General features: G+C 72.8%; 105 protein-coding genes, 1 pseudogene and 2 riboswitches (2 of these 108 cut by a window edge). Of the genes and pseudogenes, 36 read left to right on the top strand and 70 right to left on the bottom strand.

What is annotated here, in order from left to right; genetic code table 11:
* The 3 genes in view from HHL19_RS04775 to hisI are tightly spaced (at most 11 nt apart) and all read right to left on the bottom strand, a layout consistent with a single transcriptional unit that may run on beyond the window.
* Positions 1-470: the 5' portion of a TIGR02234 family membrane protein gene (locus tag HHL19_RS04775; protein ID WP_169085775.1), read on the bottom strand. 181 nt of this gene lie to the left of the window's left edge; only the first 470 of its 651 coding nucleotides appear in the window; its start codon is at positions 468-470; the stop codon falls past the left edge of the window.
* A gap of 6 nt (positions 471-476) precedes the next feature.
* Positions 477-1976, bottom strand: a complete 1500-nt coding sequence (locus HHL19_RS04770) for an anthranilate synthase component I (protein WP_169085774.1) — start codon at positions 1974-1976, stop codon at positions 477-479.
* An 11-nt stretch (positions 1977-1987) separates the two neighbouring features.
* Complete coding sequence (hisI, locus tag HHL19_RS04765) at positions 1988-2356, bottom strand: phosphoribosyl-AMP cyclohydrolase (RefSeq protein ID WP_169085772.1); 369 nt, start codon at positions 2354-2356, stop codon at positions 1988-1990.
* 84 nt (positions 2357-2440) lie between these two features.
* Between hisI and HHL19_RS04760 the strand changes: the two genes are divergently transcribed.
* Complete coding sequence (locus HHL19_RS04760; protein ID WP_169085770.1) at positions 2441-3076, top strand: TIGR03085 family metal-binding protein; 636 nt, start codon at positions 2441-2443, stop codon at positions 3074-3076.
* Here the strand turns inward: HHL19_RS04760 and HHL19_RS04755 are convergent.
* From HHL19_RS04755 to hisD, 9 genes and pseudogenes are all read right to left on the bottom strand, one after another.
* Positions 3073-3618: pseudogene (locus tag HHL19_RS04755) on the bottom strand (MFS transporter); the annotation flags it as partial. The gene HHL19_RS04760 and the pseudogene HHL19_RS04755 sit on opposite strands and share 4 nt — an antisense overlap.
* A gap of 147 nt (positions 3619-3765) precedes the next feature.
* Positions 3766-4521, bottom strand: a complete 756-nt coding sequence (hisF, locus tag HHL19_RS04750; protein ID WP_169085768.1) for an imidazole glycerol phosphate synthase subunit HisF — start codon at positions 4519-4521, stop codon at positions 3766-3768.
* Entirely contained in the window at positions 4518-4916 is a 399-nt protein-coding gene (locus HHL19_RS04745) for a RidA family protein (RefSeq protein ID WP_169085765.1), read from the bottom strand. Before HHL19_RS04745 ends, hisF begins: the two co-directional genes overlap by 4 nt.
* Positions 4913-5641: a bifunctional 1-(5-phosphoribosyl)-5-((5-phosphoribosylamino)methylideneamino)imidazole-4-carboxamide isomerase/phosphoribosylanthranilate isomerase PriA gene (gene priA / locus HHL19_RS04740; RefSeq protein WP_169085763.1), complete on the bottom strand. Its 729-nt coding sequence runs from the start codon at positions 5639-5641 to the stop codon at positions 4913-4915. Before priA ends, HHL19_RS04745 begins: the two co-directional genes overlap by 4 nt.
* Positions 5638-6285 carry an imidazole glycerol phosphate synthase subunit HisH gene (hisH, locus tag HHL19_RS04735; protein ID WP_169085761.1) on the bottom strand — a complete coding sequence of 216 codons (648 nt, stop codon included), beginning with the start codon at positions 6283-6285 and terminating at the stop codon, positions 5638-5640. Before hisH ends, priA begins: the two co-directional genes overlap by 4 nt.
* Positions 6282-6446 (bottom strand): hypothetical protein, encoded by a 165-nt coding sequence (locus HHL19_RS04730; protein WP_030748301.1) that lies wholly within the window; start codon positions 6444-6446, stop codon positions 6282-6284. The genes hisH and HHL19_RS04730 overlap by 4 nt, the downstream gene beginning before the upstream one ends.
* A gap of 2 nt (positions 6447-6448) precedes the next feature.
* Positions 6449-7042 (bottom strand): imidazoleglycerol-phosphate dehydratase HisB, encoded by a 594-nt coding sequence (gene hisB, locus HHL19_RS04725; protein ID WP_030492957.1) that lies wholly within the window; start codon positions 7040-7042, stop codon positions 6449-6451.
* Positions 7039-8142, bottom strand: coding sequence for a histidinol-phosphate transaminase (locus tag HHL19_RS04720; RefSeq protein WP_169086317.1), 1104 nt, complete (start codon positions 8140-8142; stop codon positions 7039-7041). The genes hisB and HHL19_RS04720 overlap by 4 nt, the downstream gene beginning before the upstream one ends.
* A 14-nt stretch (positions 8143-8156) precedes the next feature.
* A complete protein-coding gene (gene hisD / locus HHL19_RS04715; RefSeq protein ID WP_169085759.1) occupies positions 8157-9500 on the bottom strand; it encodes a histidinol dehydrogenase in 1344 nt (447 codons plus the stop codon).
* Positions 9501-9716: 216 nt separating this feature from the next.
* On the opposite strand from hisD, the gene HHL19_RS04710 reads away from it, so the two are divergent.
* The 4 genes from HHL19_RS04710 (at position 9717) to ybaK (ending at position 13846) form a co-directional block, all read left to right on the top strand.
* Positions 9717-11312, top strand: coding sequence for an oxidoreductase (locus HHL19_RS04710; protein WP_169085757.1), 1596 nt, complete (start codon positions 9717-9719; stop codon positions 11310-11312).
* A gap of 162 nt (positions 11313-11474) precedes the next feature.
* Positions 11475-12557: a hypothetical protein gene (locus HHL19_RS04705; RefSeq protein WP_240981390.1), complete on the top strand. Its 1083-nt coding sequence runs from the start codon at positions 11475-11477 to the stop codon at positions 12555-12557.
* 11 nt (positions 12558-12568) lie between these two features.
* Positions 12569-13306 (top strand): LON peptidase substrate-binding domain-containing protein, encoded by a 738-nt coding sequence (locus HHL19_RS04700; protein WP_169085753.1) that lies wholly within the window; start codon positions 12569-12571, stop codon positions 13304-13306.
* A 42-nt stretch (positions 13307-13348) separates the two neighbouring features.
* Entirely contained in the window at positions 13349-13846 is a 498-nt protein-coding gene (gene ybaK, locus HHL19_RS04695; RefSeq protein ID WP_169085751.1) for a Cys-tRNA(Pro) deacylase, read from the top strand.
* Positions 13847-13860: 14 nt separating this feature from the next.
* Here the strand turns inward: ybaK and HHL19_RS04690 are convergent, their stop codons facing one another.
* From HHL19_RS04690 to HHL19_RS04675, 4 genes are all read right to left on the bottom strand, one after another.
* Positions 13861-14472 carry a DUF2567 domain-containing protein gene (locus tag HHL19_RS04690; protein WP_169085749.1) on the bottom strand — a complete coding sequence of 204 codons (612 nt, stop codon included), beginning with the start codon at positions 14470-14472 and terminating at the stop codon, positions 13861-13863.
* A 34-nt stretch (positions 14473-14506) separates the two neighbouring features.
* On the bottom strand, positions 14507-15295 hold the full coding sequence (locus tag HHL19_RS04685; protein WP_346768266.1) for an ABC transporter permease: 789 nt from the start codon (positions 15293-15295) through the stop codon (positions 14507-14509).
* Positions 15296-15434: 139 nt separating this feature from the next.
* On the bottom strand, positions 15435-16409 hold the full coding sequence (locus HHL19_RS04680; RefSeq protein WP_169086315.1) for an ABC transporter ATP-binding protein: 975 nt from the start codon (positions 16407-16409) through the stop codon (positions 15435-15437).
* A gap of 20 nt (positions 16410-16429) precedes the next feature.
* Positions 16430-17749 (bottom strand): NYN domain-containing protein, encoded by a 1320-nt coding sequence (locus HHL19_RS04675; protein ID WP_169085745.1) that lies wholly within the window; start codon positions 17747-17749, stop codon positions 16430-16432.
* A gap of 232 nt (positions 17750-17981) precedes the next feature.
* Here HHL19_RS04675 and HHL19_RS04670 point away from each other — a divergent pair, with 232 nt between their 5' ends.
* Positions 17982-18155 carry a hypothetical protein gene (locus tag HHL19_RS04670; RefSeq protein WP_169085743.1) on the top strand — a complete coding sequence of 58 codons (174 nt, stop codon included), beginning with the start codon at positions 17982-17984 and terminating at the stop codon, positions 18153-18155.
* A 77-nt stretch (positions 18156-18232) separates the two neighbouring features.
* Here HHL19_RS04670 and dnaE read toward each other — a convergent pair whose 3' ends face one another.
* Complete coding sequence (gene dnaE / locus HHL19_RS04665; RefSeq protein WP_169085741.1) at positions 18233-21772, bottom strand: DNA polymerase III subunit alpha; 3540 nt, start codon at positions 21770-21772, stop codon at positions 18233-18235.
* A 377-nt stretch (positions 21773-22149) separates the two neighbouring features.
* Between dnaE and HHL19_RS04660 the strand changes: the two genes are divergently transcribed.
* From HHL19_RS04660 to HHL19_RS04645, 4 genes are all read left to right on the top strand, one after another.
* Positions 22150-22830, top strand: coding sequence for a hypothetical protein (locus tag HHL19_RS04660; RefSeq protein WP_169085739.1), 681 nt, complete (start codon positions 22150-22152; stop codon positions 22828-22830).
* Between the two features lie 50 nt (positions 22831-22880).
* Positions 22881-23696: a DsbA family protein gene (locus HHL19_RS04655; protein ID WP_169085737.1), complete on the top strand. Its 816-nt coding sequence runs from the start codon at positions 22881-22883 to the stop codon at positions 23694-23696.
* 141 nt (positions 23697-23837) lie between these two features.
* The gene (locus tag HHL19_RS04650) at positions 23838-25487 is read left to right on the top strand and encodes an alkaline phosphatase D family protein (RefSeq protein WP_169085735.1); all 1650 of its coding nucleotides are present in this window, start codon (positions 23838-23840) and stop codon (positions 25485-25487) included.
* Positions 25488-25773: 286 nt separating this feature from the next.
* A complete protein-coding gene (locus tag HHL19_RS04645; protein ID WP_346768250.1) occupies positions 25774-26772 on the top strand; it encodes a zinc metalloprotease in 999 nt (332 codons plus the stop codon).
* A gap of 57 nt (positions 26773-26829) precedes the next feature.
* On the opposite strand, the gene HHL19_RS04640 is transcribed toward HHL19_RS04645, so the two are convergent.
* Both HHL19_RS04640 and HHL19_RS04635 read right to left on the bottom strand, forming a co-directional pair.
* Complete coding sequence (locus HHL19_RS04640; protein ID WP_169085732.1) at positions 26830-27411, bottom strand: dienelactone hydrolase family protein; 582 nt, start codon at positions 27409-27411, stop codon at positions 26830-26832.
* A gap of 47 nt (positions 27412-27458) precedes the next feature.
* Entirely contained in the window at positions 27459-29045 is a 1587-nt protein-coding gene (locus HHL19_RS04635; RefSeq protein WP_169085730.1) for a Na+/H+ antiporter, read from the bottom strand.
* 76 nt (positions 29046-29121) lie between these two features.
* On the opposite strand from HHL19_RS04635, the gene HHL19_RS04630 reads away from it, so the two are divergent.
* Positions 29122-29310: a hypothetical protein gene (locus tag HHL19_RS04630; protein WP_169085728.1), complete on the top strand. Its 189-nt coding sequence runs from the start codon at positions 29122-29124 to the stop codon at positions 29308-29310.
* Positions 29311-29413: 103 nt separating this feature from the next.
* On the opposite strand, the gene HHL19_RS04625 is transcribed toward HHL19_RS04630, so the two are convergent.
* The 4 genes from HHL19_RS04625 to HHL19_RS04610 all read right to left on the bottom strand — a co-directional run bounded on the left by HHL19_RS04625 (position 29414) and on the right by HHL19_RS04610 (position 32468).
* The gene (locus HHL19_RS04625) at positions 29414-29881 is read right to left on the bottom strand and encodes a GNAT family N-acetyltransferase (protein WP_169085726.1); all 468 of its coding nucleotides are present in this window, start codon (positions 29879-29881) and stop codon (positions 29414-29416) included.
* On the bottom strand, positions 29878-30819 hold the full coding sequence (locus tag HHL19_RS04620) for an RluA family pseudouridine synthase (protein ID WP_169085724.1): 942 nt from the start codon (positions 30817-30819) through the stop codon (positions 29878-29880). The genes HHL19_RS04625 and HHL19_RS04620 overlap by 4 nt, the downstream gene beginning before the upstream one ends.
* 43 nt (positions 30820-30862) lie before the next feature.
* A complete protein-coding gene (lspA, locus tag HHL19_RS04615; RefSeq protein ID WP_169085722.1) occupies positions 30863-31423 on the bottom strand; it encodes a signal peptidase II in 561 nt (186 codons plus the stop codon).
* 103 nt (positions 31424-31526) lie between these two features.
* Complete coding sequence (locus HHL19_RS04610) at positions 31527-32468, bottom strand: TraR/DksA C4-type zinc finger protein (RefSeq protein WP_169085720.1); 942 nt, start codon at positions 32466-32468, stop codon at positions 31527-31529.
* Between the two features lie 560 nt (positions 32469-33028).
* Between HHL19_RS04610 and ileS the strand changes: the two genes are divergently transcribed.
* A complete protein-coding gene (gene ileS, locus HHL19_RS04605) occupies positions 33029-36166 on the top strand; it encodes an isoleucine--tRNA ligase (protein WP_169085718.1) in 3138 nt (1045 codons plus the stop codon).
* Positions 36167-36720: 554 nt separating this feature from the next.
* Here ileS and HHL19_RS04600 read toward each other — a convergent pair.
* The 16 genes from HHL19_RS04600 to rsmH all read right to left on the bottom strand — a co-directional run bounded on the left by HHL19_RS04600 (position 36721) and on the right by rsmH (position 54381).
* Positions 36721-37794, bottom strand: coding sequence for a DivIVA domain-containing protein (locus HHL19_RS04600; RefSeq protein ID WP_169085716.1), 1074 nt, complete (start codon positions 37792-37794; stop codon positions 36721-36723).
* A 55-nt stretch (positions 37795-37849) separates the two neighbouring features.
* Positions 37850-38140, bottom strand: a complete 291-nt coding sequence (locus HHL19_RS04595) for a YggT family protein (protein WP_031007132.1) — start codon at positions 38138-38140, stop codon at positions 37850-37852.
* Positions 38141-38222: 82 nt separating this feature from the next.
* On the bottom strand, positions 38223-38843 hold the full coding sequence (gene sepF / locus HHL19_RS04590) for a cell division protein SepF (protein ID WP_030748389.1): 621 nt from the start codon (positions 38841-38843) through the stop codon (positions 38223-38225).
* 122 nt (positions 38844-38965) lie between these two features.
* Entirely contained in the window at positions 38966-39685 is a 720-nt protein-coding gene (locus HHL19_RS04585; RefSeq protein ID WP_169085714.1) for a YggS family pyridoxal phosphate-dependent enzyme, read from the bottom strand.
* 5 nt (positions 39686-39690) lie between these two features.
* Positions 39691-40425: a peptidoglycan editing factor PgeF gene (pgeF, locus tag HHL19_RS04580; protein ID WP_169085712.1), complete on the bottom strand. Its 735-nt coding sequence runs from the start codon at positions 40423-40425 to the stop codon at positions 39691-39693.
* Entirely contained in the window at positions 40422-41636 is a 1215-nt protein-coding gene (gene ftsZ / locus HHL19_RS04575; protein ID WP_169085710.1) for a cell division protein FtsZ, read from the bottom strand. The genes pgeF and ftsZ overlap by 4 nt, the downstream gene beginning before the upstream one ends.
* A gap of 279 nt (positions 41637-41915) precedes the next feature.
* The gene (locus HHL19_RS04570) at positions 41916-42719 is read right to left on the bottom strand and encodes an FtsQ-type POTRA domain-containing protein (RefSeq protein WP_169085708.1); all 804 of its coding nucleotides are present in this window, start codon (positions 42717-42719) and stop codon (positions 41916-41918) included.
* A 25-nt stretch (positions 42720-42744) separates the two neighbouring features.
* Positions 42745-43839: an undecaprenyldiphospho-muramoylpentapeptide beta-N-acetylglucosaminyltransferase gene (murG, locus tag HHL19_RS04565; protein WP_169085706.1), complete on the bottom strand. Its 1095-nt coding sequence runs from the start codon at positions 43837-43839 to the stop codon at positions 42745-42747.
* A gap of 6 nt (positions 43840-43845) precedes the next feature.
* Positions 43846-45186, bottom strand: a complete 1341-nt coding sequence (gene ftsW, locus HHL19_RS04560; RefSeq protein ID WP_169085704.1) for a putative lipid II flippase FtsW — start codon at positions 45184-45186, stop codon at positions 43846-43848.
* Between the two features lie 55 nt (positions 45187-45241).
* Positions 45242-46681: a UDP-N-acetylmuramoyl-L-alanine--D-glutamate ligase gene (gene murD, locus HHL19_RS04555; RefSeq protein WP_169085702.1), complete on the bottom strand. Its 1440-nt coding sequence runs from the start codon at positions 46679-46681 to the stop codon at positions 45242-45244.
* Entirely contained in the window at positions 46663-47733 is a 1071-nt protein-coding gene (mraY, locus tag HHL19_RS04550; RefSeq protein WP_169085700.1) for a phospho-N-acetylmuramoyl-pentapeptide-transferase, read from the bottom strand. Before mraY ends, murD begins: the two co-directional genes overlap by 19 nt.
* The gene (gene murF / locus HHL19_RS04545; protein ID WP_169085698.1) at positions 47730-49154 is read right to left on the bottom strand and encodes a UDP-N-acetylmuramoyl-tripeptide--D-alanyl-D-alanine ligase; all 1425 of its coding nucleotides are present in this window, start codon (positions 49152-49154) and stop codon (positions 47730-47732) included. Before murF ends, mraY begins: the two co-directional genes overlap by 4 nt.
* A 4-nt stretch (positions 49155-49158) precedes the next feature.
* Entirely contained in the window at positions 49159-50829 is a 1671-nt protein-coding gene (locus HHL19_RS04540) for a UDP-N-acetylmuramoyl-L-alanyl-D-glutamate--2,6-diaminopimelate ligase (protein ID WP_169085696.1), read from the bottom strand.
* Positions 50830-50847: 18 nt separating this feature from the next.
* Positions 50848-52845 (bottom strand): penicillin-binding protein 2, encoded by a 1998-nt coding sequence (locus HHL19_RS04535; RefSeq protein ID WP_169085694.1) that lies wholly within the window; start codon positions 52843-52845, stop codon positions 50848-50850.
* Between the two features lie 7 nt (positions 52846-52852).
* Positions 52853-53428 (bottom strand): hypothetical protein, encoded by a 576-nt coding sequence (locus tag HHL19_RS04530; protein WP_346768249.1) that lies wholly within the window; start codon positions 53426-53428, stop codon positions 52853-52855.
* Positions 53425-54381 carry a 16S rRNA (cytosine(1402)-N(4))-methyltransferase RsmH gene (rsmH, locus tag HHL19_RS04525; RefSeq protein ID WP_169085692.1) on the bottom strand — a complete coding sequence of 319 codons (957 nt, stop codon included), beginning with the start codon at positions 54379-54381 and terminating at the stop codon, positions 53425-53427. Before rsmH ends, HHL19_RS04530 begins: the two co-directional genes overlap by 4 nt.
* Positions 54382-54699: 318 nt before the next feature.
* On the opposite strand from rsmH, the gene HHL19_RS04520 reads away from it, so the two are divergent.
* The 4 genes from HHL19_RS04520 (at position 54700) to HHL19_RS04505 (ending at position 60168) form a co-directional block, all read left to right on the top strand.
* Complete coding sequence (locus tag HHL19_RS04520) at positions 54700-55275, top strand: carbonic anhydrase (protein ID WP_169085690.1); 576 nt, start codon at positions 54700-54702, stop codon at positions 55273-55275.
* A gap of 146 nt (positions 55276-55421) precedes the next feature.
* Positions 55422-56438: an AAA family ATPase gene (locus HHL19_RS04515; RefSeq protein ID WP_169085688.1), complete on the top strand. Its 1017-nt coding sequence runs from the start codon at positions 55422-55424 to the stop codon at positions 56436-56438.
* Entirely contained in the window at positions 56438-57820 is a 1383-nt protein-coding gene (locus tag HHL19_RS04510) for a DUF58 domain-containing protein (protein ID WP_169085686.1), read from the top strand. Before HHL19_RS04515 ends, HHL19_RS04510 begins: the two co-directional genes overlap by 1 nt.
* Positions 57817-60168 (top strand): DUF3488 and transglutaminase-like domain-containing protein, encoded by a 2352-nt coding sequence (locus tag HHL19_RS04505; RefSeq protein WP_169085685.1) that lies wholly within the window; start codon positions 57817-57819, stop codon positions 60166-60168. The genes HHL19_RS04510 and HHL19_RS04505 overlap by 4 nt, the downstream gene beginning before the upstream one ends.
* A 353-nt stretch (positions 60169-60521) precedes the next feature.
* Here HHL19_RS04505 and HHL19_RS04500 read toward each other — a convergent pair whose 3' ends face one another.
* The 3 genes from HHL19_RS04500 to HHL19_RS04490 all read right to left on the bottom strand — a co-directional run bounded on the left by HHL19_RS04500 (position 60522) and on the right by HHL19_RS04490 (position 62519).
* Positions 60522-60917 (bottom strand): DUF3040 domain-containing protein, encoded by a 396-nt coding sequence (locus tag HHL19_RS04500; RefSeq protein WP_169085683.1) that lies wholly within the window; start codon positions 60915-60917, stop codon positions 60522-60524.
* Positions 60918-61190: 273 nt separating this feature from the next.
* Complete coding sequence (locus tag HHL19_RS04495) at positions 61191-61979, bottom strand: methyltransferase (protein ID WP_169085681.1); 789 nt, start codon at positions 61977-61979, stop codon at positions 61191-61193.
* Positions 61980-62045: 66 nt separating this feature from the next.
* The gene (locus HHL19_RS04490; RefSeq protein ID WP_169085679.1) at positions 62046-62519 is read right to left on the bottom strand and encodes an SAV_6107 family HEPN domain-containing protein; all 474 of its coding nucleotides are present in this window, start codon (positions 62517-62519) and stop codon (positions 62046-62048) included.
* Positions 62520-62684: 165 nt separating this feature from the next.
* Here HHL19_RS04490 and HHL19_RS04485 point away from each other — a divergent pair, with 165 nt between their 5' ends.
* From HHL19_RS04485 to HHL19_RS04465, 5 genes are all read left to right on the top strand, one after another.
* Positions 62685-63563 (top strand): ATP-binding cassette domain-containing protein, encoded by an 879-nt coding sequence (locus tag HHL19_RS04485; protein WP_169085677.1) that lies wholly within the window; start codon positions 62685-62687, stop codon positions 63561-63563.
* Positions 63535-65679, top strand: a complete 2145-nt coding sequence (locus HHL19_RS04480; protein ID WP_169085675.1) for a YhgE/Pip domain-containing protein — start codon at positions 63535-63537, stop codon at positions 65677-65679. The genes HHL19_RS04485 and HHL19_RS04480 overlap by 29 nt, the downstream gene beginning before the upstream one ends.
* A gap of 29 nt (positions 65680-65708) precedes the next feature.
* Positions 65709-66320, top strand: a complete 612-nt coding sequence (locus HHL19_RS04475) for a TetR/AcrR family transcriptional regulator (RefSeq protein ID WP_169085673.1) — start codon at positions 65709-65711, stop codon at positions 66318-66320.
* Positions 66321-66705: 385 nt separating this feature from the next.
* The gene (locus HHL19_RS04470) at positions 66706-67344 is read left to right on the top strand and encodes a DUF4126 domain-containing protein (protein ID WP_169085671.1); all 639 of its coding nucleotides are present in this window, start codon (positions 66706-66708) and stop codon (positions 67342-67344) included.
* Between the two features lie 10 nt (positions 67345-67354).
* Positions 67355-68791, top strand: a complete 1437-nt coding sequence (locus HHL19_RS04465) for an NAD(P)/FAD-dependent oxidoreductase (RefSeq protein ID WP_206324506.1) — start codon at positions 67355-67357, stop codon at positions 68789-68791.
* A gap of 34 nt (positions 68792-68825) precedes the next feature.
* On the opposite strand, the gene HHL19_RS04460 is transcribed toward HHL19_RS04465, so the two are convergent.
* From HHL19_RS04460 to HHL19_RS04440, 5 genes are all read right to left on the bottom strand, one after another.
* Positions 68826-69641, bottom strand: coding sequence for a hypothetical protein (locus HHL19_RS04460; RefSeq protein WP_169085669.1), 816 nt, complete (start codon positions 69639-69641; stop codon positions 68826-68828).
* 54 nt (positions 69642-69695) lie between these two features.
* Positions 69696-70610, bottom strand: coding sequence for a methylenetetrahydrofolate reductase [NAD(P)H] (gene metF, locus HHL19_RS04455; protein ID WP_043223069.1), 915 nt, complete (start codon positions 70608-70610; stop codon positions 69696-69698).
* A 111-nt stretch (positions 70611-70721) separates the two neighbouring features.
* A complete protein-coding gene (gene thiE / locus HHL19_RS04450) occupies positions 70722-71375 on the bottom strand; it encodes a thiamine phosphate synthase (protein ID WP_169085667.1) in 654 nt (217 codons plus the stop codon).
* Between the two features lie 208 nt (positions 71376-71583).
* A complete protein-coding gene (locus HHL19_RS04445; RefSeq protein ID WP_169085665.1) occupies positions 71584-71949 on the bottom strand; it encodes an Rv2175c family DNA-binding protein in 366 nt (121 codons plus the stop codon).
* A gap of 69 nt (positions 71950-72018) precedes the next feature.
* Positions 72019-73242: an FAD-dependent oxidoreductase gene (locus HHL19_RS04440; protein WP_169085663.1), complete on the bottom strand. Its 1224-nt coding sequence runs from the start codon at positions 73240-73242 to the stop codon at positions 72019-72021.
* 82 nt (positions 73243-73324) lie between these two features.
* Positions 73325-73438, top strand: a riboswitch (TPP riboswitch).
* Between HHL19_RS04440 and thiO the strand changes: the two genes are divergently transcribed.
* The 6 genes from thiO to HHL19_RS04410 all read left to right on the top strand — a co-directional run bounded on the left by thiO (position 73436) and on the right by HHL19_RS04410 (position 79049).
* Positions 73436-74626 carry a glycine oxidase ThiO gene (thiO, locus tag HHL19_RS04435; protein WP_169085661.1) on the top strand — a complete coding sequence of 397 codons (1191 nt, stop codon included), beginning with the start codon at positions 73436-73438 and terminating at the stop codon, positions 74624-74626. (Overlaps the previous riboswitch by 3 nt.)
* Positions 74623-74823 (top strand): sulfur carrier protein ThiS, encoded by a 201-nt coding sequence (gene thiS / locus HHL19_RS04430; protein ID WP_169085659.1) that lies wholly within the window; start codon positions 74623-74625, stop codon positions 74821-74823. The genes thiO and thiS overlap by 4 nt, the downstream gene beginning before the upstream one ends.
* Positions 74824-74828: 5 nt before the next feature.
* The gene (locus HHL19_RS04425) at positions 74829-75623 is read left to right on the top strand and encodes a thiazole synthase (RefSeq protein ID WP_169085657.1); all 795 of its coding nucleotides are present in this window, start codon (positions 74829-74831) and stop codon (positions 75621-75623) included.
* Positions 75624-75711: 88 nt separating this feature from the next.
* Entirely contained in the window at positions 75712-77646 is a 1935-nt protein-coding gene (pknB, locus tag HHL19_RS04420) for a Stk1 family PASTA domain-containing Ser/Thr kinase (RefSeq protein WP_346768248.1), read from the top strand.
* Positions 77647-77652: 6 nt separating this feature from the next.
* Complete coding sequence (locus HHL19_RS04415) at positions 77653-78504, top strand: deoxyribonuclease IV (protein WP_169085655.1); 852 nt, start codon at positions 77653-77655, stop codon at positions 78502-78504.
* Between the two features lie 95 nt (positions 78505-78599).
* Positions 78600-79049, top strand: coding sequence for a DUF4396 domain-containing protein (locus HHL19_RS04410; protein WP_169085652.1), 450 nt, complete (start codon positions 78600-78602; stop codon positions 79047-79049).
* A gap of 28 nt (positions 79050-79077) precedes the next feature.
* Here the strand turns inward: HHL19_RS04410 and HHL19_RS04405 are convergent, their stop codons facing one another.
* Positions 79078-79722: a sulfite oxidase-like oxidoreductase gene (locus HHL19_RS04405; protein ID WP_169085651.1), complete on the bottom strand. Its 645-nt coding sequence runs from the start codon at positions 79720-79722 to the stop codon at positions 79078-79080.
* 181 nt (positions 79723-79903) lie between these two features.
* Between HHL19_RS04405 and bfr the strand changes: the two genes are divergently transcribed.
* Complete coding sequence (gene bfr / locus HHL19_RS04400) at positions 79904-80380, top strand: bacterioferritin (RefSeq protein ID WP_169085649.1); 477 nt, start codon at positions 79904-79906, stop codon at positions 80378-80380.
* Here bfr and HHL19_RS04395 read toward each other — a convergent pair.
* Both HHL19_RS04395 and HHL19_RS04390 read right to left on the bottom strand, forming a co-directional pair.
* Positions 80377-80625, bottom strand: a complete 249-nt coding sequence (locus HHL19_RS04395) for a (2Fe-2S)-binding protein (RefSeq protein WP_169085647.1) — start codon at positions 80623-80625, stop codon at positions 80377-80379. The two genes, bfr and HHL19_RS04395, sit on opposite strands and share 4 nt — an antisense overlap.
* Before the next feature lie 122 nt (positions 80626-80747).
* Entirely contained in the window at positions 80748-82094 is a 1347-nt protein-coding gene (locus HHL19_RS04390; protein WP_169086307.1) for a 3-deoxy-7-phosphoheptulonate synthase class II, read from the bottom strand.
* Between the two features lie 180 nt (positions 82095-82274).
* Between HHL19_RS04390 and HHL19_RS04385 the strand changes: the two genes are divergently transcribed.
* Positions 82275-85055 (top strand): N-acetylmuramoyl-L-alanine amidase, encoded by a 2781-nt coding sequence (locus HHL19_RS04385; RefSeq protein WP_346768247.1) that lies wholly within the window; start codon positions 82275-82277, stop codon positions 85053-85055.
* A 259-nt stretch (positions 85056-85314) separates the two neighbouring features.
* Positions 85315-87189 carry an anthranilate synthase family protein gene (locus HHL19_RS04375; protein ID WP_169085641.1) on the top strand — a complete coding sequence of 625 codons (1875 nt, stop codon included), beginning with the start codon at positions 85315-85317 and terminating at the stop codon, positions 87187-87189.
* Between the two features lie 203 nt (positions 87190-87392).
* Here HHL19_RS04375 and HHL19_RS04370 read toward each other — a convergent pair whose 3' ends face one another.
* The 4 genes from HHL19_RS04370 to HHL19_RS04355 all read right to left on the bottom strand — a co-directional run bounded on the left by HHL19_RS04370 (position 87393) and on the right by HHL19_RS04355 (position 91186).
* Positions 87393-88391 carry a 2-hydroxyacid dehydrogenase gene (locus HHL19_RS04370; RefSeq protein WP_169085639.1) on the bottom strand — a complete coding sequence of 333 codons (999 nt, stop codon included), beginning with the start codon at positions 88389-88391 and terminating at the stop codon, positions 87393-87395.
* Positions 88392-88470: 79 nt separating this feature from the next.
* The gene (locus HHL19_RS04365) at positions 88471-89118 is read right to left on the bottom strand and encodes a response regulator transcription factor (protein WP_169086305.1); all 648 of its coding nucleotides are present in this window, start codon (positions 89116-89118) and stop codon (positions 88471-88473) included.
* A gap of 53 nt (positions 89119-89171) precedes the next feature.
* Positions 89172-90401, bottom strand: coding sequence for a DUF5931 domain-containing protein (locus HHL19_RS04360; RefSeq protein ID WP_169085637.1), 1230 nt, complete (start codon positions 90399-90401; stop codon positions 89172-89174).
* A gap of 38 nt (positions 90402-90439) precedes the next feature.
* Entirely contained in the window at positions 90440-91186 is a 747-nt protein-coding gene (locus HHL19_RS04355; protein ID WP_240981389.1) for a lysophospholipid acyltransferase family protein, read from the bottom strand.
* Between the two features lie 176 nt (positions 91187-91362).
* Here HHL19_RS04355 and HHL19_RS04350 point away from each other — a divergent pair, with 176 nt between their 5' ends.
* Both HHL19_RS04350 and HHL19_RS04345 read left to right on the top strand, forming a co-directional pair.
* Complete coding sequence (locus tag HHL19_RS04350; RefSeq protein WP_169085635.1) at positions 91363-92145, top strand: alpha/beta fold hydrolase; 783 nt, start codon at positions 91363-91365, stop codon at positions 92143-92145.
* The gene (locus HHL19_RS04345) at positions 92138-92833 is read left to right on the top strand and encodes a hypothetical protein (RefSeq protein ID WP_169085633.1); all 696 of its coding nucleotides are present in this window, start codon (positions 92138-92140) and stop codon (positions 92831-92833) included. Before HHL19_RS04350 ends, HHL19_RS04345 begins: the two co-directional genes overlap by 8 nt.
* 34 nt (positions 92834-92867) lie before the next feature.
* Here the strand turns inward: HHL19_RS04345 and HHL19_RS04340 are convergent, their stop codons facing one another.
* From HHL19_RS04340 to HHL19_RS04315, 6 genes are all read right to left on the bottom strand, one after another.
* Positions 92868-93623, bottom strand: a complete 756-nt coding sequence (locus tag HHL19_RS04340; protein WP_169085632.1) for an endonuclease/exonuclease/phosphatase family protein — start codon at positions 93621-93623, stop codon at positions 92868-92870.
* 75 nt (positions 93624-93698) lie between these two features.
* Entirely contained in the window at positions 93699-94640 is a 942-nt protein-coding gene (locus tag HHL19_RS04335; protein WP_169085630.1) for an ROK family glucokinase, read from the bottom strand.
* A gap of 66 nt (positions 94641-94706) precedes the next feature.
* Positions 94707-95222 carry a DUF5304 domain-containing protein gene (locus HHL19_RS04330; protein WP_169085628.1) on the bottom strand — a complete coding sequence of 172 codons (516 nt, stop codon included), beginning with the start codon at positions 95220-95222 and terminating at the stop codon, positions 94707-94709.
* Between the two features lie 55 nt (positions 95223-95277).
* Positions 95278-96426 (bottom strand): ArsA family ATPase, encoded by a 1149-nt coding sequence (locus tag HHL19_RS04325; protein WP_169085627.1) that lies wholly within the window; start codon positions 96424-96426, stop codon positions 95278-95280.
* Between the two features lie 187 nt (positions 96427-96613).
* The gene (locus tag HHL19_RS04320; RefSeq protein WP_169085625.1) at positions 96614-97054 is read right to left on the bottom strand and encodes an SRPBCC family protein; all 441 of its coding nucleotides are present in this window, start codon (positions 97052-97054) and stop codon (positions 96614-96616) included.
* 91 nt (positions 97055-97145) lie between these two features.
* Positions 97146-97913, bottom strand: coding sequence for a metallophosphoesterase (locus tag HHL19_RS04315; RefSeq protein ID WP_169085622.1), 768 nt, complete (start codon positions 97911-97913; stop codon positions 97146-97148).
* Positions 97914-98172: 259 nt separating this feature from the next.
* On the opposite strand from HHL19_RS04315, the gene HHL19_RS04310 reads away from it, so the two are divergent.
* The gene (locus HHL19_RS04310; protein ID WP_169085620.1) at positions 98173-99972 is read left to right on the top strand and encodes an AMP-dependent synthetase/ligase; all 1800 of its coding nucleotides are present in this window, start codon (positions 98173-98175) and stop codon (positions 99970-99972) included.
* Between the two features lie 55 nt (positions 99973-100027).
* On the opposite strand, the gene HHL19_RS04305 is transcribed toward HHL19_RS04310, so the two are convergent.
* Entirely contained in the window at positions 100028-101170 is a 1143-nt protein-coding gene (locus tag HHL19_RS04305; RefSeq protein ID WP_169085618.1) for a glycosyltransferase family 4 protein, read from the bottom strand.
* Positions 101171-101266: 96 nt separating this feature from the next.
* On the opposite strand from HHL19_RS04305, the gene HHL19_RS04300 reads away from it, so the two are divergent.
* Entirely contained in the window at positions 101267-102544 is a 1278-nt protein-coding gene (locus HHL19_RS04300) for a glycosyltransferase family 87 protein (RefSeq protein ID WP_169085616.1), read from the top strand.
* 22 nt (positions 102545-102566) lie between these two features.
* Here the strand turns inward: HHL19_RS04300 and HHL19_RS04295 are convergent, their stop codons facing one another.
* The 5 genes from HHL19_RS04295 to HHL19_RS04275 all read right to left on the bottom strand — a co-directional run bounded on the left by HHL19_RS04295 (position 102567) and on the right by HHL19_RS04275 (position 108019).
* On the bottom strand, positions 102567-103790 hold the full coding sequence (locus HHL19_RS04295) for a hypothetical protein (RefSeq protein WP_169085615.1): 1224 nt from the start codon (positions 103788-103790) through the stop codon (positions 102567-102569).
* Positions 103791-103851: 61 nt separating this feature from the next.
* Positions 103852-104877 carry a C40 family peptidase gene (locus HHL19_RS04290; protein WP_169085613.1) on the bottom strand — a complete coding sequence of 342 codons (1026 nt, stop codon included), beginning with the start codon at positions 104875-104877 and terminating at the stop codon, positions 103852-103854.
* Positions 104878-105064: 187 nt separating this feature from the next.
* Positions 105065-106111, bottom strand: coding sequence for a C40 family peptidase (locus HHL19_RS04285; protein WP_169085611.1), 1047 nt, complete (start codon positions 106109-106111; stop codon positions 105065-105067).
* A 266-nt stretch (positions 106112-106377) separates the two neighbouring features.
* Positions 106378-107742, bottom strand: coding sequence for an NYN domain-containing protein (locus HHL19_RS04280; protein ID WP_169085609.1), 1365 nt, complete (start codon positions 107740-107742; stop codon positions 106378-106380).
* A 34-nt stretch (positions 107743-107776) separates the two neighbouring features.
* Positions 107777-108019, bottom strand: coding sequence for a hypothetical protein (locus HHL19_RS04275; protein ID WP_031006997.1), 243 nt, complete (start codon positions 108017-108019; stop codon positions 107777-107779).
* A gap of 160 nt (positions 108020-108179) precedes the next feature.
* On the opposite strand from HHL19_RS04275, the gene HHL19_RS04270 reads away from it, so the two are divergent.
* Together HHL19_RS04270 and HHL19_RS04265 are read left to right on the top strand one after the other, a co-directional pair.
* Positions 108180-108914, top strand: a complete 735-nt coding sequence (locus tag HHL19_RS04270) for a rhomboid family intramembrane serine protease (protein WP_169085607.1) — start codon at positions 108180-108182, stop codon at positions 108912-108914.
* Complete coding sequence (locus tag HHL19_RS04265) at positions 108911-109192, top strand: Lrp/AsnC ligand binding domain-containing protein (protein ID WP_030758121.1); 282 nt, start codon at positions 108911-108913, stop codon at positions 109190-109192. The genes HHL19_RS04270 and HHL19_RS04265 overlap by 4 nt, the downstream gene beginning before the upstream one ends.
* 101 nt (positions 109193-109293) lie before the next feature.
* On the opposite strand, the gene HHL19_RS04260 is transcribed toward HHL19_RS04265, so the two are convergent.
* The 4 genes from HHL19_RS04260 to HHL19_RS04245 form a co-directional block, all read right to left on the bottom strand.
* On the bottom strand, positions 109294-110700 hold the full coding sequence (locus HHL19_RS04260; RefSeq protein ID WP_206324504.1) for an aminotransferase class V-fold PLP-dependent enzyme: 1407 nt from the start codon (positions 110698-110700) through the stop codon (positions 109294-109296).
* A 218-nt stretch (positions 110701-110918) separates the two neighbouring features.
* Positions 110919-111035: riboswitch (SAM riboswitch) on the bottom strand.
* 86 nt (positions 111036-111121) lie between these two features.
* The gene (gene trpD / locus HHL19_RS04255; protein ID WP_169085605.1) at positions 111122-112186 is read right to left on the bottom strand and encodes an anthranilate phosphoribosyltransferase; all 1065 of its coding nucleotides are present in this window, start codon (positions 112184-112186) and stop codon (positions 111122-111124) included.
* 130 nt (positions 112187-112316) lie between these two features.
* Positions 112317-113942: a cytochrome bc complex cytochrome b subunit gene (locus HHL19_RS04250; protein WP_169085603.1), complete on the bottom strand. Its 1626-nt coding sequence runs from the start codon at positions 113940-113942 to the stop codon at positions 112317-112319.
* On the bottom strand, positions 113939-114487 hold the 3' portion of the coding sequence (locus HHL19_RS04245) for a Rieske 2Fe-2S domain-containing protein (RefSeq protein WP_169085601.1). 504 nt of this gene lie beyond the right edge of the window; the window shows 549 of its 1053 coding nt (coding positions 505-1053); its start codon lies beyond the right edge, outside the window; its stop codon occupies positions 113939-113941. The genes HHL19_RS04250 and HHL19_RS04245 overlap by 4 nt, the downstream gene beginning before the upstream one ends.

Genomic DNA, 114487 nt, shown 5'->3' with positions numbered 1-114487 from the left:
AGGAGGGCGCCGGCGGCGGCCACGTACGGCCAGGCCGTATGGGTGAGGCCGGCGACGGCGGCGGCGGTGTCGCCGCTGATCCGGGCGGCCTCGGCGTCGAGGGCGGCACTGTCGGAGGCGCCGAGGAAGGCGGCGAGGGCGGCCCCGGCGCCGCTCAGGGCGAGGAGCCCGGCGACGAGGGTGCGGCCGGCGCGGCGGACGGCGAAGAGGGCTACGAGGGCGGCGAGCCCGACGATCGCGAGGGCGGTCGGGACGCCGGTGACGGTGCCGCCGTCGGCCTCGACGGGGACGGTGCCCCCGGCGACCGACGCGGTGCCCTCGGCCCAGATCTGGCCGGCGGAGAGCAGCACGACGGTGGCCCCGAGGGCACCGAGGAGCAGGGCGAGGGCGAGGCTCCGCCGGCCGCCGGAGGTGACGGCCGCGCGGGCGGCTCGGGGCTGGGGTACGGATGCGGCACTCACGTACCCCACTATCCCCTACGGCCGCGATGAACCTTTCATCCGGTTGGCGGTGTGGACGGCGCGGAGCACGGCGGCGGCCTTGTTGCGGCACTCGGCGTCCTCGGCGGCCGGGTCGGAGTCGGCGACGACACCGGCTCCGGCCTGGACGTACGCCGTTCCGTCGCGGAGCAGCGCGGTGCGGATGGCGATGGCGGTGTCGGAGTCGCCGGCGAAGTCGAGATAGCCGACGCATCCGCCGTACAGACCGCGCCGGGAGGGCTCCAGCTCCTCGATGATCTGCATCGCGCGGGGCTTGGGCGCGCCGGAGAGGGTGCCGGCGGGGAAGCAGGCGGTGAGGACGTCGAAGGCGGTCCTCCCCTCGGCGACGCGGCCGGTGACGGTGGAGACGATGTGCATGACGTGGGAGTACCGCTCGATCGACATGAAGTCGACGACCTCGACGGTGCCGGGGGCGCAGACCCGGCCGAGGTCGTTGCGGCCGAGGTCGACGAGCATGAGGTGCTCGGCGCGCTCCTTGGGGTCGGCGAGCAGCTCCTCGGCGAGGTCGTGGTCCTCCTGCGGGGTGGCGCCGCGGTGCCGGGTGCCGGCGATGGGGTGCAGCATCGCCTGCCCGTCCTCGACCTTGACGAGGGCCTCGGGGCTGGAGCCGACGACGTCGAAGCCGTTCTCGAAGCGGAAGAGGTACATGTACGGGGACGGGTTGGTGGCCCGCAGGACCCGGTAGACGTCGAGCGCGGAGGCGGTGCAGGGGGTCTCGAAGCGCTGCGAGGGGACGACCTGGAAGGCCTCGCCGGCCCGGATGCGCTCCTTGATGTCGTCGACGGCGTCCTGGTAGGCCTGGCCGCCCCAGAGCGCGGAGTACTCGGGGAGCTCGGAGGCCGGCAGGGCGGCGGGGGTGGTGGCGACGGGGCGGGCCAGGTCGGCCTCCATCGCGTCGAGGCGGGCGACGGCGTGGGCGTACGCCTCGTCGACGCCGGTCTCCAGGTCGTTGTGGTTGATCGCGTTGGCGATCAGGAGGACCGAGCCGTCCCAGTGGTCGAGGACGGCGAGGTCGCTGGTGAGCAGCATGGTGAGCTCGGGGAGCTCCAGGTCGTCGCGGGTGGAGTCGCCGATGCGCTCCAGGCGGCGGACGATGTCGTAGCCGAGGTAGCCGACCATGCCGCCGGTGAACGGCGGGAGGTCGCCGGCCAGGTCGCGGGGGGTGTGGAGGGTCTCGACGGTGGCGCGCAGGGCGGCGAGCGGGTCGCCGTCGACGGGGACGCCGACGGGCGGGGTGCCGAGCCAGTGGGCCTCGCCGTCCTTCACCGTCAGGGTGGCGTCGCTGCGGACGCCGATGAAGGAGTAGCGGGACCAGCTGCGGCCGTTCTCCGCGGATTCGAGGAGGAAGGTGCCGGGGCGTTCGGCGGCGAGCTTGCGGTAGAGCCCGACCGGGGTGTCGCCGTCCGCGAGGAGCCTGCGGCTGACGGGGATGACGCGGCGGTCGGCCGCCAGCTTGCGGAAGGTCTCGAGATCCATGGCGCCAGACCCTACTGCGTGACGGGGAGCACGTCGGCGTCGAAGCAGGTGCGGGCGCCGGTGTGGCAGGCGGCGCCGACCTGGTCGACCCGGACGAGGAGCGTGTCGGCGTCGCAGTCGAGCGCGACCGACTTGACGTGCTGGACGTGCCCGGAGGTGTCGCCCTTGACCCAGTACTCGTTCCTGCTGCGCGACCAGTAGGTGCAGCGGCCGGTGGTGAGGGTGCGGTGCAGGGCCTCGTCGTCCATCCAGCCGAGCATGAGCACCTCGCCGGTGTCGTACTGCTGGGCGATGGCGGGCACCAGGCCGTCGGCGCTGCGCTTGAGGCGGGCGGCGATGGCCGGGTCGAGGTCGCTGGGGGTCCGGGGCGTGCTGCTCATGCCGCCATTGTGCCGTGGCGCGGGGGCGTGTCCGGCCGGGCGTCCACTGGGCGGACGGCGTGGCGGGATCGTACGCTGGCGGGCATGTCGACCCATGCCAAACGTGAACGGCTTCTGCTCGCTGATCTGTTGGAGGCGGCCGGTCCCGACGCCCCGACGCTGTGCGAGGGCTGGCGGACCCGGGACCTCGCGGCGCACGTGGTGGTGCGGGAGCGGCGCCCCGACGCGGCGGCGGGGACGGTGGTGCCGGTGCTGAAGGAGCGCCTGGAGCGGGTGCAGGAGGAGTTCGCCGGAAAGCCGTACGAGGAGCTGATCGGGCTCATCCGTACGGGTCCGCCGCGGTTCTCCCCGTTCACGATCAAGCAGGTGGACGAGGGGGCGAACGTCGTCGAGTTCTACGTCCACGCGGAGGACGTCCGACGGGCCCAGCCCGGCTGGTCGGCCCGCGAGCTGGACCCGGTCTTCTCGGACGCCCTCTGGTCCCGCCTGGAGAAGGGCGCCCGTCTGCTGGGCCGCAAGGCCCCGGTGGGCCTGGTCCTGCGCCGCCCGAACGGCCAGACGGTCGTCGCGCACAAGGGGACCCCGGTGGTGACGGTCTCCGGGGAGCCCGGCGAGCTGACGATGTACCTGTACGGGCGTACGGACGTCGCGAAGGTGGGCCTGGAGGGCGAGCCGGACGCGATCGAGCTGCTGAACACGACGAAGCAGCTGGGGATCTAGGTCTTCGGCAGTTCGGCGCGGCGGACGGCGCGGGCCGCGAGGGCGTACACGCCGGAGAGGGCGCAGACCGCGGCGCTGACGGCGAAGGCCGGGCCGGGGCCCCAGGCGCCGATGGCGGCTCCGGTGACCGGGAAGCTGAGCGGGGCGATGCCGAGGCTGCCGAGACTCGCGACGGCGCTCACCCGGCCGAGGTACGCGGGGTCGCACTCGGTCTGGATCAGGGCGTTGCACAGGGCTCCGGAGAGTCCGGCGAGCCGGGGCAGGTGGGCGAGCGCGCCGATCGACACGGCGCCGACCACCATGGTCCAGCCCATGACGAGGCCGGTCCGGGGGACGTGGCCCCTGACGGTCAGCAGCAGGGAGGCGGCGCCCGCGCCGACGCCGAAGCCGGCGAGGACCCAGCCGATGCCGGAGGCGCCCCAGCCGCGCTGCTCGGAGAGGACGGCGAGGCCGACGTTGAGGGGGCCGGTGAAGCCGAGGTCGCCGAGGAGGACGACGATCATCAGCGGGCCGAGCACCGGGTGGCCGCGGAGGTAGCGCAGGCTGGGCCGCCACCAGCGTTCGCGGCCGTCGGCAGACTGTGCCTCGGCCTCCTCGATGAGTCCGCCTTCGGCGAGCTGGGAGGCGGTCGCGGTGCGGGCGACGAAAAGGGCCCCCGCAGGGGCCCTTCCCGTAGACGGAACGACGCCTCAGCGGACCTCGTGCCCCGCCTCCCGCAGTGCTTCCTTGACCTCGCCGATCCGCAGGTCGCCGAAGTGGAAGACGGAGGCGGCGAGCACCGCGTCCGCGCCGGCTGCGACGGCCGGGGCGAAGTCGCCGAGTTTGCCGGCGCCGCCGGAGGCGATCACCGGCACGGTCACGTGCTTGCGCACGGCCGTGATCATCTCGGTGTCGTAGCCGTCCTTGGTGCCGTCCGCGTCCATCGAGTTGAGCAGGATCTCCCCCGCGCCGAGCTCGGCGGCGCGGTGGGCCCACTCGACGGCGTCGATGCCGGTGCCCTTGCGGCCGCCGTGCGTCGTCACCTCGAAGGAGCCGGAGGACGTGCGCCGGGCGTCGACCGAGAGGACGAGGACCTGGCGGCCGAAGCGCTCGGCGATCTCCTGGATCAGCTCGGGGCGGGCGATGGCGGCGGTGTTGACGCCGACCTTGTCCGCGCCGGCCCGCAGCAGCTTGTCGACGTCCTCCGCCGAGCGGACGCCGCCGCCGACGGTGAGCGGGATGAAGACCTGCTCGGCGGTGCGGCGCACCACGTCGTAGGTGGTCTCGCGGTTGCCGGAGGAGGCGGTGATGTCGAGGAAGGTCAGCTCGTCGGCGCCCTCGGCGTCGTACAGCTTGGCCATCTCGACGGGGTCGCCGGCGTCCCGCAGGTTCTGGAAGTTGACGCCCTTGACGACCCGGCCGTTGTCCACGTCCAGGCAGGGGATCACGCGTACGGCGAGGCTCATGCCGCATCACTCCTGTACGCCTCGACCTCGACCTCGACCACCAGGCGGGGGTCGACGAAGCCGGAGACGATGATCATCGAGGCGGCCGGGCGGACCGCGTCGAACAGCTCCTTGTGGGCACGGCCGACCTCGTCCACGTCCCGGACGTGGGTGATGTACATCCGCGTCCGGACGACGTCCTCCGGGCCGAGGCCCAGCTGCTTCAGGGCCGCGAAGGCCACGTTGAAGGAGTTGACCGCCTGGTCGTACGGGCCGCCGTCGGCGATCTTTCCGTCGACCACGGACGTGCAGCCGGAGACCAGGACCAGGCCGTTCGGCAGCTGCACCGCGCGGGAGTAGCCGAACTCCTCCTCCCAGGGCGCGCCGGTGACGACCTTGCGCACGGAGTCGCTCATACGGCGGCCACCGCCTGAAGCGCCTCTTCCAGGGTGAACGCCTTGGCGTAGAGCGCCTTGCCGACGATCGCGCCCTCGACGCCCAGGTCCGTGAGGCCGGCGAGGGCCCGCAGGTCGTCCAGGGAGGAGACGCCGCCGGAGGCGACGACGGGCTTGTCGGTGGCGGCGCAGACGTTCTGCAGGAGCTCGACGTTGGGGCCGGTGAGGGTGCCGTCGCGGCCGATGTCGGTGACGACGTACCGGGCGCAGCCCTCGGAGTCGAGGCGGGCGAGGGTCTCGTAGAGGTCGCCGCCCTCGCTGGTCCAGCCGCGGCCCTTCAGGGTGGTGCCGCGCACGTCGAGGCCGACGGCGATCTTCTCGCCGTGCTCGGCGATGACCTTGGCGACCCACTCGGGGGTCTCCAGGGCGGCGGTGCCGAGGTTGACGCGGGTGCAGCCGGTGGCGAGGGCGGCGGCGAGCGAGGCGTCGTCGCGGATGCCGCCGGAGAGCTCGACCTTGATGTCCATGGCCTCGGTGATCTGCCGGACGAGGTCGCGGTTGTCGCCGGTGCCGAAGGCGGCGTCCAGGTCGACGAGGTGGAGCCACTCGGCGCCGGAGCGCTGCCAGGAGAGGGCGGCCTCCAGCGGGGAGCCGTAGGAGGTCTCGCTGCCGGACTCGCCGTGGACGAGCCGGACGGCCTGGCCGTCACGGACGTCGACGGCGGGGAGGAGTTCGAGAGTGCTCACAGGGTTCCGATCCAGTTGGTGAGGAGCTGGGCTCCGGCGTCGCCGGACTTCTCGGGGTGGAACTGGGTGGCCGAGAGGGCGCCGTTCTCCACGGCGGCGACGAAGGGCTCGCCGTGGGTGGCCCAGGTGACCTTCGGGGCGCGGATGTTGGGGTTGCCGATCTCCAGGCTCCATTCGCGCACCGCGTAGGAGTGCACGAAGTAGAAGCGGGCGTCGGCGTCGAGGCCGGCGAAGAGCTCGGTGTCCCCGGGCGCGTCGACCGTGTTCCAGCCCATGTGGGGGACGACGGGGGCGTTGAGCGGCTCGACGATGCCGGGCCACTCGTCGAGGCCCTCGGTCTCGACGCCGTGCTCGATGCCGCGCTCGAAGAGGATCTGCATGCCGACGCAGATGCCCATGACGGGGCGGCCGCCGGCGAGGCGGCGGCCGACGATCCAGTCGCCGCGGGCCTCCTTGAGCCCCTTCATGCAGGCGGAGAAGGCGCCGACGCCGGGGACGAGGAGCCCGTCGGCGTTCATCGCCGTGTCGTAGTCGCGGGTGATCTCGACGTCGGCGCCGACGCGGGCGAGCGCGCGCTCGGCGGAGCGCACGTTGCCGAAGCCGTAGTCGAAGACGACGACCTTCTTCGGAGTCGCAGTGCTCATGACCACACGTCCAGTCGCAGCACACCGGCGGTGAGGCACATGGCGGCGCCGATGGAGAGCAGCACGATGAGGCCCTTGGGCATCTGCTGCTTGACGAAGGAGTAGATGCCGCCGAGGAGGAAGAGCCCGACGACGATCAGGATGGTGGAGAGGCCGGTCACGGTTACAGCGCGCCCTTCGTGGAGGGGAGGATTCCGGCGGCGCGCGGGTCGCGCTCGGAGGCGTAGCGCAGGGCCCGGGCGAGCGCCTTGAACTGGCACTCCACGATGTGGTGGGCGTTGCGGCCGTAGGGCACGTGCACGTGCAGCGCGATCTGCGCCTGGGCCACGAAGGACTCCAGGATGTGGCGCGTCATGGTGGTGTCGTACGAGCCGATCATCGGCGCCATGTTCTCCGGCTCGGTGTGCACCAGGTAGGGGCGGCCGGAGAGGTCGACGGTGACCTGGGCGAGGGACTCGTCCAGCGGGACCGTGCAGTTGCCGAAGCGGTAGATGCCGACCTTGTCGCCGAGGGCCTGCTTGAAGGCGGCGCCCAGGGCGAGGGCGGTGTCCTCGATGGTGTGGTGGGAGTCGATGTGGAGGTCGCCGTCGGTCTTGACCGTGAGGTCGAAGAGGCCGTGGCGGCCGAGCTGGTCGAGCATGTGGTCGTAGAAGCCGACCCCGGTCGACACGTCGACCTTCCCGGTGCCGTCGAGGTCTATCTCGACGACGACGGACGTCTCCTTGGTGGTGCGCTCCACGCGGCCTACGCGGCTCATGCGTTCTGCTCCTTCTTCAGCTCACGAACCGCGTCGAGGAACGCGTCGTTCTCTTCGGGGGTGCCGGCGGTGACCCGCAGCCAGCCGGGTACGCCGTTGTCACGGACCAGGACGCCCCGGTCGAGGATCCTCCGCCACGCCTCCTGCGTGTCGGGGAACCGTCCGAACTGGACGAAGTTGGCGTCGGACTCGGTGACCTCGTAGCCGGCCGCGCGCAGCTCGGCGACGAGGCGGTCGCGCTCGGCCTTGAGCTGCTCGACGTACCCGAGGAGGGTGTCGGTGTGCTCCAGGGCGGCGAGCGCGGTGGCCTGGGTGACGGCGGAGAGGTGGTACGGCAGCCGGACCAGCTGCACGGCGTCGACGACGGCGGGGTGGGCGGCGAGGTAGCCGAGGCGGAGTCCGGCGGCGCCGAAGGCCTTGGACATGGTCCGGGAGACCACCAGGTGCGGCCGGCCCTCCAGGAGCGGCAGCAGCGAGGCGCGGTGGCTGAACTCCACGTACGCCTCGTCCACCACGACCAGGGAGGGCTTCGCGGCCTGGGCGGCCTCGTACAGCCGCTCCACGACGGCGGCCTCGACGGCAGTGCCGGTGGGGTTGTTGGGCGAGGTGACGAAGACGACGTCGGGCCGGTGCTCGGCGATCGCGGCCTCGGCGGCCTCGACGTCGATGGTGAAGTCCTCGCGCCGGGGCCCGGAGATCCAGCCGGTGCCGGTGCCGCGGGCGATCAGGGAGTGCATCGAGTACGAGGGCTCGAAGCCGATCGCGGTGCGGCCCGGGCCGCCGAAGGTCTGGAGGAGCTGCTGGAGGACCTCGTTGGAGCCGTTGGCGGCCCAGACGTTCCCGACGGCGACCGGGTGGCCCCCGGTGCGGGTGAGGTAGCGGGCGAGCTCGGTGCGGAGCTCCACCGCGTCCCGGTCGGGGTAGCGGTTGAGGTTCCGGGCGGCCTCGGCGACCCGCTCCGCGATCCGGGCCACCAGGGGCTCGGGCAGCGGGTAGGGGTTCTCGTTGGTGTTCAGCTGGACGGGCACGTCGAGCTGCGGGGCGCCGTAGGGCGACTTGCCCTTGAGCTCCTCGCGGATCGGCAGGTCGTCGATCCCGATCTTGTCGTACGCGTTCACTTGTTCTCGGGCACCTTCCAGCCGAACCTGGCCTTGATCGCCGCGCCGTGGGCCGGGAGGTCCTCGGCCTCGGCGAGGGTGACCACGTGGTGGGCCACGTCGGCGAGCGCGTCGCGCGTGTAGTCCACGATGTGCACCCCGCGCAGGAAGGACTGCACGGAGAGGCCCGAGGAGTGGCAGGCGCAGCCGCCGGTGGGCAGGACGTGGTTGGAGCCGGCGCAGTAGTCGCCGAGGGAGACCGGCGCCCAGGGGCCGACGAAGATCGCGCCCGCGTTGCGGACCCGGTCGGCGAGGGCGGCGGCGTCGGCGGTCTGGATCTCCAGGTGTTCGGCGCCGTAGGCGTCGACGACCTTGAGGCCGTCCTCCAGGTCGGTGACGAGGACGAGCGCGGACTGCTTGCCGGCCAGCGCCGGGGCGATCCGGTCGTCGACGTGCTTGGAGGCGGCGACCTGGGTCTTCAGCTCGGCCTCGACGGCCTCGGCGAGCGCCTCGGAGTCGGTGACGAGGACCGAGGCGGCCATCGGGTCGTGCTCGGCCTGGCTGATCAGGTCGGCGGCGACGTGCGCCGGGTCGGCGGTGGCGTCGGCGAGGACCGCGATCTCCGTCGGGCCGGCCTCGGCGTCGATGCCGATGCGGCCCTTGAGGAGGCGCTTGGCGGCGGCGACGTAGATGTTGCCGGGGCCGGTGACCAGGTCGACGGGGGCGCAGCCGGGCTCGTCGGCGGTGCCGTCGGTGCCGTAGGCGAACATGGCGATGGCCTGGGCGCCGCCGGCGGCGTACACCTCGTCGACGCCGAGGAGGGCGCAGGCGGCGAGGATCGTCGGGTGCGGCAGGCCGCCGAACTCCCTCTGCGGCGGGGAGGCCACGGCGAGGCCCGCGACGCCGGCCTCCTGGGCCGGGACGACGTTCATCACGACGGAGGACGGGTAGACGGCCCGGCCGCCCGGCACGTACAGGCCGACGCGGTCGACGGGGATCCACTTCTCGGTGACCGTGCCGCCGGGCACGACCTGGGTGGTGTGGGTGGTGCGGCGCTGGTCGCGGTGGACCAGGCGGGCGCGCCGGATCGACTCCTCCAGGGCCGCGCGGACGGCCGGGTCGAGCTCGTCGAGGGCGCGGGCGATCGCCTCGGCGGGGACGCGGAGGCCCGGGACCCGCACGCCGTCGAATTTCTCCCCGTACTCGATCACCGCCGCCGCGCCATGATGCCGTACGTCCTCGCAGATGGGCCGCACCGTCTCCAGGGCGGCTTCCACGTCGAACTCGGCACGGGGCAGCAGGTCGCGCAGGGCGGAACCCTCGGGGAGGGCCTCGCCGCGCAGATCGATTCGAGAGATCACGGGTCAATTCTCTCAGACGGCCCACGGCGCCGGACTCCCGTATCACTGGCTGATACACGGCTTGCCGCGCGTCGATACGCGCCACTGTGGCGTCTCCTCGCCACTCCTGACCGTTAGCGTTCAGCCCGTCACAGTGCGGGAAGAACGACTGTACGAATCCACCACACCCGGTGAGCGGAGTGGTGGGAGCGCATCGGGGAGAGCGAGGGGGCGGCAGTGACCGAGCCGCACGAGGACGGGATGCCGGAGGGTCTCACGGGTCCGGAGCGGGCCGTGTGGCAGGCGTTCCGGATCGGCAGGACCTGCGATCTGACGGAGGGGGTGCCGGAGCGGGACGACCCGTTCGGGGAGGCGGTGTGGGGGCCGGAGCGGAGCGTGCGCGCCGACGTGCTGGCGGCGCTGCTGCTCGGCGACCCGACGGCCCGGCCGGGCCGGGTGGCCGCGCTGAAGCTGCGCGGGGTGCGGATCACCGGCGTGCTCGACCTGGCGGGCGGCGCCATAGGGCCGTACGTGGAGCTGCACGGCTGCCGTTTCGACGACGAGGTGCTGCTGCCCGAGGCCCGGTTCGGCACGCTGCGGCTCGTCGGCTGCGCGCTCCCCCGCCTGGAGGCGGCCCGGCTGCACACGGAGGGCGACCTCCATCTGCCGCGCTGCCGGGTGCGGCGCGGCATCCGGCTGACGGACGCGCAGGTCGGCACGGACCTGCTGCTCAACCAGATCCAGGTGTGGCCGGACGGCCGCGGCCGGGCGATCACGGCGGACGGCCTGTCGGTGGCGCAGGACCTCCAGGCCGAGCTGATCGAGACGCACGGCGAGGTCAGCCTGCGCGGGGCGAAGATCGGGGTCTCGCTCAGCCTGCGGGGCAGCGTGCTGCGCGGCGACCGGGGCCGCCGCGCGCTGAACGCCCCGCAGCTGACGGTGGAGCGGACGCTGTATCTGAACGCCGCCTGGGTGTACGAGGGCGACGGCCCGTCCACGGCGACCCCGCCGTACGGCGTGACGCCGCTCCAGGACGCCCGCCGCAAGCCTGCCGAGTTCCACGGCGGGGTGCGGCTCGACGACGGGCGGTTCGGGGACGCGGTGGACCTCAACCACGCCCGCTTCCTGCTGAGCGGGGCCCGCCGGGAGGAGCTGTCGCTGCGCCGGATCATCACCCCGGAGCTGAGGTTCAACGGCGAGCGGCCGGAGGAGGGCCGGGTGGTGCTGAACGGCGCGAAGGTGGTGACGCTGATCGACCTGTCGACCAGCTGGCCGGGCCCCGGCGGCCTCGCGATGAGCGGCTTCGTCTACGAGAACCTCGTGCCGTACGGCCACTTCCCGCTGGCCCGGCGGATCGCCTGGGTGGCGGCGGCGACCCCGGAGTACGCCCCGGAGCCGTACGAACGGCTCGCGGCCGTGCTGCGGGCCAGCGGGGAGGACGCCGACGCCCGGGAGGTGCTCCTCGCCAAGCAGCGGCGCAGACGGGAGACGCTCCCGGTCGCCGGGAAGCTGTGGGGGTACGTCCAGGACTGGACGGTGGCGTACGGCTACCGGCCGGGCCGGGCCGCGCTGTGGATGGCGGTGCTGTGGGCGGCCGGCACGCTCGCCTTCTCCCGGTACGACCCGGTGCCGATCAAGGAGGGCGAGGGCCCGGCGTGGAACGGCACGCTGTACGCCCTGGACCTGCTGCTCCCGGTGATCGCCCTCGGCCAGGACGGCTACTGGAAGCTGGAGGGCGGCTGGCAGTGGACGGCGGCCGCGCTGATCCTGCTCGGCTGGATCCTCGCCACCACGGTGGCGGCGGGCGCGACCCGGCTGCTCAGCAGGGGGTGAGCCGCTCCCCCGGCCGGCGGCGTGGCGGGTGGTGCGGCGGGTGGTGCGGTGGACGGCCGCGCCACCGGCGTGACGGCCAGGGGGAGAGGGGGTGTGATCCGGGTGAAGGCGGGGGCGGACGGCGGGCCTCCGCCCTCGCCCGGTGGGAAGATGCGAGCCGACATGTCCTTCTTCCGCGCCCTGGTCGGCACCGCCCGCTCGGCCCGGCACGCCCCGCGTCTCGCCGCCGGGCTGACGCCGGACGACGACGTGCTGCTGGACGCCCCCGACGGGCGGCTCTCCCCCGCCCTGGTCGCCGCCGCGCTCGGTGACCCGGAGCCCGCGGCGAAGCTGCTCGCGACCACCCGGGACGCCGCCGAGTGGGAGGACCGGGACCGCTACGTGGGCCGGCTCGCCACCTTCGCGTACAGCCGGGGCGAGTGGCTGGACCGGTGGCGGGAGGCCGCGCCGCGGGACCCCGACGCGCTCCTCGTGGCCGCGCAGCTCGCGGTGCGCCGGGCCTGGGAGTCGCCGGCCCGGGCCGAGCGGCTGCGCGAGCTCGCCCCCCTGCTGCGGCCGCTCACCGAGGAGGCCGGGCGCGATCCGGTGCCGTGGCGGCTCGCCCTCGACCACGCGCGCGGCGCGCACGCCGGGCACGCGGTCTTCGAGGGGCTGTGGGCGCAGGCGCTGCTCCGCTCCCCGCACCACTACGGCTGCCATGTCGCCGCCCTGAAGTACCTGTCGGCGCAGTGGTACGGCTCGCAGCGGGCCGCCTTCGACTTCGCGGAGCAGGCCGCCGACGACGCGGCCCCCGGCTCGCTGGTAGGGGCGCTGCCGGTGCGCGCCGCCTACGAGGCGCTGCGCCCGCTGCCGGGCCCGTACCGGGACCGGTCGACGAGGCCGGGCACCGCACCGGCGGGACCGGCACCGGCGGGCACGGGTGCGGACCTCGCGCGGATCGACCGGGCCGCGGACCGGGGCCTGGCGCTGTCGGCCGCCTTCGACGCGGGCGACCCGTGGCCCGCGCAGGGGCGGAACCTGCTGGCGTACGTGCTGGTGGAGCGGGAGCGGTGGGAGGAGGCGCTGGCCGAGTTCGGCCGCACGGGGGCGTACGCCACCTCCTTCCCGTGGGCGGTCGGCGGGCACGATCCGCTGCGGCGGTTCCTCGCCACCCGGGACCGGACGCGGGCGGAGCTGGCGCGCCGGACGCCGCTGTGGGGACGGGCTCGCACAATCCCCGGACGGAGCGGTCCGCGCGGCCATTAGGCTTGGCCGCTGTGACCTCCGCTCGCCTGCCCCTCTTCCCGCTCAACGCGGTGCTGTTCCCGGGCCTCGTGCTGCCTCTCAACGTCTTCGAGGAGCGATATCGCGCCATGATGCGCACGCTCCTGGAGATCGACGACTCCGAGCCGCGCCGGTTCGCCGTGGTGGCGATCCGGGACGGGTCCGAGGTCGCGAGGACCGCGCCCGGGATGCCGGACCCGACGGCCCTGCCCGAGAAGGGCCCGGCGGCCGGCTTCGGACCGGACCCGATCAAGAGCTTCCACCCGGTGGGGTGCGTCGCGGACGCGGCGAGCATCCGGCAGCGCGGGGACGGCTCGTACGAGGTGATGGTCACCGGCACCACCCGGGTGCGGCTGCGCTCGGTGGACGCGAGCGGCCCCTTCCTGACGGCCGAGACCGAGGAACTGCCGGAGGACCCCGGCAAGGAGGCGGAGGCGCTGGCCGAGGGCGTGCTGCGGGCCTTCCGCTCCTACCAGAAGCGGCTGGCGGGGGCGCGGGAGCGGTCGCTGACGACCATGGAGCTGCCCGACGACCCCTCGGTGGTGTCCTATCTGGTCGCAGCGGCGGCCATGGTGGACGTGCCGACGAAGCAGCGGCTCCTGGAGGCGCCGGACACCACGGTCCGGCTGCGCGAGGAGCTGGCGCTGCTGCGGGCGGAGACAGCGGTGCTGCGCCACCTGCCGTCGCTGCCGGCGGTGGAGCTGACGCAGGCGCCGACCCACCCGAACTGACGGACCACCCGAACTGACGGACCGAGGAACCGAGGACGCCCCGTGGCGAAGAAGAAGCAGAAGAACGCCGGAGGCACCCCGGCGACGGTGGCACTGGCCGCAGCCGGGACGGCGTACACCCTGCACGCCTACGAGCACGACCCGGCGACCCCCTCGTACGGCGAGGAGGCGGCGGAGGCCCTCGGCGTCACGCCCGACCGGGTCTTCAAGACGCTGGTGGCGGACGTCGACGGGGAGCTGACGGTGGCGGTGGTGCCGGTCGCCGGCCAGCTGGACCTGAAGGCCCTCGCGACGGCGGTCGGCGGCAAGCGGGCGGCGATGGCCGACCCGGCGGCGGCCGAGCGGACCACCGGCTACGTCCGCGGCGGGATCTCCCCGCTCGGGCAGCGCAAGCGGCTGCGTACGGTGCTCGACTCCTCGGCGTCGGGCCACGCGACGATCTGCGTCTCGGCCGGCCGGCGGGGCCTGGAGGTCGAGCTCTCCCCCGCCGACCTGGCCGCGCTCACCTCTGCGGTGCTCGCCCCGATCGGCCGCGGCTGACGGCTGACCCCCGGTCAGTGCCGGTACGCGTCCCAGGGGCCCTGTTCCGGGTCGCGGGGGCCGAAGACCCCGGTCAGGAGCAGGTGGACGACCGTCGCGGCGAGCGGCCAGGCCAGCATCGCCGCGGCGCCCATCTGGAGCTTCAGCGGGGCGTCGAAGACCACGTTCGGACCGACGGCCTTGGCGTGCGCGATGACGTCGGCGGTCGGCCCCAGCTTCGTCCCCAGCCACCAGGCGAGCAGCGAACCGAGGACGCCGCCGACCGCCAGGCCGAGGACGAGCGGCACCCCGCCCTTGCGGCGGACCAGGAAGACGACGAGCCCGGCGAGCGCGCCGAAGGCGAGCGCGAGGAGGACGAAGGTGCCGTCGGCGCCGATCGCGGCCTCCCCCTCGGAGTTCCGCAGATAGACGCCCTCCCCGTCGGAGATCAGCCGCACGGTGGGGGCCAGCCAGACCCAGAGCGCGCCGAGCACCGCTCCGGCGACCGCGGAGGCGGCCGTCACCACCAGTCCCTGGACGACCTCGGCCGCCGTGATCGGGTCACCGGCCGGCCCCTCGTGCGGCGGGGGCGGAGGCCACCCGGAATCGTGCGGCGGCTGCTGGGAGGGCGTCAGGGGTGCGGTCACCCCGCCATGGTGCCAGGTGTCCCCGCGGGCCGCCTCAGCGGACCGCGGCCCTGCGGTACGCCCAGGTCGCGAGGGCCAGCGACAGCACGCCGACGACCCCGCAGACGGCGAGGTCGAGGGCGACGGCGGCCCAGTCCGGGCGCGGGTCGAAGGCACGGGCCAGGGCCTCGACGCCGTAGGTGGACGGCAGCAGGTCCCGCGCCCAGGCGATCGGCTCCGGCATCCGCTCGGCCGGCAGCACCCCGAGGAGGAGGGCGGCGGACATGCCGAGCTGGCCGAGGAGGGTGGCCAGTTCCTGGCGGGGGGCGAGCAGCCCGAGGGCGGCGCCGAGACCGGAGAGGGCGGCGCCGGAGAGCGGCACGACGGCGGCGAGCAGCCACAGGTGGCCGAGCGGCAGGCCGAAGAGGACGGCGCCGGTGACGGCGGTGACGAGCGTGCCGGGGACGGTGAAGGAGGCGTACGCGCCGGCGGCGCCGAGCACCACGGCGGCGGGCGGCACGGGCAGGGTGGCGTAGTGGTCGAGGCCGCCGTCGGCGCGGAGCCGCCCGAAGTACTGGGCGAGCAGGTTGAGGGCGACGAAGGCGACGACGAGGACGGTGGAGCCGGCCACGACGGCGCGGGCCTCCGAGCCGCCGTCGACGACCCCCCGCATCATGATCATGATGCCGATGGACTGGAAGGTGGCGACGAAGAGCAGCGGGATGCGGGCCACCCGGGCGCGGCTGAGCTGCGCCCGGTAGACGGCGGCGAGGGAGGGCAGCAGCCGGGCGGGCGGGGCGAGGGGCGCGGCCTCCTCGGCGCCCTGGACCCGGGCGGCCTTCACGCCGGCCGGCAGGGCCTCGGCGGGCAGGGTGCTCAACGCGGACAGCTCCTGGGGGTGACGTGCGGCAGGTGGGGGGTCGCGCCGGGGGTGGGAGGGGTGGCGACCGTGCGGGTGCTCACGCTGGTGCTCGCGCGGGTGCTCATGCCTTCACCAGTCCTTCGCGGGCGGCGCCGCCGAGGGCGAGGTAGACGTCCTCCAGGCTGGGCGTGGCGAGGGTGAAGTCGTCGAGGGCCGCGAAGGCGGCGCCGCCGGTGACGGTGGCGACGGCGGCGCGGGCGGCATCGGGGGCGAGGCGGAGGACCCAGCGGCGGCCGGACTCCTGGGCGAGCGCGCGCAGGGCGGCGACCTCGGGGAGGTGGAGCGGGGCGGACTCGCGCCACAGGAGCTCGACGCGGACCTCGTCGGCGACGCGTTCCTTCAGGCCGGCGGGGGTGTCGCAGGCGATCACCCGGCCGCGGTCGAGGACGGCGACCCGGTCGAGGACGGTCTCGGCCTCGATGACGTTGTGGGTGACGAGGAGGACGGTGGTGCCGTCCTCGGCGCGGCGGCGGTCGACGGCGGCCCAGACGGCGCGGCGGGCGACCGGGTCCATGCCGGTGGTGGGCTCGTCGAGGACGAGGACGGGCCGCGGCCCGACCAGGGCGGTGGCGAAGCAGGCGAGCCGGCGCTGGCCGCCGGAGAGCTTCCTCAGCGGCCGGTCGGCGAGTTCGCCGAGGCCCAGCTCGTCGAGGACGGCGTCCCGTCCGGCGCGGGCGTCGGCGGCGCTCAGGCCGCGGAGCCGGCCGGTGGTCTCGGCAGCGAGGGAGACGGTCAGCTCGTCGAGGGCGGTGGACTCCTGGCCGAGGTGGGCGAGGAGTCGGGCGGCGCGCTCGGGGTGGCGGACGAGGTCGTGGCCGAGGAGCGTGACGGAGCCGGAGTCGGGGCGCATCAGCCCGGTCAGCTGCCGGACGAGGGTGGACTTGCCCGCCCCGTTGGGCCCCAGCAGCCCGAAGATCTCGCCACCGCGCACGTCGAGGCTGATCCCGTCGGTGGCGCGCACCTCGGGACTCGCGGGCGCGCCGCGCCTGCCGCGCGTGGCGGGGTACGTCTTGACCAGATCCCGCACCACGCACACCGTACTCACGGGGGGAGAGCCTACGGGGTCGCCGGTCCCGGGGCGGGCGCGGGGGCGGTTTCGGCGGCGGCGCGGACGTCGATCTCGCGCCAGAAGCCGGCGCGGATGGCGTAGCGGTCGTGCTCGTCGATCTGGTCGTCCTTGTGGGCGAGGAGGCCGAACCGGGCGGCGTAGCGGAGCAGTTCGCCGTCGATGCGGTGCGGGATGCGGGGGTAGAGGCCGGAGAGCCGCTGGACGTGGGACTGCTCGGGGAGCCTTTCCAGCCACCGGCGGGCGAACACCTGTCCGACCTCGAAGGGGTCGCCGCCGACGGTGGTGATGTCCTCCTCGCGGTCGGCCCAGCGCTGCTCGGCGCTGGTGAGGTGGGCGAGGGTGGGCAGCGAGGCGGTCTCGGCGGGCTCGCCGAGGGCGGTCGGGGGCCGCTCGACCCAGCCCCGGTCGGAGGACCAGCGCAGCGCGCTCGCCGGCTGGGGCGCGGCGGGGTGCGGGGCGGCGGCGGGGCGCAGCCCGGCGAGGTCCTTGGGGGTGGGGACGGCCTTCCCGGCGGCGGGCGGCGGGACGGCGGCGGACCCGTGGCCGTGCTCGTGGGCGTGCCCGTGGGCCTGTTCGTGGCCGCCGGTGGAGGGGGCGGGTGCCTCGTCGGGGGCCGGGACGCCGTTCCGCGCGGCCGCGGCCTCGGCGGCGCGTTCGGCGGAGGCGAGGGCGGCCTCGGGCAGCGGCGCGGAGAGGATGGCGGCGATCTCGGGGCGGGGCACCGGCGGCGGGGCGCAGAGACCGGTGAGGTCCTTGGCGCGGACGGCCCGGGTGATCCAGCTCCGGTCGAGGACGCGGCGCTCGTCGGCCTCGGCGACCAGGTCCTCGGACTGGTTGTAGTCGCCGTCGGCGGCCTGGACGGCCCAGAGGTGGACGGCGACGCCGTGCTCCTTGGCGGACATGAGGCCGGGCAGCAGGTCGCCGTCGCCGGTGACGAGGACGATGTCGGTGCAGGCGCGGTTGCGGGCCAGCTCGGTGAGTTCGGTGTGCATGGCCGCGTCGACGCCCTTCTGCGCCCAGCGGCCGTCGCTGCGGGTCAGGGCGCCGAGCCGGACGGTGACCCGGGGCATCACGCGCAGCCTGCGGTGTTCGGGCTGGGGCACCCGGTCGGGGGCGCCGTCGAACCAGTAGATCCGCAGCAGCGGGAGGCCGGTCTCGTTCTCGGCCCGTTCCCTGAGCTGCCGGATGAGGCCCGCGTGGTCCACGGTGATGCGGGAGCGGGCCGGTTCTCCGGCGAGCAGGCTGGCGGCGGCCCCCAGCAGATAGCCGGCGTCCACCAGGACGACGCATCGGTCCACGTGCTCCACCTTCTTTCGATCTCGGCCCTGTCGGGATCTCAGGTGTTCCGGGTCCTTCGAGTCTGCCCGACGGGCCGGGGGTTGACGGCCGGAACTGGATCATCGGCGTGGCGGAGCCGCAATCCGCCTCCGCGGGGAGCGTCCTCACGCACCGTAATGATCCAACATGCGGCGGTTTCTCCCGTATGTGAGTCTGACAGCGGCCCTGGCCCCTAGATCCCTTCGAGGAGGCATCATCCCCATGGCCAAGAACCGCAATCAGAACCGTCAGAAGCAGCAGCAGTCGCCGGCCGAGCGTGGCACCCAGCAGGCGCAGCAGTCGTCGATGGAATCCCAGGCCGAGAGCCGCGCCTCCCAGGTCACCCCCGGTGACATGGCGCGGAAGGGCCGTCAGAAGCGCTTCGGCCACAACTGACGCCCGTACGACGGCAAAGGGGCGCGCCCGTGACGACGGGCGCGCCCCTTGCGCGTCTCACACGGGAGTGTCGGGATCTATCCGGCCAGACAGGACGGGCCGAGCAGCACCTTCAGGTCGCCGAAGAGGGCGGGGTCGGCCGTCACCCGGTGCCGGTCGAGGCGGAGCACGGTGGTGGAGCGGGGGCCCTGGAGCTTGATCCGCACCTCGGTGTTGCCCTTGTGGTGGCGGAGGATCTCGTCCAGTCGGCTCACCATCGGCGGAGTGACCTTGAGGGCCGGGATGGTGAGGATCACGGGGGCGTTGGTCCCGGCGTTGGAGAGGTCGGGGACCATCAGCTCCATGGCGACGAGACGGGGGACGTCCTCCCGCTTGTCGAGCCGGCCCTTGACGAAGACGACGGCGTCCTCGACGAGCTGGGTGGAGACCAGCTGGTAGGTGGCCGGGAAGAACATGCACTCGATGGAGCCGGCGAGGTCCTCGACGGTGGCGATCGCCCAGGCGTTGCCCTGCTTGGTCATCTTCCGCTGGAGGCCGGAGATGATGCCGCCGATGGTGACGACCGCGCCGTCGGAGTGCTCGCCGCCGGTGAGCTGGGAGATGCCGGCGTCGGTCTTGTCGGAGAGGACGTGCTCCAGGCCGAAGAGCGGGTGGTCGGAGACGTACAGACCGAGCATCTCGCGCTCCTGCGCGAGCAGGTAGGTCTTGTCCCACTCGTCCTCGGTGAAGGTGACGTCGAGACCGAAGCCGGGCTCGTCGCTCGTCTCGTCGCCCATGCCGCCGAAGAGGTCGAACTGTCCCTCGGCCTCCTTGCGCTTGACCGCCACCACGTTGTCGATCATGGGCTCGTGCTGGGCGACGAGGCCCTTGCGGGTGTGGCCCATGGTGTCGAAGGCGCCGGCCTTGATCAGCGACTCGATGGTCCGCTTGTTGCAGACCACGGCCTCGACCTTGTCGAGGAAGTCGGGGAAGGTGGCGTACTTCCCCTTGGCCTTGCGGCTCTTGATGATCGACTCGACGACGTTGGCGCCGACGTTCCGGACGGCGGTGAGGCCGAAGAGGATGACGTCGTCGCCCTGGGCGGCGAAGTTCGACTCCGACTCGTTCACGTTCGGCGGGAGGACCTTGATGCCCATGCGGCGGCACTCGTTGAGGTAGACCGCGGACTTGTCCTTGTCGTCCTTGACCGAGGTCAGCAGGCCCGCCATGTACTCGGCGGGGTAGTTCGCCTTCAGGTAGGCGGTCCAGTAGGAGACCAGGCCGTACGCGGCGGAGTGCGCCTTGTTGAAGGCGTAGCCGGCGAAGGGGACCAGGACGTCCCAGAGGGCCTGGATGGCCTCGTCGCTGTAGCCGTTCTTCTGGGCGCCGGCCTGGAAGATGGTGAAGTTCTTGGCCAGCTCGTCGGGCTTCTTCTTGCCCATGACGCGGCGGAGGATGTCGGCCTCGCCGAGCGAGTAGCCGGCGATGATCTGGGCGGCCTTCTGGACCTGCTCCTGGTAGACGATGAGGCCGTAGGTGACCGCGAGCACCTCTTCGAGCGGCTTCTCCAGCTCGGGGTGGATCGGGGTGATCTCCTGCTGCCCGTTCTTGCGCAGGGCGTAGTTCGTGTGCGAGTTCATGCCCATCGGGCCCGGGCGGTAGAGCGCGGACACGGCGGAGATGTCTTCGAAGTTGTCGGGCTTCATCAGGCGCAGCAGGGAGCGCATGGGGCCGCCGTCGAACTGGAAGACGCCGAGGGTGTCGCCGCGCTGGAGCAGTTCGAAGGTCTTGGGGTCGTCGAGCGGCAGGGCCAGGAGGTCGAGGTCGATCCCCTTGTTGGCCTTCACCATCTTGACGGCGTCGTCCATGATCGTGAGGTTGCGCAGGCCGAGGAAGTCCATCTTCAGCAGGCCGAGCGACTCGCACTGCGGGTAGTCCCACTGCGTGATGGTGACGCCGTCGGTGTGCCGCACCCAGATCGGGGCGTGGTCGACGATCGGCTCGCTGGACATGATCACGCCGGCGGCGTGCACGCCCATCTGGCGGACCAGGCCCTCGACGCCCTTGGCGGTGTCGATGACCTTCTTCACGTCCGGCTCGTTCTCGTACATCGCCCGGATCTCGCCCGCCTCGCCGTAGCGCGGGTGGGTCGGGTTGGTGATGCCGTCGAGGTCGATGCCCTTGCCGAGGACGTCGGCGGGCATGGCCTTGGTGAGCCGGTCACCCATGGCGTAGGGGTAGCCGAGGACGCGGGCGGAGTCCTTGATCGCGTTCTTGGCCTTGATCTTGCCGTAGGTGCCGATCATGGCGACCTTGTCGGCGCCGTACTTCTCGGTCACGTACCGGATCACCTCGACGCGCCTGCGCTCGTCGAAGTCGATGTCGACATCGGGCATGGAGATGCGCTCGGGGTTGAGGAAGCGCTCGAAGATCAGGCCGTGCGGGATGGGGTCGAGGTCGGTGATGCCCATGGCGTACGCGACGATCGAGCCGGCCGCGGAGCCTCGGCCGGGGCCCACGGCGATGCCCTGGCTCTTCGCCCACATGATGAAGTCGGCGACGACGAGGAAGTAGCCGGGGAAGCCCATCGAGATGATGGTGTCCATCTCGTACTCGACCTGCTTCATGCGGTCCTCGGGGATCCCGTTCGGGAACCGCCGGTGCATGCCCTTCATGGTCTCCGCGCGGAACCAGGTGACCTCGGTGTAGCCCTCGGGGATGTCGAACTTCGGCATGAGGTTCTTGGCCTCGAACATGCCGGTGGTGTCGATCTGCTCGGCGACCAGGAGGGTGTTGGCGCACCCCTCCTGCCAGGCGTCCGAGGAGTCGACGGCGTACATCTCGTCCGTGGACTTCAGGTAGTAGCCGGTGCCGTCGAACTTGAAGCGGTCCGGGTCGGAGAGGTTCTTGCCGGTCTGGATGCACAGCAGGGCGTCGTGGGCGGTCGCCTCGTGCGCGTAGGTGTAGTGCGAGTCGTTGGTGACCAGCGGCGGGATGCCGAGCTTCTTGCCGATCTCCAGGAGGCCGTCGCGGACCCGGCGCTCGATCTCGATGCCGTGGTCCATCAGCTCCAGGAAGTAGCGGTCCTTGCCGAAGATGTCCTGGTACTCGGAGGCCGACTTCAGGGCCTCGTCGAACTGGCCGAGGCGCAGCCGGGTCTGGAGCTCGCCGGAGGGGCAGCCGGTGGAGGCGATCAGGCCCTCGGACCACTGGGAGATGGTCTCCTTGTCCATCCGGGGCCACTTCTGGAGCCAGCCCTCGGCGTAGGCGTCGGAGGAGAGCTTGAAGAGGTTGTGCAGTCCGGTGGCGTTCGCCGCCCAGATCGTCTTGTGGGTGTAACCGCCGGAGCCGGAGACGTCGTCCCGCTTCTGGTGCGGCTGGCCCCACTGGATCTTCCGCTTGTTGCGCCGGGACTCGGGGGCCACGTACGCCTCGATGCCGATGATCGGCGTCACGCCGGCCTTCTTGGCGCTGTGGAAGAAGTCGTACGCGCCGTGCAGGTTGCCGTGGTCGGACATGGCGATGTGCGTCATGCCCATCTCGTTGCACGCGTTGAACATGTCCTTCAGCCGCGCGGCACCGTCCAGCAGGGAGTACTGGGTGTGGACGTGGAGGTGCGTGAAGGGCGGCTTGGTCACGGGGGGTGCCTCCGACGATGAACTTCTGGGGGGACAGCGTCGAAGTCTACGTCGCACGAGTGACAGGAGTCGGGCACCGGGCGGTGCCGTCACGCGTGGTGAGTCAGGGAACACCTGTCCTCATTTGTCATGACCAGTCCCGCACCGGGGGCACCTGCGATGCCTGCCCCCCGGCCCGCCCCCGCCGGGACCGGGCGACGGCGGCCGACGCGGAGGCTTCGTACGGCGCACGCGCGCGTGCCGACCACCAGATCCTCGTGGACCTCTTCCGCACCGGCCGGATTCCGGGGCGGTGAGCCGGATACCGGGGCTGTAAGAAGTCGCACAGGTCCTTCTTAGGGACCCCTTACGGGCCGCCATGGCACACTCGTCCAACAATGGACATGGCAGGGACGCGGCTGAGGGCGCTGCGGGCGGCGGTCTTCACGGCACTGGTCGTGACGCTGTCCGTGGCTTCCCATGTGCTGCTCTCCGGGGTGCCGCTGCCGCTCGGCACGGTCGCCCCGGTCGCCGCCGGCGTCTTCGCCGTGGCGTACGCGCTGGCCGGCCGGGAGCGCGGCTTCGGCCCGATCGCGGGGCTGCTCGTCCCGCTGGAGCTGGCCGCCGACACCCTCTTCACCTCCGGCCAGGCCGTCTGTTACGGCCCCGCCGGCGGGCCGGTCGCCGGCGCGCTGCGGTCGTTCGGGGTGGAGGTGCTGTGCGGCGGGGCCGTCGGCGCCCCGCTGCCCGGGGTCGCGGCGCCCTCGGCCGCCGCGACCGTCCTCTCCTCCCCCGACCCGGCGCTGCCGTGGCTGCTGCTCGCCGCCCATGTGCTGGTCGGCCTCGCGGCGGCCGGCTGGCTGCGCGGCGGGGAGCGGGCCCTCGTGCGGCTGCTCGGTGCGGCGGCGGCCTCGGCCTTCCGGCCCCTGGAGCTGCTCGCGGCCCTGGTGGGCGCGGACCGTCCGGCGGCGCCGGGCCCGGCGCGCCCCGAGCCCCGGCCGCGCCCGTCCCGTACGCGTCTCCTGGTGCACTCCGTGGGGCGGCGGGGACCGCCGCGGGCGGCGCTCGCTCTCGTCTGAGCGCCCGCTCCCCGACCTTCCCCGTCTTTTTCTCCCGGAGATTCACGATCATGAGTGCACGCAACAACCAGGCCAACAAGGCTGCCGCCCGCGAGCGTCTGCGCGCGGAGCGCGAGGCGCAGGCCAAGAAGGACCGGGCCCGCCGGCAGCTGGTCGTCGGCGTCTCGGCGGTGGCCGTGCTCGCCGTCGCCGGCGGCATCGGCTACGCCGTCGTCCAGGCCAACCAGCCCACCGCGTGGGAGGCCGCCGCCGACGCGAAGTCGGTCACGGCCCCGAAGAACACCGAGGGCGAGAACGGCACCACGGTCGTCGTCGGCAAGGCCTCCGCGAAGAAGACCCTGGAGCTGTACGAGGACTCGCGCTGCCCGGTCTGCGCGACCTTCGAGCAGTCGGTCGGCGCCACCGTCGAGAAGGACGTCGAGGCCGGCAAGTACAAGGTCAAGTACGTCGGCGCCACCTTCATCGACAACATGGACCAGGGCGAGGGCTCGAAGAACGCCCTGTCGGCGCTCGGCGCGGCGCTCGACGTGAGCCCGGAGGCCTTCCTCGACTACAAGGCGGCGCTCTACTCGGCGAAGTGGCACCCGGAGGAGAGCGAGGACAAGTTCGCGAAGGACTCCTACCTCCTGGAGGTCGCGGACACGGTCCCGGCCCTGAAGGCCAACGCCGCCTTCAAGAAGAACGTGGAGGAGGGCACCTTCGACGCCTGGGCGATGAAGATGTCGAAGACCTTCGACGAGAGCGGTGTGACCGGCACCCCGACGCTGAAGATGGACGGCAAGACCCTCACGGCGGCGGGCTCGCAGAACCCGCCGCTGACCGTCGAGCAGTTCAACGCCGCGCTCACCCCGGTCCTCGGCGGCTGACTCCTCTCCTCCGCTTCCCGGTCCGCGCGGGCCGGGGAGCGAGGGGCCGCCGGGAGATCGTCGTGAGCGGCGGGCGAAACTCCGGAGAACTTTCCGCTTCCGCCTGTCAACCTTTCATACCCGTCAGTAATCTGACTGGCCGTGACCAGTCACTCCATATCTCCTGCCCCCACGCGGCGCACGGTCGTCAAGGCCGCCGCCGTCACCGCCGCCACCGCGCCCGTGCTCCTCGGCACGGCCGCGCCGGCCCTCGCGGACGCCCCGGCGCCCGCCTTCCTCCACGGCGTCGCCTCGGGCGACCCGCTGCCCGACGGCGTCCTGCTGTGGACGCGCGTCACCCCCTCCCCCGAGGCCGTGCCCGGCTCCGGGCTCGGCGCGGACGTCCGCGTCGACTGGGAGGTGGCCGAGGACCGCTCCTTCGCCCGGGTCGTCGCCTCCGGTGCGGCCACCGCGTCCGCCGCCGCCGACCACACCGTCAAGGCGGACGTCCGCGGACTGCGCCCGGCCACCGCCTACTTCTTCCGCTTCACCGCCGGCGGCACCGTCTCGGCCACGGGCCGGACCCGCACCGCCCCGGCCGCCGACTCCGCGGCCCCGGGCGTCCGCTTCGGCGTGGTGTCCTGCGCCAACTACGAGGCCGGCCACTTCTCCGCGTACCGCCACCTCGCCGCCCGGGGCGACCTGGACGCGATCCTCCACCTCGGCGACTACATCTACGAGTACGCGAGCGGGGTCTACCCGGAGGCGAAGGACACCGTCCGGACCCACGAGCCGCGCCACGAGATCGTCTCGCTGGCCGATTACCGCACCCGGCACGGCCGGTACAAGACGGACCCGGACCTCCAGGCGCTGCACGCGGTCCACCCGGTGGTGGCGATCTGGGACGACCACGAGTTCGCCAACGACGCCTGGACCGGAGGGGCCGAGAACCACACCCCCGGCGCCGAGGGCGACTGGGCCGCCCGGGTCGCCGCCGCCAAGCGGGCCTACTTCGAGTGGATGCCGGTCCGCACCTCCACGGAGGGCACGGTCTTCCGCCGCCTCCGCTTCGGCAAGCTGGCCGATCTGCATCTGCTCGACCTGCGCTCCTTCCGCTCGGCCCAGGCGAAGACGGGCTCCGGCTCGGTCGACGACCCGGAGCGCACGGTCACCGGCCGCGCGCAGCTCGACTGGCTGAAGTCCGGCCTGGCCGGTTCGGACGCCGCCTGGCAGCTGGTCGGCACCTCGGTGATGATCTCGCCGGTCGCCTTCGGCGCGCTGCCCGCGTACCTCCTGGAGCCGCTGGCCGAGCTGATGGGGCTGCCGGTCGAGGGGATCGCGGTCAACGTCGACCAGTGGGACGGCTACACCGACGACCGCAAGGAGCTGCTCGGGCACCTGAGTTCGCGGGCGATCCGGAACACCGTCTTCCTGACCGGCGACATCCACATGGCGTGGGCCAACGACGTGCCGGCCAAGGCGGCCACGTACCCGCTCTCGGCCTCGGTGGCGACCGAGTTCGTGGTCACCTCGGTGACCTCGGACAACCTGGACGACCTGCTGAACGTGGCCCCGGGCACCCTCTCGGTGGTGGCGGCCGGCGCGGTGAGGGCGGCCAACCGGCACGTGAAGTGGGTGGACATGGACCACCACGGGTACGGCGTCCTGGACGTGACCGCGGCCCGCTCGCAGATGGACTACTACACGGTCTCCGACAAGCGCGATCCGGCCGCGACGGCCTCCTGGGCGCGCTCCTATCGGACGCTCAGCGGAACGCAGCGCGTCGAGCGGGTGTACCAGCCGGTCGTCTGAGCGACTATTTTCAGCCATGATCCCTTCTGTTAACGGGAGATCACATGGCTACGGCGGGTGGTGGATCCGGACACGCGAATCCGGACACACCACCCGCCTCCGGCGCGGGTTTCGTTACGTCGGTGTCTCAAACTCCGGGGGCCGCAAGAAATTTTCTTCCGGATGACCCCAATTGTCCTCCGATTGATTGGGCCTGATCACCGCTCAACGGGACATGACATGGACGCGTAATCTCCCCGCCGTGGCGAGGAAGTACCTCCCCACAACCCCCCGCGAGGAGTCACCTGTGCGTGCTCTTGTCCGTATATCGCCGCGTACCTCACGTCGTGTACTCGGCACTGCCGTCCTGGCCGGAACCCTGGCCCTGGCGCCCTTCTCCGCCCCCGTCGTCGCCCAGGCCTCCCCGACCCTGGCCGGCGCCTCCGCCGAGGAGTGCGCCGACGACACGGCCACCCTGTCCGGCGCCCGCAAGGAGAAGGGCGCCGACACCCACGCCAACGAGCCGAACGAGGTCTCCGCCTCCCAGGCCAAGGCCATGGACGCCGACCTGAGCAAGAAGCTCTCGGCCCTGAAGTCGAGCGGCCGGCTCTCCGCCGCGGCCGCCACCGCCGGCGGGACCATCCCGGTCTACTTCCACGTCGTCCACAGCGGCACGACCGGCAAGCTGAGCTCCACGGACATCAACAACCAGATGAACGTGCTCAACGCGGCCTTCGGCGGCCAGGGCACCGGCAACGTGAACACCGGCTTCCAGTTCTCGCTCGCCGGCACCACCTACACGGACAACGCCTCCTGGTACAACCTGGCCTCCGGCTCCACCGCCGAGAAGGACATGAAGCAGTCCCTCCGCCAGGGCGGCGCGAACGCGCTGAACATCTACACCGCCAACCTCAGCGGCGGCCTGCTCGGCTGGGCGACCTTCCCGTCCTCGTACAACTCCAACCCGTCCATGGACGGCGTGGTCCTGCTCGACGCCTCCCTCCCGGGCGGCTCGGCGGCCAACTACGACGAGGGCGACACCGCCACCCACGAGGTCGGCCACTGGATGGGCCTCTACCACACCTTCCAGGGCGGCTGCAACGGCAACGGCGACTACGTCGACGACACCCCGGCCGAGAAGTCCCCGGCCTACGAGTGCCCGACCGGCCGTGACTCCTGCGCCCGCAAGTCCGGCGCGGACCCGATCCACAACTTCATGGACTACACGTACGACGCCTGCATGTACCAGTTCACCACCGGCCAGGTGACCCGCATGAACGACCACTGGACCGCGTACCGCGCCTGACGGCCCGTCCGCGCACAGTGAACGGCCCCCGGGGGAATCCCCCGGGGGCCGTCCCCGTCACTCCTCCCCGCCGAGCCCGTCGAGGAAGTCGAGGGCGATCGCCCAGGTCCGCTCCGCCGCCTCGGAGTCCCAGTCCGGCAGCTCCGGGTCCGTGTACACGTGCCCGGCCCCCCGGTAGCGGTAGACCTCCACGTCGGCCCCCGCCCTGCCCATCTGGAGGTACCAGGACGACAGCCAGTCGTCCGTCTCGAACGGGTCGGGCTCGGCCACGTGCAGCTGGACGGGGAGCTCGTCCACCGAGGCGTTCGGCGCCAGGTCCGAGGTGCCGTGGAGCAGCAGCAGCCCGCGCGCCTTCTCGTCGCCGAGCGCCAGGGTCTGCGCGACCGAGGCGCCGAAGGAGAAGCCCGCGTAGACCAGACCGCGCTCCGAGTAGGGGGCGGCGGCCAGGACCGCGCGCTTCAGCAGCTCGTCCGAGCCGATCTCGTCCTTCTTCGCCATGCCCTCCTCCACCGAGTCGGTGGTCCAGCCGTCGAAGAGGTCCGGCACCCACACCTGGTGGCCGGCGGCCCGCAGCCGGTCGGCGGCGGCCTCCACGGCCGGGCGCTTCCCGTACACCGAGTGGAAAAGCATGATGTCCATCCCGCCATCCTGCCACCCGCCCCCGACAGGCCGCGGGAACCCCCAGGTCAGCGCAGCGAGCGGACGTCCAGGTGGCGCAGCACCCGGTCGACCACCTCCGGGTCGGCGCCCGGCTCGCTGCGCGCCGAGAGCACCGCGTGCCGCGCGGCGGACATCATCTCCCGCTGGATCGCCTGGAGCCGCTTCACCCGCTCGACCCGCTCGGTGAACGCGGCCCGCCGCTCCTCGTCCACCATGTCCGGGCTGATCCGCGCCCCGATGTCGAAGGCCCCGCGCTGGAGCCGCTCGGCGACCTCCTCGGGCAGCTCCTCGACCTCCTCGATCTCCTTCAGGCGCCGCTTGGCGGCCTTGGCGGCCCGCAGCGCCAGCTCCCGCTCGAAGGCCCGCTCGGCGTCGGCGTCGGCCTTCACCCCGAGTCTGCGGACCAGCCACGGCAGGGTGAGCCCCTGCACCACCAGGGTGGCGAGGATCACGCAGAAGGCGAGGAAGATCAGCTCGTCCCTGCCGGGGAAGGGCGAACCGTCGTCGGTGGTGAGGGGGATGGCGAGGGCCAGCGCGACCGAGGCCACCCCGCGCATCCCCGACCACCACATGACGACGGTCTCCCGCCAGCTCGTCGGGATCTCCTCGTCGACGTCCCGCCGGTCGTGCAGCTTCTGCGCCAGCCAGCCGGCCGGCAGCAGCCACAGCAGCCGGACCCCGACGACCACGCCGACGACCGCCGCGCCCCAGCCGAGCATCTCGCCCACGTGCCCCTCGGCGACGCCGAGGACGTGGATGAGCTCCAGGCCGATGAGACCGAAGGCGATGCCGGTGACCAGGGTGTCGACGATCTCCCAGAAGGTCTGCCCGGCGAGCCGCCCCATCACGTCGTCGGCGTCGACCGCGTACTCGGCGAGGAAGAGCGCGGTGACCAGGACCGCGAGGACACCGGAGCCGTACAGCTCCTCGGCGAGGACGTAGGAGACGAAGGGCACGAGGAGGGTGAGCCCGGTCTGCAGGGTGGCGTCGCCGAGGAAGCCCATGAGCTTGTTCGCGACCCAGCCGAGGGCGAGGCCGACCACGATCGCCACCACCGCCGAGAGGGCGAACTCCCCCAGCGCCTCGGGCCAGGAGAACTCGCCGCTCACCACGGCGGCGATCGCCACGTGGTACAGCACGATCGCGGTCACGTCGTTGAAGAGCCCCTCGCCCTCCAGGATCGACACCAGCCGCCGGGGCAGCTCGAGCGAGCCGGCCACGGCGGTCGCCGCGACCGGGTCGGGCGGGGCGACGAGGGCGCCGAGCGCCAGCGCGGCGGCGAGCGGAATGCCCGGCACCAGCGCGTTCGCGACCGCGCCGACGGCGGCCGTGGTCACGAAGACCAGGGCCACCGCCAGCAGGAAGATCGGCCGCCGGTTCGCCGCGAACTGCCGCCAGGAGGTCCGCTGCACCGAGGCGTACAGCAGCGGCGGCAGCACCAGCGGAAGGATGAGCTCGGGCGGGATGTCGACGTTGGGCACGAAGGGCAGGAAGGCCAGCACGATCCCGAGGAGCGTCATCAGGACGGGCGCGGGCAGCCCCAGCCGGTCACCCAGGGGGACGGTGAGCACCGCCCCGAGCAACAGCAAGAACAGCAGGGCGAGCTGGTCCACGGTGTCCCCTTGAGCCGGTCCAAGATCGAAGGAATATCATAAAGAGGACATTCCGACCAGTCGTGAGGAGGGTGTCATGCTGAAGCAGACCATCGGGCGTCGCGCGGCGGCCCTGGTGCTCGCCGTCGCCGGTGTGCTCGGCGCCGGCTCGGCCGCGCTGGCGTCACCCCACCCGCCCACCAACGGCGGAAACGGCGGAGGCCAGAGCGGTCAGTGCACCGGCCCCGTCGCCGAACGGCCGCACGGCTGCCACACCTGGAAGTAGCCGACGCCGAAACGCCGTGCCCGGACGCGCCGCGAACGCCGTCCCGGGCAGCCCCGAGGGCCCGCGTCCCACCGGACCGGGCCCCTGTCGCGTCCGGGAGCCGTCAGAGCACCCGGCGCATCGCCCGGTGCGGGATGCCCGCGTCCGGGAACTCGCCGCCGTACGCCACGTAGCCCAGCCGCTCGTAGAAGCCGAGGGCGTGGGTCTGCGCGTGCAGGTCGACGGCGGTGAGACCGCGCTCGCGGGCAGCGTCCTCGATGGCCCGGACCAGCGCCGCGCCGACGCCGAGACCGCGCGCCGCACCGGCGACCGCGAGCCGGCCGAGCGAGCCGACGGAGGCGTCCCCTCCGGTCTTGCCGGTCGCGTCGGCGCCGTGCAGCAGCCGCCCGGTGCCCAGCGGCACGCCGTCCGCGCGGACCGCGAGGACGTGCACGGCGGTGGCGTCGTACGTGTCGTACTCGATCTCCGCCGGGACGCCCTGCTCCTCGACGAAGACCTCACGGCGCACCGCGAAGCACGCCTCCCGGTCCTCGTCGGCGACGGCCTCGCGGACCGTGTACGCCCCGCTCACCGGCTCTCCGCCTCGATGCGGTCGAGCGCGGTTCGGAGGTCGGCCGGATAGGTGGAGGAGAACTCGACCCACTGTCCGTCGCCGGGGTGCTCGAAGCCCAGCCGGACCGCGTGCAGCCACTGGCGGGTCAGCCCGAGGCGCTTGGCCATGGTCGGGTCGGCGCCGTAGGTGAGGTCGCCGACGCAGGGGTGCCGGTGGGCCGACATGTGCACCCGGATCTGGTGGGTGCGGCCGGTCTCCAGCTTGATGTCGAGCAGCGAGGCCGCCCGGTACGCCTCGATGAGGTCGTAGTGGGTGACGGACGGCTTGCCGTCGGCGGTCACGGCCCACTTGTAGTCGTGGTTCGGGTGCCGGCCGATCGGCGCGTCGATGGTGCCGCTCAGCGGGTCCGGGTGGCCCTGCACCAGCGCGTGGTAGCGCTTGTCGACCACGCGCTCCTTGAACTGGCGCTTGAGCGAGGTGTACGCGTACTCCGACTTGGCGACCACCATCAGGCCGGAGGTGCCGACGTCGAGGCGGTGCACGATGCCCTGGCGTTCGGCGGCGCCGGAGGTGGAGATCCGGTAGCCGGCGGCGGCGAGGCCGCCGATGACGGTGGTGCCGGTCCAGCCGGGGCTCGGATGGGCCGCCACCCCGACCGGCTTCATGATGACGACGATGTCGTCGTCGTCGTGGACGATCTCCATGCCCTCGACGGGCTCGGCGACGATCTGCACGGGCGCCGGGGCGCCGGGCATCTCGACCTCCAGCCACGCACCGCCGCTGACCCGCTCGGACTTGCCGACGACGGAGCCGTCGACCTGGACCTTCCCCGCCGCGGCGAGCTCGGCCGCCTTCGTACGGGAGAACCCGAACATTCGGGCGATGGCGGCGTCGACGCGCTCGCCCTCCAGGCCATCGGGAACGGGCAGGGTGCGGATCTCGGGACTCGTGCTCACCCGTCGAGTATGCCTTGTGCCGGGAGTGCTCGGTCCTGCGTGCTCAGTCCTTGTGGACGGTGCCGTCCGGGTCCAGGCCCCGGAAGGACAGGATGACGATCAGAATGCCGCCGCAGACGATCGCCGAGTCGGCGAGGTTGAAGACGGCGAAGTGCGCCGGGGCGATGAAGTCCACGACCGCGCCCTCGAAGACGCCCGGCGAACGGAACAGCCGGTCGGTGAGGTTGCCCAGCGCGCCGCCGAGCAGCAGCCCGAGCGCGATCGCCCAGGGCAGGCTGTAGAGCTTCCGGGCCAGCCGGACGATCACCACGATGACGGCCGCCGCGATGCAGGTGAAGACGATGGTGAACGCCTCGCCCATGCCGAAGGCCGCGCCCGGGTTCCGGATCGCCTCGAAGCGGAGCAGGTCGCCGATCACCTTGATCGGCTCGCGGCCCTCCAGCTTCTCCACCACGACGATCTTGCTGCCGAGGTCGATCAGATAGGCGAGCACGGCCACCACGAAGAGGGCGACGATCCGCCGCCTCCCCTTGGGCCGCTCCTCGGCCTCCGCCGCATCCGGTGCTGAATCCGGCGTACCGATGACGCTCTCCGTCTCTGCCACGTGAGTGAGTCCCTCGTACCTCGTTGCCTGACCGTGCCCCGAGGGTACGGCACAGACGTACGAGACCGGCAGTCCGAGCCGCCGGTCCCGCCGAAGCCGGTGCCTAGCCGCGCCGCTCCTGCTTCTGCTTGTCCTCCACGCAGAGGGTGGCGCGGGGGAAGGCCTGCATCCTGGCCTTGCCGATGGGCTTGCCGCAGACCTCGCAGAGGCCGTACGTGCCCGCGTCGAGCCGCTCCAGGGCGTGCTCGGTCTGCTCCAGCATCTCCCGGGCGTTCGCCGCCAGGGCCAGCTCGTGCTCGCGCGTGATGTTCTTGGTGCCGGTGTCGGCCTCGTCCTGGCCGGCGCCGTCGCCGGAGTCCCGCATCAGACCGGTCAGCTCCTCCTGGGAGTGGGCCAGCTCGCTGCGCAGCCGCAGCACCTCGGCCTGGAGCTCGCTGCGGGCCTCGGCGACCTCGTCCGGCGTCCACGGGTCCTCGCCGGGCCGCACCGCGAGCTCACCCGTACGCGCCGGGGGCACGGCCGCCTCGTCCTCGGCGGTCGTGACGCCACCCGCGGTCTTCTTCGCTGCCACCGTCCTGGCTCCTGTCTGCTTCTTCGTGCCCGCGGCCTTGCGGCCCGAGGCCTTCTTCACGGTCTTCTCCACGGACTCCGCCGCGGAGTGGTTCGCTCCCGGGGCCGCCGCCCCGCCGGCGGCGGTCTCCCCGACGGCCGCCTTCTTCGCGGCCTTCCGGGCCGCGGGCTTCTCCGCCGTGGCCTTCTTCGCGGTCTTCTCGGCCGCGGTCGCCTTCTTCGCGGGGCTCTTCGAGGTCTTCGCGGCCTTCGGGTCCTTCCCCGCGGGGGCCTCCGCCTCCGCCTCTGCGGCGGTCTCCGCCGCGGGCGCGCGGGACGGGGCCGCCTTGGTGGCGGCCTTGCCGGCCGCCCGCTTCCGGACGGAGGCCTTCGCCGGGGCGCCGTCCGGGGCCTCGGGGTCGCCCGGGGAACCGGTGGCCCCGGGGTCCCCGGCGGCGGCCGGGGACTGCTTCGCGGCGGTCTTCTTCGCCACCATGTCGCGGCCCCTTCACATTTTGTGATCTTGCTCGCGCATCGTGCTGGGACGATAAATCGGCCCAAGGCGCGCGGCAACGGGGCACGCCGCCCATTCCGCCCGCCCCGCGGCCCTCGGCGCACACCCGTCGGAACAGGTGCCCAACTCCCCGCCGGGATATCCGCCCGGCCGCTCCCCCACACGGCCCCCGGGAACCCCGGACCGCCCCCTGTGCCATTCGGGTCACCGGTAAACCGGTCGGCCCGGCGCCCCCGCGCCCCGTACACTGGCCTCAGCGAGAGGCATCGATGGGGACCAGTAGCGTCGTACGCGAGCCATGAGCGACCCGGGGACGGTGAGAGCCCGGGGGCGAGCCCGATGCGAAGCATCACCCCGGAGCTGCCGGAAGAAAGCCGCGTGGACACGCACCACGAAGCGCGGTGACTAGACCCGGTGTCGCGACCCCAATGAGGGGGCTCAGGGCGGACACGCCCGGGGCCAAGGAGGGTGGTACCGCGGGAGCGCTGCTCTCGTCCCTCCGACGGAAGCACGCAACGTCCGTCCGGAGGAGAGTCCGCCGCATGACCACGCCGCAGTACCGCCAGGTGCCCGCCCAGGTCGACCTGTCCGCGCTCGAGCACGCCGTGCTCGACTTCTGGCAGGAGAACAAGGTCTTCGCGAAGACCCTGGAGCAGTCCGAGGGCCGCCCCGAGTGGGTGTTCTACGAGGGCCCGCCGACCGCCAACGGCATGCCGGGCGCCCACCACATCGAGGCCCGCGTCTTCAAGGACGTCTTCCCGCGCTTCCGCACCATGCGCGGCTACCACGTGGCCCGCAAGGCCGGCTGGGACTGCCACGGCCTCCCGGTCGAGCTCGCCGTCGAGAAGGAACTCGGCTTCTCCGGCAAGAAGGACATCGAGGAGTACGGCATCGCGGAGTTCAACGCGAAGTGCCGCGAGTCGGTGACCCGCCACACCGACGCCTTCGCCGAGCTCACGACCCGGATGGGCTACTGGGTCGACCTCGACGACGCCTACCGCACCATGGACCCCTCGTACATCGAGTCGGTCTGGTGGTCGCTCAAGCAGATCTTCGACAAGGACCTGCTCGTCCAGGACCACCGCGTCGCCCCCTGGTGCCCCCGCTGCGGCACCGGCCTCTCCGACCACGAGCTGGCCCAGGGCTACGAGACCGTCGTCGACCCCTCGGTCTACGTCCGCTTCCCGCTGACGTCCGGCCCGCTCGCCGGGCAGGCCGCGCTCCTCGTCTGGACGACGACCCCCTGGACGCTGGTCTCCAACACGGCCGTCGCCGCCCACCCCGAGGTCACCTACGTGGTCGCCACGGACGGCGACGAGAAGATCGTCGTGGCCGAGCCGCTGCTCGACAAGGCCCTCGGCGAGGGCTGGGTCACCACCGGCGAGTCCTTCACCGGCGCCGAGATGGAGCGCTGGACCTACCAGCGCCCCTTCGAGCTGGTCCCCTTCGACGCCCCGGCCCACTACGTGGTCAACGCCGAGTACGTCACCACCGAGGACGGCACCGGTCTCGTCCACCAGTCCCCCGCCTTCGGCGAGGACGACCTCAAGGTCTGCAAGGCGTACGGCCTGCCGGTCGTGAACCCGGTCCGCCCCGACGGCACCTTCGAGGAGGACGTGCCGCTGGTCGGCGGCGTCTTCTTCAAGAAGGCCGACGAGGCGCTCACCGCCGATCTCGAAGCCCGCGGCCTGCTCTACCGGCACATCCCGTACGAGCACAGCTACCCGCACTGCTGGCGCTGCCACACGGCCCTGCTCTACTACGCGCAGCCGTCCTGGTACATCCGTACGACCGCCGTCAAGGACCGGCTCCTGGAGGAGAACGAGAAGACCAACTGGTTCCCGGACTCCGTCAAGCGCGGCCGCTTCGGCGACTGGCTCACCAACAACGTCGACTGGGCCCTCTCCCGCAACCGCTACTGGGGCACCCCGCTGCCCATCTGGCGCTGCGAGGACGGCCACCTGACCTGCGTCGGCTCGCGCGCGGAGCTCACCGAGCTGACCGGCACCGACCAGTCGGAGCTCGACCCGCACCGCCCGTTCATCGACGCGGTCACCTTCCCGTGCCCCAGCTGCGCGAAGACCGCCACGCGCGTGCCCGAGGTCATCGACGCCTGGTACGACTCGGGCTCCATGCCGTTCGCGCAGTACGGCTACCCGTACAAGAACAAGGAACTGTTCGAGTCCCGCTACCCGGCGCAGTTCATCTCCGAGGCCATCGACCAGACCCGCGGCTGGTTCTACACCCTGATGGCGGTCGGCACCCTCGTCTTCGACAAGTCGTCCTACGAGAACGTGGTCTGCCTCGGCCACATCCTCGCCGAGGACGGCCGCAAGATGTCCAAGCACCTCGGCAACATCCTCCAGCCGATCCCGCTGATGGACCAGCACGGCGCCGACGCCGTGCGCTGGTTCATGGCCGCCGGCGGCTCCCCCTGGGCGGCCCGCCGGGTCGGCCACGGCACCATCCAGGAGGTCGTCCGCAAGACGCTCCTCACCTACTGGAACACGGTCGCCTTCCAGGCCCTCTACGCCCGTACGTCCGGCTGGGCGCCGTCCGCGGCCGACCCGGCGCCGGCCGACCGCCCGGTCCTCGACCGCTGGCTGCTCTCCGAGCTGAACACGCTGGTCGCCGAGACGACCGAGGCGATGGAGGCGTACGACACCCAGCGCACCGGCAAGCTGGTCTCGGCCTTCGTCGACGACCTGTCCAACTGGTACGTGCGCCGCTCCCGCCGCCGCTTCTGGCAGGGCGACAAGGCGGCCCTGCGGACCCTGCACGACGTCGTCGAGACCGTCACCCGCCTGATGGCCCCGCTGACCCCCTTCATCACGGAGCGGGTCTGGCAGGACCTCGTCGTCCCGGTGACGCCGGACGCCCCCGAGTCGGTCCACCTCGCGACCTGGCCGGAGGCCGACGCGGCGCTCATCGACGGCACGCTCTCCGAGCAGATGCTCCTCGTCCGCCGCCTCGTCGAGCTGGGCCGTGCCACGCGTGCCGAGTCCGGCGTGAAGACCCGCCAGCCGCTCTCCCGCGCGCTGGTGGCGGCGAACGGCTTCGCGGCGCTCTCCCCCGAGCTCCAGGCCCAGATCACGGAGGAGTTGAACGTCTCCTCCCTGGCCTCCCTCTCCGAGGTCGGCGGCTCGCTGGTCGACACCACGGCCAAGGCGAACTTCCGCGCCCTCGGCAAGCGCTTCGGCAAGGGCGTCCAGGACGTGGCGAAGGCGGTCGCCGCGACCGACGCGGCGGCGCTGGCGCTGGCGCTGCGGGACGGCGAGGCGCCGCTGACGGTGAACGGCGAGACGATCACCGTCACCCCGGAGGAGATCATCATCACGGAGACCCCGCGCGAGGGCTGGTCGGTCGCCTCCGACTCCGGCGCGACGGTCGCCCTGGACCTGGAGATCACCCCCGAGCTGCGGCGCGCCGGCCTCGCGCGCGACGCGATCCGCCTCATCCAGGAGGCCCGCAAGAACAGCGGCCTCGACGTCGCGGACCGCATCGCGCTCCGCTGGACGACCACGTCGCCGGAGACGGCGGAGGCGCTGACGGCCCACGCGACCCTCATCGCGGACGAGGTCCTGGCGACGGACTACGCCGAAGGCGCCCCCACGGACTCCTACGGCCCCCCCTTCACCGACGAACCCCTCGCCCTCACCTTCCACCTCCACAAGGCGTAACCCCACCGCAAGGGCCCCGCACCCAAAGGTGCGGGGCCCTTCCGTATCCCCACCCCACCCGGTTCCGGCACCGCCGTTCCGTTGTGGGCAGGCGTTCCGCTAGGGCGATGGGGGTCCCCCCTGCTCGAGCGAAGCCGAGAGCTTGGGGGAGGGTGGGCACAACGGAACGGCACCCTTTGCGGGTGCTTCCGCTTCTGCGCCTGGACCTGCACCGGTACGGAGCCGTACATCGTGGTGCGGGTCCAGGCGCAGGAAGCCGAGGCGCGGCAGAGGGCGCCGTCCCTGTGCCCACCCGTCCCGCCCTAGCGGGACGTATGCCCACAGGGACGCCGGGCGCAGGGTGGGCACCGCCCTGGCGGGACGTATGCCCACAGGGGCGACGGGCGCGCAGACCGCACCGGGGCCAGGCCCCGCGCCGGGGCCTGCGGGTGGGCACCGCCCTGGCGGGACGTATGCCCGCAGGGACGGCGAAGGGCCAGGTGCCTGGAGGTGATCCAGGTCCTGGCCCTTCGGCTGCCGACGGCTACGTGCTCAACGCACGCTCAGGCGCCGCCTCAGTTGTCGTCCTCGTCGATCAGAAAGCCCCGCATCGGCGCCGGCGCCTGCTGCATCGGCTGCGGCGCCTGCGGACGGACCGGAGCCATCGGCTGGGTCATCGCCGGGGACATCTGCTGCTGGCCGCCGTAGGACGGGGCACCGCCCATGGACGGACCGCCGCCCATCGGACCGTTGCCACCGTAGGACGGCGCACCCGCACCGGCCGACGCCATGGACGGGGCCGGCGGCAGCGAGGCCGTCGCCGGGGTCCGCGGCGGAGCCAGCGAGTCGTCCGCCTGGGTCTCCAGCTGACGCAGCTGGGACTCCAGGTAGGACTTCAGACGGGTCCGGTACTCGCGCTCGAAGCCCCGCAGGTCCTCGACCTTGCGCTCCAGCGTGGCGCGGGCGGACTCCAGGGAGCCCATCGCGACGCGGTGCTTCTCCTGCGCGTCCCGCTCCAGAGCGTCCGCCTTGGCGCGGGCGTCCCGCTCCAGGCCCTCGGCGCGCGAGCGCGCCTCGCCGACGATCTTGTTTGCCTCGGAGCGGGCCTCGGCGATCGCCTGGTCGGCGGTCTGCTGGGCCAGCGAGAGGACACGCGCGGCGCTGTCGCCACCGGGCTGCTGCGGAGGCTGCTGCTGCTGCATCTGCTGCTGCTGCGGGTGGCCCATGGGGCCGCCCTGCATCGGGCCGGGACCCATCGGACCGCCCTGCATCGGGCCGGGACCCATGGGTCCGCCCTGCATGGGGCCGGCGGGAAGCTGAGGAGCACCGGAAGGCAGCTGCGGCGGGCCCATCTGCGGCGGCTGCTGCTGGACCGGCGGACCGGATATGGCGGCGGGCACCGGGGCGCCGGGTCCGACGGGACGGTCCTGCGGCTCCGGGGGCTTGCGCATGGCCTGCTGCTGGTTCTGCGCGGCGGCACGCGTGGCCGCGGCCAGCTTGGCGCGCAGGTCCTCGTTCTCGCGGAGCAGGCGGGTCAGCTCGGCCTCGACCTCGTCGAGAAAGGCGTCGACCTCGTCCTCGTCATAGCCTTCTCGCAGTCGGACGGTCGTGAACTGCTTGTTCCGCACGTCCTCAGGGGTCAGCGGCATCTCTTCTTCACCTCTACGTAGTCGTCGGCAGTCGGCAGGACCGTATCGTCCACGCTCACCTCGCGAGGGAGTTCACGACGGAGATGAGGATGTAGACGATGATCATCAGAACGAAGAAGGACAGGTCGAGTGCCACGCCCCCGAGACGAAGCGGCGGGATGAGCCGCCGCAGGAGCTTGAGCGGTGGATCGGTGACAGTGTAGGTGGCCTCCAGAACGACCACCATCGCCTTACCGGGTTGCCATGAACGGGCGAACTGGAAGACGTAGTCCATGACCAGCCGGAAGATCAGGAAGACGAGGAAGCACATCAGCGCGATGTAGACCACCTGTAGTGCGACGCCCATCCCGCTGTTCCCTCTCCCCTGGCTCTCGTGTGCTCAGCTTGCTCCGGCCGCTTCCCCGCAGCCGGTCCGTCCGGTTTCGTTCTCAGCTCTGGTTGAAGAATCCGCCCTCTGCGATCCGGGCCTTGTCCTCCGCCGTGACATCGACGTTAGCAGGCGACAACAGGAACACCTTCTGCGTCACGCGCTCAATGCTGCCATGGAGCCCGAAGACGAGTCCGGCGGCAAAGTCGACAAGTCGCTTCGCGTCCGTGTCGTCCATCTCCGTGAGGTTCATGATCACCGGGGTACCCTCACGGAAGTGTTCCCCGATGGTACGGGCCTCGTTGTAGGTCCGGGGGTGGAGCGTGGTGATGCGGTACGGCTCCCGCTCGGACACGACCTTGGGCATGATCACCGGTGCGTTCTTCTCCAGGCTCGGGCGTTCGGGTGTGATGGATGCCACGGGGGCAATTCGGGCCGGACGTCCACTTTCGGCGAGTACCGGGGCAGAGTGGGCGACCGGTTCCCGGGGGGCCGGCGGGGCCACCACACGCACGGGCTCCTCACGCTCGATCTGGCGCGGGGGGGTGTGGCGCCGCTCCCTCTCGGGCTCCGGCTCCAGCTCGGGTTCGAAGTCGTCGTCGGGGTCGAAGCCCCGGCCGTCGTACCCATCGTCCTCCACGAGACCGAGGTAGACCGCCATCTTGCGCATCGCGCCGGCCATGCTCCGATTCCTCCGCTCTGTGGTGGATCGGCCTCGTCACCAAGTGCCCGCGATCCACGTGGTCACCCCGCCGTTCGCGGAATGACCATATTTTCTGCTGTGGTCCGACCTGCTTCGCGACGTTACCCGAGCTTCGGGCGGTCTCCGAGTACCGCCGTACCGACGCGTACGTGTGTCGCCCCGGCGGCGATGGCGTCCTCGAGGTCCGCACTCATTCCCGCTGACACCATGTTCGCAGCCGGACGGGTCGCGCGCAGGGCAGTCGACAAATCCATCAGCCGGTCGAACGCGGCCCGTTGCCGCCCGGCGTACTCCCCGACGAGCGGGGCGACGGTCATGAGCCCGGCGAGCCTCAGCCCGGGGGCCTCGTCGAGGGCGGCGGCCAACTCCTCGATCCCGTCGGGCGCGACACCGCCGCGGTCGCCCCGCCCGCCGGCCTCGGCGTCGAGGGCGACCTGGATCAGGCAGCCGAGCTCCCGCCCGGCCTTCCCGGCCGCCGCGGAGAGCGAGGAGACGAGTCGGAGCCGGTCGACGGACTGCACCACATCGGCATAACCCACCACGGATCTGACCTTGTTGGTCTGCAACTGACCGACGAAGTGCCAGCTGAGATCGAGATCGGCGCAGGCGGCCGCCTTGGGCGCGGCGTCCTGGTCGCGGTTCTCCGCCACGTGGCGCACCCCGAGTCCGTGCAGGATCCGCACATCGCTCGCGGGGTAGGTCTTGGTGACGACGATCAGGGTGACCTCCTCGCGGGGTCGCCCGGCGGCGGCGCAGGCGGCGGCGATCCGCTCCTCCACCCGTGCCAGGTTCTCCGCGAGTTCGGCCTTACGGTCCGTCATTCCTCTTACCTGCCCAACCAGACATATCCCGCGAGTCGCCCGGTGGTGCGGTCGCGGCGGTACGAGTAGTGGTCGCCGGACTCCAGGGTGCAGACCCCGGTGTCCTCGACGTCGGTCACGCCGAGCCGGGCGAGCTGGGCCCGGACCCCGGCGGCGACGTCGACGGCGGGGGTGCCCCAGGAGGTCTCCGCGTACGCGTCGGGTTCGACGGCCGCGACCTCGGCGCGCATCGTCTCGGGGACCTCGTAGCAGCGTCCGCAGACGGCGGGGCCGGTGCGGGCGGTGATCCGGGCGGGCTCGGCGCCCAGTTCCACCATGGCCTCGACGGCGGCGGGGACGACTCCGGCGATCATGCCGGGCCGCCCGGCGTGGGCGGCGGCGGCGACCCCGGCTACCGGGTCGGCGAGGAGGACGGGGACGCAGTCCGCGGTGAGGACGGCGAGGCCGAGTCCGCGGCGGGTGGTGACGACCGCGTCGACGGCGGGGACGGCCTCGCCGTGTTCCCAGGGGCCGTCGACCACGGCGACGTCGGCGCCGTGGACCTGGTTCATCCAGACGACGAGGTCCGGGTCGAGGCCGAGGCCTGCGGCGGCGCGGGCCCGGTTGGTCCGTACGGCCTCCGGGTCGTCGCCGACGGCGCCGCCGAGGTTGAGCTCCTCGTACGGAACGGCGCTCACCCCGCCCCACCTGTCGGTGAAGGCGAAGTGCGCGCCGTTCGTCGTGTGGCGGTGCCCTATCACTTCAGGAAGTCCGGCACGTCCAGCTCCTCGGCGGGGCTGTCCGTGTACGGACGGGCCGGCGGGACCACCGGCGGGGCGGGCGGCAGCGGGGCCTCGTTGACGACCGGGGCCGGCTCGACCGGTGCGGCCGCGGGCTCCTCGCGCGGGGTCACCGTGCCGAGGCCGCCGAGCGGGCGGGGGTTCTCGGTGGTGCGGGAGACCGGGGCGGGCTCCTCGCGCTTGGCGGAGACCGAGCCGATGATGTTGTCCCGGCGGGCCGGCGGCTGGCCGCCGTCGAAGCCGGCCGCGATGACGGTGACCCGGACCTCGTCGCCGAGGGCGTCGTCGATGACGGCGCCGAAGATGATGTTGGCCTCCGGGTGGGCGGCCTCGCTGACCAGCTGGGCGGCCTCGTTGATCTCGAAGAGGCCGAGATCGCTGCCGCCGGAGATGGAGAGCAGCACACCGCGGGCGCCGTCGATGGACGCCTCCAGGAGCGGCGAGGAGATCGCCATCTCGGCGGCGGCGACCGCGCGGTCGTCGCCGCGGGCGGAGCCGATGCCCATGAGGGCGGAACCGGCCTCGGACATGACCGACTTGACGTCGGCGAAGTCGAGGTTGATCAGACCCGGGGTGGTGATGAGGTCGGTGATGCCCTGGACACCGCTGAGCAGGACCTGGTCGGCCGACTTGAAGGCGTCGAGGACCGACACCTGGCGGTCCGAGATGGACAGCAGCCGGTCGTTCGGGATGACGATGAGGGTGTCGACCTCTTCGCGGAGCTCGGCGATGCCGTCCTCCGCCTGGTTGGCGCGGCGCCGGCCCTCGAAGGTGAAGGGGCGGGTGACCACGCCGATGGTGAGCGCGCCGAGCGAGCGCGCGATGTTGGCGACGACGGGCGCGCCGCCGGTGCCGGTGCCGCCGCCCTCGCCGGCGGTGACGAAGACCATGTCGGCCCCCTTGAGGACCTCCTCGATCTCCTCGCGGTGGTCCTCGGCGGCCTTGCGGCCGACGGCGGGGTTCGCCCCGGCCCCGAGGCCGCGGGTCAGTTCACGGCCGACGTCGAGCTTGACGTCGGCGTCGCTCATCAACAGTGCCTGTGCGTCGGTGTTGATGGCGATGAACTCGACGCCCTTGAGACCGACCTCGATCATTCGGTTGATGGCATTGACACCACCGCCGCCGACACCGATGACCTTGATGACTGCGAGGTAGTTCTGCGGTGCTGCCACGTCGAAGGCCTCTCGCCTCGAGTTACGTGTCGTCATTGCGCGGTGGTTTGCGCGCCGCGACGACGGATGCCGATGGGGTGGTCCGTTGCGCCGACCCCAACCCTAACGTTGAAGTTTAGGGTTACCAGTGTCCCTGCCCGCTGGACTCTTCCGAACAGGACACTAAGTCGACGAGGTGCGCGCGTTCAACGAACACGCCGAACCTCCCGTTTTTCTTTTCACCCTATGTGATCACCCGTAGCGCTGGCCAACCAGGGTGCTGGCCAGCGCGGATGCGCGTCAACTCCCCGACGAGGCGGGTGCGCTGGGAGCACTTACATCGAAGTGCCCCGCTTTGGGGGTCGCCTTCATGAGGGCGGCCAGCACCCGGGCCTTGGCGGGCCCGTGTTCGGCGCTGCCCCAGAGGACGGTGCGACCACGGGTGAGCTCCAGAGTGACGGAGTCGTACGAGGACAGGCGTACGACACGGGTGTTCTTCGCGATCGCGTCCGGGAGTTCACTCCGTACGCGCACCGCCTCGGCGAGGAGCCGGTCCGCGTCGAACCGCCGCAGGCTGGGCGAAGCCGCCACGTCGAGGACCAGCCGGGGGACGCCGCGGGGCGGGGTGGTGACGGTCGCGAACGGAACGGCGTCGCCGTCCACTTCGGTGAAGGATCCGCGTTTTTCCAGAAGGAGCACGGGTTTCCGTTCGGTCACTTCGATCCTGATTCCGTGCGGCCAGGACCGGATCACGTCGACCGAGGCGATGCGCGGGAGTTCCTCCCGGAGCCGGGCGGCGATGGCGTCGGTGTCGACGGTGGCCAGCGGGGCGCCGACCGGGACGGCGGCGACGGCCTCGACCTGGGCCCGGGTGAGCACCGCCGTGCCCGAAGTCTTCACACCTTCCACACGGAACCAGGTGGAGCCGTAGAGCGCCCAGACCGTGCCGCCGGCGAGCAGGAGCAGGCCGACGGCGGCCAGGGCGAGCTTCAGTCCGGTCGGACGGAAGCGACCGCCTGTGCCTTCCGGCCGGGGCTGCCGGTCCGACGATCCTTTGGGCTTACTGGTGCCGCTCTTCTCCGCGGTCGTCGGTCCGGCTGCCACGCGCGCCTCTTCCCTCGGTCCCCCGCTACGCCTGTCGGCGGGCGGCGATCGCCTCGTACACCATGCCGACGAGCAGGTCGTCGGCGTCCCGGCGGCCGAACTCGGAGGCGGCGCGGGACATCTCGTACAGCCGGTGCGGATCGGCCAGTACGGGCAGGACGTTGGCCTGCACCCACTGCGGCGACAGCTCCGCGTCGTCGACGAGGAGTCCGCCGCCGGCCTTGACCACCGGCTGCGCGTTGAGCCGCTGTTCGCCGTTGCCGATGGGCAGCGGGACGTAGGCGGCGGGCAGTCCGACGGCGGAGAGCTCGGCGACGGTCATGGCGCCGGCGCGGCAGAGCATCATGTCGGCGGCGGCGTACGCGAGATCCATCCGGTCCACGTACGGTACCGGCACGTACGGCGGCATTCCGGGCATGTTGTCGACGCGCGGCACCTCGTTCTTCGGGCCGACCGCGTGCAGGATCTGGATGCCGGAGCGCTGGAGCACCGGGGCGATCTGCTGGATGACCTCGTTGAGCCGGCGGGCGCCCTGGGAGCCGCCGGACACGAGCAGCGTCGGCAGGTTGGGGTCGAGGCCGAAGGCGGCGCGCGCCTCGGGCCGGACCCTGGCCCGGTCGAGGGTGGCGATGGTGTGCCGCAGCGGGATGCCGATGTAACGGGCGTTGCGGAGCTTGGAGTCCGGGGTGGCGACGCCGACCCCGGCGGCGTACCGGGAGCCGATCTTGTTGGCGAGGCCGGGCCGGGCGTTGGCCTCGTGGACCACGATCGGCACGCCGAGGCGCTTGGCGGCGAGGTAGCCGGGCAGCGCCACGTAACCGCCGAAGCCGACCACGCAGTCCGCCTTGGTCCGCTCCAGGACCTGCTCGGCGGCCTTGATGGTGCCGCGCAGCCGCCCCGGGACGGTGATCAGCTCGGGGGTGGGCTTGCGGGGCAGCGGTACGGCGGGGATGAGCGCCAGCTCGTAGCCCCGCTCGGGCACGAGCCGGGTCTCCAGGCCCTTCTCCGTGCCCAGCGCCGTGATGCCCACGCTCGGGTCCTGCCTGCGCAGGGCGTCCGCGAGGGCGAGCGCCGGCTCGATGTGACCGGCGGTCCCCCCGCCGGCGAGTACGACATGCACCGAAATTCACCGCTCTCCGGACGGGCGCTTCTTGACGCGCCGTCGCATCGACTTCCATCTCACCCCGGCCCGCTTGCCCCAGCCGGGGCGGCGCATGGCCAGGGCCGCTTTCGCGGCGGGTTCCTGTCGCGCGAAGGCGATCAGGAGCCCGACGGCGAACATGGTCGGCAGCAGGGCCGACCCCCCGTACGAGAACAGCGGGAGCGGGACGCCGGCGATCGGCAGCAGACCGAGCACCGCACCGATGTTGACCACGGCCTGGGCCGTGATCCAGGTGGTCACGCCTCCCGCGGCGAATCGAACGAAGGGGTCCTCCGTGCGTCCGGCCACGCGGATACCCGCATAGCCTAGGGCCGCGAACAGGGCGACGACCGACAGCGTCCCCGCGAGGCCCAGTTCCTCACCGGTGACCGCGAAGATGAAGTCGGTGTGCGCTTCGGGTAGTTGGCCCCATTTTTCCACACTCGCACCGAGCCCGGAACCGAACCATCCGCCCGACGCCAGAGCATAGATTCCGTGCGCGGCCTGGAGGCACGGGGCCCCCTCGCCACCCGGATCGGTGGCGCCGATGCACTCGAAGCGCCGCATCCGGTTGGGGTTGGTCTTGATCAGCAGCACGCCGATCGACGTGGCCACCACGAGCACCCCGACGAAGAGGCGGGTGGGGGCGCCGGCCGTCCACAGCAGGCCGAAGAGGATCGCGGTGAGGATGATCGCGGTGCCCATGTCGCCGCCGAGCATGATCAGCCCGAGCAGCATGAAGGCACCGGGGACCAGCGGCACGAGCATGTGCTTCCACTGGGCGAGGAGCTTCATGTCCTGCTTGCGGGCGAGCAGGTCGGCGCCCCACAGGATCAGGCCCAGCTTGCCGAACTCGCTGGGCTGCAGCATGAAGGGGCCGCCCAGGGAGATCCAGTTCTGGTTGCCGCCGACGGAGTGCCCTATCCCCGGGATCTGCACGAGCACCATGAGGAAGATCGCGCCGACCAGGATCGGGTAGGCCAGCGCCCGGTGCAGCTTCACCGGGATCCGCGAGGCGACGAGCAGCAGTCCGGTGCCGAGCAGGGCCGCGAAGAACTGCTTGCGGAAGAAGTAGGACGGCACCAGCTCGTAGCGGAGCGCCGTGATCATCGAGGCCGAGTAGACCATCACCAGGCCGAGCGTGGTGATGAGCAGCCCCGCGCCGATGATCACGTAATACGCCGTGAGCGGCCGGTCCCAGGCCCGCTGCGCCCGCCGGTAGAGGCCGCGTACGCCTCCGCCGCGCGCCCCCCGCGGGGTCGCCGGCGCCGGCCCTCCGCCCGGTCGGGCGGAGGGCCGGCGCGTCCCGGCGATCTTGCTCGGCATGGTTCGCTGCCCCCTCCGGTCAGGCCCGGTAGGCCGGACCCTCGCAGTGGTCGGGTCAGGCGTCCCCGGTGGCGGCGAGGGCGCGGACCGCGTCCGCGAACGCCTCGCCCCGCTTGTTGTAGTTGGTGAACATGTCCATCGAGGCGCAGGCCGGGGCCAGCAGGACGGTGTCCCCCGGGCGGGCGAGCCGGGCCGCCTCGCGGACCGCCTCGGACATCGCCCCAGTGTCGGTCCGGTCGAGGTCCACCACCGGGACCTCCGGGGCGTGTCGCGCCAGGGCTTCGCGGATCAGCGCGCGGTCCGCGCCGATCAGCACGGCCCCGCGCAGCCGCTTCGCCGAGTTCTTCACCAGCTCGTCGAAGGTCGCGCCCTTGGCGAGGCCGCCGGCGATCCAGACGATCGGGTCGTAGGCGGCCAACGAGGCTTCGGCGGCGTGGGTGTTGGTGGCCTTGGAGTCGTCGACGTACGTCACGCCCTCGACCTCCTCGACCAGTTCGATCCGGTGCGGGTCGGGACGGAAGGCCCGCAGCCCGTCGCGTACGGCCTTGGCGTCGACGCCGAAGGCGCGGGCGAGGGCGGCGGCGGCGAGCGCGTTGGCGATGTTGTGGGGGGCCGGCGGCTGTACGTCGGCGACCTCGGCGAGCTCCTGGGCGTTCTTCTGCCGGTTCTCGACGAAGGCCCGGTCGACGAGGATGCCCTCGACGACGCCGAGCTGGGAGGGGCCGGGGGTGCCGAGGGTGAAGCCGATGGCGCGGCAGCCCTCCTCGACGTCGGCCTCGCGGACCAGGTCCTCGGTCGCCCGGTCGGCCACGTTGTACACGCAGGCGACCTGGTTGCCCTCGTAGATACGGCCCTTGTCGGCGGCGTACGCCTCCATGGAGCCGTGCCAGTCGAGGTGGTCGGGCGCGAGGTTGAGCACGGCGGCCGAGTGGGCGCGCACGGAGGGCGCCCAGTGCAGCTGGTAGCTGGAGAGCTCGACGGCGAGCACGTCGTACTCCTCGTCGCCGAGGACGGCGTCGAGGAGGGAGACGCCGATGTTGCCGACGGCGGCGGTCCGCAGCCCGGCCGCCTCCAGGATGGAGGCGAGCATCCGGGTCGTGGTGGTCTTGCCGTTGGTGCCGGTGATCGCCAGCCAGGGGGCCGCTCCGGGGCCCCGCAGCCGCCAGGCCAGCTCGACGTCGCCCCAGATCTCCACGCCCGCCTCGGCGGCGGCCGTGAAGAGCGGCTTGTCCGGCTGCCAGCCGGGGGTGGTGACGACCAGTTCGGTGCCGGCCGGCAGGGTCGCCCCGTCGCCGAGGCGGGCGGTGATCCCCTCCGCCTCCAGCGCGGCGGCCTGCGCCCGGGAGCGCTCGTCGTCGCCGTCGTTGACGACGGTCACCACGGCGCCCCGGGCGGCCAGGGCCCGGGCGGCCGGGATCCCGGACACCCCGAGACCCGCGACCGTGACGTGCTTGCCCCGCCAGTCCAGCTCTTCGCTCACTTGTCGGCTGCCCATCCCGCGTAGAAGAGGCCCAGGCCCACGATGACGCACATGCCCTGGATGATCCAGAACCGGACGACGACCAGGACCTCGGACCACCCCTTGAGTTCGAAGTGGTGCTGGAGGGGGGCCATCCGGAAGACGCGCTTGCCGGTCATCTTGAACGAGCCGACCTGGATGATCACGGAGAGGGTGATCAGCACGAACAGGCCGCCGAGCAGCGCGAGCAGCAGCTCCGTACGGGAGCAGATGGCGAGACCGGCCAGCGCGCCGCCGAGCGCGAGGGAGCCGGTGTCGCCCATGAAGATCTTGGCGGGCGAGGTGTTCCACCACAGGAAGCCGAAGCAGGCGCCCATGAGCGCGGAGGCCACGACCGCGAGGTCGAGCGGGTCGCGGACCTCGAAGCAGGCGTTCGGGTTGGTGAGGGTCAGCGCGTTGGCGCAGGACTCCTGGAACTGCCACAGGCCGATGAAGGTGTAGGCGCCGAAGACCATCACGGAGGCGCCGGTGGCCAGGCCGTCCAGACCGTCCGTCAGGTTCACGCCGTTGGACATGGCCAGGATCATGAAGAGCGCCCAGACCACGAAGAGGACGGGGCCGATCGTCCAGCCGAAGTCGGTGATGAAGGAGAGCTTCTCGGAGGCCGGGGTGAGCCCGCGCGCGTCCGCGAACTGGAGCGAGAGCACCGCGAAGGCGATGCCGACGATGAGCTGGCCGGCCATCTTCGCCTTGGCCCGCAGGCCCAGCGAACGCTGCTTGACGATCTTGATGTAGTCGTCGAGGAAGCCGACCAGGCCCATGCCGGCCATCAGGAACAGCACGAGGACGCCCGAGTACGTCGGGTCCTCGCCGGTGATGACCTTGGCCAGGGCGTACGCGATGAGCGTGGCCAGGATGAAGGAGATGCCGCCCATGGTGGGCGTGCCCTTCTTCCCTGCGTGGCCGCGCGGGCCGTCGTCGCGGATGAACTGCCCGTATCCCTTGCGGGCGAGGAGCTTGATGAGCAGCGGGGTGCCGACCAGGGTCAGGAAGAGGCCGATGGCCCCCGCGAAGAGGATCTGCCTCATCGGCCCGATACCTCGCCCTCAGCGTCGAGCAGCGCGAGCGCGACCTGCTCGAGACCGACCGACCGGGAGGCCTTCACCAGGACCACGTCCCCCGGGCGCAGTTCCCTGCGCAACAGGTCGACAGCCGCCTGCGCGTCGGACACGTGCACCGACTCCTCACCCCACGAACCCTCGTTATAGGCGCCCAGTTGCAGCCAGGACGCTTCCCTGTCCCCGACCGCGACGAGCTTGCTGACGTTGAGCCGGACGGCGAGCCGTCCGACCGCGTCGTGCTCGGCGAGCGACGCGTCACCGAGCTCGGCCATCCTGCCGAGCACCGCCCACGTGCGGGCCCCTCGGACCTGTCCGGCCCTGCCCATGGCCGCGAGCGCGCGCAGGGCGGCTCGCATGGACTCGGGGTTCGCGTTGTAGGCGTCGTTGACGATCGTCACGCCGTCCGGACGCTCGGTGACCTCCATGCGCCAGCGCGAAAGGGAGCCGGCCTCGGAGAGCGCGGTGGCGATCTCCTCGACAGGCATGCCCAGCTCGTGCGCGACGGCGGCCGCTGCGAGCGCGTTCGACACGTGGTGCTCACCGTACAGGCGCAAGGTCACGTCGCTGCACCCGGTGGGTGTGTGGAGCGTGAAAGAAGGCTGTCCGGACTCTGTGAGACGGACGTTCTCGGCACGTACGGCCGCTTCGTCCGCTTCGCCGAAGAGGATCACGCGGGCCTTGGTGCGGCTCGCCATCGCGCGGACGAGGGGGTCGTCGGCGTTGAGGACCGCCACTCCGCCGTCCTCGGCGGACGGCAGGGACTCGACGAGCTCGCCCTTGGCCTCGGCGATCTGCTCGCGTCCGCCGAACTCGCCGATGTGGGCGGTGCCCACGTTGAGGACGAGCCCGATCCGGGGCGGGGTGAGCCCGGTCAGGTAGCGGATGTGACCGATGCCGCGGGCGCCCATCTCCAGGACGAGGTGCCGGGTCTCCCCGGTGGCCTTCAGCGCGGTGAGCGGCAGGCCGATCTCGTTGTTGAGGGAGCCGGGCGTCCAGACGGTGGGCGCGTGGCGGTCGAGGACCTGGGCGATCAGGTCCTTGGTGGAGGTCTTTCCTGCCGAGCCGGTGAGGGCGACGACATCGGTGCCGAGCCGCTCGACGACCAGGCGGGCGAGGGCGCCGAGGGCGCCCTGCACGTCGTCCACGACGATCGCGGGGACGCCGACGGGGCGGGCGGCGAGCACCGCCGCCGCGCCCGCCGCGACGGCGCGCTCCGCGTAGTCGTGGCCGTCGACGCGCTCGCCGGCGAAGGCGGCGAACAGGCTGCCGGGCTTCACCTCACGGGAGTCGATGACGACGGGCCCGGTGATCCGGGCGCCCGGATCCGGTATGTCGTGCGCCTGCCCGCCGACGATTTCGGCGATCTCGGCGAGGGAGAGGGCGATCACTGCTTCATCCCTGACTGTTCTGGTGACGGTGTTCGTTCGCTGCTTCGATCGCGGCGCGGAGGACCTGGCGGTCGTCGAAGGGACGGACCTGCCCGGCGATCTCCTGGCCCTGCTCGTGGCCCTTGCCGGCGACCAGGACGGTGTCGCCCGGCCGGGCGCGGGCGACGGCGGCGGCGATGGCGGCGGCCCGGTCGGGTTCGACCAGGACGGCGCCGCGCTCGGCGGCGGGCACCTCGGCGGCGCCCGCGAGCATCGCGGTGAGGATCGCGAGCGGGTCCTCGGAGCGGGGGTTGTCGGAGGTCAGTACGGCGGTGTCGGCGAGCCGGGCCGTGGCGGCGCCCATCGGGCCGCGCTTGGTGGTGTCCCGGTCGCCGCCGCAGCCGATGACCACGTGCAGCCGGCCCTCGGTGACCTCGCGGAGCGAGCGCAGCACCGATTCGACGGCGTCGGTCTTGTGCGCGTAGTCGACGACGGCGAGGTACGGCTGGCCGGCGTCGACGCGCTCCAGGCGGCCGGGGACGCCGGGGACGGCGGCGACGCCGTCGGCGGCGGTCCGCGGGTCGAGCCCGGCGGTCGCGAGGGTCGCGATGGCGGCGAGGGTGTTGGCGACGTTGAAGGGGCCGGGCAGCGGGGCGGTGGCGGGGATCCGCTCGCCCTCGGGGCCGACGGCCGTGAAGGTGGAGTCGGCGGCGCCCAGGACGACGTCCTCGGCGCGCCAGTCGGCGTCGGCGCGGCCCTCGGCGGAGAAGGTGACGACCGGGACGGTCGCCTCCTTGGCGAGCCGGCGGCCGTACTCGTCGTCGGCGTTCACGACGCCGAGCCGGCTGCGCTCGGGGGTGAAGAGGGTCGCCTTGGCCCGGAAGTAGTCCTCCATGTCGGAGTGGAACTCCATGTGCTCCGGGCTGAGGTTGTTGAAGACGGCGACGTCGAAGACGCAGCCGTCGACCCGGCCGAGCACGAGGGCGTGGCTGGAGACCTCCATGGCGACGGCCTCGACGCCCCGCTCGCGCATGACGGCGAAGAGGGCCTGGAGGTCGGTGGCCTCGGGGGTGGTGCGCTCCGACTTGATGCGCTCGTCGCCGATCCGCATCTCGACGGTGCCGACGAGCCCGGTGGGCTTCCCGGCGCCGCGCAGTCCGCCCTCGACGAGGTAGGCGGTGGTGGTCTTGCCGGAGGTGCCGGTGATGCCGATCTGCAGGAGGCCCTCGCCGGGGCGGCCGTAGATCTCGGCGGCGAGTTCGCCCATCCGGCCGCGCGGGTCCCCCACGACGAGGACGGGCAGGCCGGTGGCGGCGGCGCGGTCGGCTCCGGTCGGGTCGGTGAGGACCGCGGCGGCGCCGAGGCCGGCGGCCTGGGCGACGAAGTCGGCGCCGTGCAGGCGGGCGCCGGGCAGGGCCGCGTACACGTCCCCGGGGCGCACGGCCCGGGAGTCGTGGGTGATGCCCGAGACGGGGACGCCGTGTGCGGCGTCGGGGAGCTCGGTGCCCAACCGTGCCGCGAGCTCGCCCAGGGGTGTCGGGCGGGCCTGCTCCGGGCGGGGCGGGGTGGTTCGGGACTGATCAGCGTGTGGCACGGCGGTGAGCGTACCGGGCGCACCCTGCGGGGGACCAAACGAGCCGGGGGCGTCGCCGGAGTTCGATTTCCGGTTCCCGGAGTGGGGGGTGATCGTCGTCACTGGTGGTGCTCCCGGGGGTCACGGGGTGGGTTCGAAGGTGACCGGCAGACGCGGGGGCGCGCTGCCGGTGGGGGCCACGTGGAGGGTCTTGAGCGCGAACTCCATGACCTTCTTGTAGATGGGGCCGCAGATCTGGCCGCCGAAGTAGCTGCCCTTGGTGGGGTTCTGGATGGCGCAGTAGACGGTGACCCGGGGCTGGTCGGCGGGGGCGAAGCCGGCGAAGGAGGCGGTGTAGCCCTTGTAGCGGCCGAGTTCGGGGTCGACCCGGTTGGCGGTGCCGGTCTTTCCTGCGACGCGGTAGCCGGGGATGGCGGCCTTGGTGCCGGTGCCCTCGCGGTCGTCGACGACTGATTCCAGCATCTGGGCGAGGGTCTTGGCGGTCTGCTCGCCGACCACGCGGTTCTCGGTGGGCTTCTCGGCGGGGGTGAAGCGCCCGTCGGGGCCCTTGGTGCCGCGGACCAGGGTGGGTTCGATGCGTACGCCTCCGTTGGCGATGGTCGAGTAGACGGAGGCGGCCTGGAGGGCGTTGACGGAGAGGCCCTGGCCGAAGGGGATCGTGTACTGCTGCGAGGTGGACCAGTCCTCGGGCTTGGCGAGGATGCCGGCGGTCTCGCCGGGGAACCCGAGGCCGGTGGGGCTGCCGATGCCGAAGCGGCGGAGGTAGCCGTCGAGGATCCGGTTGGACTCGGCCTGGTCCTTGCCGAGCTGGCCGGTGGCGAGGATGGTGCCGATGTTGCTGGACTTGGCGAGGACGCCGTTGAGCGTCAGGTACCAGGTCGGGTGGTCGATGTCGTCCTTGAAGAGCCGGTCGCCGCGGTGGAGCCGGTTGGGGACGGTGACGTGGGTGTCCGCGGCGGCCTTGCCCTCCTCCAGGACGGCGGCCATGGACATGACCTTGCTGGTGGAGCCGGGCTCGTAGGCGTCCTGGAGGGCGGCGTTGCCCATGGCGGCGGCGTTGGCGGCGGAGAGGTCGTTGGGGTCGAAGCCGGGGGCGTTGGCCATGGCGAGGACCTCGCCGGTGCGGGTGTCCTGGACGATGACGTAACCGCGGTCGGCCTTCGACTTGCGGACCTGCTCGCTGATGGCCTGCTGGGCGGCCCACTGGATGTCCCGGTCGATGGTGAGCTCGACGTCGGAGCCGGGGACGGCGGGGGTGCCCTGGGAGCCGGCGGTGGGGACCTGCCGGCCGCCGGAGGCGGTGAAGCGGATCTTGCCGTCCTTGCCCGCGAGTTCGGGGTCGAGCAGGGACTCGATGCCGCCCGCGCCCCGGCCCTCGGCGTTGACGAAGCCCAGTATCCCGGCGCCGAGGTCCCCGTTGGGGTAGACCCGCTTGGTGCTGGGCTCGCTGAGGACGCCGCCGAGCAGGTTGACGCCGGTGCCGCCGGGGGCCTGGGCCTTCTGCGCGTAGACCTTCTTGAGGTCCTTGATCTGGTTCCAGACCTGCGGGGTCTGCTTGCGGGCGAGCAGGGTGTAGCGGGACTTGGGGGTGCGGAGCTTCTTGGCCAGCTCGGCCGGTTCCCTGCCGAGGACCGGGGCGAGGAGCGCGGCGGCCTGTTCGGGCGCGTCGCGGACCTTGGACTCCTCGGGGGTGAAGAGCTTCGGGTCGGCGGTGATGTCGTAGGCGTCGACACTGGTGGCGAGGGCGATGCCGTTGCGGTCGGTGATCTCGCCGCGCTCGGCGGAGAGCGTGTACTCCTGGTAGCGGTACCGGTCGGCCTTGGCCGCGTACGCGCTGGCGTCGACGGCCTGGACCTGGAGCAGCCGCACCACGAAGGCCAGCATGACGAGGGTGAGGCCCACGGAGATCAGGCGCAGCCGGGGCCGGGGGCTGCCGAGCTTGATGGTGCGCGGCCTGCGGACCGGCGGGCGGGGCGCGGGCCGGCGGGCGGGCGGGCGCTCGGCGGGGCGGGGGGTACGCGCGCCGTTCCGGGCGCCGTTCCGGGCGGCGGGCCGGGGGCGGGCGGCCGGGCGTGCGGGGCCGGGGACGCGGCGGCGCGGGGGCTCCTTGGAGGGCACTGCTCGGTCACCTGCCGGAGGTCGTGGGGGCGGTCGTGGGCGCTGCCGGAGTCGCGGCCGAGGTCGCTGCCGAGGTCACGCTCGGCTTCGGGGTGGCGCCCGTCTCCCGCGTACGGGCCTGGTCCGGGTCACCGGTGCGGTCCGGGTCCCCGGTGCGGTCCGGTTCGCTCGGCGTGCGGGAGGGCTTCGACGAGGGCTTGGGGGACGGCTTCGGGGAGGCGGCGACGGTGGGCTCGCCGAGGACCTTGCCGTCGGGGCCGAGGAAGGCGGGACTGCCGCCGGGGACCATGCCGAGCTCGCGGGCGCGGCGCTCCAGGGCGTCGGGGGCGGCGTCGGCGTCGACGTCGCGCTGGAGCGCCTGCTCCTCGTCGGTGAGCTCGGTGGTGCGGTCCTTGAGCTCGCGCAGCTTGAAGGAGCCCTGGTTGAGGGCGGAGTTGAGCAGCAGCAGGGTGATGAGCCCGCCGCCGAGGAGGAGGACGACGAGCAGGACGAAGGGGGTGCGGGCGGCCGTGCTGGGACCGGACGGCATCAGCCGTCCGAGCCGCGCGGCCCGGCCTTTGAGCGGCCCCCTCGCCGTGCTCACAGCACGTCCTCCCGGATGCGCTCGACGCCCCGGAGGCGGGCGGGGGCGGCCCGGCGGTTCTCGGCCACCTCCTCCTCGGTGGGGAGTTCGGCGCCGCGGGTGAGGAGCTTGAGGCGGGGCTGGTACTGCTCGGGGACGACCGGGAGGCCGGGCGGGGCGGTGGTGGCCGCGCCCGCCGCGAAGACCTGCTTGACCAGGCGGTCCTCCAGGGAGTGGTACGAGAGGACGGCGACCCGGCCGCCGACGGCGAGGGCCTTCACGGCGGCGGGGATGGCCCGCTCCAGGACGCTCAGCTCGCCGTTGACCTCGATGCGCAGGGCCTGGAAGGTGCGCTTGGCGGGGTTGCCGCCGGTGCGCTTGGCGGCCTGCGGGAGGGCGTCGCGGATGAGCTCGACGAGCCGGGCACTGTTGCTGAACGGCTCCTTCTCGCGCTCGCGGACGATGGCGGAGACGATCCGCTTGGCCTGCTTCTCCTCGCCGTAGGCGCGCAGGATGCGGACGAGCTCGCCGGCCGGGTAGGTGTTGAGGACCTCGGCGGCGCTCATGCCGGCCGTCTGGTCCATGCGCATGTCGAGCGGGGCGTCCTGCGCGTAGGCGAAGCCGCGGTCGGCCTCGTCCAGCTGCATGGAGGAGACGCCGAGGTCGAAGAGGACGCCGTCGACCTTGTCGATGCCGAGCCGGTCGAGGACCTCGGGCAGTTCGTCGTAGACCGCGTGGACGAGGGTGGCGCGGTCCCCGTAGGGGGCGAGCCGCTCGCCGGAGAGGCGCAGGGCCTCCTTGTCGCGGTCGAGGGCGACGAGCCGGGCCTCGGGGAAGGCGCGCAGCAGGGCCTCGCTGTGTCCGCCGAGCCCCAGGGTGCAGTCGACGACGACGGCTCCCGGGCGCTGGAGGGCAGGGGCCAACATGTCCAGGCATCGCTGGAGCATCACCGGGACGTGTCGGTCGTTGCTCAACGCACCCTCTCAGAACGGGCACGGCGAGCGGGATGGAGGCCGAGCCGTGGGTGCCGCCGCGCACACGGGGGAGAAACCGCTTCAAATCGCTCGATTGTCTCCAGGAACTCCGCGTCACTCTAGTCCACGGAGGGGGCCGGTCAATCAACCGGCTGGCGCGCCGCGCGGCGCCAGGCACGGTGGCGGACATTCCGGACGGTTCACTCGATCGGCGGCACGCGGCGGCCGCTGTGGGTTAGCTCACACGCGGGTTCATTGGCGTTCTTTGTCCTCTTCTCACAGCGGGCCCGCGAGGGTGGTGCCCATTACGGTCGAGCCATGACGACCTCCGCACACCCCTCCCCCGACGCCGGTGACTCGGTCACCGAGCGGCTCGTCGAGGCGAACGCGCGGTACGCCGCCGACTTCACCGACCCGGGCATGGACGCGCGACCGGTGCTCCGCGTCGCCGTCGTGGCCTGCATGGACGCCCGGCTCGACCTGCACGCCGCGCTCGGTCTCGAACTCGGCGACTGCCACACCATCCGCAACGCGGGCGGGGTCGTCACCGACGACGTGATCCGCTCCCTCACCATCAGCCAGCGGGCGCTCGGCACGCGCGCGGTGATGCTGGTGCACCACACCGGCTGCGGCCTGGAGCAGCTCACCGAGGACTTCCGGCACGAGCTGGAGGACGAGGTGGGCCAGCGGCCGGCCTGGGCGGTCGAGGCCTTCCGGGACGTGGACCAGGACGTGCGGCAGTCGATGCAGCGGGTCCGGACCTCGCCGTTCCTGCCGCACACGGACGACGTCCGGGGCTTCGTCTTCGACGTGGCGACGGGCTTGCTGCGCGAGATCCGCCCTGTGGAGAATGGTTCCGGCTCCGGCCCGAGCACACCTTCCGCCGCCGCGTAAGACGACAAACCCCGGCATTCCGACCGCGGTTGTCCACAGGCGAGTGACAGGGCCCGGCCATCCCAACCAGAATGCCCGGGTGACACCCCCCGTACATCCCAGCGGGGGCAGGTGTCCGTGTTCCTGCAAGGCCGAGGAGGGCCGGGGTGACGACCTATGACGACCGAGCGAGCCTCACAGACTTGACCACCACCGCGGAGCGGGTGCGCGGTTCGGTGGAGAGCGTGATCGAGGGCAAGCCCGAGGTCGTACGTCTCGCGCTGACGGTGCTGCTCGCGGAGGGGCACCTCCTCATCGAGGACGTGCCCGGTGTCGGCAAGACCATGCTCGCCAAGACGCTCGCGCGGTCCATCGACTGCTCGGTGCGCCGCATCCAGTTCACCCCCGACCTGCTGCCGTCGGACGTCACCGGCGTGTCGATCTTCGACCAGCAGCGCCGGGAGTTCGAGTTCAAGCCGGGCGCGATCTTCGCCCAGATCGTCATCGGCGACGAGATCAACCGCGCCTCGCCGAAGACGCAGTCCGCGCTCCTGGAGTCCATGGAGGAGCGCCAGGTCACCATCGACGGGCACACCTACGAACTGCCCAGCCCGTTCATGGTCGTGGCCACCCAGAACCCGGTCGAGATGGAGGGCACCTACCCGCTGCCCGAGGCCCAGCGCGACCGCTTCATGGCCCGGGTCTCCATCGGCTACCCGAGCGCCGAGGCCGAGTTCCAGATGCTCGACGTGCACGGGGCGGTCAACCCGCTGGACGACCTCCAGCCGGTCGCCCACGCCCACGAGATCCTCAAGCTGATCGAGGCGGTCCGCACGGTGCACGTCGCCGACGCCGTGCGGCGGTACGCCGTCGACATCGTCGCCGCCACCCGCAACCACCCCGACCTGCGGCTCGGCGCCTCCCCGCGCGCCACGCTCCACCTGCTGCGGGCCGCCAGGGCCTCCGCCGCCCTCGCCGGCCGCGAGTACGTGCTGCCCGACGACCTCCAGGCGCTGGCCGTGCCGGTCCTCGCGCACCGGCTGCTGCCCACCGCGCAGGCCCAGCTCAACCGTCGCAACGCCGAGCAGGTCGTCCTCGACATCCTCCAGCGGACCCCCGTCCCGTCCGCGGCCCCGCCCGCCGGCCCGCTCTACGGCCGGCAGCCCGGGGGCCGGCAGCTGTGATGTCGACCCCCGCCGCACCCCGGGGGCAGCGGGCCGACGACCGTGAGGGCCCCCGGGCCGAGGACGGCCGGGGCGGCCTGCGGGCCGCCCTCGGCGGGCTCACCACCCGCGGCCGGTCCTTCCTGGCCGCCGGGGCGGCCGCCGCCGTCTGCGCCTACGTGCTCGGCCAGGCCGACCTGCTCCGGGTCGGCCTGCTGCTCGCCAGCCTGCCGCTGATCTGCGCCTTCGTCCTGCACCGCACCCGCTACCGGGTCGCCACCTCCCGCCGGCTCACCCCGCAGCGGGTGGAGGCGGGCACCGAGGCCCGGGTCCAGCTCCGCATGGAGAACGTCTCCAAGCTCCCCACCGGGCTGCTGATGCTCCAGGACCACGTGCCGTACATGCTCGGCCCCCGCCCCCGCTTCGTCCTCGACCGGGTCGAGGCCGCCGGCCGGCGCGAGGTCTCCTACCGGGTCCGCTCCGACCTGCGCGGCCGCTTCCCGCTCGGCCCGCTCCAGCTCCGGCTGAGCGACCCCTTCGGGATGTGCGAGCTGACCCGCTCGTTCCACGCGTACGACACCCTGACCGTCGTCCCGCGCACCACCCCGCTGCCCGCGGTCCGGCTCGGCGGCGAGGCCTCCGGGCACGGGGAGGGCCGGCAGCGCGCCCTCGCCCTCGCCGGCGACGACGACGTCATCCCGCGCGTCTACCGGCACGGCGACGACCTGCGCCGGGTCCACTGGCGCTCCACCGCCCGGTACGGCGAGCTGATGGTCCGCCGCGAGGAGCAGCCCCAGCGCTCCCACTGCACGGTCCTCCTCGACACCCGCCGGGTCGGCTACCAGGGCTCGGGCCCCGACTCCGCCTTCGAGTGGGCCGTCGCCGGCGCCGCCTCCGTCCTCACCCACATGCTGGAGCGCGGCTACGCGGTCCGGCTGCTCACCGACACCGGCACCGCCGTCCCCGGCGAGGGCTCCGACGGCGGGTACGCCGGCACGGCCTCCGGCGACTCCGCGGAGACCGCCGGGCTGCTGATGGACACCCTCGCGATCGTCGACCACTCCGACGGCGCCGGGCTCTCCCGCGCCTCCGACGTGCTGCGCGCCGGCGGCGACGGGCTGCTCGTCGCCTTCCTCGGCGACCTCGACGAGGAGCAGGCCGCGCGGGCCGGACGGATGCGGGCCCGGGCCGGCGCGGCCGTCGCCTTCGTCCTGGACTCCGGCTCCTGGCTCACCGGCGGCGCCGTGACCGGGGCCGTCGAGGCCCGGATCCGGCAGCTGCGCGAGGCCGGCTGGACCGTGGTCTCCGTACCGCCGGGCGGCCGGATGGCCGACCTCTGGCAGCAGGCCGCCGGGGCGCTGCGGGACACCGCCGCCGCAGACAGCTACGGAGGATGGGCATGAGCGGGCTCACCCGCCTGACACTGGCCGCCTGGGCGGCCTCCCTGATGGCCGCCGGGGCGCTGCTGCCGCTGGTCAAGCCGGCCTCCTGGATCTTCACCGCCGCCTTCCTGCTCGCCCTGCAGAGCGGCACCGGCATGCTGTGCCGGCGGGTGCCGCTGGCCCGGCCGCTGACGGTCGGCGCCCAGCTCCTCGTCGGCGTGCTCGCGCTGACCGTGGTCTTCGCCCGCGAGCAGGCGCTCCTCGGCTTCCTGCCGGGGCCGCTCGCGGTCCAGCACGTGGCCGAGCTGTTCCGGCTCGGCGCCGAGGACGTCGGCACCTACGCGATCCCCGCCCCGGACACCGAGGGCATCCGGCTGATGCTGGTCGCCGGCGTGATGGCGATCGGCCTGCTCGTGGACGTCCTGGCGGTCACCTTCCGCCGCGCCGCCCCGGCCGGTCTGCCGCTGCTCGCGCTGTACTCGGTGGCCGCCGGGCTCTCCGGGGGCGGCGCGGGCCGGCTCTGGTTCGTGCTCGCCGCCGCCGGCTACCTCCTGCTGCTCCTCGCCGAGGGCCGCGACCGGCTCTCCGCCTGGGGCCGGGTCTTCGGCGGCGCCCAGCGCAGCGGCCGGCCCGGCTCGCTCGTGGGCACCGGGACGTCCTTCGCGCCGGTGCGCACCGGCCGCCGGATCGGCGCCGTCGCCATGGGTACGGCCCTGGTGGTGCCGCTGGTCCTGCCGGGCTTCTCCGGCGGGCTCCTGGGCACCGGCGGCGGAGGGGCCGCGGGCGGGGGCGGCAGGGGCGGCGGCACCATCGCCGCGGTGAACCCGCTGGTCTCGCTCCAGGACAACCTGCGGCAGCCGGAGGACTTCGAGGTCCTGCGCTACCGCACCAACGCCCTGGACAACAGCGATCTCTATCTGCGGCTCGTCGCCCTCGACCAGTTCGACGGCACCTCGTGGAAGTCCTCGGTCCGCCCGATCGAGGCCGTGCCGAAGTCGCTGCCGTGGCCGAACGGCCTCGCGCAGTCCGTCCGCACCGCCGAGGTGACCAGCAACTTCGTCGCCTCGGAGGGGTACGACCAGAAGTGGCTGCCGATGCCGTTCCCGGCCGCCCGGGTCGACATCGAGGGGCGCTGGCGGTTCGAGCCGGCCGGCCGGATGCTCGTCGGCGACGACAAGCAGAGCACCAAGGGCGTCCGCTACCAGGTGACCAGCCTCGACGTGCAGCCCACGGCCGAGCAGCTCGCCCAGGCGGGCCCGGCGCCGGACGCGCTGCTCCGCGAGTACACCAAGGTGCCGGGGAGCCTGCCCGCCGACGTGAAGTCGACGGCTGTGGAGGTCACCAAGGACGCGGCCAACGACTACGAGCGGGCGGTCCGGCTCCAGGACTGGTTCTCGGAGGACGGCGGCTTCCGCTACGACGTCTCCGTGACGTCCGGGACGGGCACGGAGGCGATCTCCCGCTTCCTGAAGGACAAGAAGGGATTCTGTATCCACTTCTCGTTCTCGATGGCGGCGATGGCCCGCACGCTGGGCATCCCGGCGCGGGTCGCGGTCGGCTTCATGCCCGGCACCGACCAGTCCGACGGTTCGGTCTCGGTCGGCATCCGGGACGCCCACGCCTGGCCCGAGCTGTACTTCGAGGGCGCCGGCTGGACCCGCTTCGAGCCGACGCCGTCCCGCGGCTTCACCCCCGCGTACACCCGGCAGACCTCTCCCACCACCGGTCCGACCGGCCCGGCGCAGCCCTCGCAGGCGGCCTCGGCCCAGCCTTCGGCGACGCCGAGGGCCTCGAAGAGCTGCCCGCCGCAGATGCGGCGGCTCGGCGAGTGCGATCGGCCCGTGACGGCGGCGGACGACGCGTCCTCCGGCGGCGGCACGGACTTCCTGAAGCTCGCCGCCTGGACCCTGGCGATCCTGCTGCTCCTCGCCGTCCCCCTCACCCCGCTCCTCTGGCGGACCCGGGTACGGGCCCGCCGGCTCTCCCCCTCGGGAGGACCGCTCGCGGTGTGGCGGGAGATCGGCGACACGGCCTGGGACTACGGGCTCGAACCGGACGACGCGCAGACGCCGCGGCGGACGGCGGAACGGATCGTCCGGGCGGGTTCCCTGACGGGTGCGGCGGCGGAGTCCGTCCACCGCGTGGCCGGCGCGGTCGAGGAGACCCTCTACTCCCCGTCTCCCCGCCCGACGCAGGGCCTGGCACAGGACGCGACCCGCGTCCGCCACGCCTTCCACGCGAACGCCACCCGAGGCGTACGCCTCCGAGCCCTCCTGACCCCCCGCTCAGCCGCCCGCCTCCACTGGTCCGCCTCCACCAAATGGACCACCCTGAAGTCCCGAACCCCCCGCCTCCGCGGCAACCCGTAGGAGCGGACGTCCCACTAGGACGGTGCCCTCCCCGTGTGGGCAGGCGTCCCGCAGGGCGGGACGGGTGGGCACACGGGACGGCGCCCCCGGCCGCGCCCAGGCTCCAGCGCCTGAACCCGCACCCGATGTACGGCTCCGTACGGATGCGGGTTCAGGCGCATATGCGGAGGCACCCGCAGAAGGTGCCGTTCCGCCCCAGCGGAACGTATGCCCACAACGGAACGGCCGCCGCGCGGTACGTGCGCCCGCAACGGAGTGGTACCGCCCCGGTTGGAGAAAAAGCTGCGCCCCGCCGGGGCTCGGGGCCGGCGGGGCGCGGGTACGGGGGTGCGGGGTCTCCGCTCAGGGCCGCGTCAGTGGCCGCCGCCCTGCTGCTCGTCACGGCGCCGCTGCCACCGCGCCTCGATCCGGTCCATCATCGAGCGTCGCGCCCGGCCCTGCCGGCCCCGGCCCGCCTGCTGCGCCTGCTCACCCGGCTTCGGCGCCTTGCGCCATCCGGTGACCGCCAGAACCGCGCAGCCCAGCATGACGAGGAATCCCACCACGCTGATCCAGATCTGCTGGGCGACCATTCCGGCCATGAGGAGCGCGATACCCACCAGGAAGCCGGCGACTGCCTGATACACCCGTCGCCGGGTGTACGTGCGCAGCCCGCTTCCCTCGAGCGCTGTCGCGAACTTGGGGTCTTCGGCGTACAGCGCTCGCTCCATCTGCTCGAGCATTCGCTGCTCGTGCTCCGAGAGCGGCACGGAGTCCTCCTAGTCGTCGGTCGCGGGGGCGACCGGTTGCGGCCCTTTCAGGATAGGCAGGGAATCGCCCCCGTGAAACCCGCCCTCAATGCCGATCAACCCATCCGGGCCGCCACGCGGTTCGGTTGGTGAGGCGTTGATTCCCCAGCCGCCCGTCCGTCATGCCGGATGGCTTCCCTCGATCATACGGCGCGAAGCCGCATATGGGGCGGCCTGCGGCCGAGCGGGGCCCACACCTCCGAACGGGTGACGGGGCCCCTGAGTTCCACGCGATCAGGCGGGCTTCTCGGCGAGCACGTGGAGCTGGGTGGCGACGGCGTGGAAGGCGGCCAGCTCGGCCGCCGCGGCCTCCAGCTTCAGCAGCGCCTCGGCGGCACCGGGCTCGGTGTCGACGAGGACGCCGGGGACCAGGTCGGCGAAGATCCGCACACCGTGGACGGCGCTCACGGAGAGGCCGGCCTCCTCGGCCAGGCCGGTGAGCTGCTCGGCGGTGAACCGCCGGGGCACGGGGTCGCCGGCGCCCCAGCGCCCGTCGGGGTCGCCGAGCGCGGTCCGTGCCTCGGTGAAGTGTCCGGCGAGGGCGCGGGCGAGGACCGCGCCGCCGAGCCCGGCGCCGAGGAGGCTGAGCGCCCCGCCGGGACGGAGCGCGGTCGCCGTGTTCCGTACGCCTTCGGCCGGGTCGTCCACGTACTCCAGGACGCCGTGGCAGAGGACCGCGTCGTAGGCGCCGCGCTCGACCACGTCGAAGAGCCCGCGGACGTCGCCCTGGACGCCGGTCACCAGCTCGGCGACCCCGGCCTCGGCGGCGCGGCGCTCCAGCGCGAAGAGCGCGTTGGGGCTGGGGTCGACGACGGTGACGCGGTGGCCGAGGCGGGCCAGCGGCACCGCGAAGTTGCCGGAGCCGCCGCCGGTGTCCAGGACGTCCAGGACGGCCCGTCCGGTGCCGGCGACCCGGCGGTCGAGGGCGTCCTCCAGGACGTCCCGGACGACGGCGGTGCGCAGGGAGGCGCGCGACGGGCGCGACGACGCCTCACGGCCGAAGACAGCGGAAGGGTCCGGCACGGCTCTTGACTCCTCGGTGACGGGGTCGGACCTCCCCACCCTATGGCCTCGGCGTTCCCGCACGGATCAACCGGCGGCGCCGTCCGCCGGGGGCTGTCGGGGCAGCACCGGCTGGAGCACGAGCAGCCGCTCGACCAGGCGCAGGAAGTGGGCGGCGTCCCTGACGAGGTCGTCGGCCTCGCGCGCGCTCGCGGCGGCGGCGACGCCCGCCTCGGCGAGGGCCCGGCGCGGGGCGCCCGCGGCGAAGAGGGCGCTCCATTCGGTGAGCTCGGGGGCGAGCTGCGGCAGCAGCTCCCAGGCGCTCCTTATGGCCTGGCGCCGACGGGTCCGGGGCACGGGGCGGGCGCGGGCGGCGAGGACGGCGGCCGCGGCGCGCAGGGCGGCGAGGTGCGCGGTGGCGTACCTCTCGTGGGGGCGGTCGAGGGCCGCGGCCTCGTCGATTCCGGCGCGGGCCTTGGCGAGCAGGTCGAGGGCGGCGGGCGGGGCCCCGGTCCTGCGGGACACGGGGTGGACGTCGGCTGCTGCGAAAGGACTGGCCATGACGAGCCTCCTGTCGTCGGGTGACGGCCTTGTCGCCGTCTGTGTCCATCGTGCAGGCCCCCACTGACAATCACCCTGACCTGGGGTTTTGCCAGCAGAGCAACTCGCGGGTAACTTTTGGACTGACCAGTCAGTCTAAAAAGTGGGGAAGCGGGGGGTGGATCCATGGGATCCGACGACCTGACCACACGACCGTCTCCGGAGGGGGCCGAGCTCGTCGTCGAGGGGCTCGGGCTCAAGGGCCCCCGCGGCTGGGTCTTCCGGGACGTGTCCTTCCGCGCCGGGGCCGGGTCCCTGGTGGCGCTCGAAGGCCCGTCCGGCACCGGCCGCACCTGCCTGCTGCTCGCGCTCGCCGGCCGGATGAAGACCCAGGAGGGCACCGCCGAGGTCGGCGGGCTGCCGCTGCCGCGCCGGATGGCCGCAGTGCGCCGGATCGCCGCGCTCGGCCAGGTCCCCGGCGTGAGCGAGCTCGACCCGTCGCTCACGGTCGCCGAGCACCTGCGTGAGCGGGCGCTGCTCCAGCACCGGTTCGACGGCTCGGTCCGCGCCCTGCTCCGCCGCCCCGGCACCCGGGCCGCCGAGGCCCGGGCCCGGATCGACGAGGCCCTCGCGGCCGCCGGGCTCGATCTCGCCGCCCTGCCGAAGGGCGACCGGACCTCCGTACGGGACCTGGAGCGCCTGGAGGCGCTGCGGCTGTCCATCGCGCTGGCCCTGATCGGCCGCCCCCGGCTGCTCGGCGTGGACGACACGGACCTGAAGCTGTCGGACGCGGACCGGGCCGAGGCCTGGGCGCTGCTGCGCACGGTGGCCGACGCCGGCACCACCGTCCTCGCCGTCTGCAGCGAGGCCCCGGCCGGCGCCCTGCGGATCACCACGGTCGCGGCGCCCGCCGCGGCGGACCCGGACGCGAAGAGCACGGCCGAGGACGGCGCGGAGGACACCGCCGTCGACACCGCCGGAGACGGTGCCGGCGGCTCCGCCGAAGACGACGACACCACCGAGGAGGGGGCGGACGATGCGCTCGCCGAAACTGGCCGCGCTTGAGCTGAGGCGCTTCGGCAGGGGGAAGCTGCCGCGCGCCGCGCTCGTCGCGGTCCTGCTGCTGCCGCTGCTGTACGGCGCCCTGTACCTGTACTCGTTCTGGGACCCGTACAGCAGGCTCGACCGGCTGCCCGTCGCCCTGGTCAACGAGGACCGGGGCGCCACCGCCGACGGCAAGCGGATCACCGCCGGCGAGGACATCACCGAGGGACTGCTCGACAGCAGGACCTTCGAGTGGCACCGGGTGAGCGACGCCGAGGCGCGCGAGGGCGTCGAGGACGGCCGGTACTACCTGTCCCTGACCGTGCCCGGCGACTTCAGCGAGCGGATCGCGTCGAGCTCCGGGGACTCCCCCGAGACCGGCGCCCTGAAGGTCCGGACGAACGACTCCAACAACTACATCGTCGGCCAGATCTCGCGGACGGTCTTCTCCGAGGTGCGCACCGCCGCCTCCACCAAGTCCTCCCGGACCTTCCTCGACAAGATCTTCATCTCCTTCTCCGACATCCACGAGGCCACCGCCGAGGCCGCCAAGGGCGCCGCCGACCTGAAGAAGGGCGTGGACAAGGCCAAGAAGGGATCCAAGGACCTCTCGGACGGCCTCGCCGACGCCAAGACCGGCAGCGGCGACCTCGCCGCCGGCCTGAAGAAACTGGACAAGGGATCCAAGGACGTCCAGACCGGTACGCGGCAGGTCGCGAACGGCACCCAGGCGCTCGCCGACAAGGTGAACGGCACCGCCGACAAGGTCCGCCCGTACCTGGCGAACAACGGCACGTCCATCCGCGACACCGCCAAGCTGGTCTCCGACTCGGCCACCGCCGCCCGCAACGACCTGGAGGACCTGGTCCGCCGCGCCCCGAAGCTGCGCACCGCCGCCCACAAGGCGGACGAGACGTTCTCCCGGCTGCACCGCGAGTCCTGTGCGAAGCCCGGCACCACCCCGCTGTTCGAACTGCCCGAGGGCGTGACCCTGCCCGAGGGGTTCGCCCTCCCGGACAACAAGGAGTTCTGCGCCGCCCTGAAGGAGGCGTCGACCAACGCCGGGGACGTCGCGACCGTCGCGGACGACGTGCACGAGCTGACCAAGGGCAACAACGGCGACCTGAAGACGCTCGACGAGCGGCTGAAGAAGCTGAAGAAGCAGGCCGACGAGCTGGCCGCCCGCGCCCCGCACCTGGACAAGGACGTCGCGGACGCCATCCGCGAGATCAACGAGCTCAACAAGGGCGCGAAGAAGGTCGCCGACGGCGCCGCGCAGCTGCACACCGGCGTCTCCGGCGCCCGCGCGGGCTCGGTCAGCCTGGACACCGGCGTCGGCAAGCTGAAGAAGGGCGCCGGCGACCTCGACGGCGGCATGTTCAAGCTCGCCGACGGCTCCGGCTCGCTCGCCACCGGCCTCAAGGACGGCGTCGACCAGATCCCGGACTACGACAAGGAGGAGCGCGACCGGCGCACGGAGGTCATGGCCGACCCGGTCAAGCTGGCCTCCCAGTCGCTCCACAAGGCGCCGAACTACGGCACGGGCTTCGCCCCGTACTTCATCCCGCTCTCCCTCTGGGTCGGCGCGATGGTCGCCTACATGATCATCCAGCCGATGAACCGGCGGGCCCTCGCCGCGGGCGCCTCCGCCTGGCGGATCGCGCTGGCCGGCTGGTTCCCGGTGGCGGCGATCGGCGTCCTCCAGGTCGGCGCGCTCCTCTCCGTCCTGCACTGGGGCCTCGGCCTGGAGATGGCCAGGGCGGCCGGCACGATCGGCTTCCTCGCCCTCGTGACCTGCTGCTTCGCCGCGATCATCCAGTGGCTCAACGCCCGCTTCGGCGCGGCCGGAAGGATCCTGGTCCTCGCCCTCCTCATGGTCCAGCTGACCTCGGCGGGCGGCACCTACCCGGTGCAGACCAGTCCGGGCTTCTTCAACGCCGTCCACCCCTTCCTGCCGATGACCCACGTGGTCGAGGCGCTGCGCCGGCTCATCTCCGGCGGCGGGCTCGCCCCCGTCTGGGAGGCCGTCGCCGTCCTCGCCGCCTTCACCCTGGGCGCGCTCGCCCTGACCGCGGTCACCGCGCGCCGCAAGCAGGTGTGGACGCTGGACCGGCTCCACCCCGAGCTGTCGCTGTGACCGGCCCGGCCTCTGTGAGAATCGACCCCATGGACAGCAGCAGCACCCGCCGCCAGGCCACCCGCGCCAAGCTCTACGAGGCGGCCGTCACCCTCATCGCCGAGCAGGGCTTCTCGGCCACGACGGTCGACGAGATCGCCGAGCGGGCCGGGGTGGCCAAGGGCACGGTCTACTACAACTTCAAGAGCAAGACCGAGCTCTTCGAGGAGCTGCTGCGCCACGGCGTCTCCCTCCTCACCGCCTCCCTGCGGACGGCGGCCGAGGAGACGGCGGCGAGCGGCGGCACCCGGGTCGCCGCGCTGGACGCGATGATCCGCGCCGGCCTCGTCTTCATCGACCGCTACCCCGCCTTCACCCAGCTGTACGTGGCCGAGCTCTGGCGTACCAACCGCGCCTGGAACTCCACCCTCCTGGTCGTCCGCCAGGAGGCGGTCGCCGTCGTCGAGGGCGTCCTGCGCGACGGTGTCGAGGCGGGCGAACTCAGCGACGAGATCGACGTCCAGCTCACGGCGGCGGCCCTGGTCGGCATGGTCCTCGTCGCCGCCCTGGACTGGAAGGCCTTCCAGAGCGAGCGCTCCCTGGACGACGTCCACGCGGCGCTGTCCCTGCTGCTGCACGGGCGCGTGGGCGGAGGCCGCTGAATCGGATCCAGGATCCGATATCCAACGTCCGGGATCCGGGACATTGAATCCAATCTCCCGGATCCCGGATCCCGGAGATTGGATCCCGGAGATTGGATCCACGCAACGAAAAGCGCCGGTCCGCGCGAGGCTCGATCCCCCCGAGCCACGCCGGACCGGCGCTTCCTTTCGTCCACCCCCGTGCACGTCCCCCGTACCGGCAGGCGCGCGGCCCCGCTCCGCCGCCCCGTGTCGGCGGTGCGGGAGCCGCGCCCCTTCCGTGGGCTCCACTCTCTCCTCCGGGCGGCTCCCGTCCCATCCGCGCGGGTACTCATCTCGGCACCTAGGTACGGATACTCAGTCGCCGCCCGTGACGGACGGGCGCGGCCTCGTTACGATCATGAGCATGTCCGTACTCCCCCTGGTCTTCACGAGCGGCTGGGCGAGCGGGATCAACGCCTACGCGGTGGTCCTGCTGCTCGGTGTCTTCGGCGCGACGGGGCTCACCGACGAGGTGCCCGAGGCGCTGCAGCGCACGGACGTCCTGATCGCGGCCGGCGTGCTGTTCCTCATCGAGGCGGTCGCGGACAAGGTGCCGTACGTGGACAACGTGTGGGATTCGGTCCACACGGTGGTCCGGCCGGTCGCGGGTGCCGTGGTGGCCGCCCTGCTGGCCGGTGAGAGCGGCTCGCTGCCGGAGCTGGCGGCGGGGGCGATCGGCGGGTCGACGGCGCTGATGAGTCATCTGGTCAAGGCGGGGACGCGGATGGCGGTGAACACCTCCCCGGAGCCGTTCTCCAACATCGCGATCAGCACGGGCGAGGACCTCGCGGTCGCCGGCGTCATCACCTTCGCGATATTCCATCCGGTGGCGGCGGCGGTGATCGCCGCCGTGCTGCTGGCGCTCGGCGTCTGGCTGCTGGTCTTCCTGGCGTCCCGGATCCGGCGGTTCCTGCGCCGCCGGGCGCAGCGCCGCGAGGAGCACAGGCTGGCGGCGGCGGAGGGCGGCCCACCTGCGGACCGGTCTGTCGGCGGGGGCCGATAGGGTCCCTGACATGGGACGGATTGTGGTGATCGGCGCGGGTCTCGGCGCCATGGCGGCGGCGGCCCGGCTCGCGGTCGCCGGACACGCGGTGACGGTGTACGAGCGGACGTCGACGTACGGCGGGGCGGTGGGCCGCTTCGAGCGCGACGGCTTCGCGTTCGACACCGGCCCCGGGCTTCTGCACCTGCCGGCGGTCTACCGCGATCTCTTCGTGAAGACGGGGAAGCGGCCGCTGGAGGAGTGCGTCGGGCTGAGCCAGGTCGATCCGGCCGCCCGGCACGTCTTCGCCGACGGCACGCGCGTGGACCTGCCGAACGCCTCCCGGGCCGGCACGGTCGCCGCCCTGGACGCGGCGCTCGGCGCGGGCGCGGGCGAGCGCTGGGGGGATTTCCTGGTGCGGGCCCGCGAGGCGTGGGACCGGACCCGCCGTCCGCTCCTGGAGGAGCCGCAGCCCGCCGATCCGAAGGCGCTCGCCCGGGAGCCGTACCCGGCGCTCAAGGCCGGGCTGCTGCGCCGTCCGACGCGGACGCTGGCCCAGGTCGGCGAGCGGGAGCTGCGCAACCCCCGGCTGGTCGCGCTCCTGGACTCGTACGCGGAGGCGTACGGCTTCCCGGCGGCGACCGCCCCGGCGTCCGCCGCCGTCCTGCCGTACATGGAGCAGACCTTCGGCAGCTGGTACGTGGCGGGCGGGATCCGGGCGCTCGCGGACGCGGTGTACGAGCGCTGCCGGGAGCGGCGGGTGGAGTTCGTCTTCGACGCGCGCGTGGAGGAGGTCCTGGAGAAGGACGGGCGGGCGGTGGGTGTCCGGCTGTCCGGTGGCGAGACCGTCGAGGCCGACCACGTGGTCTCCGGGGCCCCGGTGCCGGCGCTCCCCCTCGATCAGGTGCCGCCGCGCCGGCAGGGGATCGGGACGAGCCGGGTGACGGTCTGTCTGGCCCTGCGCGGCTCCCGGGAGGCGGGGGCGGTCCACCGGACCGTCGTGCACGCGGAGGGCGGGCGTCCGACCGTGACCGTGCTGCGGCCAGACGACCCGGCGCTGCGTCCGGACGGCGCCTACGAGTCGGTGACGGTCACGGCGACCGTGCGGACCTCCCCCGGGCAGGACGGGGAGCCCTTCGCCGACCGGATGGCCGGGACGGCTCTTCCTGACCGGATGGTCGAGGCGGCCGAGCGGGCGGTGCCGGGGCTCGCGGAGCGGCTGCTGTGGCAGCACGTCCGCACGCCGGAGGACGTCCGGGCCGCCACCGGTGCCGCCGAGGTCCCGGGCCCGGCGCTGGCGGACGCCAGCGGGGCCTGGCTGCCGGCGGCGAACCTCTCCCCCGTCCCGGGCCTGTACCTCGCGGGCGGCTGGTCGCACCCGGGGGGCGGGCTCGCCCACGCGGGCATGTCGGGCGCGCTGGTGGCCGGGCTGATCGTGGAGGGCGCGGAGTTCCGCGGCTCCCAGTGAGCCGCCGCCCCCGCTCCCGCCCCTCCCCGTCCGCTCAGTAGCGGTACGGGGACTGCTCGTCCTGCGGCTGTGGCTCGTAGCCGTACTGCCCCGGCGCGTAGGCCTGGGGCTGCGGCTGGTCCGTGTCGCGCTGCTGCGGGACCCAGACGCCGCCGGGCGGCGTGTCGTAGGCGTACGAGGGGGCGTAGGGGTCGCCGTAGTACTGGGTGTACTGCTGGCCGTCGGTGCCGGGGCCGATGTACGGGTCGGAGTAGGCGGCGTACTGCTGCGGGGCGCCGGCGGTGCCGTAGTCGTAGGCGGGCTGCTGCTGCTCGTAGCCGGCGGCGTAGGGGTCGTACGCGTAGCCGGTGGTGTCGTACCCGGGCTGCTGCTCGTAGCCGGTCGGCTGCGGGTCGTAGACGCCGTACTGGCCGGTGTCCTCGGGCAGGGGCTGCGGTTCGTGGACGTGGGCGGGGTCGTCGGCCGCGAGCGGTCCCTCGGCGTCGGGGCCGGGGGCGTGGGCCGCGTCGGGGTCGTCGTAGGAGAGGCCGGTGACCTCCAGGGTGGGGCCGGCCTCGGGGGCCGGGCCCGCCTTGCGGCGGCGGCTGGCGCCGGGGTTGCCGCCGACCGCCCAGCCGGTGGAGAAGCCGCGGCGGAAGGAGAGGGTCACGAAGGTCTGGCCGACGGCGAAGGCGACCGCGCCGGCGATGATGACCGCCACGGAGGGCAGCAGCACGCCGACGACGACGCCGAGGAAGCCGGAGAAGGCGAGGAGCCGCCATCGCAGCCGCGCCTTGTACTGGAGGAGCACCTCGCCGAGCAGCCAGAGCGCCACCAGGCCGAACGCGATGTAGAGGACCGTCCACCCCATGCCCCGCCGCCCCTCTCTACGGCCTCCGCCGCGGGTCGGGGCGGGTACGACCGGTCAGGACTGCTGGTGCAGTCCGAGATTCTCGTAGATCTCGAGCGTCGCGGTGGAGCTGTTGAGCGTGATGAAGTGCAGTCCGGGGACACCCTCGGCCAGCAGGCGCGCGCAGAACTCCGTCGCGAACTCGATACCGATGGAGCGTACAGCGGCGGGGTCGTCCTTGACCGCGAGGATCCGTTCTTTCACATCCGCGGGGAAGGCGGCGTTGCTGAGCTGGGGCAGCCGGTCGAGCGTCTTCACGTTCACGACGGGCATGACCTCGGGGATGATCGGGGTCTCGCAGCCGGCCTTCTCGACGCTGTCGCGCAGCCGCAGGTAGTTCTCGGGGTCGAAGAACATCTGGGTGACCGCGTAGTCGGCGCCGGCCCGGCACTTGTCGACGAAGTGGCGGATGTCGGTGTCCCAGTCCGCGGACCGGGGGTGCATCTCGGGGAAGGCGGCGACGCCGACGCAGAAGTCGCCGGACTCCTTGATGAGCCGGACGAGGTCGGCGGCGTACCGGACGCCCTCGGGGTGCTCGACCCAGTCGCCCAGCGGGTCGCCGGGCGGGTCGCCGCGGAGCGCCAGCATGTTGCGGATGCCGGCGTCGGCGTACTGCCCGAGGACGTTGCGCAGCTCGGCGACGGAGTGGTCGACGGCGGTGAGGTGGGCGACCGGGGTGAGGGTGGTGTCCGAGGCGATCTTCTGGGTGGCCTTGACGGTGCCGCCGCGGGTGGAGCCGCCGGCGCCGTAGGTCACGGAGACGAAGCTGGGGCCGACGGCCTCGACGCGGCGCATGGCGTTCCAGAGGACCTGCTCGCCCTTGGCCGTCCGGGGCGCGTAGAACTCGAAGGAGTACGACGTCCCGGCGGCGAGGATCTCGCGGACCGTGCGGGCGCGGTCCGTACGGACGGAAGCGGTTCCAAGGGCCATACGGGCAGGTTAGACGGGGTCCAGGTGAGCGCGGAAACCGCGTCCGAGGAATGGACACCGTTTCGGACAGCGGTACGAGGCCCGCCGCGGCGGGCTGTCGGAACGTCCGGGTCAGGCGCCGGCCCGCTCCCGGACGCGCTTGGCGAGGGAGGCCGCGGCGGCGGCCGGGTCGTCGGCCTCGGTGAGCGCGCGGACCACGACGATGCGGCGGGCGCCGGCGTCGAGGACCTGGTCGAGGTTGGTCTCGTCGATGCCGCCGATGGCGAACCAGGGGCGGTCCTGGGCGAGCCCGGCGGCGTACCGCACCAGGTCGAGGCCGGGGGCGTACCGCCCGGGCTTGGTGGGGGTGGGCCAGCAGGGGCCGGTGCAGAAGTAGTCGACGCCGGGTTCGGCGGCGGCCGCGGCGACCTCCGATTCGGCGTGGCAGGAGCGGCCGATCAGCACCTGGTCGCCGAGGATGGCGCGGGCGGCGGGCACGGGCAGGTCGCCCTGGCCGAGGTGGAGGACGTCGGAGCCGATGGCGTGGGCGACGTCGGCCCGGTCGTTCACGGCGAGGAGCTTGCCGTGGCGGCGGCAGGCGTCGGCGAGGACGGCGAGGTGCTCCAGCTCCTCGCCGGCCTCCATGCCCTTGTCGCGGAGCTGCACGATGTCGACGCCGGAGGAGAGCACGGCGTCGAGGAAGGCGGGCAGGTCTCCCTGGCGCTTCCGGGCGTCGGTGCACAGGTAGAGCCGGGCGTCGGCGAGCCGCTCACGAGGCGTGGGCATGGTGGTTCCCCCCGTCGGGTGGTGCCGGTGCCGCGGCGTGGGGCCGTGGCACCGGCGGTGGTGGTTCGGTGTCCGGAGGCGGTGTCCCGGGCCCCGGGGTGTCTCGGACCCGGTGTCCCGGGCCCCGGGGTGTCTGGGACCCGGCGTTCCTGACGCCGGTGTCCCGGGCCCCGGAGTCACGGACTCGGGCGTCTCGGACTTCGGTGGGTCAGACGGCGAGCGCCTGGGCGCGGCGCTTCACCTCCGTGCCGCGATTTTCGCCGAGGGCCTGCGCGGGGGTGCCGGGCAGGGTCGGGTCCGCGGTGAAGAGCCACTCCAGCATCTCCTCGTCGGAGAAGCCGTCGTCCCGCAGGAGCGTCAGGGTGCCGGCGAGGCCCTTGACGACCTTGTCGCCCTGGATGAAGGCGGCGGGCACCTGGAGCGCGTTGTTCTCTCCGCGGCGCACGGCGATCAGCTGGCCCTCCTTCACCAGCTGCCGCACCCGCGTCACCTCGACGTCGAGCATCTCCGCGATGTCGGGGAGGTAGAGCCAGGCGGGGACGAGAGCATCGATGTTTGCGTCAATCTCGGTCACGGGACAAGCCTGCCATCCGGGACCGACAGTCGGTAGTCGGGCCCTCCCCGGCCGCCGCCGTCCGGGTTGTCAGCGGACGGCGGACTTCAGCGGCACGGTCGGGTCGGCGGCCCGTTCGGGGTCGACGGGGGTGCCGGCCTCGATGAGCTTGCGGCCCTGGGCGAGGTCGCGGGGGCGGCCGACGGCGAGGAGGGCGACCGGCACGCCGTCGCGCAGCCAGAGCACCGTCCAGGAGGCGCCGGAGGCGTCCCCGCGCCGCACGAGGGTGTCGGCGCCGGCGTGGTGGCCGGCGTACTGGACGAAGCGGCCGAACTGCTCGGACCAGAAGTACGGGACGGGGTCGTACGGCTCCGGGGCGGCGCCGTCGGCTCCGGTGAGGTCGGCGGCGACGGTGCGGGGGCCCTGGAGGGCGTTGTCCCAGTGGTGGACGAGGAGCCGCTCGCCGTAGCGGGCGGAGGGGAAGGAGGCGCAGTCGCCGACCGCGTACACGTCGGGCAGGGAGGTGCGCAGCCGTTCGTCGGCGGTGACGGCGCCGCCGGCGTCGAGGGCGATGCCGGAGCCCGCGAGCCAGTCGGTGGCGGGGCGGGCGCCGATGCCGACGACGACGGCGTCGGCGGGGAGTTCGCGGCCGTCGGCGAGGACGACGGTGCCGGGGCGGACGGTGGCCACGCGCGCGTGGGTGAGGAGTTCGGCGCCGCTCTCGGCGTACCAGCCGGCCATGGCGGTGGTGACCTCGTCGGGCAGGGCGCCGGCGAGCGGGAGGGGGGCGGCCTCGACGACGGTGACGGCGCAGCCGGCCTCGCGGGCGGCGGTGGCGAACTCGGCGCCGATCCAGCCGGCGCCGACCATGACCACGGAGCCGCGGGCGGCGAGGACGGGGCCGAGCCGGACGGCGTCGTCGAGGGTGCGCAGCAGGTGGACGCCGGGGACTCCCTCGGCGCCGGGGAGGGTGAGCGGCTGGGCGCCGGTGGCGAGGACGAGGGCGTCGTACGGGACGGGTCCGGCCTCGGTGTCGAGTGCGCGGTCGGCGGGGCGCAGGCCGGTGACGTCGAGGCCGAGGCGGAGGTCGACGCCGAGTGACTCGAAGTCGACGTCGAAGGCGGAGTGCTCGGCCTTTCCGAGGAGGACCGCCTTGGAGAGCGGGGGCCGGTCGTAGGGCTGGTGGGGTTCGGCGCCGATGAGGGTGACGGGGCCCTCGAAGCCCTGTTCGCGCAGGGCGACGGCGGTCTGTACGCCCGCCATGCCCGCGCCGACGATCACCACGTGCCGCTGGGTCTGCTTCTGCTCGCTCACCCGCCCACCATACGCATCTGACGGTCCGTCAGATAGGAGGCCCTCTGTGGAGCCCCGCCGACGGGGGCTAGGGTGGCGGGCACACACCACTCGCGGGAGCCCGGACGCACCGGGCTGAGAGGGAGGCTGACCGGCCTCCGACCGTACGAACCTGATCCGGGTCATGCCGGCGAAGGGAGGGGCGGGAACGCCCATGCGTTCTTCCGAAGGAACCGAAAAGAATCAGGTCGCCGACGTCCTCGTGATCGGCGGCGGCGTCATCGGCCTCGTCACCGCCTGGCGGGCGGCCCTGCGCGGGCTGACCGTCGCGGTCGTCGACCCCGAACCGGGCGGCGGCGCCGCGCGGGTCGCGGCCGGCATGCTCGCCGCCGTCACCGAACTGCACTACGGCGAGGAGACCCTCCTCGGGCTCAACCTCTCCTCCGCCGCGCGCTACCCGGCCTTCGTCGCCGAGCTGGAAGAGGCCACCGGCCTCGACGTCGGCTACCGCGCCTGCGGCACCCTCGCCGTCGCGCTCGACGCCGACGACCGCGCCCACCTGCGCGAACTCCACGCCCTCCAGACCCGCTGCGGACTCGCCTCCGAATGGCTCAGCGGCCGCGAGTGCCGCCGCCTCGAACCCATGCTGGCGCCCGGGGTGCGCGGCGGGCTCCGGGTGGACGGCGACCACCAGGTCGACCCGCGCCGCCTGGCCGCCGCGCTGCTCACCGCCTGCGAGCGGGCCGGGGTGGTCTTCCACCGGACGCTCGCCGAGCGGCTCACGGTGGCGGGCGACCGGGCGACCGGAGTCGTCCTGCGCGACGGCACGGCCCTGACCGCCGGCCGGACCGTCCTCGCCGCCGGCAGCCTCAGCGGCCGGCTCGCGGGCGTGCCGCCGTCGGTCCTGCCGCCGGTCCGCCCGGTGAAGGGCCAGGTCCTGCGGCTGCGGATCCCCGCCCCGTACGCCCCCTTCCTCTCCCGCACCGTGCGGGCGGTGGTCCGCGGCAGCCACGTCTACCTGGTGCCGCGCGAGAACGGCGAGCTGGTCGTCGGCGCCACCAGCGAGGAGCTGGGCTGGGACACCACGGTGACCGCGGGCGGGGTGTACGAGCTGCTCCGCGACGCCCACGAGCTGGTCCCCGGCCTCACCGAGCTGCCGCTCACCGAGACCCTCGCCGGACTGCGCCCCGGCTCCCCCGACAACGCCCCGATGCTCGGCCCGAGCGCCCTGCCGGGCCTCGACCTGGCCACCGGCCACTACCGCAACGGGATCCTCCTCACCCCCGTCACCGGCGACGTCATGGCGGAGGTGCTCACCACCGGCGTCCTGCCCGACGAGGCGCGCCCCTTCTCCCCCCGCCGCTTCCCCACCGCTCTCTCCGCACGTCAGGAGCAGCCCGCATGAACGTGTCCGTGAACGGCGAGCCCCGCGTGCTCGCCGCCCCCGTCTCCCTGGAGGCCCTGGTCACCGGCCTCACCACCGCCCCGTCCGGGGTCGCCGCCGCCGTCAACGAGACGGTGGTGCCGCGCGGCGAGTGGGCGGCGACGCTGCTCGCCGACGGCGACCGGGTCGAGGTCCTCACCGCGGTGCAGGGGGGCTGAGCGCGATGTCCGACGACGTGTTCGCCCTCGGCGGTACGGAGTTCTCCTCCCGGCTCATCATGGGCACCGGCGGCGCCCCCAGCCTGGACGTCCTCGAACGCTCCCTGGTGGCGAGCGGCACCGAGCTCACCACGGTCGCCATGCGCCGCCTCGACCCCACCGTGCAGGGCTCGGTCCTCTCCGTCCTCGACCGGCTCGGCATCCGCGTGCTGCCGAACACGGCGGGCTGCTACACGGCCGGCGAGGCCGTCCTCACGGCCCGGCTGGCCCGGGAGGCGCTCGGCACGGACTGGATCAAGCTGGAGGTGGTCGCCGACGAGCGGACCCTCCTCCCCGACGGCGTGGAGCTCCTCGACGCCGCCGAGACCCTGGTGGACGACGGCTTCACCGTCCTCCCGTACACCAACGACGACCCGGTCCTGGCCCGGAAGCTGGAGGACGTGGGCTGCGCGGCGATCATGCCGCTCGGCTCCCCCATCGGCTCCGGCCTCGGCATCCGCAACCCGCACAACTTCGAGCTGATCGTGGAGCGGGCCGGGGTGCCGGTGATCCTCGACGCCGGCGCGGGCACCGCGTCGGACGCGGCGCTCGCGATGGAGCTGGGGTGCGCGGCGGTGATGCTCGCCTCGGCGGTGACCCGGGCGCAGGAGCCGGTCCTGATGGCCTCGGCGATGCGCCACGCGGTCGAGGCGGGCCGCCTCGCGCACCGCGCGGGCCGCATCCCCCGCCGCCGCTTCGCGGAGGCCTCCTCCCCGGCGGAGGGCCTGGCCCGCCTCGACCCGGAACGCCCCGCGTTCTGACCCGCCCCGGGGCGGGGTAGGTCACAAGCCTGCTGCGTTCGGCACCGGAGGGCGAGGCGGGTCCGTACCGGCTCGTAGACTCGACGCCGTGGACACGACCCTTCAGGACCCCCTCGTCGGGCGGCTGCTCGACGGCCGCTACCGCGTCGACGCGCGCATCGCCGTCGGCGGGATGGCCACGGTCTACCGGGCCGTCGACACCCGCCTCGACCGCGTCCTCGCGCTCAAGGTGATGCATCCCGCCCTGGCGGCCGACGCGGCCTTCGTGGAGCGGTTCATCCGCGAGGCGAAGTCCGTCGCCCGCCTCGCGCACCCGAACGTGGTCGCCGTCTTCGACCAGGGCGCCGAGGGCGCGTACGTCTACCTGGCGATGGAGTACGTCTCCGGCTGCACCCTCCGGGACGTGCTCCGCGAGCGCGGCGCCCTCCAGCCCCGCGCCGCCCTGGACATCCTGGAGCCGGTCCTCGCCGCGCTGGGCGCCGCGCACCGGGCCGGGTTCGTGCACCGGGACATGAAGCCGGAGAACGTGCTGATAGGGGACGACGGCCGGGTCAAGGTCGCCGACTTCGGCCTTGTCCGGTCCGTCGGCTCGGCGACCGCCACCACCGGCGCGGTCCTCGGCACCGTCTCGTACCTCGCCCCCGAGCAGATCGAGCACGGCACCGCCGACACCCGGGCCGACGTGTACGCCTGCGGCGTCGTCCTGTACGAGATGCTGACCGGCGGCAAGCCGCACTCCGGCGACACCCCCGCCCAGGTCCTCTACCAGCACCTGAACACCGACGTGCCGGCCCCGTCCGCCGCCGTCCCCGGCCTGCCGCTCGGACTCGACGAGCTGGTCGCCGCCGCGACCGCCCGCAACCCCGAGGTCCGGCCGCACGATGCCGTGGCGCTGCTCGCCCTGCTCCGGGAGGCGCGGGCCGCGCTCACCGACGAGCAGCTCGACGCGCTGCCGCCGCGGGCGAGGACCGAGCAGCGGGACACCGGCGAGGACCGCACCAGCGTGATCGCCCGCCCGGTGCCCGCGCCGGAGGCCGCCGACCCGCACGCCGACCCGCACGCCGTCCAGCACACCAGCCGCCTCGCCACGCCCGAGCCCCCGCAGGCCGGGCCCCGCCGCCGCGTCCGCCGCCCGGCGCCGCGCGGCCCGCTCCTGATCGTCCTCGGCGTGCTGCTGGCCCTGGGCCTCGGCGGCGGCGTCTGGTACATCAACGCCGGCCAGTTCACCCGCGTCCCCGCCGTCCTCGGCCAGACCGAGCAGGCGGCGACCGAGCGGCTCGCCGACGCCGGCCTGGAGCTGGGCACGACGAAGCGCGCCTTCAGCGACGTGTACGAGCGCGGCACCGTGATGGCCGTCCACCCCGCGCCCGGCGAGCGGGTCCGCAGCCACGCCACCGTCACCCTCACCCTCTCCCGGGGCCCGGAGATCGTGAAGGTCCCCAACCTCAGGAACAAGCCGCTCGACGAGGCCAGGCGGATCCTCACCGAGCAGGGCCTCGCGCCCGGCGTGGTCACCTCCGCCTTCAGCACGACCGTCGCCCAGGGCTCGGTGATCGGCTCCGACCCGGAGCCGGGCACCGAGCGGGCCCCGGACTCGGCCGTGGCCCTCGTGGTCAGCAAGGGCGCACCGGTCGACGTCCCGGACGTGACCGGCGAGACCGTCGCCGACGCCACCGCCACCCTCCGGGAGGCCGGTCTCGAGGTCTCCGTCGCGCCGGAGCGGGTGCACTCCCCCGAGGACGCCGGTTCGGTCGCCGCCCAGTCCCTCGCCGAGGGCAGCCGGGCCGCGAAGGGCGACGCCGTCACCCTGACCGTCTCCAAGGGCCCGCGCCCGGTCGAGGTGCCGGACGTCGTCGGCCTGTCGACCGGCGAGGCCCGCGAGAAGCTGGAGGCGGCCGGCTTCGAGGTGAAGGTGGAGAAGAGCTTCCCCTTCCTCGGCGACGAGGTCACGGGCCAGTCCGTCGAGGGCGGGACGACCGCCCCTGAGGGCTCCACCGTCGCCATCACGATCAAGGGAATCTGAGAGAACATGCGCAACCCCGTCGGCGGCCACGTCCCCGTGGCCGGCGGTCTCGCCACGACCGGCCTCGGCTACGCCCGCGAGCTCGGCGCCGAGACCGTCCAGGTCTTCGTCGCCAACCCGCGCGGCTGGGCCACCCCGGCCGGCAACCCCGCCCAGGACGAGCGGTTCCGGGAGGAGTGCGCCGACGGGTCGATCACGGCCTGGGTGCACGCCCCCTATCTGATCAACTTCGGCTCCCACACCGAGGCCACCGTCGAGAAGTCCGTGGAGTCGCTCCGGCACTCGCTGCGGCGCGGCCGGGAGATCGGCGCGAAGGGCGTGGTCGTGCACACCGGCTCGGCGACCGGGGGCCGCCCGCGGGAGGAGGCGCTGGCACAGGTACGGGAGCGGATGCTGCCGCTGCTCGACGAGCTGACCCACGAGGACGACCCGTACCTCCTCCTGGAGTCCACCGCGGGCCAGGGCTTCTCGCTCTGCTCCAAGGCGGAGGACTTCGGCCCGTACTTCGACGCCCTCGACCACCACCCCAAGCTGGGGATCTGCCTCGACACCTGCCACATCTTCGCGGCCGGCCACGACCTGACCGCGCCGGGCGGGGCCGTACGCACCCTGGACGAGCTGGTCGCCACGGTCGGCGAGGGCCGGCTCCGGCTGATCCACGCCAACGACTCGAAGGACGTCGTCGGCGCGCACAAGGACCGGCACGCCAACATCGGCGTCGGCCACATCGGCGAGGAGGCGTTCCGGCAGCTGCTGCGCCACCCGGCCACCGACGGCGTGCCGTTGATCATCGAGACCCCGGGCGGCAAGGAAGGTCACGTCGCCGACATCGAGCTGCTGAAGAAGCTCCGAGGATGATCGGCTTCTGATCGCTTCCGATTGAACAGTACCCCGAGGGGGTATGCGGTTCCCTGAGGAAGCAGGAACCGCATACCCGAGGTTGGGGGACCCCCATGGAGCACGAGACGACGTCCTGGGGCATGGCGGCCAAGGCGACCCTCCACTGCCTCACCGGCTGCGCCGTCGGCGAGGTCCTCGGCATGATCATCGGAACCGCGCTCGGCTGGGGCAACGCGCCGACGATGCTCCTCGCGATCGCCCTGGCGTTCCTCTTCGGCTACTCGCTCACCCTGTGGGCCGTGAAGCGGGCCGGCCTGACCCTGAGGGCCGCCGTCGGCGTCGCGCTCGCCGCCGACACCGTCTCCATCCTCGTCATGGAGATCGTCGACAACGGCGTACTGCTCGTGGTCCCCGGCGCGATGGACGCGCACCTGTCGGACGCGCTCTTCTGGGGCGCCCTCGCCTTCGCGTTCCTCGTCGCCTTCCTGGTCACCACCCCGGTCAACAAGTGGATGATCGGCCGCGGCAAGGGCCACGCGGTGGTCCACCAGTACCACCACTGACGGAGCCGTACGCGACGGCCCGGGGCCGCTACAGCTCCGGGCCGTCGCCCGGTCCCTCCTGGTACGAGTAGCGCTGCTCGGTCCACGGGTCGCCGATGTTGTGGTAGCCGCGCTCCTCCCAGAAGCCCCGGCGGTCGGCCGTCATGTACTCCACGCCCCGGACCCACTTGGGGCCCTTCCACGCGTACAGGTGCGGCACGACGAGCCGCAGCGGGAAGCCGTGCTCGGCGGTGAGCAGCTCGCCGTCCTTGTGGGTGGCGAAGATGGTGCCCTCGGCGGCGAAGTCGGCGAGCCGCATGTTGGCGCTGTAGCCGTACTCGGCCCAGACCATCACATGGGTGACGTGCGGCGCGGGCGGCGCGAGCTCCAGGACCGTCCGGGCGGCGACCCCGCCCCACTCGGCGCCGAGCATGCTGAACTTGGTGACGCAGTGCAGGTCGGCGGTGACCGTGGAGAACGGCAGGGCCGAGAACTCCTCGTGGTTCCAGCAGCGCTTGTCGCCGTCGGCGGTCGCGCCGAAGACGCGGAACTCCCAGCGCTCCGGCTTGAACTTGGGCACGGGCCCGTAATGGGTGACCGGCCAGCCGCGCTGGAGCCGCTGCCCCGGCGGAAGCTCGGGCGACATCTCCGGCATCCCCACGTCCCGGTGTACCCCGCTCTCCGGCTGAACCATGTCCTCCATGGTGTCAGACGGCGAGGGGTGGTCATGACCAGCCACCCACCCGGACGCACCCATTCGGGCAAGTCCTACTAAGCCTCCACTTACTGGACGCCCCCCATTCGGAGTGCGAGGATGCGGCCATCCTGCCCTGTGAGGGGTCGGACACATACCGTGACGGAAGGAACCTGGAGCGATGCAGGGCGACCCCGAGGTCCTGGAGTTTCTGAACGAGCAGCTGACCGGCGAGCTCACGGCCATCAACCAGTACTGGCTGCACTACCGCATCCAGGACAACAAGGGCTGGACGAAGCTCGCGAAGTACACCCGCGAAGAGTCCATCGACGAGATGAAGCACGCGGACAAGCTGACCGAGCGCATCCTCATGCTCGACGGCCTGCCCAACTACCAGCGACTCTTCCACGTGCGCGTCGGCCAGACCATCACCGAGATGTTCCAGGCGGACCGCCAGGTCGAGGTGGAGGCGATCGACCGCCTCAAGCGGGGCGTCGAGGTCATGCGCGCCAAGGGCGACATCACCTCGGCCAACCTCTTCGAGGAGATCCTCGCGGACGAGGAGCACCACATCGACTACCTGGACACCCAGCTGGAGTTGATCGAGTCGCTGGGCGAGGCGCTCTACCTCTCGACGCTCATCGAGCAGCCGAGCTAAGCCGCCTCGGACAGGTCGGCGCCCGCCTCCGACGCGAGGGCCGGCATGCCCTGGTCGAGGAGTTCGCGGCGCGGGCAGTTCCCCCGCCCGAGAATGGCCTGAATGCGGCGGACGCACGAACCGCAGTCCGTGCCCGCCTTGCAGGCGGAGGCGATCTGGCGGGGGGTGCAGGCGCCGGCCTCCGCGTGGTCCTTCACCTGCTTCTCCGTGACACCGAAGCATGAGCAGACGTACACGCGGATCACCTCCCGTCGAGATCGATTAGGCTAACCTAACCTTACCCGGCGGGCGGGGAGCGTAAAAGCCTTCCCTACGACGATGGGGCGTGGATCACAAGGATCCACGCCCCATCGTCGTAGGAAGCTACTTACTGATCGCGGTACATCTCGGCCACGAGGAACGCGAGGTCGAGCGACTGGCTCCGGTTGAGGCGCGGGTCGCAGGCCGTCTCGTAGCGCTGGTGCAGGTCGTCGACGAAGATCTCGTCGCCGCCGCCCACGCACTCGGTGACGTCGTCACCGGTGAGCTCGACGTGGATGCCGCCCGGGTGGGTGCCCAGCGCCTTGTGGACCTCGAAGAAGCCCTTGACCTCGTCGAGCACGTCGTCGAAGCGGCGGGTCTTGTGGCCCGAGGCCGCCTCGAAGGTGTTGCCGTGCATCGGGTCGGTCACCCAGGCGACGGTGGCGCCCGAGGCGGTGACCTTCTCGACCAGCTCGGGGAGCTTGTCCCGGACCTTGTCGGCGCCCATGCGGACGATGAAGGTCAGCCGGCCCGGCTCGCGGTCCGGGTCGAGGCGCTCGATGTACGTCAGCGCCTCCTCCGGGGTCGTCGTCGGGCCCAGCTTGATGCCGATCGGGTTCGCGATCCGCGAGGCGAACTCGATGTGGGCGTGGTCCAGCTGGCGGGTGCGCTCGCCGATCCAGACCATGTGGCCGGAGGTGTCGTACAGCTTGCCGGTCCGGGAGTCCGTACGCGTGAGGGCGCCCTCGTAGTCGAGGAGCAGCGCCTCGTGCGAGGAGTAGAACTCCACCGCCTTGAACTCGGCCGGGTCGGTGCCGCAGGCCTTCATGAAGTTCAGCGCGTTGTCGATCTCGCGCGCCAGCTGCTCGTAGCGCTGGCCCGAGGGGGACGACTTCACGAAGTCCTGGTTCCAGGCGTGCACCTGGCGCAGGTCGGCGTAGCCGCCGGTGGTGAAGGCGCGGACCAGGTTGAGCGTGGAGGCGGAGGCGTTGTACATCCGCTTGAGGCGCTCGGGGTCCGGGACGCGGGCCTTCTCGTTGAAGTCGAAGCCGTTGACGGAGTCGCCCCGGTAGGTGGGGAGCGTCACGCCGTCACGGGTCTCGGTGCCCTTGGAGCGGGGCTTGGAGTACTGCCCGGCGATGCGGCCCACCTTCACGACGGGCACGGAGGCCGCGTACGTGAGGACGGCGCTCATCTGGAGCAGGGTCTTCAGCTTGGCCCGGATGTGGTCGGCGGACACCGCGTCGAACGCCTCGGCACAGTCGCCGCCCTGGAGGAGGAACGCCTCGCCACGGGCGACGGCTCCCATCCGGGCGCGCAGCTGGTCGCACTCGCCGGCGAAGACGAGCGGAGGATACGACTCGAGGTCCGCGATCACATCGCGCAGAGCCTCGGCATCGGGGTACTCGGGCTGCTGCGCCGCGGGCAGGTCTCGCCAGGTCGCCTTGGCGACGGCGTGGGATTCGGCGTTCACGGTCACACGGACACAGTACGGGGTTCTTCGTCCGGTCCTGTCCCCTGACCAATGACTGAGACGCGTGCCCGGAATGTCTGGACGCGATCTTCACGCCTTCGAGTGGTGTTACCCTCACCCCCGTTTAGCAAACGAGCAAAGCTGTTCGCCACATACATAGCTGACGACACAGGGGTGGGCGTGACCCAGAGGCACCGCAGGGATCGCAAGAAGAAACGACTCTTGTACGGAGCGGCGGCCGCGGTCGTCGCCACCGCCACGATCGGCACCCTCGCGGTCGCCTCGCCGAGCCTCCTCGGCGCGACCGGCGACGCGAAGCCCGGCGGCGACCCCTCCCTCCAGGAACAGTTCGCTGCGGCGGCGGAGGAGTTCGACGTCCCGCAGAGCGTGCTGATGGCGGTGTCGTACAACCAGACACGCTGGGAGTCGCACGACGGCGAGCCGAGCGTGACCGGCGCGTACAACGTCATGGGTCTGACGAAGGTCGACCCGGAGGACGTGGCGCAGGAGGTCACCGACGAGCAGATCGAGCACTTCAACGGCTCGGGCCGGCCGGAGATCGAGAAGGACTTCGACCGCGAGGAGGTCCGCCGGATCCTGGAGAAGGCGCTCGTCGACACCGACGACCCGGCCCTCCACACCCTGGACAAGGCCGCCGGGCTGATCGACAGCTCCACCGAGTCCGTCCAGAACGACACCGCCGCCTCCATCCGGGCCGGCGCCGCACTCCTCGCCGACTACCAGAAGCAGGCCGGCGCCGAGCTGTCCGAGGACGCCGGTGACTGGTACCCGGCCGTGGCCCGCTACGGCCAGTCCTCCGACCGGAAGGGCGCCGACCTCTTCGCGAAGCGCGTCTTCGAGTCGATCAAGAAGGGGGAGCGGGAGCTCACCGCCGAGGGCGAGCAGGTCGCGCTGCCTGCCGAGCCCGACGTCAAGCCGGTCAAGCCGGCGAACGTGCCCCTGGCGGCCAGCTTCGCGAGCACGGCGGAGACCGCGCTCCCCGAGTGCCCCGCCGGCCTGAACTGCAACGTCAAGCTGAGCGTCCCCGACTCCCAGGGGCGGAAGAACTACACCGCGGGTGACCGCCCCAACCAGGGCGTCGACATCCGCCAGATCGTCATCCACGACACCGAGGGCCCCTACCAGGGGTCGCTCGACACGCTCACGAGCCCGACGGGCAAGGGCAGCGCCCACTACCTGATCAAGGCCTCGGACGGCCTGGTCACCCAGATCCTCGAGAACAAGAACCTCGCGTGGCACGCGGGCAACTGGACCCACAACATGCACGCGATCGGCGTGGAGCACGAGGGCTACGCCATCAAGGAGGGCAGCTGGTACACCGAGCCCCAGTACCGCTCCTCCGCCGCGCTGGTGAAGTTCCTGGCGGACAAGTACGGCGTGCCGATCGACCGCGAGCACATCATCGGCCACGACGAGGTCGCGCTCCAGACGGACGACCGCGTCGGCTTCCTCCACTGGGACGGCGGCCCGTACTGGGACTGGAACCACTACATGTCCCTCCTGGGCGCCCCGCAGGGTGACAAGGGCGCGGGCGGCCTGCTCCGGGCCGGCCAGACGGTCCGGGTGGTCCAGCCGTTCACCACGGCCAACCAGCCGAAGCTGACCGTCGGCGGCACGGCCGTCCCGGCGCGGCCGTCCAACTTCGGCTACCTGTACACGTCGAACTCGACGAGCGCGGCGACGCTGAAGGACCCGTACTTCACCTCGCTGTGGTCCGAGGGCTCCAACTACGGCAACAAGGTCCGCGCCGGCGGCCTCTACGTCGTCGCCGACGTCAGGACCAACTGGACGGCGATCTGGTACGCGGGCGAGAAGGCCTGGTTCTACAACCCCGGCGGCCAGTACACCGTGCCGGTGGACGCCACCACCGTGAAGCTCAAGTCCGGTCTGGCCTCCACCAAGGTCTTCGGCCGCTCCTTCCCGGAGACCGCCGCCTACACCGCGGCCGGTCTGGAGAACCCGGGCGACGAGAACGACCCGCTGTCGAAGTTCACGTTCGAATCCGACGAGGCGTACGTGAAGGCCGGCCCGGCCGTGAAGGGCGACGACTGGTTCGGCTCCGCCCAGAAGAACGTCATCGGCTCCACGATGTTCGTGCCGATCCGCTTCCACCACAAGATCGTCTGGGTGAAGCAGAGCGACATCGTCGAGGCGCCCGGCGCCGCCCCCGTCTCCACCACGGACCGCTACAACGCCATCGCCCGCGACTCCGCCGGTGTCCTCTGGCAGTACCAGGGCTCCGGGAACCCGGCCGCGCCGTTCCTGACCAAGTACAAGGTCGGCGGCGGGTGGCAGGTCTACAACGCCATCTCGCCGATGTCGTTCCTGCGGGCCGACGGGACCGGGGACGCGGTGGCCCGGGACAAGGACGGCGTCCTCTGGTACTACAAGGGCTCCGGCAACCCGAACGCGCCCTTCAAGGCGCGGCAGCGGGTCGGCGGCGGCTGGCAGGTCTACAACAAGCTCCTCGGTGTGGGCGACATGAACGCCGACGGCAGGCCCGACCTGATTGCCCGCGACGCCTCCGGCGTGCTGTGGCTGTACAAGAACACGGGCGCCTCCCCGAACCCGTTCGCGACCCGCGTCAAGGTCGGCGGCGGCTGGCAGGTCTACAACGAGCTGATCAGCACCGGCGACATGACCGGTGACGGCAGGCCCGAGCTGATCGCCCGCGACAAGACCGGCGTCCTGTGGCTGTACAAGAACACGGGCGGTTCCCCGAACCCGTACGCCACCCGCGTCAAGGTCGGCGGCGGCTGGCAGGTCTACAACGTGATGGTCGGCCCCGGCGACCTCAACAAGGACGGCAAGGCCGACCTGATCGCCCGTGACGCATCCGGCGTGCTGTGGTTCTACAAGAACACCGGCGGCTACCCCAACCCCTACGCCCCCAAGGCGCAGGTCGGCGGTGGCTGGCAGGTGTACAACCTGATCGTCTGATCCGGTCGTCTCCGTCGAACGGGGCCCGTTCCGCGCCTTCCGGGGTGTGGAACGGGCCCCGTTCCCGTGTCCGCCTGGGTTACAGTGCTCGCATGTACGCGCCTTCGCACCAGAACTGGTGGTGGACCGTCCCTCCGGCGGCCCACTGACTGCGCGTATCCGAAATCCACGCGAAGGCCGCCCGAGGGGCGGCCTTTCTCGTTCCCGCGAGGCCGTTCCTCTCCGCTCTCCGTACTCCGACCGGAAGGAACCCGCTGCCATGGACGTCGACCTCTCCCGACTCCTCTCCGACTCCGCCCCGCCGTTCGCCCTGCTGCGCCGCCGCACCCCGGGCCGTGACCACGACACCGTCGAGGTGCTGATCGGCGCCGTCCACGAGGCCGAGCGGCTGGCCGACCTTCCGGTGTGCGAGCGTCCTGCGCTCGCGCTGGTGCCGTTCCGGCAGATCCGGGAGCGCGGGTTCGACGTGCGGGACGACGGGACGCCGCTGTCGGTGCTCGTCGCCGAGGAGGCGTACGAGCTGCCGCTCGACGCCGTGCTCGACGCGCTGCCCGCGCACCGGGTCGACGTCTCCGGCGGGGGCTTCGACGTCTCCGACGAGGAGTACGCGGACATCGTGCGGCGGGTGATCGAGGAGGAGATCGGGGGCGGCGAGGGCGCGAACTTCGTCATCCGGCGGACGTACACCGGGGAGATCGAGGGCTTCGGGCGGGCCGACGCGCTGGCGCTCTTCCGGCGGCTCCTCGCGGGCGAGCGGGGCGCGTACTGGACCTTCGTCGTGCACACCGGGGAGCGGTGCCTGGTCGGGGCCAGCCCCGAGGTGCACGTGCGGATGGCGGGCGGGACCGTGGTCATGAACCCGATCAGCGGCACGTACCGGTACCCGGACGGGGGCGCGCCGACCGCCGAGGGGCTGCTCTCCTTCCTCGCCGACCGCAAGGAGACCGAGGAGCTCTCCATGGTGGTCGACGAGGAGCTGAAGATGATGTGCACGGTCGGGGACATGGGCGGGGTGGTGATCGGGCCCCGGCTGAAGGAGATGGCGCACCTCGCGCACACCGAGTACGAGCTCCGCGGCCGGTCCTCGCTGGACGTGCGGGAGGTGCTGCGGGAGACGATGTTCGCGGCGACCGTGACGGGCTCCCCGGTGCAGAACGCCTGCCGGGTGATCGAGCGTCACGAGGCCGGCGGGCGCGGCTACTACGCGGGGGCGCTCGCGCTGCTCGGCACGGACGCGAACGGGGCGCAGACGCTGGACTCGCCCATCCTGATCCGTACCGCCGACATCGCGGCCGACGGGCGGCTGCGGGTGCCCGTGGGGGCGACCCTGGTGCGGCACTCGGACCCGGCGGGCGAGGTCGCGGAGACCCACGCGAAGGCGGCGGCGGTCCTGGCGGCGCTCGGGGTGCGGGAGGGGCGGCCCGCGGAGGTCTCCCCCGCCCGGCCGCGGCTGGCGGACGATCCGCGGGTGCGGGCCGCGCTGGACGCCCGGCGGGCGGACCTGGCGCCGTTCTGGCTGCGGATGCAGACGCGGTCCGCGGAGCTGAGCGGCCACGCGCTGGTGGTCGACGCGGAGGACACCTTCACCGCGATGCTGGCGCACCTGCTGCGCTCCTCGGGCCTGGAGGTGTCGGTGCTGCGGTACGACGAGCCGGGGCTGCGGGAGCTGGCGCTCGCCCACGAGGGCCCGGTGGTCCTCGGGCCGGGGCCCGGCGATCCGATGGACGCGGCCGACCCGAAGATGCGCTTCCTGCGCGGGCTCACCGCCGAGCTGCTGCGCGGCCACCGGCACGGCCTCCTCGGCGTGTGCCTGGGGCACGAGCTGATCGCGGCGGAGCTGGGCCTGGACATCGTGCGCAAGCGGGTCCCGTTCCAGGGCGCGCAGGTGCGGATCGGCCTCTTCGGGCAGGAGCGGACGGTCGGCTTCTACAACAGCTTCACGGCGCGCTGCGACGAGCGGGAGGCGACGGAGCTGGCGCTGCACCGGATCGAGGTGAGCCGGGACGCGGAGTCGGGCGAGGTGCACGCCCTGCGCGGGCCGGGCTTCGCCGGCGTGCAGTTCCACCCGGAGTCGGTGCTGACCCTGGAGGGCGCGGCGGTGACGGCCTCGCTGCTGGCCGGGGTGCTGGTCTAGGGCCTGTCCGGCCCTGGGCCGTGTCTTTCGGATCAGGCCGGATCGGCTCGCGGCGTCCGGTGCCGTGCGTCGCAAGGCGGAGGAGGGAGTCCATGCGGTGGGGGCACCTCCCAGCGGTAGCCGGGGGACGTCGGCGACCGACGACAACGCCGCGAGGCGCGGTGCCGGACGCCGCGAGCCCGGCATGATCCGGAAGACACGGCCTAGACGACCCGCGGGACCAGGACGTTCTCGCCGCGCTCTCCGCGGGTGTAGTCGAGGACGTTCCGGACCGTGGTGTCGATGATCTGGCCGACCGCGTCGACGGTGTAGTACGCCTGGTGGCTCGTCACCACCACGTTGGGGAAGGTGACGAGGCGGGCGAGGGTGTCGTCCTCGACGCCCGCGAGGGACTTGTCGAGGAAGAAGAGGCCGGCCTCGGCCTCGTAGACGTCGAGGCCGACGCCGGTGAAGCGGCCGGCGCGGAGCTCGGCGACGAGGGCGTCGGTGTCGACGAGGCCGCCGCGGCTGGAGTTGACCAGGATCGCGTCGTCCTTCATGGAGGAGAGGGCGGCGGCGTCGATGAGGTGGTGGGTGGCGGGCAGCAGCGGCACGTGGAGGCTGACGAGGTCGGCCTCGGCGAGGAGCCGGTCCTTGTCGACGTACTCCATGCCGAGTGCGACGCAGACGGGGTTCTCGGCGACGTCCCAGCCGAGGAGCCGCATGCCGAATCCGTCGGCGATCCGGGCGAAGGCCTCGCCGATCCTGCCGGTGCCGAGGACGCCGGCGGTACGGCCCCGCATGTCGCGGCCCATCAGCCCGTCGAGGCGGAAGTCGAAGTCGCGGGTGCGGTTGGAGGCGCGGACGATCCGCCGGTTGACGGCCATGGCGAGGGTCCAGGCGAACTCGGCGACGGAGTACGGCGAGTAGTGCGAGACCCGGGCGACGGTGAGGCCGAGGCGCTCGGCGACCTCCAGGTCGATGTTGTTGAAGCCGGTGGAGCGCTGGGCGATCATCTGGGTGCCGCCGGCCGCCAGGGTCTGCAGGACCCGGTGGTCGAGGATCGCGTTGACGCTGGTGGAGATGACCTCGTAGCCGGCCGCGATGGGGGCGGTGTCCTCGGTGAGGAAGACGTCGAGGCAGCGGACGTCGTGGTGGCCCGCGAAGGCCTTCTCGATCAGCGGCTTCTCGTCCGCCTGCACGCCGAATGCCAGGATCTCCACGACAGTCCTCCCGCCGAAAGGCCTCGTACGCGCCCGAATATACGGCCGGGTCCGGCGCCCCGCTCGGCCACGCGGCCGATCAGCCCTCGTCGAGACCGCGCTCGATCGCGTACCGGACCAGCTCGACGCGGTTGTGCAGCTGGAGCTTGCCGAGGGTGTTCTGGACGTGGTTCTGCACGGTGCGGTGCGAGATGACGAGCCGCTCGGCGATCTGCTTGTAGCTGAGGCCCTTGGCGACGAGCCGGAGGACCTCGGTCTCGCGGTCGGTGAGGCGCGGCGCCTCGGGCTCCCCGGCGCCCGCGGCCGGCGCGGGCTCGGAGGCGAGGCGGCGGTACTCGCCGAGGACCAGGCCGGCGAGGCCCGGGGTGAAGACGGGGTCGCCGACGGCGGTGCGCCGGACCGCGTCGATGAGCTCCGCGGTGCTGGCCGACTTCAGCAGGTAGCCGGTGGCGCCGGACTTCACGGCCTCCAGGACGTCGGCGTGCTCGCCGCTCGCCGAGAGGACCAGGACCCGCAGGCCGGACAGGGTGCCGACGAGCTCCTTGCAGACCTGGACGCCCGGCTTGGCCGGCAGGTTCAGGTCCAGGACGAGGACGTCGGGGGCGACGGCCGGGGCGCGGCGGACGGCCTGCTCGCCGTCGCCGGCGGTGGCGACCACGTCGAAGCCCGCCTCGGCCAGGTCGCGGGCGACCGCGTCCCGCCACATGGGGTGGTCGTCGACGACCATCACCTTGATGATCCGGTCCTGCTCGGCGGTGTCCGACGGGCTCTGCGCCTCGATCACTTCTCTCCTGCCTTCCCCCGTGCGCCCCGCGCGGGTCGCGGGACCTTCAGTTCCACTTCGGTGCCCTGGCCGGGGACCGAGATCAGCTCGGCCGTGCCGCCCAGGTCGCGCAGACGCCCCCGGATGGAGAGCGCGACGCCCATCCGGCCCTCGCCCTCCGCCTGGGCGAGCCGGCCCTCCGGGATGCCGGGGCCGTCGTCCCTGACGGTGACGATGACCTCGTCGTCCCAGTCCTCGACCAGGATCCACGCGCGCGCGTCCGCGCCCGCGTGCACCCGCACATTGTCCAGGGCGGCGCCGACGGCGGCGGCCAGTTCGCGGGCGGCCGCGGCGGGCAGCGGCACCGGGACCCCGGGGTCGGAGAGGGTGACCAGGGCGCCGGCCCGCGGGGCGAGCAGGGTGCGCAGGTCGACCGGGGTGTCGTCGGCGGGTTCGTCGTCGACCTCGACGACCCGGACGACCGCCCCCTCGGACTCGTCCTCGGAGACGTGGCTGGTACGGGTGAGACCGCCGGCCACCAGGGTCCGCAGCGCGACCTCCTGCTCGCCGGCCATCCGGCCCAGCTCGGCGGCCTCCCCGCCGATCGCGGTGCCGCGCCGCTGCACCATGGCGAGGACCTGGAGGACGCTGTCGTGGATGTCGCGGGCGAGCCGCTCGCGCTCCCGGGTGGCGGCCTCGATCTCCAGGGCGCGGGCGAGGGTGCGCTCGGAGGCGCGGGCGACCTCGACGACGTATCCGATGGCGATGGAGGCCACCCAGACCAGGATCACGTTGTGGACGGTGTCCCGGCTGGGGTGGGCCCGCTCGATGATGTTGGCGACGGCGACGAGGGAGGAGGCGAGACCGGCCCAGCGCCAGCCGCCCTTGATGGCGTAGGCGAGGACCGAGCCGGCCGTCCATATCGTCGGCAGCGTGGGGCCGTCCATGGACTGGGCGTCCGCGTCGGCGAGCGGGGTGAGGAGGATGCCGGTGAGGGCGACGGTGAGGTCGGCGACGAGGAAGCGCTTGGTGCAGCTGGCCGCGTTCGCCACCTTGGGGAGGGTGGCGAGGGTCCAGACGCAGAGCACCGCGAGGTAGGCGACGGCGATCCAGGGCCGCTCGTAGCGGTCCCGGCCGGTGACGAAGATCAGCGCCGCGTAGACCATCGTCAGGACCCGGTAGCCGGTCAGCGCGCGCCACAGCGGCTGCTCCACCGACATGCGCACGACACGCTCGCGCTTGGCCATCTCCCCCCACCCCCCGCAGACGCTCCCCGACGGGAGGGTCAGGCGCCGGACTCTTCCCGTGCGGCGATCTCCGCCTTCACGGCCTCCTTGGCGGCCTTCTCCGCCTCGGCGATCTGCCGCTTGGCGGCCGTCGCGTAGATGTCGACGTACTCCTGCCCGGAGAGCTTCATGATCTCGTACATGACCTCGTCGGTCACCGAGCGGAGGATGAAGCGGTCGCCGTCCATGCCGTGGTAGCGGGAGAAGTCCAGCGGCTCGCCGATCCGGATCCCGGGGCGCATCAGCTTCGGGACGACCTTGCCGGGCGGCTGGATCTTCTCGGTGTCGATCATGGCGACCGGGATCACCGGGGCGCCGGTGGCCAGCGCCACCCGGGCCAGGCCGCCGGGCTTGCCGCGGTAGAGCCGGCCGTCGGGCGAGCGGGTGCCCTCGGGGTAGATGCCGAAGAGGCCACCGCCCTCGATGACCTCGATGCCCGCCTTGATGGCGGCCTCGCCGGCGCCGCGGGCGCCCGAGCGGTCCACCGGGAGCTGGCCGACGCCCTTGAAGAAGGCGGCGGTCAGCCGGCCCTTCACACCGGGCGTGGTGAAGTACTCCGCCTTCGCGATGAAGGTGACCTTGCGGTCCAGGACGGCCGGCAGGAAGAAGGAGTCCGAGAAGGACAGGTGGTTGCTGGCGAGGATCGCGGGGCCCTCGGCGGGAATGTTCTCCAAGCCCTCCACCCAGGGCCGGAAGGCCAGCTTCAGGGAGCCTCCGATGGAGAACTTCATTGCGCCGTAGATCAACTCGCCATGCCTTCCGTGTGCCGTCGTGACGACTTTATCCCGTGCCGACCGGCCGCCCCGGCTGCGGCCCTGGTCGGTGTCGGTCCGGTCGCGTACCGTGAAGGTCCCTTCCCCCATCTCCGCACCGGTTCCGGCGCCCCGGCGCACCGGAGCCGCAGACCGAACAGGAGACCCCGGTGCCGGTCCTTCCCGGAGCCGAGCCGTACCGCCATGAGGGCGGAGAGGTCGGCGTCCTTCTCTGTCACGGATTCACCGGTTCCCCGCAGTCGATGCGCCCGTGGGCCGAGTACCTCGCGGACCGCGGCCTGACGGTGTCCGTGCCGCTGCTGCCCGGACACGGCACGCGCTGGCAGGACATGCAGCTCACCACCTGGCACGACTGGTACGCGGAGGTGGACCGGGCGCTGCGCGAGCTGACTGCCCGCTGCTCCACCGTCTTCGTCTTCGGCCTCTCCATGGGCGGGGCGCTGACCCTGCGGCTGGCCGCGAAGCACGGCGACGCGGTTCGCGGGCTCGTGCTCGTCAACCCCGGCAACAAGGTGCACGGCCTCGCCGCGCACGCCCTTCCGGTGGTGCGGCACCTCGTGCCCACGACGAAGGGCATCGCCAGCGACATCGCGAAGGAGGGCGTGGCCGAGATCGGCTACACCCGGGTGCCGCTGCACGCGGCGTACTCGCTGCGCCAGTTCTTCCGGCTGGTCGACGGCGAGCTGCCGCAGGTCACGCAGCCGCTCCTGCTGCTGCACAGCCCGCAGGACCACGTGGTGCCGCCGGCCGACTCGGCCCGGATCCTCGGCCGGGTCTCCTCCACCGACGTGACAGAGATCCTGCTGGAACAGAGTTACCACGTCGCGACGTTGGACCATGACGCGGAGAGGATCTTCGAGGAGAGTCTGGCGTTCGTCGAGCGTCTCGCCCCGGGACTCGTGGGCGGGAAGGGGAGCAGGAGCGGTGGCTGACCAGCAGGACGGTGGCGAGCGGGAGCCGCAGCCCATCGACGAGGAGGCGGCGTGGGCCGCGATCGTCGCCGGGTACGGCGAGGAGCCCGCGGACCCGCCGGGGACCCGGCCCTTCCGGCCGATCGAGAACCTGCGGCTCCCGGAGCCGGAGGAGCTCGACGCCCGCGAGGCCCGCGAGGCCTCGGCCGCGGGCGCGGACGTGCCGAAGCCGGACAAGACCCGGCGGGAGCCGCCCGCGGTGGAGCCGGAGGACGACGGCGGCGACACCGGGGACGGCCCCGGTGAAGGCCCCGGTGAAGGCCCCGGCGACGGAAAGCCGGCCCTCGGCAGTTCGATCACCTTCGCGCCCGGGGTGCGCCCGAGCGGCGGGCCGCGCGACTACAGCCTGGCCGAGCCCGAGCCCGAGCCGGGCCGCCCCGGGAGCTCGGACGAGGGCCACTTCGTGCCGCCGGAGCCGCCGCCGCTCCCCGAGGCCGACGCCACCACCAAGTTCGCCTGGCTCGCGGTGGTCGGCGGCCCGGTCCTGATGCTCCTCGCGGTTCTCTTCCGCTGGGACATGACCTGGTGGCTCACCACCCTGTGCGTCGGCGGCTTCCTGGGCGGCTTCGTGACCCTGGTGGCCCGGATGAAGGGCGACGACGAGGACGACGACGGCTACGACGACCCGGGCCGCGGCGCGGTGGTCTGAACGGCCCCCGGTCGGACGGGCGCCCGCACGCCGGTCAGGCCTCCGCCGTGAGCCTGACCGCCGCCAGCACCGGAAGGTGATCGGTGGCGGCGGTCAGGTCGGCGGGGTCCAGGTGGGGCGGGACGCCGCAGCCGAGGAACTCGACGCCGTCCGTGGCGAGGATCGCGTCGATGCGCTGGTGCGGGTGCGCGGCGGGGTGGGTGGGTCCGGTGCCTCGCGGGGCCGCCTCCCAGCCGTCGCGGAGCGTCCCCGTGAGGCGGGTGAAGGCCGGGCCGCCGGGGCGTTCGTTGAGGTCGCCGGCGACGATCGTGTACGGGGTGCCCAGGGCGGCGACCCGGTCGAGGACCAGTCCGGCCTGGGCGTACCGCTCGTCCTTCCGCAGGCTCAGGTGGCAGCTGACGAGGCCGAGCCGGGCGGCGCCGAAGCGGACGACGGCGGTGGCGAGGCCGCGGCGGTGCAGGCCGGGGGTGAGCGGCAGCAGCACGTCCTCGGTCCGTTCCACGGTGGCGCGCAGCGAGCAGAGCAGCAGCGGTCCCGCGGCGGTCGCCCCGCCGGAGAGGACGACCAGTCCGCTCTTGGCGGCGAGCCGGGCCGCGTGCTTGCGCCAGCGGAAGAAGCGCGGCGCCTCCTGGACGAGGACGACGTCGGGCGCGCAGGCCCGGATCACCCGGGCGAGGGCGTCCTCGTCGTCGCGCATCGAGCGGATATTGTAGCTGAGGATCCGGACCACGGCGGAGCCGTCCGGCTCGGTACGGGAGGCGGGCAGCGCGCCGGTCGCGTCGAGGGCCATGGCGCCAACATAGGCCGGATGCCCGCCCCGCCCCAGAGGGCGCGGCGGGCATCGACCCGTGCGGAGGCGGCGGGCTCAGCCCTGGCGGGCCAGGTCCGCGGCGCCGACGAGGCCGGCCTTGTTGCCGAGCTGCGCGGCGAGGACCTGCGCGTGCGGGCGGTAGCTGCCGCCGATCAGCCAGCGCCGGAAGGACTTCCGGATCGGGTCGAGCACGAGCTCGCCCTCGTCGGAGACGCCGCCGCCGACGATGAACGCGGACGGGTCGAAGAGCGAGGCGAGGTCGGCGAGACCGGCGCCGGCCCAGCGGGCCAGCTCGCGGAAGGAGTCGACGGCGACGAGGTCGCCGGCGCGGGCGGCCTCGCTGACGTGCTTGCCCTGGATTCCCTCGGGGGTGCCGTCGCCGAGCGAGAGCAGGACCTTCGCGTTCTCGGGGGTGGCGGCGGCGCGCTGCCGGGCGTAGCGGACGAGGGCGCGGCCGGAGGCGTACTGCTCCCAGCAGCCCTGGCTGCCGCAGCCGCAGAGCAGGCCGTCCGGGACGACCCGGATGTGGCCGAACTCGGCGGCGACGCCGAAGCGTCCGCGGCGCAGCTTGTTGCCGATGATGATGCCGCCGCCGAGGCCGGTGCCGAGGGTGATGCAGATGACGTCCTCGTGGCCCTGGCCGGCGCCGAAGCGGTACTCGCCCCAGGCCGCCGCGTTGGCGTCGTTCTCCACCACGACGGGGAGGCCGACGCGCTGTTCGACCTTGTCCTTCAGCGGCTCGTGGCGCCAGTCGATGTTCGGGGCGAAGAGGACGGTGGCCCGCTTGTCGTCGACGTAACCGGCCGCGCCGATGCCGACGGCCTCGATCGGGTGACCTTTGCCGGCCTCGGAGACGGCGGCGCAGATGGCGTCGACGATGCCTTCGGAGGTCGGCGGGGTGGGCACCGTGTGGGTGTCGAGGATGCTGCCCTCCTCGTCGACCACGCCGGCCGCGATCTTCGTGCCGCCGATGTCGACGCCGATGGTGAGTCCCATGTGTCCCTCAGTTTTCGGTCGAGCCCCGCTAGGGCACACCGTACCCGAGGGGAGGCGCCGTACTGATCAGTCCAGGTCGATGGGGCGGCCGGTGGCCGGGCCCTCTCCGCCGTCCTTGCGGTCGTCCCCGTCCTCGCCCTCGGGCGTGCGGCGGGGGTCGTCCTCGTCGAGGTCGGGGCCGGATCCGGGGCCGGAGCCGGGGCCGGGGCCGCGGGTCCAGCGGGTCTCGTGGCTCTCGACGGCCGAGCGGTAGGCGGCGAGGAGTTCGCTGCCGGCGGCGGCGAGGTGGTCGAAGACCTGCGGGTTGCGCTCGATGACCGGCTCGACGGCGGCCTTCGCCTGGTTGACGAGGCCCTTGACGGTCTCGGCCGCCTGGGCGGCGGCCCCCGCGGCCTGTCCGCCGAAGAGCGGGGCGGCGGCGCCGAGTCCGCCGGTGAGCTTCTCGGCGACGGCCTCGAAGAGCTTGCGGAACTCCTCGGCGGGCGAGCCGGGTTCCTCCCCGTGCCGCGCGCGGTGGCGGGCCTTCTCCGCCTCCAGGTCCTCGGCACACGCGTCGGCCCAGGCGTCCGGATCGCTGCTCATGGCGTACTCCTCCGTCGCTTCCCTTCCTTCGACGGTACACGCCCGGGGGCGGCGGTCAGGAGGGCTCGGGCCACAGCCCGGGGTCGGGGGCGAAGCGGATCGCGAGGTCGCCGTCGACGAGTCCCGCGCCGGTGACGGTGCAGCGGCGCAGGGCGGCCGGGAGCGGCAGGGTGCGGCGGTAGGGGCCCGCGCCGAGGAGGAGTTCGTCGCCCCTGCGGACGAGGGAGAGGTCCTGCTTGACGGCGCCGGGCAGCGGCAGGTGCCAGACGAGGACGCCGTCCTCGTCGCGCCGGTCCTCGACGGCCGGGGCGGGCGCGGGGGTCGGCGGCGGGCCGGGGCGCACGGCGGCGAGCAGGGCGAGGTCCTCGGGGCCGCGCGGTTCGCGGCCGAGGTGCGGCAGCTCGTGCAGGAGCTCGCCGGCGTCGGCGCGGAGGGCGGCGAGCCGGCGGTGCTGCTCGGCGGTGAGGGCGGCGAGCCAGGGGTCGTCGGAGGCGGCGGGGAGGAGCCGGTTGGCGATGACCGCGTCGAGGGCGAGGCCGTGCAGGGCGAGGCCGAGGCGGGCCTCGCGGAGGGTGGCGGTGGCGGCCGGTCCCGGTTCGAGGACGAGCCGGACGGTGGTGCCGGGGGCTTCGACGACCGCCTGGACGGCGGCGAGTTCCCGCTCCCAGCGGGCGGTGGTCTCGTACAGCCACTGGGCGGGCATGGGGACGCCGGCGAGCTGGGCGAGCATCGGGCGCAGCGCGCGGGCGGCCTGGCGCTCGGGCGGCAGGAGCCGGCGGAGGTAGCGGCGGAGCTGTTCGGGGAGGGCGAGGACGGTCAGCGCCTCGCGCAGCGGCGGCAGGTCGACGACGGCGACGTCGTGGTCGCCCGCGGCGGCCTCGCGCAGCGCCCTGAGCAGGGCGAACTGGCGGCTGCCCGGCAGTTCGGTGAGCTCGGCCTCCTCGAACGGCGTGGCCCCGAGCAGGTCGAGCACGGTCCCGGAGCGGGCCTGCAGGGCGAGGAACTCGCGCCGGAAGTCCCCGGCGGGGTCGGTCCGCAGCACGGTGAGCGTCCCGGGCCCCGCGCCCTCCCCGACCGGCCCGGGGTCCGTGTCGCCGGGGACGAGCAGCACCCGGCGCCCGGCGTGGGCCTCGGCGAGCGCGGTCGCGACGGCGACCGTACTCCGCCCGGCGCCGCCGGTTCCGGTGACGAGGATGATCCGCATACGGGTGACGCTATCGCGCCGCCGCGGGCGCCTCGGACGGCGGGCGCACGCCACAGGTCGGGGTCCGGGATCCGAGATGCCGGATCCAAGACGTTGGATCCGAGATGTTGGATCCGAGATGTTGGATCCAACGTCCCGGATCCGGGATCTGACATCCGGGATATTGGATCCGAGATCCGGCCTCCGCTCAGCCCTTCGACTCGACGCGCTTCTTCAGGCCCGCGAGGGCCCGGTCGATGATGACCTTCTCGGCCTTCCGCTTGATCATGCCGAGCATGGGGATCTTGACGTCGACGGTCAGCTGGTAGGTGACCTCGGTGCGGTCGCCGGCGAGCGGGGTGAGGCGGTAGGAGCCGTCGAGGGAGCGGAGCATCTGGGACTTCACCAGGGTCCAGCTCACCTCGTGGGAGCCGGTCCAGGTGTAGGCGAGGGTGTGGTCGTCCTTGATCGCGCCGGCGTCGAGGACGAGCCGGACCTTCTCGGCGCGGCCGGCCTCGTCGGTGGAGAGGACCTCGGCCTGGGTGACCTCGCCGGTCCAGTCGGGGTAGCGGGCGAAGTCGGCGATCACACCCATGACGTCGGCCGGCGCCGCCTCGATGGTGATGCTCGAGCTGGTGTGTTCGGCCATCGCGGTGGCTCCTCCACTGTGCGGTCCGGCGGAAGTCAAGGGGCACGGACACGTGCCGGGGGAAGGCTATCGCGCCCCCGCGCCGGCCCCGTCACCACTCCAGGGCGAAGGGGCGGCCGGTCGCGGCGAAGTGCCCGACGTTCACGCACTCGGTGGCGCCGATGCGCATCCGGCGGGCGAGCGGCTGGTGGACGTGGCCGAAGAGGGCGTAGCGGGGCCGGGTGCGGCGGATGGCGTCGAGGAGGGCGCGGCTGCCGCGCTCGAAGCGGCGGGCGACGGTGTCGTAGGTGAGGTCGGGGACCTCGGGCGGGATGTGGGAGCAGAGGGCGTCGACCTCGCCGAGGGCCTCGACCTTGGCGGCGTACTCCTCGTCGGAGATCTCGTAGGGGGTGCGCATCGGGGTGCGCAGGCCGCCGCCCACGAAGCCGAAGGTCAGGCCGCCGAGCTCGACGCGCCGGCCGTCGAGGACGGTGGTGCCGGGGCCGGCGTACTCGGACCAGAGGGTGGGGATGTCGACGTTGCCGTAGGTGGCGTACGTGGGGGTGGGGAAGGCGGCGAAGAGTTCGGCGTACTGGCGGCGGACGGCGGCCTCGATGGCGGTGTCGCGGTCGATGTCGAGCCCGGCCCAGAGGCTGCGGCCCAGGTCGCGGGCCTCGTCGAAGCGGCGGGCGGTGCGCAGTTCGACGAGCCGGTCGGCGTTGGCCACGCCGAAGAGGTCGGGGAAGATGCCCCGGCTGTGGTCGGCGTAGTCGAGGAAGAGGACCAGGTCGCCGAGGCATATGAGGGCGTCGGCACCGTCCCCCGCCCGGGCGAGGGCGTCGGTGTTGCCGTGCACGTCGCTGACCACGTGGACTCGCATGGGACCCACCTTAGGGCGTCGGACCTGCGGTTACTTGGGAGTCCTGAAAGCCGTGGATTACTGTGCGCGGAGGGCCGTCACACCGGTGTGACGCAGAGAACATCTGGCCGGAACCCCCTATCGGGAACCACGTACTGGTGGGTAACGTCCGGGCAGTCCACAGTCGTGCTCGCCCCCACCGAGCACCTGCCCGATCATGGACCGCACCGGTGCAAGCACACAGAGCCGTGGCACCGGAGCCCGATGAGGAGCAGCAGTCTTGCGCGAGTTCAGCCTTCCGGCCCTGTACGAGGTCCCTTCGGACGGCAACCTGACGGATCTCATCCGCCGCAACGCCTCCCAGCACCCAGACGTCGCCGTGATGGCCCGCAAGGCCCCCGACGGCGGGTGGACGGACGTGTCCGCGAAGGAGTTCCTCGCCGAGGTCCGCGGGGCCGCCAAGGGCCTCATCGCCGCCGGGGTCGGCGTGGGCGACCGCGTCGCGCTGCTCTCCCGCACCCGCTACGAGTGGGTGCTGCTCGACTTCGCGATCTGGAGCGCGGGCGCGGTGACCGTGCCGGTGTACGAGACCAGCTCGCCGGAGCAGATCCAGTGGATCCTCGGCGACTCGGGCGCCTCGGTCGCGATCGTGGAGTCCGCCGCGCACCAGGCGTCGGTGGAGTCCGTACGCGGCGAGCTGCCGGCGCTGACGGGCCTGTGGCAGATCGAGGACGGCGCGGTCGCGGCGCTGACGGCGGCCGGCGCGGAGGTCTCGGACGAGACCCTGGACGCCCGGATGTCGGCGGCGAACGCGGACGACCCGGCGACCATCGTCTACACCTCGGGCACCACGGGCCGCCCCAAGGGCTGCGTGCTGACCCACCGGGCGTTCTTCGCCGAGTGCGGCAACGTGGTGGAGCGCCTGAAGCCGCTCTTCCGCACCGGCGAGTCCTCTGTGCTGCTCTTCCTGCCGGCCGCGCACGTCTTCGGCCGGCTGATCGAGGTGGCCTCGGTGATGGCCCCGATCCGCCTGGGCTGTCTCCCGGACATCAAGACCCTCACGGACGAGCTGGCGTCCTTCCGCCCGACGCTGATCCTCGGCGTGCCGCGCGTCTTCGAGAAGGTCTACAACTCGGCGCGGGCCAAGGCGCAGGCCGACGGCAAGGGCAAGATCTTCGACAAGGCCGCGCACACGGCCATCGCCTACAGCCGCGCCCTCGCCACCCCGCAGGGCCCGTCGCTGGGCCTGCGCCTCAAGCACAAGCTCTTCGACAAGCTGGTCTTCTCGAAGCTGCGGGCGGTGCTCGGTGGGCGCGGCGAGTCCGCGATCTCCGGCGGCGCGCCGCTGGGCGAGCGGCTCGGTCACTTCTTCCGCGGCATCGGCTTCACCGTCCTGGAGGGCTACGGCCTGACGGAGTCCTGCGCGGCCACCGCCTTCAACCCGTGGGACCGCCCGAAGATCGGCACGGTCGGCCAGCCGCTGCCGGGCTCGGTGGTGCGGATCGCCGACGACGGCGAGGTGCTGCTCCACGGCGAGCAGGTCTTCTCCGGGTACTGGAACAACGAGGCGGCGACGGCCGAGGCGCTGACGGACGGCTGGTTCCACACCGGTGACATCGGCACCCTCGACGAGGACGGCTACCTCACGATCACCGGCCGCAAGAAGGAGATCCTGGTGACGGCGGGCGGCAAGAACGTCGCCCCGGCGGTCATCGAGGACCGGATCCGCGCCCACGCCCTGGTCGCGGAGTGCATGGTGGTCGGCGACGGCCGCCCGTTCGTCGGCGCCCTGGTCACCCTCGACGAGGAGTTCCTGGGCCGCTGGGCGAGCGAGCACGGCAAGCCGGCCGGCGTCACCGCCGCCGCCCTCCGCGACGACCCGGACCTGCTCGCCGAGGTCCAGCGGGCCGTCGACGACGGCAACGCCGCGGTCTCCAAGGCGGAGTCGGTCCGCAAGTTCCGCGTCCTGGCCACCCAGTTCACCGAGGAGGCGGGCCACATCACCCCGTCGCTGAAGCTGAAGCGGAACGTGGTGGCGAAGGACTTCGCGGACGAGATCGAGGCGCTCTACACCAAGTGAGACACGGGAAGGGGCCCGGCGCCGATGGCGCCGGGCCCCTTCCCGTGTCCTACGGCTACAGCAGCTCCCTGAGCCGTTCCGCCAGCAGGTCCCAGCGCCACTTCTCCTCCACCCAGGCGCGGCCCCGCTCGCCCATGCGGGCGCGGAGCTCCGGGTCGAGGAGGAGGGCGGTGACGCGGTCGGCGGTGTCCTCGGCGGACTCGCCGCGGACGACCCAGCCGGTCTCGCCGTCGAGGACGGCGTCGGGGGCGCCGCCGGAGTCGCCGGCGACGACCGGCAGACCGGTCGCGGAGGCCTCCAGGTAGACGATGCCGAGCCCCTCGACGTCGAGGCCGCCGCGGCGGGTGCGGCAGGGCATGGCGAAGACGTCGCCGGCGCCGTAGTGGGCGGGCAGCTCCGACCAGGGCACGGCGCCGGTGAAGCGGACGGAGGCGGCGACGCCGGTCTCGGCGGCGAGCCGGCGCAGGTCCTTCTCGTACGGGCCGCCGCCGACGATCAGCAGGACGGCGTCGGGCACCTGCCGCAGGATCCGGGGCAGGGCGCGGATCAGGGTGTCCTGGCCCTTGCGCGGGACGAGCCGGGAGACGCAGACCACGACGGGCCGGTCGCTGAGGCCGAGGCGGGCCCGGACCTCGTCGCCGCCGGAGCCGGGGTGGAAGGTCTTCTCGTCGACGCCGGGCGGCAGCTGCACCATGCGGTCCGCGGCTGCCGGGGTGAGCGCGGACGCGATGCGGGAGCGGGTGTACTCGCCGAGGTAGGTGATCGTGTCCGTGCCCTCGCCGATCCGCCGCAGCAGCTGCCGGGCGGCGGGCAGCTGGGCCCAGCCGGCCTCGTGCCCGTGGGTGGTCGCGACCAGCCGCTTCGCGCCGGCCCTGCGCAGCGCGGGCGCCATCAGGCCGAGGGGGGCGGCGGCGCCGAACCAGACCGACTCGCAGCCGTGCTCGCGCAGCAGCGCGGTGGCCCGGGCGGTCACACGTGGTGTGGGCAACAGCATGGTGGTGCGGTCCCGGACAACCGTGAAAGGCTGTTCCGCGTCGAACAGAGCGGTGGCCTCCGCACCTTCGCGGCCGCGCTTCCAGGTGGAGGCGTAGACCACGAGCCGGTCGGGGTCCAGTCGCAACGCCATGTTGTGCAGGAACGCCTGGATTCCGCCGGGACGCGGCGGGAAGTCGTTGGTTACGATCAGGGTCTTGTGCATCGTGACAGACAGTACGTGATGGCCCGCGATCGCACCCCACGCCCGGCACCACCCCTCTCCGCGCGAGCGGACCGACAGGACAGGAACAGGACAGGTATGACGGGCGCAGTGGAGATCGGCTCGCGCACGGCCGGGCGGCTGCGGGAACTACGCCTTCCGCTGGGCCTGTGGGCCCTCACCAGGATCATCCTGCTGATCTGCGTCTTCAAGATCGTGGTGGTGCCCGGCCCCGACGTCACCAGTGACGTGGAGCAGATCTACCAGAGCTGGTACGAGGTCCTGAAGACCGGCACGTACCCGCAGGACGACGTCACCTGGCAGTACCCGCCGGCGGCGGCCCTCGCGATCCTCTCCCCCGCCCTGCTGCCGTTCCTGGACTACGCGGCCGCCTTCTTCGTGCTGGCCCTCCTCTGCGACGCCGCCGTCTTCGGGCTGCTCGTGTACACGGGCGGGCGGCCGGGCCGGTCGATGCGGGGCGCGTGGCTGTGGCTGGCGGCGGTGCCGCTGATGGGCCCGACCGCGTACGCCCGCTACGACATCATGGTCACCGCCGTGGCCGTGGCGGGGCTGCTCGCCGCGATCCGCAGCCCGCGGGTCCTGGGCGCGCTCGCCGGGTTCGGCGCGGTCCTCAAGGTGTGGCCGGCGCTGATCCTCGCGGGCACCCCGAAGGGCCGGGCGACCTGGCGCTCCTGGCCGATGGCGGCCGGCGCGGGCGCGGCTGTGCTGGCGCTGTGCGTGCTCTGGATGCCGGGCGGCCTCGCCTTCCTCTCGTCCCAGAGCGAGCGGGGCACGGAGGTCGAGTCGCTGGGCGCGATGGTCTTCCACGTGGCCCGGCACTTCGGCTGGGACGGCGAGGCGCGGATGAACTACGGCTCGATCGAGTTCCTCGGCCCGTACGTGTCCTGGGTGTCGAAGGGCGCGATGGCGCTGACGGCGGCCGCCTTCGGCTGGCTGCTGCTGTGGCGGTTGAAGGCGCGCCGCTTCACCTCCTCGACGGTCGCGGACGCGGCCTTCGTCGCGGTGCTGCTCTTCACCGCGACGAGCCGGGTGATCTCCCCCCAGTACATGCTCTGGCTGGTCGGCCTGGCGGCGGTCTGCCTGGTGTACCGCTCCAGCCGGATGCGGACGCCGGCGTACCTGATCCTGTGGGCGACGGCGGTGACCCAGTTCGAGTTCCCGGTCTGGTTCTCGCACGTGACCCAGAGCGACTGGCTGGGCATCGGCGTGCTGTTCCTGCGCAACGGCCTGCTGATCGCGGCGACCCTGACGGCCTGCCGGATCCTGTGGAAGCACACGGTCACCGAGGCCGGCACGGTCATCCCGGTCCCGGAGGGTCAGCCGGAGCGCGAGAAGGTCCTGACCGGCTCGGCCTGAGCCGGGCCGGCGCGGTCGCCGCTCAGCCGAGCCGCTCCCGCAGATACGCCCGCCACTCCGCGGTGAATCGTTCCGGCGTCGTGTCCAGGACCTCGTGCAGGGCGTTCTCCACCGCGCCCTCCCTCCCCGGGTGGGCGCCCACCTCCCGGTAGAAGGCCGTGAGGCGGTCCTCGCCCCGGCGGTCGGCGATCATCGCGCAGGCGAGCCAGCCGCTCTCGTAGGCGCGGGCCAGGGCCTCGCCGTCGCCCCCGAAACCGAAGTCGGGGTCCTCGGGGAGGGCCGCGGGCACGTCTCCGGCCCGCACGGCCCGGTGCAGCTCGGGGGCGGCCTGGGCGGGGGTGCGGTCGGTGCCCCGGTAGGCGACCCAGTCGGCGAAGCCCTCGGAGAGCCAGACCGGGGTGGCCGGCGAGGTGCGGGCGCGGGTGGCGACGTGGACGGTCTCATGGGTGAGGATCAGCTCCCGGCCGAAGTCGCCGAGCACCCCGTACGCCTCCGGGTTGACGATCACCCGGTCCGCGGGCGCGTCCGGCCTGCGGGCGGTCTCGCCGGTGGTGACGGCCGCTATCCCCCGGTACTGCGAGCCGTCCACCGCGAGCAGCCCGCCCATGTCGTCGAGCGAGGCGGGCACGAGGACCAGGACCCGGCGGGCCCACCCGGGGCTCCAGACCGCGTCGACGGCGGGCACCGCCCGGTCGGCGAGCCGGGCGATCTCGGCGAGCCGCTCGCGGTCCTGGCCGACGCCGAGGACGAGGGAGCGGGCGCCGCGCACCGCGGTGACCTCGCCCTGCTCCCAGAGCCGCACGGGGGCGCCCTCGGCGGGCCGTTCCCCGGTCACGTACCAACGGCCGTCCCGCTCGGCGAGGTCGACGAGCCGGTCGGCGGCGAGGGGCCCGGGGTCGTACCCCTCGACGCGGTGGCCGCGCTCGACGCGGGCGGTGAGCCGGCCCTCGCCCGTCCGGTCGACGCCGGAGACGCGGTAGGACCAGCCGGAGAGCGGGACGGCGGCGAGCCGGCGGAACTCGGTACGGGCGGCCGACTTGTACGAGGGGGCGACGGCCGCCAGCCAGGCGGTCTCGTCCCGGTCGAGGAGGGCCTCGGCATGCCGGTCGAGCAGGGCCCGGACCTCGCGGAGGGCCGGGTCGGCGGGCCGGGCTGCGGTGGAGCAGCCGACGAGCGCGGCGAGGGCGAGGAGGAGGGCGAGCAGCACGGCTCCCGGCCGTCGCGCTCCGCACCCCTGTTCCACCACGCCTCAGATCGTACGGAAGGGGGACGGGGTCACGCCTCCCGGAGCCGGGCGGCGGGCGGCCTCAGGGCCGGGTCACCGTCACGTGCGACATCATGTTCACCGGGTCGTAGCGGACCCGGGCGCCCGGGTAGGGGGCGTGGATGACCTGCCCGTTCCCGGCGTAGATGGCGACGTGGCTGGCGTCGCCGCGGTACGTGACGAGGTCGCCGGGCTGCGCCTGGGAGAGCGGCACCTGCCGGCCCGCGTTCCGCTGGGCGGCCGAGGTGCGCGGCAGGCTGATGCCGGCCTGCCGGTACGACCAGACCATCAGCCCCGAGCAGTCGAAGGCGGTCGGGCCGGTCGCGCCCCAGACGTACGGCTTGCCGACGGCACTGCGGGCGGCGAGCACCGCGGCGGCGGCCCGGGAGTCGGCCGGGCCGAGGTCGGCCGGCGGCGGGAGCTCCTCGCCGGGGCCGCCGGACCGGCCACCGGAGCGGGAGGCCCGCTCGTAGTCGGCGCGCTCGGTGGCGGTCAGGGCGGCGAGGATCCGGCGGGCCTCGGCGAGCTTGTGCTCCACGGACCGCTTGTGGCGGGCCACCTCGGCGCGGCTGCGCTCCAGCTCGGCGAGGGCGGCCCGGCCCTCGGCGCGCTCCTGGGCGAGGCGGTGGCGCTCCTGCCGGAGCTCGGTGAGGGCGGCGGTCTGCCGGGCGGTGACCCGGTCGAGGACGGAGGCCCGGTCGAGGTAGCTGTCCGGGTCGGAGGAGAGCAGCAGGTCGAGGGTGGGGTCGAGGCCGCCGGAGCGGTACTGGGCGCCGGCGAGCGCGCCGAGCGCGCCCCGCATCCGGTTGATGCGCTCCTGGCCGCGGGCGAGGCTGTCCTGGGCCTGTCCGACCTTGCGGCGCAGGGCGTCGGCCTTCTCGTCGGCCCGGTTGTAGCTCTCGGTGGCGCGCTCGGCCTCCTCGTAGAGCCGGTCGACCTTGGCGCGGGTGGCCTCGGTGCCGGCGCCCGGGTCGGCGCTCGCGGGGACGGCGCCGAGGGAGGCCGCCGCGGTGGCCGCGGCGGCGGCGGTCAGGACGGTGACCCGGGCGGGTCGGCGGTGGGTGGCCACGGCTCGGGCGCTCCGTTCGGCTCGTGGGGACTGGCGCGGCAGACAGTAGCCGCTCCCTCGACCCCGTCCAACGAAGGTGCCGGGCACGAAAAATGACGCCCCGCCGGAGATCACAAGGTCACCGGCGGGGCGTCAGGTCAGCGAGGAGTGCCGCGAACCACCCGTTCGGGCGGCACGGCCGGGCGGGTCAGCCGCCGATGCGGACACCGAACTGGAAGGTGCCCATGTAGTTCATGGACTCGTAGCGGACCACGGCGCCCGGCTTGGGGGCGTGCAGGATCGTGTTGTTGCCCGCGTACAGGCCGACGTGCGACAGGCTGTTGAAGAAGACCAGGTCGCCGGGCTTGAGCTGGCTGCGGCCGATCTTCACGCCGTCGTTCTGCTGGGTGTAGGTGGTGCGGGTGAGGCCGGCGCCGGCCTGGCGGTAGGCCCACTGGGTCAGCCCGGAGCAGTCGTACGCGTTGGGGCCCTCGGCACCGGAGACGTACGGCTTGCCGAGCTGGGTGGCGGCGGCGGAGAGGGCGGCGGCGCCGAGGCCGCTGGCCGGGGCCTCGTTGCCGAGGTCGAGGCGGGGGGCGGCGGCGCGGGAGGCGCGCTCGGCCTCGGCCCGCTCCTGCTGCTGGATGCGGGCGCGCTCCTCGGCGGTGAGGGTGTTGAGGAGCGTGCGGGCGTCGGCGAGCTTGCTCTGGATCTTCCGCTTCTTCTCGCCGAGCGTCTTGCGGACCTCTTCGAGGTCGCCGAGCTTGGCGGTGGCCTCGGCGCGCTGCTGCGCGAGGGTGCGCTGCTTGTCCTGGATGGAGGCGAGGACGTCGGCCTGCTGGTCGGTGACGCGGCCGATGGCGGACGCCTTGTCCAGGTAGTCGTCCGGGTTCGAGGAGAGGAAGAGCTGGATCGCCGGGTCGATGCCGCCGGAGCGGTACTGGGCGCTGGCGACCGAACCGATCTGGTCCCGGAGGGTGTTCAGCTCCTGCTGACCACGGGCCACCCGGTCCTGGATCTGGCCGATCTCCTTCTGCAGCTTGCCGCGGCGCTCCTCGGCCAGGCTGTGCTGCTCCGTGGCCTCCTCGGCCTCGTGGTAGAGCTTGTCTACCTTCGACTTGACCTCGTCGATCTTCGGCTTGGGGGCCGCCTGGGCTCCGGTCTGGGCGGAGAAAGCGACGGCGGCGGCCGCGGTCGCGGTGAGCACGGTCACGCGGGTGCGGCTCGGCTGCTTGGGTCGACGGTGGGACGCCACGAAGGCGAGCTCCTTCTTCCTCAGAGCCGCCCGGCCGGTCAGGGGCAGGCGGTTCCTCCACGGACCGCCCTGATGGGTGATCAACCGCGCGAAGGTTCGAGGCTCGACCCTAGTGACCAAGTTGTGATCAGTTCAAATCCCGCTGGCAAAAATCTCGCCCACGCACCACTCTTTTTACGCGCACCGCACCGCCTGTGACCAGCACTTGACGGACTGCCGTCCAGAAATCGGGCATAGAGGCCAAGAGTTGCGAGACGGGCGAGTCATTACGAGAGGCGCGAAAGCCGCTTGAGGAGCAGAGCCGACGCCACCGGCCGCGCACCGGCCTTCGCGACGCCGTCCGCCACCTCGCGGTCGGTGGAGACCACGACGACCGGCCGGCCCGGCGGTTCCGCCCGCACCAGCTGGCGGATCAACTCGTCGGCCGTGACCCCGGGCTTGGAGAACAGCACCCGCACCCCGCGCGGCGGCGCCAGGAGCACCGGCGCGGCCAGCTCGGCCCCGTCGAAGACACAGGTGACCTCGGCGCCCGAGCGGGCCGCGAGGGCGGAGAGCCCGCCGAGCAGCCGCAGCCGCTGCTTCTCCAGCGGCATCGTCGGGTAACCGGTCTTGGTGACGTTGTAGCCGTCGACGACGAGATGGGTCTGCGGCAGCTCCAACAGCTGGTCGAGCAGGGCCGGATCGGTCTCCGACAGGGCGCGGGCCGCGATGTCCTTCGGGGACATCCGCCCCGGCTCCACCGCGTCCACGGTGTCCGCCGGGTGCACCGACACCGGCGGCAGGGCCAGTTCGCGCCGCAGCCCCTGGGCCGCGTCGAGGACGGTGTCGAGGAGCAGCCGCAGCCGCATGTCCTCCACCGAGCGGCCCTCGCGGGCGGCCCGGCGGCTCGCCTCCAGGGCCGCCTCGACCTCACCGAGCCGGGCCTTGAGCCGCCGCGACTCGCTCTCGGCGGCCGAGACCTGGGCGGCCGACTCGGAGCGGGCGGCCTCGATCTCGCTCTGGGCGCGCCGCAGCGCCGCCTCGCCGCGCTTGACGTCGCTCTGGGCGCTGCGCAGCTTGCGGTGAAGCGATTCGGCTTCCTTGCGGGCGGTCTCCAGGTCGTGCCGGAGCTGCTCGGTCTCGTCCCGGGTCCGCTCGCGGGCGGCGGCCAGCTCCTCGCGGAGCCGCTCCAGTTCGCGCCGGCCGGCCTCGTCGGCCCGCTCGGCGTCGGCGCGCTGGACCTCCTCACCGGCGGCGGCCACCAGCTTGGCCCAGCCGGGCGGGCGGAGCACGTACGCCGCCGCTGCCACGTCGACGGGGTCGGCGGCGGCGGGCGGGGTGCCGTCCTCGACGGCCCCGGCCAGCTCCGGCTGGGACTGCTTGAACCGATCGCCGATCCGCTGCCGGAAGAGGGGGTCGCCCTCCAGGGCGGCCGCCATGGCGTTGCCGGCGAACTTGGCGCGCCGGCTCGCGGTGAAGCGGGCGTACTGGCGCAGGGGGGCGGGCAGCTCGGCGACGGTGAGGCCGCCGAAGGCGTCCGCGACCAGCGCGATCACCCGCCGCCTTACCCCCTCCGGCAGGGGATGGTCGAGCGTCTCGGCAGCGTCACCTGCCGCGCCGGCCGGTTCGCCACCGTGCGCGGACTGCTCCACGATCCGTCACCCCTACTGTCGTCGGCGCCGTCCGTCAGGACTCGACGCCCGGCTTGTCCACCAGCTCGATCTGGTCCACCGCGTTGCACCAGCGGCAGCGGACCGACTCGATGGTCTCACTGAGCACCTCGCGCTCCTCGACCTTGGGCTCCCCCGCGAGGTCCAGATGGACGTACTCGACGACCTTGGACGAGCGCGTCACGTCGAAGCGGGTCAGATTGCCGCACAGGGTGCAGCGCCAGCGGGTCTCGTCCGTCGGCAGGGGAACCGTCGTCATGGTGCCGTCCTTCTTCCTGTCGTGGTGGTACCAGGTACGGGAGCCGCGGTGCGCCGTCGAACTGCGGTGCTCGATCCCGTAACCCTACGGCCTCACCGGACGGCGCCCGGCCCGGCGAGGCACACTGTCCACTTCGTCCCTCTTGGGCCATGATCTGTCCATGATCGACTGGCGAGGCGCGGCCCTGGGCGCCTACCGGGGCGTCCGTACCGGACCCGCGGTGACCTACGGACTGATCGCCGCCTGCTGTCTCCTCTTCATTGTCAGCCCGGTCTCCGGACTGAACCCGTCGTACGGGACCGGGGACGAGGTGCTCGCGGCGCAGAGCGCGTACTTCCTGAGGTGGGGGGTGGTGCCGGCCGAGCTGACCCGGGGCGAGGCGGGCGCCCTGCTCACCCCCTTCACCGCCCTGTTCGTGCACGGCGGCTGGCTCCACCTGCTCGGCAACATGCTCTTCCTGTGGGTCTTCGGGGCGATGGCCGAGGAGCGGATGGGGCACGTCGAGTTCGCCCTCTTCTACCTGGGCACCGGCTACCTCGCCCTGCTGGGCTACGCGGTGGCGCACGCCGACAGCCCGCAGACGCTGGTGGGTGCCTCCGGCGCGATCTCGGCGGTGCTCGGCGCCTTCCTCTTCCTCTTCCCCCGCTCCCGGGTGACGAGCCTCTTCCCCTTCCTCTTCTTCCTGCCGCTGCGCTTCCCGGCCTGGGCGGTGCTCGTCTTCTGGTTCACGCTCCAGTGGCTGGCCGCGCGGGCCGCGGGCGCGGGCCCCGGGGTCGCCTATCTGGCCCACGTCGTGGGCTTCTCGGTCGGCTTCCTCTACGCCTGGGTGCGGTTCCGGGGTGGGGATAGAGTGAAAACCCCAGCAGCGGCGACCGAGGGAGACAGCCAGCCGTGATCACCGCGATCGTCCTCATCAAGACCAGCGTGGACCGCATCCCCGAGATCGCGGAGTCGATCGCCGCGCTCGACAACGTCAGCGAGGTCTTCTCGGTGACCGGTACGTACGACCTCATCGCGATGGTCCGGGTGCCGCGCCACGACGACCTGGCCGAGGTCATCCCCGGCCGGATCAGCAAGATCCCGGGCGTCGAGGGCACCGACACCCACGTCGCCTTCCGCACGTACTCGCAGCACGACCTGGAGGCGGCCTTCGCCATCGGCCTGGAGTCCTGAGACCGGGACCTCCGTGACAGCGGAAGGCCCGGGCCGGCGACGCCGCCCTCGCACTTGCCTTCGAGGAGTGAGAGAGCGGGCCGCGGCCCGGGCCACCGGTGTCAGCCGCGGTCGGGGACGCAGCGGCCGTCCTCCGTGCGGTACTTCCACTGGGCGCCGTCGCGGACGAGCTCCTTCACGGCGCCGACGAAGCGCTCGACGTGCTCGTCCGGCGTACCGGCGCCGAAGCTGACCCGGATGGCGTTGAGCGACCTCTCGCCGGGGGCGGCCGGCTCGGGGGCGCCGCACTCGCCCGGGTCCTGCGGGTCGGAGCCGAGGAGCGTGCGGACCAGCGGGTGGGCGCAGAACAGGCCGTCGCGGACGCCGATGCCGTACTCGGCGGAGAGGGCGGCGGCGAAGTGGGAGCTGTTCCAGCCCTCCACGACGAAGGAGAGGACGCCGACGCGCGGGGCGTCGTCGCCGAAGAGGGAGAGGACGCGGACCTCGGGGACCTCGGCGAGCCCGGCCCGGACGGTGTCGACGAGGTGCCGCTCGCGGGCGACGAGGGTGTCGAAGCCGGCCTCGGTGAGCGCCTTGCAGGCGGAGGCGATGGAGTAGACGCCGATGACGTTCGGGGAGCCGGCCTCGTGGCGGGCGGCGCTGGTGTGCCACTCGACGTCCACGCCGCCGTCGGCCCGGCGGGCCACCGTGCGGGAGGCGCCGCCGCCGGCCAGGTAGGGCTCGGCGGCCTGCAGCCAGTCGGCGCGGCCGGCGAGGACGCCGGAGCCGAAGGGCGCGTACAGCTTGTGTCCGGAGAAGGCGACCCAGTCGACGTCCAGCTCGCGCACGGAGACCGGGTGGTGGGGGGCGAGCTGGGCGGCGTCGAGGACGATCCGGGCGCCGTGCGCGTGGGCGGCGGCGGCGAGTTCGCGCACCGGCCACAGCTCGCCGGTCACGTTGGAGGCGCCGGTGACGCAGACCAGGGCGGGGCCGTAAGGCTCGCGGTCGGTGAGGGCCCGCTCCAGGGTCTCGACGGCCTGGGCGGGGGTGCGGGGCGCGTTGAGGTAGGTCACCTGGGCGTCGCGCCAGGGCAGCAGGGAGGCGTGGTGCTCGGTCTCGAAGACGAAGACCTGGCAGTCGGCGGGGACCACCTGGGCGAGCAGGTTGAGCGAGTCGGTGGTGGAGCGGGTGAAGACGACCTGGTCGCCGTCGCGGCAGTCGAGGAAGGCGGCGACGGTGGCGCGGCTCTGCTCGAAGAGGTCGGTGGAGAGCTGGGAGAGGTAGCCGGCGCCCCGGTGGACGCTGCCGTAGTACGGGGCGTAGGCGGCGACGTCGTCCCAGACGCGCTGGAGGGCGGGGGCGCTGGCCGCGTAGTCGAGGGCCGCGTAGGTCACCTCGCCGCCGGTGACGAGCGGGACGGTGACGTCCCGGCCGAGCACGGGCAGCGGCCCGGTGCAACAGGCGTCGGAGTCGGCGGCGGAGGCGGCCTGGGCGGCGGTTCCGGTGGCGGCGTTCGGGCGTGCGGACATGGCGGTATCTCCCGGCGGGGCGAGGCGAGTGGCGTGAAGGACCCGCAGGGCGACGCCGACCGGCGTACCGCGTACGGGTGTTGACCTCGACGCGCGGCGCGAAAAGAGGAAGGAGAGGTGGCCGCACGGAGGTGGGAAAGAGGGGCCGGAGGCCCTAACGCATTCGCTTGCTCACGAGACCGCTCCCTCGAGGACCAGGACCCCAGGGATGGCGCAGGGGTCCGCGCTTGCCGAGGACCTTGCTGTCCACGGCCTGGTCTTCACCCGGGGCACCCCGCCACGGACGGAGGGTTGCCGGACAGCCAGCCGGGGCTTGAGGGCTGTCACTCATGACCTGTTGCCGAACGTATGCCACCGCTCGCGGTCCGCGCAACCCCGTCCGCATTCCGGAACGGGTGTCGCGCGGACCGCGGCGGCCGGCTCAGGCGTTGCTGACGGCGATCCAGCGGTCCAGGGTCGCGCGGGCGGCCCCGGAGTCGATCGACGCGGCGGCCCGCGCCATCCCGGCCCGCAGCTGCTCCGCGAGGGTGCCCTCGCCGGGCTGCACGGCGGTGAGCGCCGCCGCCGCGTTGAGCAGCACCGCGTCCCGTACGGGACCGGTCTCGCCGGCCAGGAGCCGGCGGGCCACATCGGCGTTGAACGAGGCGTCGGCGCCGCGCAGCGCCTCCAGGGGCGCGTAGGCGATCCCGACGTCCTTCGGGTCGAAGACCTCCTCGCGGACGGCGCCGTCCCGGACCACCCACACCCGGGAGGTGCCGGTGATGGTCAGCTCGTCCAGGCCGTCGTCGCCGCGGAAGACCAGGGCCGAGTTGCCGCGCTCGGCGAAGACCCCGGCGACGATCGGCGCCATCCGCGCGTCGGCGACGCCGACGGCCTGGGCGCGTACCCGGGCGGGGTTGGTGAGCGGGCCGAGCACGTTGAAGGTGGTGCGGATGCCGAGCTGCCCGCGAGCGGCGGCGACGTGCCGCAGCGAGGGGTGGAACCTCACCGCGAAGCACATGGTGATGCCGGCCTCCTCGGCGACCTCGGCCACCCGGGCGGGGGTGAGGTCGAGGTTGATGCCGAGCTTCTCCAGGACGTCGGAGGAGCCGGAGGCGGAGGAGGCGGCGCGGTTGCCGTGCTTGACGACCTTCGTGCCGGTGCCGGCGACGACGATCGAGGCCATCGTGGAGATGTTGACGGTCTTGGCGCCGTCGCCGCCGGTGCCGACGATGTCGACGGCGGGTCCCGGCACCTCGATGGTGTTGGCGTGCGCGTACATCGTCCGGACGAGCCCGCTGATCTCCTCGACGGTCTCGCCCTTGGCCCGCAGCGCCACCATGAAGCCGGCGATCTGGGCGTCGGTCGCCTCGCCGCTCATGATGAGGTCCATCGCCCAGGCGGTGTCGTCGGCGGAGAGGTCCCTCCCCTCCAGGAGGCCGTTCAGGAGGACGGGCCAGGAGCGGCCCGCCGTGGTAGGTCCTCCAGCGGGGGTCACAGCGCTCATGGCAGCTCCTGATGATCGTGCGTCGGATACGAGGTCCAGCCTATCGAGCCGCGGGAACGGCAAAGAGCCCCGTCCATCGAATGGACGGGGCTCTCGCCGTGGCGACCTACATCAGGAGGTCAGGAGGGGATCAGTGGTGGCCGTGGCCGTTCTGGATCTCCTTGTACTCCTCCTGGGTGGGCTTGGCGACCTGGTTGTCGTCGCCGTAGTAGCCCTTGTTGAGCTTGACCCGGAGCTTCTCCATCGCGCCGATCTTCCGCTGGACGCCGTTCTCGTCGACGGCCGGCGGCAGCGCGGCGGGCTCGTACTGCTCGTGCGCGGTGAGCTTGTACAGCTCGCCCTGGCTGAGCGGCTCGTGGACCTCGACGAACTCACCGTGCGGCAGGCGCTTGATGATGCCGGACTCGCGGCCGTGCAGCACCTTGTCCTTGTCCCGGCGCTGGAGGCCGAGGCAGATCCGCTTGGTGACGATGAACGCGATGACCGGGCCGGCGAAGAAGAAGATCCGCACGAACCAGGTGATCGAGTTGATCGACAGGTTGAAGTGGGTCGCCCAGAGGTCGTTTCCACCACCGACGAGCATGATCATGTACGCGGTGATCCAGGCGACACCGAAGGCGGTGCGCGTCGGAGCGTTGCGCGGGCGCTGCGCGATGTGGTGCTCGCGCTTGTCGCCCGTGATCCAGGACTCGATGAACGGGTAGACCGCGATGGCGGCGAGGACCAGCGGGAAGATCGCCAGCGGGATCATCACGCCGAGGACCAGCGTGTGGCCCCACAGGTTGATCTCCCAGCCCGGCATGACACGGATCAGACCCTCGGCGAAGCCCATGTACCAGTCGGGCTGGGCGCCGGTGGACACCTGGTCCGGGCGGTACGGGCCGAGCGCCCAGATCGGGTTGATCGAGGCGACCGCGGCGATCACCGCGATGACGCCGAAGACCAGGAAGAAGAAGCCTCCGGCCTTCGCCATGTACACGGGGAGCAGCGGCATGCCGACGACGTTCTTGTTCGTCCGGCCGGGGCCCTCGAACTGCGTGTGCTTGTGGACGAACACCAGGATCAGGTGAGCGACCACCAGGCCCAGCATGATGCCGGGGAGCAGCAGCACGTGCGCCGAGTAGAACCGGGCGACGAAGTCGCCGCCGGGGAACTCGCCGCCGAAGAGGAACATCGACAGGTACGTGCCGACGATCGGCACCGACAGGATCGCGCCCTGCATGAAGCGGACACCGGTGCCGGAGAGCAGGTCGTCCGGGAGCGAGTAACCGGTGAAGCCGGTGAACATGCCCAGGAAGAACAGCAGGAAGCCGAACAGCCAGTTGATCTCACGCGGCTTGCGGAACGCGCCGGTGAAGAAGACGCGCATCATGTGCACGAACATGCCGGCGAGGAAGATCAGCGCCGCCCAGTGGTGGATCTGCCGGATGAGCAGACCACCGCGCACCTCGAAGGAGATGTTCATGGTCGAGTTGAACGCCTCGGACATCAGCTGTCCCTGGAGCGGGACGTACGAGCCGGCGTACTCCACCTCGTTCATCGACGGGTGGAAGAACATCGTCAGGTAGACGCCCGTCAGGATGATGATGAGGAAGCTGTAGAGGCAGATCTCGCCCAGCATGAAGGACCAGTGGTCCGGGAAGATCTTCCGCATGTTGGCCTTGGCCAGGGTGTAGATCCCCAGGCGGCCGTCGGCCCAGTCGGCGACCCGCTCACCGGCGGGGGCCTTCTTCTGCGTGTTGGTCACAGTGCTCATCCGCGCTCCCAGAATGCGGGACCGACGGGCTCGTCGAAGTCGCCGTGCGCTTCGAGGAAGCCCTTGTCGTTCACGCCGATCCGCAGCTGCGGGAGGGCGTGACCGGCCGGGCCGAAGATGACTCGGGCGCCGTCGGACAGGTCGAAGGTGGACTGGTGGCACGGGCAGAGCACGTGGTGCGTCTGCTGCTCGTACAGGGAGATCGGGCAGCCGACGTGGGTGCAGATCTTCGAGAAGGCGACGATGCCCTCGTGCGACCACTCGAGCTCGCGCTTGTCCTTGATGTCCTCCGGCTGGATCCGGACGATCATCAGGGCGGCCTTGGCGATCTCGGTCTGGAAGTGGTGGTCGTGCTCCGAGAGGCCCTCGGGCATCGCGAAGGTCAGCGAACCGACGGCGACGTCCTCGGGACGCAGCGGCTCGTGCGTGTTCATGTTGATGAGCAGCTTGCCCTTGGCCCACAGGGTGCTGCGGAGCTTGCGCTCGGGCAGCGGACCCATGTCGCGCAGCAGCACGACTCCGGAGAGCGGCACCAGGGCCAGCGC

It is taken from the genome of Streptomyces sp. R302 (genome assembly GCF_012927245.1).
In the GTDB taxonomy this organism is placed as follows: Bacteria; Actinomycetota; Actinomycetes; order Streptomycetales; family Streptomycetaceae; genus Streptomyces.
Note: the sequence above shows the minus strand (reverse complement) of the source record. Positions and strands in the feature narration are given on the sequence as shown.

Excerpts from the sequence above, each read along its gene's own strand:
- thiS (WP_169085659.1), top strand. The coding sequence starts at position 74,623 with ATGAACGTGTCCGTGAACGGCGAGCCCCGCGTGCTCGCCGCCCCCGTC.
- HHL19_RS04655 (WP_169085737.1), top strand. The coding sequence starts at position 22,881 with ATGAGTGCACGCAACAACCAGGCCAACAAGGCTGCCGCCCGCGAGCGT.
- HHL19_RS04475 (WP_169085673.1), top strand. The coding sequence starts at position 65,709 with ATGGACAGCAGCAGCACCCGCCGCCAGGCCACCCGCGCCAAGCTCTAC.
- mraY (WP_169085700.1), bottom strand. The coding sequence starts at position 47,733 with ATGAGGCAGATCCTCTTCGCGGGGGCCATCGGCCTCTTCCTGACCCTG.
- HHL19_RS04670 (WP_169085743.1), top strand. The coding sequence starts at position 17,982 with ATGGCCAAGAACCGCAATCAGAACCGTCAGAAGCAGCAGCAGTCGCCG.
- HHL19_RS04490 (WP_169085679.1), bottom strand. The coding sequence starts at position 62,519 with ATGGCCAGTCCTTTCGCAGCAGCCGACGTCCACCCCGTGTCCCGCAGG.
- ftsW (WP_169085704.1), bottom strand. The coding sequence starts at position 45,186 with ATGCCGAGCAAGATCGCCGGGACGCGCCGGCCCTCCGCCCGACCGGGC.
- HHL19_RS04465 (WP_206324506.1), top strand. The coding sequence starts at position 67,355 with ATGGGACGGATTGTGGTGATCGGCGCGGGTCTCGGCGCCATGGCGGCG.
- sepF (WP_030748389.1), bottom strand. The coding sequence starts at position 38,843 with ATGGCCGGCGCGATGCGCAAGATGGCGGTCTACCTCGGTCTCGTGGAG.
- HHL19_RS04320 (WP_169085625.1), bottom strand. The coding sequence starts at position 97,054 with ATGGCCGAACACACCAGCTCGAGCATCACCATCGAGGCGGCGCCGGCC.
- HHL19_RS04260 (WP_206324504.1), bottom strand. The coding sequence starts at position 110,700 with ATGTCCGCACGCCCGAACGCCGCCACCGGAACCGCCGCCCAGGCCGCC.
- HHL19_RS04330 (WP_169085628.1), bottom strand. The coding sequence starts at position 95,222 with ATGAGCAGCGATCCGGACGCCTGGGCCGACGCGTGTGCCGAGGACCTG.
- HHL19_RS04600 (WP_169085716.1), bottom strand. The coding sequence starts at position 37,794 with ATGCCGCTGACCCCTGAGGACGTGCGGAACAAGCAGTTCACGACCGTC.
- HHL19_RS04275 (WP_031006997.1), bottom strand. The coding sequence starts at position 108,019 with ATGACGACGGTTCCCCTGCCGACGGACGAGACCCGCTGGCGCTGCACC.
- HHL19_RS04425 (WP_169085657.1), top strand. The coding sequence starts at position 74,829 with ATGTCCGACGACGTGTTCGCCCTCGGCGGTACGGAGTTCTCCTCCCGG.
- HHL19_RS04270 (WP_169085607.1), top strand. The coding sequence starts at position 108,180 with ATGATCGACTGGCGAGGCGCGGCCCTGGGCGCCTACCGGGGCGTCCGT.
- HHL19_RS04315 (WP_169085622.1), bottom strand. The coding sequence starts at position 97,913 with ATGCGAGTCCACGTGGTCAGCGACGTGCACGGCAACACCGACGCCCTC.
- HHL19_RS04630 (WP_169085728.1), top strand. The coding sequence starts at position 29,122 with ATGCTGAAGCAGACCATCGGGCGTCGCGCGGCGGCCCTGGTGCTCGCC.
- hisI (WP_169085772.1), bottom strand. The coding sequence starts at position 2,356 with ATGAGCAGCACGCCCCGGACCCCCAGCGACCTCGACCCGGCCATCGCC.
- HHL19_RS04480 (WP_169085675.1), top strand. The coding sequence starts at position 63,535 with ATGCGCTCGCCGAAACTGGCCGCGCTTGAGCTGAGGCGCTTCGGCAGG.
- HHL19_RS04510 (WP_169085686.1), top strand. The coding sequence starts at position 56,438 with ATGTCGACCCCCGCCGCACCCCGGGGGCAGCGGGCCGACGACCGTGAG.
- bfr (WP_169085649.1), top strand. The coding sequence starts at position 79,904 with ATGCAGGGCGACCCCGAGGTCCTGGAGTTTCTGAACGAGCAGCTGACC.
- thiO (WP_169085661.1), top strand. The coding sequence starts at position 73,436 with ATGCGTTCTTCCGAAGGAACCGAAAAGAATCAGGTCGCCGACGTCCTC.
- thiE (WP_169085667.1), bottom strand. The coding sequence starts at position 71,375 with ATGCCCACGCCTCGTGAGCGGCTCGCCGACGCCCGGCTCTACCTGTGC.
- HHL19_RS04640 (WP_169085732.1), bottom strand. The coding sequence starts at position 27,411 with ATGGACATCATGCTTTTCCACTCGGTGTACGGGAAGCGCCCGGCCGTG.
- HHL19_RS04250 (WP_169085603.1), bottom strand. The coding sequence starts at position 113,942 with ATGAGCACTGTGACCAACACGCAGAAGAAGGCCCCCGCCGGTGAGCGG.
- HHL19_RS04405 (WP_169085651.1), bottom strand. The coding sequence starts at position 79,722 with ATGGTTCAGCCGGAGAGCGGGGTACACCGGGACGTGGGGATGCCGGAG.
- HHL19_RS04335 (WP_169085630.1), bottom strand. The coding sequence starts at position 94,640 with ATGGGACTCACCATCGGCGTCGACATCGGCGGCACGAAGATCGCGGCC.
- HHL19_RS04375 (WP_169085641.1), top strand. The coding sequence starts at position 85,315 with ATGGACGTCGACCTCTCCCGACTCCTCTCCGACTCCGCCCCGCCGTTC.
- HHL19_RS04585 (WP_169085714.1), bottom strand. The coding sequence starts at position 39,685 with ATGACGGACCGTAAGGCCGAACTCGCGGAGAACCTGGCACGGGTGGAG.
- HHL19_RS04360 (WP_169085637.1), bottom strand. The coding sequence starts at position 90,401 with ATGGCCAAGCGCGAGCGTGTCGTGCGCATGTCGGTGGAGCAGCCGCTG.
- HHL19_RS04410 (WP_169085652.1), top strand. The coding sequence starts at position 78,600 with ATGGAGCACGAGACGACGTCCTGGGGCATGGCGGCCAAGGCGACCCTC.
- HHL19_RS04340 (WP_169085632.1), bottom strand. The coding sequence starts at position 93,623 with ATGGCCCTCGACGCGACCGGCGCGCTGCCCGCCTCCCGTACCGAGCCG.
- trpD (WP_169085605.1), bottom strand. The coding sequence starts at position 112,186 with ATGAGCGCTGTGACCCCCGCTGGAGGACCTACCACGGCGGGCCGCTCC.
- metF (WP_043223069.1), bottom strand. The coding sequence starts at position 70,610 with ATGGCCCTTGGAACCGCTTCCGTCCGTACGGACCGCGCCCGCACGGTC.
- HHL19_RS04505 (WP_169085685.1), top strand. The coding sequence starts at position 57,817 with ATGAGCGGGCTCACCCGCCTGACACTGGCCGCCTGGGCGGCCTCCCTG.
- HHL19_RS04595 (WP_031007132.1), bottom strand. The coding sequence starts at position 38,140 with ATGGGCGTCGCACTACAGGTGGTCTACATCGCGCTGATGTGCTTCCTC.
- HHL19_RS04520 (WP_169085690.1), top strand. The coding sequence starts at position 54,700 with ATGACGACCTCCGCACACCCCTCCCCCGACGCCGGTGACTCGGTCACC.
- HHL19_RS04325 (WP_169085627.1), bottom strand. The coding sequence starts at position 96,426 with ATGCGGATCATCCTCGTCACCGGAACCGGCGGCGCCGGGCGGAGTACG.
- hisH (WP_169085761.1), bottom strand. The coding sequence starts at position 6,285 with ATGAGCACTGCGACTCCGAAGAAGGTCGTCGTCTTCGACTACGGCTTC.
- HHL19_RS04760 (WP_169085770.1), top strand. The coding sequence starts at position 2,441 with ATGTCGACCCATGCCAAACGTGAACGGCTTCTGCTCGCTGATCTGTTG.
- HHL19_RS04770 (WP_169085774.1), bottom strand. The coding sequence starts at position 1,976 with ATGGATCTCGAGACCTTCCGCAAGCTGGCGGCCGACCGCCGCGTCATC.
- HHL19_RS04610 (WP_169085720.1), bottom strand. The coding sequence starts at position 32,468 with ATGGTGGCGAAGAAGACCGCCGCGAAGCAGTCCCCGGCCGCCGCCGGG.
- hisB (WP_030492957.1), bottom strand. The coding sequence starts at position 7,042 with ATGAGCCGCGTAGGCCGCGTGGAGCGCACCACCAAGGAGACGTCCGTC.
- ileS (WP_169085718.1), top strand. The coding sequence starts at position 33,029 with ATGACCACGCCGCAGTACCGCCAGGTGCCCGCCCAGGTCGACCTGTCC.
- hisF (WP_169085768.1), bottom strand. The coding sequence starts at position 4,521 with ATGAGCCTCGCCGTACGCGTGATCCCCTGCCTGGACGTGGACAACGGC.
- HHL19_RS04485 (WP_169085677.1), top strand. The coding sequence starts at position 62,685 with ATGGGATCCGACGACCTGACCACACGACCGTCTCCGGAGGGGGCCGAG.
- HHL19_RS04660 (WP_169085739.1), top strand. The coding sequence starts at position 22,150 with ATGGACATGGCAGGGACGCGGCTGAGGGCGCTGCGGGCGGCGGTCTTC.
- HHL19_RS04300 (WP_169085616.1), top strand. The coding sequence starts at position 101,267 with ATGACGGGCGCAGTGGAGATCGGCTCGCGCACGGCCGGGCGGCTGCGG.
- HHL19_RS04415 (WP_169085655.1), top strand. The coding sequence starts at position 77,653 with ATGCGCAACCCCGTCGGCGGCCACGTCCCCGTGGCCGGCGGTCTCGCC.
- murD (WP_169085702.1), bottom strand. The coding sequence starts at position 46,681 with ATGGGCAGCCGACAAGTGAGCGAAGAGCTGGACTGGCGGGGCAAGCAC.
- HHL19_RS04460 (WP_169085669.1), bottom strand. The coding sequence starts at position 69,641 with ATGGGGTGGACGGTCCTCTACATCGCGTTCGGCCTGGTGGCGCTCTGG.
- HHL19_RS04470 (WP_169085671.1), top strand. The coding sequence starts at position 66,706 with ATGTCCGTACTCCCCCTGGTCTTCACGAGCGGCTGGGCGAGCGGGATC.
- HHL19_RS04305 (WP_169085618.1), bottom strand. The coding sequence starts at position 101,170 with ATGCACAAGACCCTGATCGTAACCAACGACTTCCCGCCGCGTCCCGGC.
- HHL19_RS04745 (WP_169085765.1), bottom strand. The coding sequence starts at position 4,916 with ATGAGCGACTCCGTGCGCAAGGTCGTCACCGGCGCGCCCTGGGAGGAG.
- HHL19_RS04705 (WP_240981390.1), top strand. The coding sequence starts at position 11,475 with ATGTCCTTCTTCCGCGCCCTGGTCGGCACCGCCCGCTCGGCCCGGCAC.
- HHL19_RS04365 (WP_169086305.1), bottom strand. The coding sequence starts at position 89,118 with ATGGTCGTCGACGACCACCCCATGTGGCGGGACGCGGTCGCCCGCGAC.